General features: G+C 43.0%; 88 protein-coding genes and 1 pseudogene (1 of these 89 cut by a window edge). 50 read left to right on the top strand and 39 right to left on the bottom strand.

Annotation, left to right across the window (positions count from 1 at the left end; all coding sequences use genetic code 11):
* The first annotated feature begins 103 nt into the window (after positions 1-103).
* The 3 genes from I3257_RS01000 to I3257_RS00990 all read left to right on the top strand — a co-directional run bounded on the left by I3257_RS01000 (position 104) and on the right by I3257_RS00990 (position 3,726).
* On the top strand, positions 104-1,507 hold the full coding sequence (locus I3257_RS01000) for a DASH family cryptochrome (RefSeq protein ID WP_109590056.1): 1,404 nt from the start codon (positions 104-106) through the stop codon (positions 1,505-1,507).
* 199 nt (positions 1,508-1,706) lie between these two features.
* On the top strand, positions 1,707-2,948 hold the full coding sequence (locus tag I3257_RS00995; protein WP_087815877.1) for an NnrS family protein: 1,242 nt from the start codon (positions 1,707-1,709) through the stop codon (positions 2,946-2,948).
* Between the two features lie 268 nt (positions 2,949-3,216).
* Positions 3,217-3,726 carry an Rrf2 family transcriptional regulator gene (locus tag I3257_RS00990; protein ID WP_087815879.1) on the top strand — a complete coding sequence of 170 codons (510 nt, stop codon included), beginning with the start codon at positions 3,217-3,219 and terminating at the stop codon, positions 3,724-3,726.
* A 94-nt stretch (positions 3,727-3,820) separates the two neighbouring features.
* On the opposite strand, the gene I3257_RS00985 is transcribed toward I3257_RS00990, so the two are convergent.
* A complete protein-coding gene (locus tag I3257_RS00985; protein WP_109590054.1) occupies positions 3,821-4,567 on the bottom strand; it encodes a hypothetical protein in 747 nt (248 codons plus the stop codon).
* A gap of 301 nt (positions 4,568-4,868) precedes the next feature.
* Between I3257_RS00985 and I3257_RS00980 the strand changes: the two genes are divergently transcribed.
* Positions 4,869-5,660, top strand: coding sequence for an ankyrin repeat domain-containing protein (locus I3257_RS00980; protein WP_238048513.1), 792 nt, complete (start codon positions 4,869-4,871; stop codon positions 5,658-5,660).
* A gap of 136 nt (positions 5,661-5,796) precedes the next feature.
* On the opposite strand, the gene I3257_RS00975 is transcribed toward I3257_RS00980, so the two are convergent.
* Entirely contained in the window at positions 5,797-6,786 is a 990-nt protein-coding gene (locus I3257_RS00975; RefSeq protein ID WP_109590052.1) for a dienelactone hydrolase family protein, read from the bottom strand.
* 412 nt (positions 6,787-7,198) lie between these two features.
* On the opposite strand from I3257_RS00975, the gene I3257_RS00970 reads away from it, so the two are divergent.
* The 8 genes from I3257_RS00970 to mmsB all read left to right on the top strand — a co-directional run bounded on the left by I3257_RS00970 (position 7,199) and on the right by mmsB (position 18,890).
* Positions 7,199-8,398 (top strand): MFS transporter, encoded by a 1,200-nt coding sequence (locus I3257_RS00970; RefSeq protein WP_238048525.1) that lies wholly within the window; start codon positions 7,199-7,201, stop codon positions 8,396-8,398.
* A 268-nt stretch (positions 8,399-8,666) separates the two neighbouring features.
* Positions 8,667-10,337, top strand: a complete 1,671-nt coding sequence (locus I3257_RS00965) for a fatty acid--CoA ligase (protein WP_109590049.1) — start codon at positions 8,667-8,669, stop codon at positions 10,335-10,337.
* A 208-nt stretch (positions 10,338-10,545) separates the two neighbouring features.
* On the top strand, positions 10,546-12,600 hold the full coding sequence (locus tag I3257_RS00960) for a propionate--CoA ligase (protein WP_109590047.1): 2,055 nt from the start codon (positions 10,546-10,548) through the stop codon (positions 12,598-12,600).
* A gap of 360 nt (positions 12,601-12,960) precedes the next feature.
* The gene (locus tag I3257_RS00955) at positions 12,961-14,445 is read left to right on the top strand and encodes a CoA-acylating methylmalonate-semialdehyde dehydrogenase (RefSeq protein WP_109590045.1); all 1,485 of its coding nucleotides are present in this window, start codon (positions 12,961-12,963) and stop codon (positions 14,443-14,445) included.
* A gap of 63 nt (positions 14,446-14,508) precedes the next feature.
* A complete protein-coding gene (locus I3257_RS00950; RefSeq protein WP_238048512.1) occupies positions 14,509-15,669 on the top strand; it encodes an acyl-CoA dehydrogenase family protein in 1,161 nt (386 codons plus the stop codon).
* Positions 15,670-15,750: 81 nt separating this feature from the next.
* Complete coding sequence (locus I3257_RS00945) at positions 15,751-16,533, top strand: enoyl-CoA hydratase (protein WP_087815893.1); 783 nt, start codon at positions 15,751-15,753, stop codon at positions 16,531-16,533.
* Between the two features lie 59 nt (positions 16,534-16,592).
* Complete coding sequence (locus tag I3257_RS00940; protein WP_238048511.1) at positions 16,593-17,822, top strand: enoyl-CoA hydratase/isomerase family protein; 1,230 nt, start codon at positions 16,593-16,595, stop codon at positions 17,820-17,822.
* Positions 17,823-17,945: 123 nt separating this feature from the next.
* Positions 17,946-18,890 (top strand): 3-hydroxyisobutyrate dehydrogenase, encoded by a 945-nt coding sequence (mmsB, locus tag I3257_RS00935; protein WP_238048510.1) that lies wholly within the window; start codon positions 17,946-17,948, stop codon positions 18,888-18,890.
* Positions 18,891-18,965: 75 nt separating this feature from the next.
* On the opposite strand, the gene I3257_RS00930 is transcribed toward mmsB, so the two are convergent.
* Positions 18,966-19,724, bottom strand: coding sequence for an IclR family transcriptional regulator (locus tag I3257_RS00930; protein ID WP_045446365.1), 759 nt, complete (start codon positions 19,722-19,724; stop codon positions 18,966-18,968).
* 629 nt (positions 19,725-20,353) lie between these two features.
* On the opposite strand from I3257_RS00930, the gene I3257_RS00925 reads away from it, so the two are divergent.
* Complete coding sequence (locus I3257_RS00925) at positions 20,354-21,238, top strand: hypothetical protein (protein ID WP_238048509.1); 885 nt, start codon at positions 20,354-20,356, stop codon at positions 21,236-21,238.
* A gap of 119 nt (positions 21,239-21,357) precedes the next feature.
* Here I3257_RS00925 and I3257_RS00920 read toward each other — a convergent pair whose 3' ends face one another.
* From I3257_RS00920 to I3257_RS00910, 3 genes are all read right to left on the bottom strand, one after another.
* Positions 21,358-22,161: a 4'-phosphopantetheinyl transferase superfamily protein gene (locus I3257_RS00920; protein WP_238048508.1), complete on the bottom strand. Its 804-nt coding sequence runs from the start codon at positions 22,159-22,161 to the stop codon at positions 21,358-21,360.
* Between the two features lie 121 nt (positions 22,162-22,282).
* A complete protein-coding gene (gene pal, locus I3257_RS00915; RefSeq protein ID WP_238048507.1) occupies positions 22,283-22,801 on the bottom strand; it encodes a peptidoglycan-associated lipoprotein Pal in 519 nt (172 codons plus the stop codon).
* Positions 22,802-22,957: 156 nt separating this feature from the next.
* Positions 22,958-23,554 (bottom strand): DUF6231 family protein, encoded by a 597-nt coding sequence (locus I3257_RS00910; protein WP_055124945.1) that lies wholly within the window; start codon positions 23,552-23,554, stop codon positions 22,958-22,960.
* 395 nt (positions 23,555-23,949) lie between these two features.
* On the opposite strand from I3257_RS00910, the gene pepN reads away from it, so the two are divergent.
* A complete protein-coding gene (pepN, locus tag I3257_RS00905; RefSeq protein ID WP_238048524.1) occupies positions 23,950-26,550 on the top strand; it encodes an aminopeptidase N in 2,601 nt (866 codons plus the stop codon).
* Between the two features lie 139 nt (positions 26,551-26,689).
* Here pepN and I3257_RS00900 read toward each other — a convergent pair whose 3' ends face one another.
* Positions 26,690-27,772 (bottom strand): 3-deoxy-7-phosphoheptulonate synthase, encoded by a 1,083-nt coding sequence (locus I3257_RS00900; protein ID WP_045446373.1) that lies wholly within the window; start codon positions 27,770-27,772, stop codon positions 26,690-26,692.
* A 427-nt stretch (positions 27,773-28,199) separates the two neighbouring features.
* Between I3257_RS00900 and lpxB the strand changes: the two genes are divergently transcribed.
* From lpxB to I3257_RS00885, 3 genes are all read left to right on the top strand, one after another.
* Positions 28,200-29,507, top strand: coding sequence for a lipid-A-disaccharide synthase (gene lpxB / locus I3257_RS00895; protein ID WP_109590030.1), 1,308 nt, complete (start codon positions 28,200-28,202; stop codon positions 29,505-29,507).
* A gap of 73 nt (positions 29,508-29,580) precedes the next feature.
* The gene (locus I3257_RS00890; protein ID WP_087815912.1) at positions 29,581-30,435 is read left to right on the top strand and encodes a ribonuclease HII; all 855 of its coding nucleotides are present in this window, start codon (positions 29,581-29,583) and stop codon (positions 30,433-30,435) included.
* A gap of 287 nt (positions 30,436-30,722) precedes the next feature.
* Positions 30,723-31,952: a CAP domain-containing protein gene (locus I3257_RS00885; RefSeq protein WP_087815914.1), complete on the top strand. Its 1,230-nt coding sequence runs from the start codon at positions 30,723-30,725 to the stop codon at positions 31,950-31,952.
* Between the two features lie 302 nt (positions 31,953-32,254).
* Here the strand turns inward: I3257_RS00885 and I3257_RS00880 are convergent, their stop codons facing one another.
* Positions 32,255-32,920, bottom strand: a complete 666-nt coding sequence (locus tag I3257_RS00880; protein WP_201560931.1) for a DUF924 family protein — start codon at positions 32,918-32,920, stop codon at positions 32,255-32,257.
* Positions 32,921-33,010: 90 nt separating this feature from the next.
* Here I3257_RS00880 and I3257_RS00875 point away from each other — a divergent pair, with 90 nt between their 5' ends.
* Complete coding sequence (locus I3257_RS00875) at positions 33,011-34,249, top strand: carboxynorspermidine decarboxylase (protein WP_201560930.1); 1,239 nt, start codon at positions 33,011-33,013, stop codon at positions 34,247-34,249.
* A 285-nt stretch (positions 34,250-34,534) separates the two neighbouring features.
* Complete coding sequence (locus I3257_RS00870) at positions 34,535-35,809, top strand: saccharopine dehydrogenase family protein (protein ID WP_055124939.1); 1,275 nt, start codon at positions 34,535-34,537, stop codon at positions 35,807-35,809.
* A 122-nt stretch (positions 35,810-35,931) separates the two neighbouring features.
* Here I3257_RS00870 and htpX read toward each other — a convergent pair whose 3' ends face one another.
* Positions 35,932-36,846: a protease HtpX gene (gene htpX / locus I3257_RS00865; RefSeq protein WP_055124936.1), complete on the bottom strand. Its 915-nt coding sequence runs from the start codon at positions 36,844-36,846 to the stop codon at positions 35,932-35,934.
* A 325-nt stretch (positions 36,847-37,171) separates the two neighbouring features.
* Here htpX and I3257_RS00860 point away from each other — a divergent pair, with 325 nt between their 5' ends.
* The 4 genes from I3257_RS00860 (at position 37,172) to I3257_RS00845 (ending at position 39,257) form a co-directional block, all read left to right on the top strand.
* Positions 37,172-37,633: an isoprenylcysteine carboxylmethyltransferase family protein gene (locus tag I3257_RS00860; RefSeq protein ID WP_087815920.1), complete on the top strand. Its 462-nt coding sequence runs from the start codon at positions 37,172-37,174 to the stop codon at positions 37,631-37,633.
* Positions 37,634-37,694: 61 nt separating this feature from the next.
* A complete protein-coding gene (locus tag I3257_RS00855; RefSeq protein ID WP_045446391.1) occupies positions 37,695-38,024 on the top strand; it encodes a DHCW motif cupin fold protein in 330 nt (109 codons plus the stop codon).
* Between the two features lie 81 nt (positions 38,025-38,105).
* Positions 38,106-38,912 (top strand): PhzF family phenazine biosynthesis protein, encoded by an 807-nt coding sequence (locus I3257_RS00850; protein ID WP_201539693.1) that lies wholly within the window; start codon positions 38,106-38,108, stop codon positions 38,910-38,912.
* 12 nt (positions 38,913-38,924) lie between these two features.
* Positions 38,925-39,257: a YnfA family protein gene (locus tag I3257_RS00845; RefSeq protein WP_055125033.1), complete on the top strand. Its 333-nt coding sequence runs from the start codon at positions 38,925-38,927 to the stop codon at positions 39,255-39,257.
* Between the two features lie 89 nt (positions 39,258-39,346).
* On the opposite strand, the gene I3257_RS14135 is transcribed toward I3257_RS00845, so the two are convergent.
* Complete coding sequence (locus I3257_RS14135; RefSeq protein ID WP_020443648.1) at positions 39,347-39,469, bottom strand: hypothetical protein; 123 nt, start codon at positions 39,467-39,469, stop codon at positions 39,347-39,349.
* A 396-nt stretch (positions 39,470-39,865) separates the two neighbouring features.
* On the opposite strand from I3257_RS14135, the gene I3257_RS00840 reads away from it, so the two are divergent.
* The 11 genes from I3257_RS00840 to radA all read left to right on the top strand — a co-directional run bounded on the left by I3257_RS00840 (position 39,866) and on the right by radA (position 50,988).
* The gene (locus I3257_RS00840) at positions 39,866-40,489 is read left to right on the top strand and encodes a 6-carboxytetrahydropterin synthase (protein ID WP_238048506.1); all 624 of its coding nucleotides are present in this window, start codon (positions 39,866-39,868) and stop codon (positions 40,487-40,489) included.
* On the top strand, positions 40,482-41,006 hold the full coding sequence (gene tsaE / locus I3257_RS00835; RefSeq protein ID WP_201581423.1) for a tRNA (adenosine(37)-N6)-threonylcarbamoyltransferase complex ATPase subunit type 1 TsaE: 525 nt from the start codon (positions 40,482-40,484) through the stop codon (positions 41,004-41,006). The genes I3257_RS00840 and tsaE overlap by 8 nt, the downstream gene beginning before the upstream one ends.
* 90 nt (positions 41,007-41,096) lie before the next feature.
* Complete coding sequence (gene mutL / locus I3257_RS00830; RefSeq protein WP_238048505.1) at positions 41,097-42,962, top strand: DNA mismatch repair endonuclease MutL; 1,866 nt, start codon at positions 41,097-41,099, stop codon at positions 42,960-42,962.
* Between the two features lie 92 nt (positions 42,963-43,054).
* Entirely contained in the window at positions 43,055-44,203 is a 1,149-nt protein-coding gene (miaA, locus tag I3257_RS00825; protein ID WP_087815931.1) for a tRNA (adenosine(37)-N6)-dimethylallyltransferase MiaA, read from the top strand.
* Positions 44,204-44,674: 471 nt separating this feature from the next.
* Positions 44,675-45,208, top strand: a complete 534-nt coding sequence (hfq, locus tag I3257_RS00820) for an RNA chaperone Hfq (RefSeq protein ID WP_087815933.1) — start codon at positions 44,675-44,677, stop codon at positions 45,206-45,208.
* Positions 45,209-45,422: 214 nt separating this feature from the next.
* The gene (locus I3257_RS00815; RefSeq protein ID WP_045452836.1) at positions 45,423-46,415 is read left to right on the top strand and encodes a KpsF/GutQ family sugar-phosphate isomerase; all 993 of its coding nucleotides are present in this window, start codon (positions 45,423-45,425) and stop codon (positions 46,413-46,415) included.
* Between the two features lie 99 nt (positions 46,416-46,514).
* Positions 46,515-47,081 carry an HAD hydrolase family protein gene (locus tag I3257_RS00810; RefSeq protein WP_201560936.1) on the top strand — a complete coding sequence of 189 codons (567 nt, stop codon included), beginning with the start codon at positions 46,515-46,517 and terminating at the stop codon, positions 47,079-47,081.
* Entirely contained in the window at positions 47,078-47,662 is a 585-nt protein-coding gene (lptC, locus tag I3257_RS00805; protein ID WP_045446404.1) for an LPS export ABC transporter periplasmic protein LptC, read from the top strand. The genes I3257_RS00810 and lptC overlap by 4 nt, the downstream gene beginning before the upstream one ends.
* 186 nt (positions 47,663-47,848) lie before the next feature.
* On the top strand, positions 47,849-48,331 hold the full coding sequence (lptA, locus tag I3257_RS00800; RefSeq protein ID WP_087816076.1) for a lipopolysaccharide transport periplasmic protein LptA: 483 nt from the start codon (positions 47,849-47,851) through the stop codon (positions 48,329-48,331).
* Between the two features lie 79 nt (positions 48,332-48,410).
* Positions 48,411-49,190 (top strand): LPS export ABC transporter ATP-binding protein, encoded by a 780-nt coding sequence (gene lptB, locus I3257_RS00795; protein ID WP_087815937.1) that lies wholly within the window; start codon positions 48,411-48,413, stop codon positions 49,188-49,190.
* A gap of 358 nt (positions 49,191-49,548) precedes the next feature.
* The gene (gene radA, locus I3257_RS00790) at positions 49,549-50,988 is read left to right on the top strand and encodes a DNA repair protein RadA (RefSeq protein ID WP_045446411.1); all 1,440 of its coding nucleotides are present in this window, start codon (positions 49,549-49,551) and stop codon (positions 50,986-50,988) included.
* A gap of 170 nt (positions 50,989-51,158) precedes the next feature.
* On the opposite strand, the gene I3257_RS00785 is transcribed toward radA, so the two are convergent.
* Entirely contained in the window at positions 51,159-51,773 is a 615-nt protein-coding gene (locus I3257_RS00785; protein WP_045446414.1) for a septal ring lytic transglycosylase RlpA family protein, read from the bottom strand.
* A 920-nt stretch (positions 51,774-52,693) separates the two neighbouring features.
* Positions 52,694-53,836, bottom strand: coding sequence for a rod shape-determining protein RodA (rodA, locus tag I3257_RS00780; protein WP_055124925.1), 1,143 nt, complete (start codon positions 53,834-53,836; stop codon positions 52,694-52,696).
* Positions 53,837-54,099: 263 nt separating this feature from the next.
* On the opposite strand from rodA, the gene I3257_RS00775 reads away from it, so the two are divergent.
* Entirely contained in the window at positions 54,100-55,044 is a 945-nt protein-coding gene (locus I3257_RS00775) for a D-Ala-D-Ala carboxypeptidase family metallohydrolase (RefSeq protein WP_055124924.1), read from the top strand.
* Between the two features lie 183 nt (positions 55,045-55,227).
* Positions 55,228-55,803: a hypothetical protein gene (locus tag I3257_RS00770; protein ID WP_157908394.1), complete on the top strand. Its 576-nt coding sequence runs from the start codon at positions 55,228-55,230 to the stop codon at positions 55,801-55,803.
* A 121-nt stretch (positions 55,804-55,924) separates the two neighbouring features.
* On the opposite strand, the gene I3257_RS00765 is transcribed toward I3257_RS00770, so the two are convergent.
* From I3257_RS00765 to I3257_RS00755, 3 genes are all read right to left on the bottom strand, one after another.
* Positions 55,925-57,478: a pitrilysin family protein gene (locus tag I3257_RS00765; RefSeq protein ID WP_238048504.1), complete on the bottom strand. Its 1,554-nt coding sequence runs from the start codon at positions 57,476-57,478 to the stop codon at positions 55,925-55,927.
* 69 nt (positions 57,479-57,547) lie between these two features.
* Complete coding sequence (locus I3257_RS00760) at positions 57,548-59,059, bottom strand: pitrilysin family protein (protein WP_238048503.1); 1,512 nt, start codon at positions 59,057-59,059, stop codon at positions 57,548-57,550.
* Positions 59,060-59,143: 84 nt separating this feature from the next.
* Positions 59,144-59,308 (bottom strand): hypothetical protein, encoded by a 165-nt coding sequence (locus I3257_RS00755; RefSeq protein ID WP_157908393.1) that lies wholly within the window; start codon positions 59,306-59,308, stop codon positions 59,144-59,146.
* An 866-nt stretch (positions 59,309-60,174) separates the two neighbouring features.
* On the opposite strand from I3257_RS00755, the gene ftsY reads away from it, so the two are divergent.
* Complete coding sequence (ftsY, locus tag I3257_RS00750; RefSeq protein WP_226914676.1) at positions 60,175-61,086, top strand: signal recognition particle-docking protein FtsY; 912 nt, start codon at positions 60,175-60,177, stop codon at positions 61,084-61,086.
* A 78-nt stretch (positions 61,087-61,164) separates the two neighbouring features.
* Positions 61,165-61,737: a methylated-DNA--[protein]-cysteine S-methyltransferase gene (locus I3257_RS00745; protein WP_055124920.1), complete on the top strand. Its 573-nt coding sequence runs from the start codon at positions 61,165-61,167 to the stop codon at positions 61,735-61,737.
* A 101-nt stretch (positions 61,738-61,838) separates the two neighbouring features.
* On the opposite strand, the gene I3257_RS00740 is transcribed toward I3257_RS00745, so the two are convergent.
* Complete coding sequence (locus tag I3257_RS00740; RefSeq protein ID WP_238048502.1) at positions 61,839-62,588, bottom strand: YebC/PmpR family DNA-binding transcriptional regulator; 750 nt, start codon at positions 62,586-62,588, stop codon at positions 61,839-61,841.
* Positions 62,589-62,989: 401 nt separating this feature from the next.
* Here I3257_RS00740 and I3257_RS00735 point away from each other — a divergent pair, with 401 nt between their 5' ends.
* Complete coding sequence (locus I3257_RS00735; protein ID WP_045446426.1) at positions 62,990-63,820, top strand: ion transporter; 831 nt, start codon at positions 62,990-62,992, stop codon at positions 63,818-63,820.
* A 48-nt stretch (positions 63,821-63,868) separates the two neighbouring features.
* Here the strand turns inward: I3257_RS00735 and I3257_RS00730 are convergent, their stop codons facing one another.
* Both I3257_RS00730 and aroQ read right to left on the bottom strand, forming a co-directional pair.
* The gene (locus I3257_RS00730) at positions 63,869-65,170 is read right to left on the bottom strand and encodes an AarF/ABC1/UbiB kinase family protein (protein ID WP_201601017.1); all 1,302 of its coding nucleotides are present in this window, start codon (positions 65,168-65,170) and stop codon (positions 63,869-63,871) included.
* Between the two features lie 134 nt (positions 65,171-65,304).
* On the bottom strand, positions 65,305-65,841 hold the full coding sequence (gene aroQ / locus I3257_RS00725) for a type II 3-dehydroquinate dehydratase (RefSeq protein WP_238048501.1): 537 nt from the start codon (positions 65,839-65,841) through the stop codon (positions 65,305-65,307).
* 513 nt (positions 65,842-66,354) lie between these two features.
* Between aroQ and I3257_RS00720 the strand changes: the two genes are divergently transcribed.
* On the top strand, positions 66,355-66,570 hold the full coding sequence (locus tag I3257_RS00720; RefSeq protein ID WP_011513806.1) for a cold-shock protein: 216 nt from the start codon (positions 66,355-66,357) through the stop codon (positions 66,568-66,570).
* Positions 66,571-66,862: 292 nt separating this feature from the next.
* Positions 66,863-68,017, top strand: coding sequence for a DEAD/DEAH box helicase (locus tag I3257_RS00715; protein WP_201581414.1), 1,155 nt, complete (start codon positions 66,863-66,865; stop codon positions 68,015-68,017).
* Between the two features lie 149 nt (positions 68,018-68,166).
* Here the strand turns inward: I3257_RS00715 and I3257_RS00710 are convergent, their stop codons facing one another.
* From I3257_RS00710 to ilvA, 9 genes and pseudogenes are all read right to left on the bottom strand, one after another.
* On the bottom strand, positions 68,167-69,069 hold the full coding sequence (locus I3257_RS00710) for a sulfite exporter TauE/SafE family protein (RefSeq protein ID WP_201581413.1): 903 nt from the start codon (positions 69,067-69,069) through the stop codon (positions 68,167-68,169).
* Positions 69,070-69,276: 207 nt separating this feature from the next.
* Positions 69,277-69,573 (bottom strand): cbb3-type cytochrome oxidase assembly protein CcoS, encoded by a 297-nt coding sequence (gene ccoS / locus I3257_RS00705; RefSeq protein ID WP_087815953.1) that lies wholly within the window; start codon positions 69,571-69,573, stop codon positions 69,277-69,279.
* Between the two features lie 125 nt (positions 69,574-69,698).
* Complete coding sequence (locus I3257_RS00700) at positions 69,699-70,472, bottom strand: YdcF family protein (RefSeq protein ID WP_201539677.1); 774 nt, start codon at positions 70,470-70,472, stop codon at positions 69,699-69,701.
* A complete protein-coding gene (murB, locus tag I3257_RS00695) occupies positions 70,462-71,568 on the bottom strand; it encodes a UDP-N-acetylmuramate dehydrogenase (RefSeq protein WP_238048523.1) in 1,107 nt (368 codons plus the stop codon). Before murB ends, I3257_RS00700 begins: the two co-directional genes overlap by 11 nt.
* Before the next feature lie 134 nt (positions 71,569-71,702).
* The gene (locus I3257_RS00690; protein ID WP_055124912.1) at positions 71,703-72,200 is read right to left on the bottom strand and encodes a low molecular weight protein-tyrosine-phosphatase; all 498 of its coding nucleotides are present in this window, start codon (positions 72,198-72,200) and stop codon (positions 71,703-71,705) included.
* Between the two features lie 206 nt (positions 72,201-72,406).
* Positions 72,407-72,847, bottom strand: coding sequence for a S4 domain-containing protein (locus I3257_RS00685; protein ID WP_238048500.1), 441 nt, complete (start codon positions 72,845-72,847; stop codon positions 72,407-72,409).
* A gap of 125 nt (positions 72,848-72,972) precedes the next feature.
* Positions 72,973-73,638, bottom strand: coding sequence for an FMN-binding negative transcriptional regulator (locus I3257_RS00680; RefSeq protein ID WP_346014802.1), 666 nt, complete (start codon positions 73,636-73,638; stop codon positions 72,973-72,975).
* Between the two features lie 44 nt (positions 73,639-73,682).
* Positions 73,683-73,838 (bottom strand): annotated as a pseudogene (locus I3257_RS00675) (excalibur calcium-binding domain-containing protein); the annotation flags it as partial.
* A 347-nt stretch (positions 73,839-74,185) separates the two neighbouring features.
* A complete protein-coding gene (ilvA, locus tag I3257_RS00670) occupies positions 74,186-75,739 on the bottom strand; it encodes a threonine ammonia-lyase, biosynthetic (protein WP_193008119.1) in 1,554 nt (517 codons plus the stop codon).
* 195 nt (positions 75,740-75,934) lie between these two features.
* Between ilvA and I3257_RS00665 the strand changes: the two genes are divergently transcribed.
* From I3257_RS00665 to rpiA, 5 genes are all read left to right on the top strand, one after another.
* Positions 75,935-76,297, top strand: coding sequence for a metalloregulator ArsR/SmtB family transcription factor (locus tag I3257_RS00665; RefSeq protein WP_238048499.1), 363 nt, complete (start codon positions 75,935-75,937; stop codon positions 76,295-76,297).
* A 55-nt stretch (positions 76,298-76,352) separates the two neighbouring features.
* Entirely contained in the window at positions 76,353-76,757 is a 405-nt protein-coding gene (gene arsC / locus I3257_RS00660; RefSeq protein WP_201581410.1) for an arsenate reductase (glutaredoxin), read from the top strand.
* Positions 76,747-77,493 (top strand): arsenical resistance protein ArsH, encoded by a 747-nt coding sequence (arsH, locus tag I3257_RS00655; RefSeq protein ID WP_238048498.1) that lies wholly within the window; start codon positions 76,747-76,749, stop codon positions 77,491-77,493. The genes arsC and arsH overlap by 11 nt, the downstream gene beginning before the upstream one ends.
* 57 nt (positions 77,494-77,550) lie before the next feature.
* The gene (locus I3257_RS00650; protein WP_238048497.1) at positions 77,551-78,861 is read left to right on the top strand and encodes an arsenic transporter; all 1,311 of its coding nucleotides are present in this window, start codon (positions 77,551-77,553) and stop codon (positions 78,859-78,861) included.
* 139 nt (positions 78,862-79,000) lie between these two features.
* Positions 79,001-79,660, top strand: coding sequence for a ribose-5-phosphate isomerase RpiA (gene rpiA, locus I3257_RS00645; RefSeq protein ID WP_060491162.1), 660 nt, complete (start codon positions 79,001-79,003; stop codon positions 79,658-79,660).
* A gap of 132 nt (positions 79,661-79,792) precedes the next feature.
* Here rpiA and argF read toward each other — a convergent pair whose 3' ends face one another.
* From argF to dnaB, 3 genes are all read right to left on the bottom strand, one after another.
* Positions 79,793-80,710 carry an ornithine carbamoyltransferase gene (gene argF / locus I3257_RS00640; RefSeq protein WP_055124903.1) on the bottom strand — a complete coding sequence of 306 codons (918 nt, stop codon included), beginning with the start codon at positions 80,708-80,710 and terminating at the stop codon, positions 79,793-79,795.
* Positions 80,711-80,899: 189 nt separating this feature from the next.
* Complete coding sequence (alr, locus tag I3257_RS00635) at positions 80,900-82,006, bottom strand: alanine racemase (RefSeq protein WP_238048496.1); 1,107 nt, start codon at positions 82,004-82,006, stop codon at positions 80,900-80,902.
* Positions 82,007-82,170: 164 nt separating this feature from the next.
* Positions 82,171-83,574: a replicative DNA helicase gene (gene dnaB / locus I3257_RS00630; RefSeq protein ID WP_055124901.1), complete on the bottom strand. Its 1,404-nt coding sequence runs from the start codon at positions 83,572-83,574 to the stop codon at positions 82,171-82,173.
* Positions 83,575-83,909: 335 nt separating this feature from the next.
* Here dnaB and pdxA point away from each other — a divergent pair, with 335 nt between their 5' ends.
* Both pdxA and I3257_RS00620 read left to right on the top strand, forming a co-directional pair.
* Positions 83,910-85,001, top strand: a complete 1,092-nt coding sequence (gene pdxA / locus I3257_RS00625; RefSeq protein WP_238048495.1) for a 4-hydroxythreonine-4-phosphate dehydrogenase PdxA — start codon at positions 83,910-83,912, stop codon at positions 84,999-85,001.
* Between the two features lie 289 nt (positions 85,002-85,290).
* Positions 85,291-85,677 carry a DUF5376 family protein gene (locus tag I3257_RS00620; RefSeq protein ID WP_238048494.1) on the top strand — a complete coding sequence of 129 codons (387 nt, stop codon included), beginning with the start codon at positions 85,291-85,293 and terminating at the stop codon, positions 85,675-85,677.
* Between the two features lie 163 nt (positions 85,678-85,840).
* Here I3257_RS00620 and I3257_RS00615 read toward each other — a convergent pair whose 3' ends face one another.
* The gene (locus tag I3257_RS00615) at positions 85,841-86,266 is read right to left on the bottom strand and encodes an immunity protein YezG family protein (protein WP_055124899.1); all 426 of its coding nucleotides are present in this window, start codon (positions 86,264-86,266) and stop codon (positions 85,841-85,843) included.
* Between the two features lie 498 nt (positions 86,267-86,764).
* On the opposite strand from I3257_RS00615, the gene rsmA reads away from it, so the two are divergent.
* Together rsmA and I3257_RS00605 are read left to right on the top strand one after the other, a co-directional pair.
* Positions 86,765-87,628 carry a 16S rRNA (adenine(1518)-N(6)/adenine(1519)-N(6))-dimethyltransferase RsmA gene (gene rsmA, locus I3257_RS00610; protein ID WP_238048493.1) on the top strand — a complete coding sequence of 288 codons (864 nt, stop codon included), beginning with the start codon at positions 86,765-86,767 and terminating at the stop codon, positions 87,626-87,628.
* Positions 87,629-87,724: 96 nt separating this feature from the next.
* Entirely contained in the window at positions 87,725-88,567 is an 843-nt protein-coding gene (locus I3257_RS00605) for a symmetrical bis(5'-nucleosyl)-tetraphosphatase (RefSeq protein ID WP_238048492.1), read from the top strand.
* A gap of 102 nt (positions 88,568-88,669) precedes the next feature.
* Here the strand turns inward: I3257_RS00605 and I3257_RS00600 are convergent, their stop codons facing one another.
* From I3257_RS00600 to I3257_RS00565, 8 genes are all read right to left on the bottom strand, one after another.
* Positions 88,670-91,150 carry a site-specific recombinase gene (locus tag I3257_RS00600; RefSeq protein WP_238048491.1) on the bottom strand — a complete coding sequence of 827 codons (2,481 nt, stop codon included), beginning with the start codon at positions 91,148-91,150 and terminating at the stop codon, positions 88,670-88,672.
* Positions 91,151-91,553: 403 nt separating this feature from the next.
* Positions 91,554-93,338: an acyl-CoA dehydrogenase C-terminal domain-containing protein gene (locus I3257_RS00595; protein WP_238048490.1), complete on the bottom strand. Its 1,785-nt coding sequence runs from the start codon at positions 93,336-93,338 to the stop codon at positions 91,554-91,556.
* A gap of 320 nt (positions 93,339-93,658) precedes the next feature.
* The gene (locus I3257_RS00590; protein ID WP_238048489.1) at positions 93,659-95,452 is read right to left on the bottom strand and encodes an acyl-CoA dehydrogenase C-terminal domain-containing protein; all 1,794 of its coding nucleotides are present in this window, start codon (positions 95,450-95,452) and stop codon (positions 93,659-93,661) included.
* Between the two features lie 393 nt (positions 95,453-95,845).
* Positions 95,846-97,558 carry a sensor domain-containing phosphodiesterase gene (locus I3257_RS00585; RefSeq protein WP_238048488.1) on the bottom strand — a complete coding sequence of 571 codons (1,713 nt, stop codon included), beginning with the start codon at positions 97,556-97,558 and terminating at the stop codon, positions 95,846-95,848.
* 54 nt (positions 97,559-97,612) lie between these two features.
* Entirely contained in the window at positions 97,613-98,506 is an 894-nt protein-coding gene (locus I3257_RS00580) for a 16S rRNA (uracil(1498)-N(3))-methyltransferase (RefSeq protein ID WP_238048487.1), read from the bottom strand.
* 178 nt (positions 98,507-98,684) lie between these two features.
* On the bottom strand, positions 98,685-99,530 hold the full coding sequence (locus tag I3257_RS00575) for a methylenetetrahydrofolate reductase (protein WP_238048486.1): 846 nt from the start codon (positions 99,528-99,530) through the stop codon (positions 98,685-98,687).
* Between the two features lie 13 nt (positions 99,531-99,543).
* Entirely contained in the window at positions 99,544-100,968 is a 1,425-nt protein-coding gene (ahcY, locus tag I3257_RS00570; protein WP_238048485.1) for an adenosylhomocysteinase, read from the bottom strand.
* 353 nt (positions 100,969-101,321) lie between these two features.
* Positions 101,322-102,027: the final stretch of a TonB-dependent receptor gene (locus I3257_RS00565; RefSeq protein WP_238048484.1), read on the bottom strand. Its footprint extends 1,241 nt past the window's final position; 706 of the gene's 1,947 nt are visible here — the last part of the coding sequence; its start codon lies off the right edge, out of view; it ends in the stop codon at positions 101,322-101,324.

Genomic DNA, 102,027 nt, shown 5'->3' with positions numbered 1-102,027 from the left:
TGGCCGTCTTTAGTAGGAATCCCCCTCCTTTGAGGGCGGGGAGGAAGTCAAAGTTTAGACTCAGCTTCAAGTGAGCACGTTTAACTACTTGGGAATCGAGAGCATGTCAAATCACCAATTAGACAATGCATCAAATAAGTCAGTCAAAAAAGCGGTATTGGTCTTATTTCATAACGATTTGCGCATAGAGGACAATGAAACGTTAGTCAAAGCGGCGACATTGACTAAAAGTAATCAAGGCAACCTGATGCTTATCTATGCTGGTTTTTTGGCTGATTGCATTGAACCGAAAGAGAGCCGTCAAGCTTACCACTTTAATGAGATGGGCGCTGCTCGTCAGCAGTTCTTGTCTGAGAGCTTGGCTGATTTGGATCGATCGCTTCAGCGCCTTGGTAATCGATTGCTGTATCTGTCGCCAAGCTATTCATCAAAGAGTCAGTTGTCACAAGATAAGGTGGAGTCTGCCTTAAACGCCTTTACTCAGTTATGCCAGCTCATTGAGCAGCAACAAGTCACCGATATCTGTGTCAGCCACACGGCAGATTATAATCAAAATAAAGGCTATGCTGCCTTGCAGAGCAAATATCCACAGATAATATGGCACAGGCAATCAACCCATACGCTATTTGCTGATTTACCGACACAAGACCTGCCCAAAAGCTTTACCCAGTTTCGCAAAAAGGTTGAAGCAAGCCATGATTTATTGAATGCTGACGAAGAGGTGGCTGTTTTTCCTACGCCAAAGTCGCTACCGCCAATGCCTGATGCGTTGATAGCGCATAGTAAATACCTTTTTAAAACACAACCATCTGATGAGCAAGCGCTTAGTTTTAAAGGTGGTGAAACAAATGCAATGATTCATTTAACTCACTATTTCGATTCTGCTGCGCCGCGCACTTATAAAACCACACGTAATGCACTGGATGACTGGACGCATTCCACTAAATTCTCGCCTTGGCTGGCAAATGGTTGCTTGTCTGTGAAAATACTATTGAATCGCTTACGTCATTATGAGCGTGAGATTATCGCCAATGAGTCAACGTATTGGATATGGTTTGAGCTGCTGTGGCGCGAGTATTTTTATTGGTATGCGATTGAACATGGTAGCAATCTATTTTTGTTTAAGGGCATTGGTCATGAATTACCAGCTACTCATTTTGACGATCAGCGTTTGCAGCAATGGCAGAATGGCAGCACGCCATATCCTATCGTCAATGCCTGCATGAATCAGCTAAAGCAAACAGGGTATATGTCCAATCGTGGCAGACAAATCGTTGCTAGCTGCTTTATTCATGAGCTGGGTTTAGACTGGCGTTACGGTGCAACCTATTTTGAGCAGCATCTTATCGATTATGATGTCGCGAGTAATTGGGGGAATTGGCAATATCTAGCGGGCGTAGGCGCTGATCCAAGAGGATGTCGGCAATTTAATCTTTGCAAGCAAACCCAGCAATACGATCCCAATGGTGAGTTCATTGATAAATGGCAAGGCGGTCATGTAAGTTAAAGCAGTTTATGGATTTTAGAGCACCAATACTAAATAGCACGTTCTAAACCGCTTAATAGTCTTATTAGCGGTTATTTTTTATGCTAATAGCAAACCGTTATAATGAGTTATAAAATTATCACTATTGTATAACTCATAACATTCATCTAAAATGAATCTTTAGGTTAAACTTTATTCACATGCTTCTAAGAAGACTGCCATGCAATCGATCAACTTACCCAGCAAGCCGCCCAGCTCTCCGCATCCTATTCTGAATTTGAGCTTTCGAATATTTTTTAGTGCTGCCGCGCTATTTGCCGTGATAACGATGCTGCTATGGTCTTTTGTATTTACTGGTCATACAGATATTGACGCACAAGCACTGAACCCATTGTATTGGCACGGTCATGAGATGGTCTATGGTTATGCCTTGGCGGTCATTGCAGGATTTCTCCTCACGGCAGTGAAGACGTGGACAGGGGTAATGATGCCGCATGGTTATAAGCTGCTGGCTATATTTGGCTGTTGGCTGCTGGCACGTTTGAGCTGGGCAGGTTTTGGGCTTGGTATGACGGTTGCGGGTAGCAGTATATCGTTGTTATATATCGCCGCAGTATTTGACTTATTGTTTATCGCTTCGATGGCATTTGTGATATGTCGAGCGGTATTACAGGTCAAGCAGTATAAGCAAATGGGTATCTTAGCGAAACTGGCATTATTGACCGTTGGCAATGGAATCTGCTACTGGGGTATTATCAATGCCGATATGAGTATGACTAAAATAGGTATTTATCTAGGGTTTTATTTAATTATCGGTTTGGTGCTGACCATTGGTCGCCGCGTGGTGCCATTCTTTATTGAACGTGGTCTGAGTCTTGGAACGACGGAAGTCATCAAGTTGCGCAATAGTAAAGTACAGGATATTGCGAGTTTATTGTTTTTCTTAGCGTTTTTTATCAGTGACTTGTTTTATCCTAATCAGTATCTGCTGACTATTACGGCGCTTGGCGTAGCAGTGGTTAATATCGTCCGTTTGGTAGGCTGGTATCATCGCGGTATCTGGCAAAAGCCATTGCTTTGGTCATTATATGTTGCATTTTTGGGCATGTGTTTGAGTTTTCTGCTGTATGCGCTGCAACCATGGTTGGGCTATACTCATAGTATTGCGATGCATGGGCTTGCCATTGCAGGCGTTGGTATGATGACCGTAGCGATGATGACGCGGGTATCGCTTGGTCATACGGGACGCAGCATTCATCAGCCGCCCAAGACGGTGAATATTATGTATGGTCTGATGGTATTGGCATTTGTCAGTCGCGTGCTGTTGCCGCTTGCCGATATGAGTCACTATCTATTATGGATCATGATTGCCCAAGGGGCGTGGATTGCTTGCTTCGTGCTATTTTGCATCAGTTATTTGCCGATGCTGGCACGTCCTAGACCTGATGGTTTGTTTGGTTAGAGCCTGTAGAGCCGTTATAATGCTATCGCCAAAATAATAGGGTATTTATCCAAGTCTATCGACTGATTGTTGATGTTTTTAAGTAGATTATTTTGCAAATGTTATAAGGTTTTAAGACCTTTGTTTTCCAGACACTGTTTGTTTGAAATACCGTTTGTTTGAGACACTGACTTTTCAAGACCCTCATTTTCAAACTTATAGAGTTACATTGCTAAAATTTAAGCTGATACATATTTGAAAGATTTATATAAAATAGGAGCGCAAATAAATGCGATTGACCAATTATAGCGATTATGCGCTGCGCTCATTGATTTACTTGGCAGTGAGACCAGAGCCGCCATTACTTGCAAATATCAGTGATATTGCCGACAGTTATGGCATTTCTAAAAGTCATTTGACCAAGATTATTCATCAGTTGGGTCAGCTTGGTTATATAGAAAGTGTGCGTGGTAAAAATGGTGGTATACGTTTGGCTCGTGCGCCAAAAGACATCAATTTGGGTGTATTAATTAAAAAAATAGAGCCGGACTTTGATTTGGTCGAGTGTTTTGCGACACCCGCGAATGATAAGAGTAGTGATGGTCGACAGACTGGTTTGCCTATTACGCTTATTGATGAAACGACAAATAACGCTAGAGGCTGTGTCATTAGCCCAGCATGCCAACTAAAAAGTGTATTCTTTGAAGCATTAACGGCATTTATTAACGTCCTTGAGCGCTATACCTTGGCAGATATCATCAATAACGAAGATGAGCTAGCGTCTTTATTGTTTCGTTAATAACTTTTGATGTTGATGGCGTCATTGCAAAAAAGGGAGCGACCATCTTGGTCACTCCCTTTGTTATGCTTCTAATGTGAGATTATACGGTCAATTAAGCTTTTTCTAATTTTGGACGGGCTTTATCAATGGCTTTTAATAGCGCCACTTCAAATTCACCGTCATTGAATGTCACTAAATAGGAATGTGCGGCGCAGAAATTACGCGCATCGCGCCATTCATGTGCCAAATTGCTTGCCCAATCGCAGTATTGCTTGCCTGCATCGGGCTCATTTTTTAGCGCTTTTTTGGTCGTTGGGTGCAGTATCAGTTCAGGTAATATCGCCTCTAATAACTTCATCGGTGGACTCATAAAGGTATCATCGACGTGCAAGCTTTGACTGGCAGGATGATAGGCTAATAGTGAGCCTGCATGAATCATCTCATTGGGTGAGATATAGTGGATGCCTTGTGACATTGAGAACTTAAGCTCAGGGTAACGCTTGGCGACCGCATCGCTTTCAACCAAGTCATCTGCCCATTGTACTTCAGGTACTTTTTTATGGTGGCGGCGACTGCCATAAAAGGTCGCCTGCGGGAAGTCTTTTGCCATTTGTGCACAGTGCACCGTATGGAATGGGTGGACGTTCAGTACTGCTTCGACATCTTGACCATTATTGGTTAATGCCATCACCTCATCGCGTACGTCACCAGTCAATGAATAACTATCCAAAAATATAAACTTTCCTGAGTTTAACTGTATAAGTGAGCACTGAGTGCCAATGTTTAGAACACCGCCAATGCGAAAAGATCCGCGTATATTCCAAAATCCTGCCCCTAAATCATGAATTTTATCGGTCATTGAAATTATTCCTTAGTGTTTTTATTCGAGTTTTTTAATGTCTCAGCAATTTTAATAATGAATATTTCTTATCAGTAGATGACAACTTATTATAATTGATATCTTATTATGGTGAGTCATGTACCTAAAGTCTGTTATAAAAAAGATGTTGATTGTTAGGTTCAGTGTATAACGTTAAAGTCGGATATAAGCCTATATTACTCGAGGGTCATTGTCATTCATAGCTTATAATTTATAGATTATTATTTAATGAATCTGTATAATATCTCTCACTATTTAATTTGTATTTGAAGGTTGAGTCATGAGATTTTTTGGAAAAATGAGCGCATCAGCGGTTATGGCAACGATGTTATTAGCAGGTTGCTCAAGCCTAAACAATGATAACAGCGTCACTAAAATTGACACTATCCAAGCTGCTCAAACCGCACCAGTCCCACAAGTGGGTTTTCGTTTCAGCACTACTGAGAATTTTGATCTTGCCAATCAAAACAAACTTTCTTGGCGTGTGTTTTATGACAAACCCTCCACAGGTGCATATGCTACTTGGTTTGACGCCGTAAAACATGGTGATCTAGCCACGGTCAAATACATGGTTAACAATGGTCAAGACTTAGAAGTTAAAGATACAGGTAGCCTTAACCAAACGGCGTTAGGCTGGGCTGCTTTTATCGGCTATGAAGATGTGGTCGATTACTTAGTCAGCAAAGGTGCTGATATCTATGCTAAAGATGACGGTGATGTTTATAACGTCATGAAATCTGCTGTACTGGGAAAAAATACCAATATTGTCAAAAAAGTACATACGTTATTGAATGAAAAAGCGCCTGTGGACTTAAATGATCAGACGGTAGAAAGTGATGGTGAAACCTTGATTATGGTTGCAGCTAGTAATAATCGCCTTGAAACTGTCAACTATTTATTGGCGCAAGGTGCTAATCCAAATCTAGTGGCAACGACCAAAGACAAAAAAATGGGCTCATATAATCAAGGTGCCTATTCATATGCGTGTTCGCGAGATTTGGTTGATATGCAAAAGCTATTAGCCGCCAATGGTGCCGTTAATCATCGCACTGGCAAAGCGAGCTGTGAATAATTGCGTTAATGATTTTATAAAAAAGGCTGCCATTTCGGTAGCCTTTTTCTATGCTAAGCGCTCCTAAGTCAGACGTTGACCAGCGGATCGTTTATAAGTGTCTAGTTTATCAGTGCTTTTCTCATGAGTGCCTCGTTTATGAGCAGTTTTTATAGTCGTAAGCGGATATACGAGGATTGTTGCCATAGTTGTCGTTACTACATAAAAACTGATCAAAGCGGGTATCGCCATTAATATAGCGATGCATCCAAGCAATACCGGGCTTGCTCAGTAATATCTCATTAAAACGATAACTTGGACAAAAATGGCTACCGTTCTTTATCTCAATCTTCATTTTTGCGCCTGTAGCCTTATCATAAAAACGACTGCTGTATTTTTTATTTGAGGCAATACGGTCATTTTGGCAAGTAATGAATAAAGCAGGCGTGTTCATTTCGCCATAGTCTTTATCGTGATAGGGCGTTTGCGGAATAATCGCTCGAACCGTCTGACGTTTTGTCGCTAGCTGGAGCGCGCCGCCGCCGCCCATTGACCAGCCAATAGCACCCAAGCGTGTACTATCTATCTGAGCGCCTACCGTATTGTCACGAAGCATATGATCAAGCGCGGCACTTAACTGCGCCGCACGGCTCTCTGGGTCATCATAAATGGAGTTGGTATCGATGGTAATAACCACAAATCCCCAAGATGCCAAACGCGGCCCCCACCATTTAATAGAAGATTCGTAGGACACATAACCCGGTACTACTGCGATTCCGCCTAACAGACCACAGCCGCCTGCATTGGTTGGATAATAAATAGTTCCGCCACCAAAGCCGTTGGCTAACTGACGAGGAACGGGTTTTTTGGCCACCGAAAAAGGCCCTTTATCACGCGTATCTGAAAGATTAGCCGCTGTAATAATACTGTCGGCGATACAGTTTGACGGCACGGCTGGTGCTGATACAGACGATGTTATTACAACCGCTGACGCTATCGGGGTTGATACTATTTTGGTCGATTGCTCTTTAATTGTGAGCTTGTTAGTTGCGGCTACTTCGTCTAACGTAACTGCCGACGCACTTATAGAAAAAACCAATGCACCTATAGCGACAATCCATTGCGAATAAAAAGGGTATTTGGGCATGATAGAGAGTCTGCTATAGGTGAGTTGGATTTTGCCGCAGGTTATATTTTGTGGGTATAAGTTTTTGTAGATCGCATTTATATATAATAGATCAAAATAATAGTAGACAGTAATCTGCTTGCTGTCAAAAATATACGTCACCTACGCAGTATACAAAGCAGCAATTTTTAGTGTTCAACAGACCCTAAGCATCAATAAAGCAATACCGATAACACACCGAAACCAGAGTCTGGTATTTGGTGTGCTAAAATCATACCTGACGGCTATCCCTAGCATCAGCCATTATTGTCATCATTGTTTTCGTCATTGTTTCAGCTATTATCGTCCTATTTCTATTACTCACGCCAGATCATCCGCGTCCAACATAGCCTGTATCCCTGTGAAAAATACCATCAGTAAATCCCAAAATAATATGCCAGAACCTCTATCTACACCAATCAATAATGCAACATCGTGGGTCTTAAAACTCACCATTGGCTTGATTGGGATGTTTGCTTTTTTGCAAGTGTATTCTATTCAGGCCATTTTGCCCGTATTAATGGTAGACCTGTCTGCAACTGAGGTGCAAGCTGGCATGATCGTCGGTGCAACGGTGATGGCGATTGCTATTATGTCGCCATTCTTGGGCATGCTGTCTGACGCTGTGGGGCGTAAATCCTTTATCGTTGGCGCATTATTATTTTTAGCGATACCAACTGCTTTAATTGCCCAAAGTCCGAGTATTGGTTGGATGGGTATGTGGCGGTTTATGCAAGGGTTGTCTGTACCGGGCATTACCGTGGTGACGATTGCTTATATCGGTGAAGAGTTTGAGGGACGCGCTGTCACAGAACTGATGTCGTTCTATGTCTCAGGCTCGGTACTTGGCGGCTTCATGGGGCGATTTTTGCTTGGGCATTTGCACGAGCTTATCGGCTGGCGTGCAGGCTATTATGTGATGGCAGCGATGACCCTTATCGGTGCGCTGTGGGTCGGCAAAATGCTGCCATCGTCACAGCAGTTTGTGGCCAATCCGAATTTTCGTTCCGCGATGCAGACGCTCGGTGAGCATCTAACCAATCGTTATGTGGTGACGGCTTGTCTGCTAGGAGCGTGTGTTTTATTCTCACTCGTGGGTTGTTTTACCTTTATCAATCTACATCTTGCTAAGACGCCATATGAGTTGAATACGGGTGCGCTTGCCAATATTTTTGCCGTTTATTTGATAGGCGTTGTCATCACGCCATTGTCGACGACCTTGCTACGTCGCTTTGGTTCAGCGCGCACAGTGCGCGTGGCTGTTTTCGTTTCTATGATTGGGGTGCTGTTAACGCTAGTAACGCCGTTAAGGGGCATTATTATTGGTCTTGCTATTATGTCCTCAGGTGTCTTTATCACCCAAGCTGCTACCATCAGTTATATCGCCGTCAATGTTAAAAAAGGGCGCTCATTGGCGTCTGGTTTATATTACATGGGGTATTATGCTGGCGGTACGATGGGTGCGTGGTTATGCGGTATGGCTTATGCGCGCGGGCAGTGGTCGCTCACAGTATGGCTGCTCTTATTTGTACAGATTTTGGCATTACTGGTTGCCAGTTTTGGCATGATTAAAACAAAATCACGCGCGGCTTGATGGCTGTTTTTGAGCAATTTTCATCAAGCTATTGCAGCTTAGGATGTTTACGTAAGGTTGCTTTACATAGCGTCGATTTTTTCTTACTATCGATATAGCCTGTTCAATACACCTTAATAATTCTATTAATAATGTTAGCCACTATCACTTTTTAAACAGCCAATTTTTTATAAGTAAAAGCTAAAATAACTAGAACTGCGTGCCATCAATTATCCATGATTCACCCGCATAATAACTTATCCGCATGACCAACAAGGACGTCACATCTATGTCAAATATTTACCACAGCGCCCCTTCTGCTTACGATTATCCCTTATTAGTTAAGCAACTATTGAACCGTGCCAAAACGGTGTCGCTAGAGCAAGAAATCGTTTATGCTGACAAAAAACGCCTTACCTATAAAGATTTATTCAATCGTATCAATCGCTTGGCCAATGTCTTAGTAGGTTTAAATCTAGATGCAGGTGATATAGTGGCGGTGATGGATTGGGACAGCCATCGTTATCTTGAGTCGTATTTCGCGGTACCGATGTCAGAGTATATTTTACAAACCGTTAATATCCGCCTATCGCCAGAAAAAATTCTTTATACCATCAATCACGCTAAGCCAAAAGTGCTGCTGCTCAACTCTGAGTTTGCGCCATTGGTCAAAAGCTATCAGTTTGAAAACTCTAGTATTGAGCACATTATTTGGCTAGATGATGATGGCGTGACATCTGAAGGAGTCTTCGGTGGTAATCAAAACCGCGTAGTAGGTGAGTATGAAGCGTTATTACAAGCTGCCGATAGTGAGTTTGACTTCCCAGATTTTGATGAAAACACCATTGCCACGACGTTTTATACCTCAGGCACGACGGGCGATCCAAAAGGCGTATTCTTTAGCCACCGCCAGCTAGTATTGCATACTCTTACCGAAGCGGCGACATTAGGTATGCTGCCCGACAAGCAAGGCGTCAGCTACGGTGATGTCTATATGCCGATGACGCCAATGTTCCACGTACATGCGTGGGGCTTTCCATTTACTGCGACCATGGCTGGTCTGAAGCAAGTGTATCCGGGACGCTATGCACCAGATGTGTTAATGGATTTGATTATTAATGAAAAAGTTAGTATTACCCATTGTGTCCCAACGATTTTGCAAATGGTGCTCAAAGAAGCGCAAGATCGCGGTGCTAGCTTTAATGGTTTAAAAATGATCATCGGTGGTTCAAGGTTGACTGAAGGCTTGGCAAAAACCGCCATGGCACAAGGTATCGAAGTATATACTGGTTATGGTATGTCAGAGACAGCGCCCCTTATTAGCTTGACAGAATTTAGTCTCGACGAGCCTGAAATGAGTGAAGATGAAGATATCGCTCGCCGTTGTATGACTGGTAAGCCCGTACTGATGGTGGATGCTCAAATATGGAGTAGCAATAATGAGTCGGTTGGTACCGGTCAAGACAATACTGGCGAGCTGGTATTGCGCGCACCTTGGCTAACGCAAAGCTATCTAAAAAATGACGATGCGGGCAAAGAGCTGTGGGAAAACGGCTATATGCACACCCAAGACATTGCTTATATACGTCCTGATGGTTATATTAGAATTACTGATCGCTTAAAAGATGTCATTAAGTCAGGCGGCGAGTGGATATCGTCATTAGAGATTGAGACGATTTTGTCGTTACATCCAGCGGTCGCTGACGTATCTGTGATTGGGGTACGTGACAAACAGTGGGGCGAGCGTCCATTGGCCTTGATTGTGTTAAAACCTAATGCTCAAGACACGAGCGTTGATGATATCAAAGCCATTGCTGAGAAAGCTGTAGAGCGGGGTATTATCCCGAAATATGGTGTGCCAAGTCAGTTTAAGTTCGTCAATGAGCTACCAAAGACTTCTGTTGGTAAACATGACAAAAAAGTGATGCGTGAGATGTATGCTGATCAAACTGAGGTATAGGCTTAAAGTGGCTTAACTATTGAGCAGATAACTGGCTTAATAGTTGACCTTTATTGTTAGCTCTGCTACATTTTAAACCGATACCTACTAAATCGATACGTAGTGTATCGGTTTTTTGTTCTATTAGAGATAGCTGGCAGGGATAGCCAATCTTTACTATGACAATATTACATCGTATTACCCATCATTTATGCTAAGGACAGCTATTATGAGCGAGCAAACCGCCACTTCAGTGACCAACCAATCGTCAGAGCAAGCTCAGACTTCTCAAGCGTTATCTAATACCACTCAAACTTTTGCTGAAATTTATCACTCTTCTATTGAAAATAAAGAGCAGTTTTGGGCAGAGCAAGCAAAGCGTATCTATTGGCATAAAGAACCTGAACAAATCCTTGATGACAGCAATCTGCCTTTTGCGCAGTGGTATGTCGGCGGCGAGACCAATCTTTGCTATAACTGTGTGGATCGCCATCTTGCAGAACGCGCAGAGCAAGATGCTTTTATCTGGTTATCCTCTGAGATTAACCAAGAGTTAATCGAAACCTTTCCTGCAGTCGTCGATGCGTTTAAAGATTTGGGTAATAACGTTGAGCTTTACACGGACTATACCAAACGTCGTCTGACCTATAATGACCTATATAAAGAAGTCAATTATTTTGCTGATGTGCTACAGCGTCATGGTATTGGCAAGGGCGATCGCGTTGTCATTTACATGCCGATGATTCTAGAAGCCGCTTATGCCATGTTGGCTTGCGCTCGTATCGGTGCGGTACATTCCGTGGTATTTGGTGGTTTTGCTGCCCATAACTTAGCCATTCGTATGGATGATGCCGAAGCAAAAATGGTCATCACGGTGGATGCAGGTTTGCGTGGCGGTAAAGTTATTAATTATAAAAACCTTGTCAATCAAGGGGTAGAGCAAGCAACGGTCAAGCCCAAGCATGTATTGGTCATCAATCGTGGCATTTTACCATTTGAGCCAAAAAATATTGATGTTGATTATGCAACTCAGCGCCGTATCAGCTGTGAAGCCAATGCGATTGTCGAGCCAGTTTGGCTTGAGTCAAATACGCCATCATATTTACTTTATACCTCAGGCACTACGGGTACGCCAAAAGGCGTGCAACGTGATACAGGTGGTCACGCGGTTGCGCTAACGACGTCGATGGACTATATCTACGATGGCAAGGCGGGCGAGACATTTTGGGCGATATCAGATATCGGCTGGGCGGTCGGGCATTCTTACACCATTTATGCACCATTGCTGGCTGGCATGACGAGTGTGATGTATGAAGGCTTACCACATCGACCAAACCCTGGTATCTGGTGGCGAATTGTGGAAGCCAACAAGGTCAATATTTTGTTCACCGCGCCGACCGGCGTACGTATGCTCAAAAAGCAAGATGAGACATGGATGACACGCTACGATGTCTCAAGTGTCAAATCGTTCTTTTTGGCAGGTGAACCACTGGATGAATCGACAGCCAACTGGCTGACTAAGCATTTAGGTGTGCCAATTTTAGACCATTATTGGCAAACAGAGTCTGGCTGGCCCATCCTGAGTAACACGCCCAAATTCAATCATAAGCCGCACAAGCAAGGCTCACCTGGTTATCCCATGTATGGTTACGATGCGCATGTCATTAATGAAGAAACAGGCGAACCTTGTAAAGCTGGCGAAAAAGGACTGCTCGCGATTCGTGCACCATTGCCGCCCGGTTGTCTGACCACGGTATGGCGAAATGACGAACGCTTTGTCAGTAGCTATTTTGGTCTGTTTGATGGCAAGCAATATTCAACCTCAGACTATGCCGTGACTGATGAGGAGGGTTATTTTTATATTTTAGGACGAACTGACGATGTGATTAACGTCGCCGGTCATCGTATTGGCACGCAAGAAATTGAAGAAGCGATTAGTACGCATCCAGAGATGGCAGAATGTGCGGTTGTGGGTATTCATGATGAATTGAAAGGAGAATTGCCGATAGCCTTTTGTGTGCTGAGAGATCATGAACAAGTCACGACCACCGAAAATCGTTTCCGTATTGAGCAGCAGGTCATCGGTGCTGTGGTCAAATCCCTTGGTGGTATCGCAAGGCCAGCGGCAATTTATTTCCCGCAAGCACTACCAAAAACGCGCTCTGGCAAAATCTTACGTCGAGCCATTCGTGCTCTAGCAGAAGGCAACGAAACAGGAGATATGTCAACGCTTGATAATCCAACAGCGATTGAGGCGATTAAGCAGTCTATGAAAGACTACTAATACGATGGCGTATTAATTGAAAAAAGCCATCTAACGTTAATATTGAAAAAAAGCTCATGCACAATCATGGGCTTTTTTGTTTTCAATTTAAGGCGTCTCTTCATTTTTATCACTACTTAGTCGCTTTCGCTCAAACTGAAAATATACCTTACATAAAGTTTTTTTCGTTAACATAAACTCAGATAAAATTTTGACAAAGCGCTTGACCCTAAAAATGGTTTATTGGTATAGTCAATAACGATACGAAATAAATCATTTTATAAATTACGTTTGATCGATAAAAGCTCATCATTTTTTCTCTCTTTTTGAATATTAAGACACCGCTAAAGGGTAGTCTCGCAAACAAGATAAGGATATCTTATGCACCACGTCAAGCAGCTCATCAATGGTCAATTTGTTGATTCTAATACCAGTGAATGGATTGATATCACCGATCCTGCCACGCAAGAAGTCATAGCCAAAGTTCCGCAAACCACAGACGATGAAATCAATCAGGCGGTTGCAGCAGCCAAAGCCGCTTTTCAAACGTGGCGCAAAACACCGATTACCACACGTGCGCGTATCTTTCTAAAATATCAGGCATTGATTCGTGACCATATGGATGAGCTAGCAGAAATCTTGACCGCAGAGCAGGGCAAGACTATTGCTGATGCACGCGGTGATGTATTCCGTGGTTTAGAAGTGGTTGAGCATGCTGCTGGGATTGCAAATCTACAGATTGGCGATTTCGTTGAAAACGTTGCCTCAGGCGTTGATACCTATAGTATTTGGCAGCCGCTTGGTGTTTGTGCTGGTATCACGCCGTTCAACTTCCCAGCGATGATTCCTCTGTGGATGTTCCCAATGGCGATTGCCACGGGCAATACTTTTATCCTAAAACCTTCTGAACAAGATCCGATGGTGACCATGCGTTTGGTTGAGCTAGCGGTTGAAGCGGGCGTACCTGAAGGTGTGCTAAACGTCGTACATGGTGGCAAGGCGACCGTTGATGCGATTTGTGATCATCCTGATATCAAAGCAGTTTCATTTGTCGGTTCGACCAACGTCGGCAAACACGTTTATGAGCGTGCCAGTCAATCAGGAAAACGTGCACAGTGTATGATGGGCGCGAAAAACCATGGTGTTATATTGCCAGATGCCAATAAAGAGCAAACGCTAAATCAGCTAGCTGGTGCTGCATTTGGTGCTGCTGGTCAACGTTGTATGGCATTGTCAGTTGTGGTGCTAGTGGGCGCTGCGGGTGAATGGATTGATGATATCAAGGCCAAAGCAGAAGGTTTAATCGTCTCAGCTGGTAAGCATGATAAAGACTTAGGTCCGCTAATTTCTCCCGCGGCAAAAGCGCGTGTTGAGCATTTGATTGGTACTGGAGTAGAAGAAGGGGCAAGCTTGATTCTTGATGGTCGCGGTATTACGGTTGAAGGGTATGAGAAAGGCAACTTTGTAGGACCTACTATCTTTGATAACGTCACTGCGGATATGCAAATTTACAAAGAAGAAATCTTTGGACCTGTACTGTGCATCATGCGTGCTGCCAGCTTAGATGAAGCGATTGAATTACTCAACGCCAATCCACATGGTAATGGTACGGCTATCTTTACTCAGTCAGGTGCAGCTGCGCATAAGTTCCAACAAGATATCCAAGTGGGCCAAATCGGTATTAACTTGCCGATTCCTGTACCATTACCAATGTTCTCATTCTCAGGCTCGCGTGCCAGTAAACTTGGTGATCTCGGTCCTTATGGTAAGCAAGCGGTACAGTTCTATACTCAAACTAAGACCGTCACGGCGCGCTGGTTTGATGATGAGGCGAGCCGCGGGGTTAATACCACTATTTCAATTTAACGCTGAATCACCTATATTTGCATTGACGCTTTAATACACTCTATTCAGCACAAGGATGACCCCATGGATTTTTCATTGACCGATGACCAAATTGCCTTTCGCCAAACTGCTAGACAGTTTGCACAAAAAGAGCTAAAGCCCAATGCCGCTGAATGGGATCGCACCTCGCATTTCCCAATTGATGTGATTAAAAAATCAGGCGAGCTCGGCTTTTTAGGGTTATATACCAACCCTGACTATGATGGCTTGGGTCTGCCGCGTTTAGATTCTGCGATGGTGTTTGAGGAGTTAGCATGGGGTGATACGGCTGTTGCTGCTTATATGAGCATTCATAACATGGCTGGCTGGATGATTGGTGAGTTTGGCAGTGATGCATTGTGCAAAAAATATTTGCCAAATATGGTTAGTGGTGAATGGCTGGGCAGTTATTGTTTGACCGAGCCTAATGCCGGTTCTGATGCGGCATCACTACGTACCAAAGCCGATAAGCAAGGCGAGCATTATATTCTTAACGGCGAAAAAACCTTTATCTCAGGGGCAGGTTCCACTGATGTGTTAGTGGTTATGGCACGTACGGGCGCTGCAGGTCCAAAGGGGATTTCAGCATTCGTCGTTGATGCAGACAGTGCTGGTATCGAATACGGCAAAAACGAGCATAAAATGGGTTGGAAAGCACAACCAACACGGACGATTAGCTTTAAAGATGTCAAAGTGCCAGTAGAAAACCTCATCGGCGAAGAAGGTCAAGGCTTTCGTATTGCGATGAAGGGTTTAGATGGCGGTCGGATTAATATTGGTATCTGTGCAGTCGGTACTGCGCAAGCGGCGCTTGAGACAGCGACCAATTACGTGCAAGAGCGTAGCCAATTTGGTAGTCCGATTGCTAGTTTACAGTCGGTACAGTTTAAGCTTGCAGATATGTTGACCCAAACCATTACCGCACGGCAAATACTCTATTTAGCGGCGAATAAAGTCGACAATAATGATGCACAGGCCTCTACTTATTGCGCAATGGCAAAGCGTTTGTCTACTGACTTGTGTTTTGATGTCGCCAATGAAGCCTTACAGCTGCATGGCGGTTATGGTTATCTCAATGAGTATCCGCTTGAGCGCCATGTGCGAGATTTGCGTGTGCATCAAATCTTAGAAGGCACCAATGAGATTATGCGCGTGATTGTCTCACGTCAGCTGCTACAAGACGATGCGTTAAGCCAGTTACGCTAATCATTTTATATGAATAGATAATTTGCCTATTCGAATGTATGGATAAAGCAATTTTATAAAAAATTATAACAAGGATATTTCATGACGGATTATACCAACTTAAAACTATCAATTAATGGTCATATTGCGACGCTCACATTGAACAACCCACCTGCTCATACGTGGACGATGGACAGTCTCAATGCGCTTAAGCAATTGGTCTCTGATCTCAATACCAATGATGAGGTGTATGCGTTAATCGTCCATGGTGATGGCGAGAAGTTCTTTTCAGCAGGTGCCGATTTAAATAATTTTGCAGATGGCGATAAAGGTCGTGCGATTAGTATGGCGATAGCCTTTGGTGAAGCGTTCGAAGCACTGTCAGCCTATCGCGGTGTTAGTATCGCGGTTATCAATGGCTATGCGATGGGCGGTGGTCTTGAGTGCGCACTCGCTTGTGATATTCGTATTGCAGAAGATCATGCTCAAATGGCATTACCTGAGACAGGCGTTGGCTTGTTGCCGTGTGCCGGTGGCACCCAAAATCTAACAGCTTTAGTAGGTGAAGGCTGGGCAAAGCGCATGATATTATGCGGTGAGCGCGTCGATGCCGAGACTGCACTACGCATTGGCTTAGTCGAAGAAGTTGCTATAAAAGGTGAGGGATTACAAACAGCACAAGCCTTGGCACAAAAAGTCGCTAAACAATCACCAGTTGCGGTCAGTTATTCCAAAACACTTATCCAAGCGGCAAGACATACTCCGCCTGCACAAAACCTTATCCATGAGCGTGAAGCCTTTGTTAAATTGTTCGATACTGAAGATCAGCGCGAAGGTGTACAAGCATTTTTAGAAAAACGTAAACCCACTTGGCAAAATAAATAAACGCCATAAAGTCAAACTTAATGATACTATTTTTCTTTTAATATTTGTAGGTCACTTTTATGACAACAGCTATAGAAGGCACACTAGAGGCGCCGGTATTATTCAGCACTGAGCCGACAGATTGTGGTCACCTTATTGGGATAATGACGTTAAATATGCCAAAGTCTCTTAATGCCTTGAGCGTTGAGATGTGTCAGTTGTTATCGCAACAACTAGAGCAGTGGCAAGGTGATGAGCAAGTGGTGGCATTGCTATTAAAAGGCGCAGGCGACAAAGCATTTTGTGCTGGCGGTGATATTCGTAAGCTTTATGACAGTATGTCTAGTGATGCACCGCTACCGAATCCTTATGCGACAGAATTTTTTGGTAATGAATATCGTCTTTATCGACAAATGCACTTTTACCCTAAGCCGCTCATCCTTTGGGGCGATGGCATCATTATGGGTGGCGGTATGGGCTTGATGGCCGGCTGTAGTCATCGACTGGTCACTGAACGTACCCGTTTTGCCATGCCTGAGGTTACCATTGGCTTATTCCCTGATGCGTCTGGCAGTTGGTTCTTACAGCGTATGCCAGCGAAGACAGGTTTGTTTTTAGGGTTAACGGGCGCGATGTGTAATGGCAATGATGCACTATTGGCCAATCTAGCAGAATACGCCGTCGCCAGTAGTGACTATGATGGCGTCATACAAAGTTTAAAACAGAGCGATTGGCAGGTTGCCGCTAGTCGTACCGATAAATGCCACAACGATAGCGCTCATAGTATTGTTAGCCGTGCACTGGCTGCGCAACCAGTAGCTGAACTGCCTGCTAGTAAATTGGCAATCCATTGGCAATCTATTCAGCAGTTGATGAACAGCGGCGGACTGGGTGATATCGATGCTTTATTACAAAGTGATGCGGCACTCGCAAAAATAGATACAGAGTTTGCCAATGATAGCTGGACGCAGCGAGCAATAGATACTTATCGCCATGGCTGTCCAGTTACCGCTGCTTTAACTTATGCGCTTTATTATAAAGTCACTGACTTATCACTAGAGCAAGTTCTGTATTTAGAAGCCAATGTAGCCGTACATTGTGCCGCCAATCCTGACTTTAAAGAAGGGGTACGTGCGCTGCTCATTGATAAAGATCGTAATCCACAGTGGTCACGCTCACTAGCAGACTGCTTGAGTAGCGAAGGGCAGGCGTACATACAGCAGCACTTTGTGAATCCTTATGCTAAAGATGAGCATCCGTTAGGCGATTGGTTGGGTGATGAGGCTTTAGGCAGTCAGTCTGTGCGTTAAAAATTGAATTTATCAATTCAATATAGACATCAAATTAAAATTACACTCCATTAAATAGTTTACAGCTATATGTGTAGCAACGCCTGCGCGCATGATTAATACTAACCATCAAGGAATGATGAGATGAATACAAAGGATGTAAATGCCACCGATAACGATACTACTAAGCCAAATATTGCTTTTATTGGGCTTGGTAATATGGGCGCACCAATGGCAGAGAACTTGTTAAAAGCAGGTTACCCGCTCTCGGTTTATGATTTATCCGCAGAAGCAACTGAGCGCTTGCAGCAAGCAGGTGCCAGTGTAGCAGACAGTCCTAAAGATGCTGCACGTCATGCACAGGTCGTTATCAGTATGTTGCCTGCTGGCAAGCACGTCCATTCTGTCTATTTAGGAGAGGGTGGCTCTGACGGTCTACTTGCAGAGCTAGCAAAAGGTACTTTAGTGATTGACAGTAGTACCATCGCGGCAGCTGATGCAAGAACAGTGGCGGAGGCGGCAAGCAAGCTTGGCATAGACTTCTTAGATGCCCCAGTCTCCGGTGGTACGGGCGGTGCTATCGCTGGTACGTTAACCTTTATCGTTGGCGGAGAGGATACAGCCTTTGCCAAAGCTGAGCCAATACTGGCAGTGATGGGTAAAAATATCTTTCATGCAGGCGAGCATGGCGCAGGACAAGTGGCAAAAATCTGTAATAACATGCTGTTAGGTATTTTGATGGCAGGGACGGCAGAAGCAATTAATCTGGGCGTCAAAAACGGTCTAGACCCTAAAGTGCTATCAGATATTATGTTGCAAAGCTCAGGTCGTAACTGGACGCTAGAGGTCTATAATCCTTATCCGCAAGTAATGGAAAATGTCCCCTCTAGCAATGGCTACCAAGGCGGGTTTATGAGTAAGCTCATGCAAAAGGATCTTAACCTTGCCATGCAGACCGCTGAAGATACTCAGGTAGAGACACCGATGGGCGCTAAAGCGACAGAGCTATATGAAGCACATGCAATTGACAATGGCGACAAAGATTTTTCGAGCATTATGGCGCGACATGACAGCTCAGTATTGACTTAAATTATCAAAGTACCTATGAAAAAGGTCTGCATTATTATCTTAATGCAGACCTTTTTTTTGCTTATATTGCATCATCTAGCTGGGTAGGTCATAGACAAGCGACTGAATATCTTTCGCTGCTTTTTGCAGTCGTGGGACATGGGTTAAGAGATCATCTAAAGACACTCGTATGGTCGGTGCATGAAGATACAGCGAGGCAAGGTAGCGTGACTTTCTATCCCGTATCGGTACGGCGATTGCCACCATCTCAGAGATAAACTCTTCATTATCGATACCAATACCTGTTTCAGCGATACGATCAAGCTCAGCGTTTAGCGCATCGATATCGGTAATCGTATTTTTGGTAAACTTATCCAATGACAGGTTTTGCAGTATTTTGTCGCGGCTTGTGCGCGGCAACTGACTTAAATATAGCTTACCAGTCGCTGTACACCACATTGGCGACTTTGCGCCCACTGGCAAATAAATCTGTATCGGCAAGGTCGTATTTGCACGGTTGGTATAGATCATGTTCATCTGATAAGGCACACCGATCCCGCAAGTCTCTTTTAGCTCATCAACCAGCTTTTGCAAAATCATTTGTCGCTCATTAAAGAACAATCGCTGCTGCCAAAGCTCAACACCCAAGTTGCGTACCCGCTTGCCCGGTATAATGCCGCCGCCAATATCCACAGTCACAAACCCTTCATCGAGCAGATTTTGAATCAATCGATGAATGGTCGGCTTTGGAATATCAAGCTCTTGCGATAGCTCAAGTGGTGAGAGCGGTTTTGAGGCATAAGACACCGCCTCGATAATCTCTAACACACGGGTAATCGACGATACTTTAGGCATATGAGTGGCTCAATAAGAATAAAAAGAATACAGTAGGAAGCACAACAAGGCATTAATAGATAACAGTAAATACGCAGCCTTGCGACAAATTTTCCTATCCTCTAATTTAGCATAATATCAAGCTTAGACAAGATCTAGTTACTTTATATGCCAATACTAAATGCATCCATACTAACGTTACACAGTCATACAATATTGAAAATTTATGCTAATGCTTTATTTTTCTGAAAAGTTTTCTAAAAGCAATAATTACTACACCAACTCACAAAATACAACAAACTGTAGTAATAAGCTATATAACTGTCATTGAGTTAAATAAAGAGGTAGGTCATTATAATGACATATTTTGTAATATCCTTACATGAAGATTAAGCTAACCAATATTCATGTTTGCGCTGCTGAGTTACTTTAAGAGCATTGTGTAACAGAAAGACGAAGTTTTGCGGATTGGTGTAGTAATTATTACAATATCTATGCAATCTTTACATAACGGCAAATAAAAAGCGCTCCTAGAGGGGTGACTTTTCCGGCCAAAATTGTTTTAATCTGCTCAACAAAATGATCGATTTAAAAAAAGCTAAATTGTCATTTTTTATGGGCGACTTATTCCACACTTTAGGAGAGTATTTATGAGACTTATTAAATTAACAGCAATTTCTGCTGCCGTTTTAGCGTCAACTGCTGCACTAGCTGCTGAACCTGTTATCGTTGTTGATGGTAACGATGCAGTTGTTTACGAAGCTGAGCCTGTTGCTGTTGCATATGAAGCTGAACCTGTTGCTTATGCATACAATGCTGACGCTGGTATCGTTCGCAATACTACTGGTGCTGTTGTTGGTGGTACTAAGACTTTCTTCCAAACTGCTATCAACCCAGCTTCTGTTAGCGCTGAAGTTGGTACTTTAGGTTATGGTGCTAACATCGGTTGGTCACTAAATGAGAAAACTGAATTACAAGCTGGTTGGGCAGGCGGCGATGTTGCTGACCTATTCGGCGGTGACTTTGACGCAAACGATGTAAACTATGACGTTGATTCTGACTTCAGCAACCCATACCTAGGTGTGCAATTACGTCCTACTGGTAACTGGTTCACTATGGGTGCTGGTATCATCGTACCTGACAACGATTTTGACGTGACTGCTAATCCAGATGGCGGCGTATACAAAATTAATGATGTATCATATGTTGCAGATGATGTAGGTGCTCTACAGGGCAGCATGGAACATCGTAACAAACTAGCACCTTATGGTACTATCGGATTCCGTCCTAACATCGGTAACAACTGGGGTGTGTTTGGTGAAATCGGTGCAGCATACATGGGTAAAACCAATGCTACTGTAACTGCAAGTAAAACTGGACCAGTACGTGTAGAAGATGGTTTTACTGATGGTGGCACGATTGTACCTGGAGTAACTCCTGGGGATGTTGCTGCTCTTGCTGAGAAAGAACTAGAAGATAAAGATTATCTTGAGTGGATGCCAATTGTTAAGCTTGGCGCAACTTACCGTTTCTAATCTAATCACAGTTTAAGTACTGTTATTAGAAGAGTAGTAAGAAAAAACGATCCTTTTTAGGGTCGTTTTTTTTGTCTGTGAAAGGATAGTTGTTAGAATGAATAACAGATGTAAATGGTCTAGAAAATAACGATGGTTTGTTGCGCTGACAATACCGCGATACGGTAATCGGATTTAATGTCTGCTATGACCATTAAAGGTGATGGTTCTCTAATAGCATGAATCAAATCAGCAATCAGGTAGGAGTAATCTATTCCTAACCCTTGTGCCAGTTTGTATTGATGAATTTTGATAAAACTTTCTTTTATTTGCCACAGTAATTTAGCGATAATCCTACGCTGAAGTGGGGATAATGCTTGTAAAGCAGCCATTTCATGCTCAGAATAAAACCGCTGTGCCACTCGCCATGCTACATGATTGGTTTCAATATCAATACCAATGGGACGGTGACGACTAATGACCACTGTTACTTTACTGTTCAATGATGTATCGATTATCTGAACAGTATTTTGATTAATATCATGGTGATTCTTGTTGCCTGTATGACTAAAGCATACGTAATATTCACTGCTGCTAAGCCGATACGGGAAATTTGACTCATCCAAAGTATCGCGCAACTTTAGCTCATCCAGTAATTGTTGTAGCAATAATCGAACGCCTTTACGTTGTAGGCGACGTTGATGCTGCGCCATTTCACGTGTTGATAAACTTATTGGTGACAGGCAGTAATGCCAATTAAGCTCGTAAAGTTTCTGAAAATCTACCTGTGATATATTGTTAGCGGATGACCACAGTAATTCATCCCACAGTCTTTTAAGGTTGAGGGATGAACGCTCGCTTACTTGTGCAGTGGCGCACCACGTTGCGGGATCGAGCTGGGTATATTGGACATGGGTCAGGTTTAAGGTAGAGCTTGGCATCATTGACTACATCTATTGGATTGGTTCGCTTAGTAACATGCAAAAAGCCCAGCGATATATTATTGCTGGGCTTTCAATTATAAAATATGTTGAGCTTTATCGACTGTGATTGGTTTTACTGGTGTTAGTAAGACAATTCAGCACGGCGATTTAGTGCATAAGCTTCTTCAGTATTACCAGCGGCAGCAGGGCGCTCTTCACCATAACTGATGATGCGGATATTGTTTACTGCGACGCCTTGAGTAGCAAGGTAATCACGTGCAGCAGCAGCACGGCGCTCACCTAGTGCCATGTTGTATTCACGGCTACCGCGTTCATCAGTATTACCTGCGATAACAACGCTGGCTGCTGGATTTGAGTTGAGCAAGCTGGCATGTTGATTAAGAATGCTCGCTGCTTGTGAAGTAATTTCGCTGCTATCAAAAGCAAAGTAAACAACTGCCTGTAGGTTTTCTGCGCCCATAATAACCGCGCTTGAGTTATCTACGATGACTGCGCCAGTGTATCCAACTTGACCACCTGGGATACCTAGTGGGGCAACCACGACTTCAGAAGTAGCACGTTTGGTCGCACAACCTGCGGTTAGTGCCACAGCGCTTGATAATACAGCGAGGACTGCGATCTTAGAAAAACTGGTTGACATAATGAGCTCCTAAAATTTTAATTAATTAAAATTGTTTTTTTTGAACTGCTTACGATAAAACTTAGGCAATTGCTATCTATCATATACTAAATGTTACTTTATGTAAGTAGTATTACTGTAAATAATGCTAGAATTTACAGATAGATATGAGATCTACTACCAGCGGTGCTTGCCCCAATTTTCAGGATTGGCCCAATAATCCGCATTTAACCAATTTGGCAGCTGTTTATAGTCATATAAATTGAACTGCCAAAGTCTAGCGGACGCTGATGACTTTACAGATGAAGGCTGCTCTGATTTGTCAGTAGTATTCATCTCTAAAGATGGTTCATTCAAGATATCAAATGGGGTAAAGCCATAAGCTTTTAGATCTAGGGTGTCATCAAGGGCGATTAGCAGGTGTGCCGCATAAAGATCTCGATAGCGCATGAGCAGCGGAATATACTGCTGCAGAAACTCTGGTGAGAGTGTGGGCAACCAAAAACAGGCGAGCTCATAACGTTCAGGTAATTGTCGTTGATTGAGCTCTAATAATGTCGATATTTGTGGTGAGCGGGTATTTTTTAGCAGTGTCTTTAATGCTAACCGCGCATTTTGATCTGGGACGACCCACAGCAACTCAGTGTCATTATTAGTAGATTCAATCGTTGTGGATGCGTTCGCTTGTATGGTTAGTGAGGGCAAAAGAGCCTCAACGTAATCTATCAGTAATGGTAACGTAATGTCTGAGCGACTGTCGGTTTGCTTTATCATATAATAGGCCGTTTATCGAGTGTTGGTCATCAGTGACCCTATTAAATCATTTTAATCGCGATTATCCAATGGGTGATTGATGCTGATTATGCTGCTCTTTTAATATGTCGACTCTCTTATTCTTTTGATATATCGACTCTCTCATTGCTATCGCATTTTGATAAGTATCAGGGACGATGAACATAATAAAATTGGGACCTGCTCTTGAAATTTGGCAGTTTAGGTCAATGTAGCAAGATACCATTATCATGTTAATGGTCATAAGATTATGCTAATTGATGACCTGCCTTAACCTAAATTATCCCGCTTTTTACCGTATATATTTTTTGCCACAAATAATAATAGGAATACCCATGTCTATTGCTGAAACTGATGCTCAAATTATTAATCCTGATATGCCAGATGTGCCACCGCATGCCCCAAGTAAAATTAATTTAAAAGATTACCAGAAACCTAGCTTTGATGTGGAAACGGTTGATTTAGATATTAAACTGTTCGAAAATCATGCACAGGTAGACAGCACTCTGAAGATGGTACGTCAAACAGCAGGAGATCTCGTATTATTCGGTGAGGAGTTGGAGCTGATCGCCATTACGATGAATGGTAAGCCATTGATGGCTGAGGATTATCAACAACAAGCAGGTACGTTGACTATTAATAATGCACCTGATGCAGTTGTTTTAGAGATTCAAGTACGCATCTGTCCGCAGACCAATACCGCACTTGAAGGGTTCTATATGGCGGGCAGTGGTGATGAGACGATGTTTGTCACTCAGTGTGAGCCCGAAGGCTTTCGTAAAATTACCTTTTATCCAGACCGCCCCGATGTATTGGCGATATTTACCACGCGTCTTGAGGCGGATAAGCGTTATCCAACACTATTGGCCAATGGTAACTTGGTTGAAGAGGGTGAAGTGGCAGATGCCCCAGACCGTCACTATGCGATATGGCATGATCCAACCAATAAACCAAGCTATCTATTTGCCTGCGTTGTCGCTGATTTAGACGTATTGACGGATTCTTATACCACCAGCGAAGGTCGTGAGGTGTTGCTGGAAATATACGCAAAGTCTGCTGACATTGATAAATGTGATGTCGGTATGCAAGCGTTGAAAGATTCGATGAAATGGGATGAGGTCAATTATGGTCGCGCCTACGATTTAGATCGCTATATGATTGTTGCCGTGAGTCAATTTAATATGGGCGCAATGGAAAACAAAGGTCTGAATATTTTTAATACCGCTTGTGTGTTATCCAGTCCTGAGACGACAACGGATGCGCGTAGCTTTAGTGTGAAAGCCATCATTGCCCATGAGTATTTTCATAACTGGACAGGCAATCGCATCACTTGCCGTGATTGGTTCCAGTTGTGTTTGAAGGAAGGTTTTACTGTTTACCGCGATCAATCATTCTCAGCGGATCAGCAGTCGAGTGCCGTACAGCGTATCGACGATGTGGCGACCTTGCGTGCTCATCAGTTTGCGGAGGATGCAGGACCACTGGCACACCCAGTACGCCCTGAGAGTTTCGTCGAGATTAATAATTTTTATACGACGACTGTTTATGAGAAAGGCGCTGAAATCGTACGCATGATTGCCAATACTTTGGGAGCCGAGAACTTTCGTAAAGGCACGGATGAGTATTTCCGTCGTTATGATGGGCAAGCGGTGACGGTTGAGGACTTTTTATCTGCGCTTAGCATCACTGATAGCAAGATTGAAAGCTTTATCGACTGGTATCGTCAGCCGGGCACACCAATGGTGTCTGGTCATCAACATTATAACCATGCAGCGCAGACACTGACGATTACGTTAAGTCAGCAAACCCGTCATGTCAGTGGCTTTGCTGCGCCAAAACCATTGCCTATTCCGGTCGCGACTGTGCTATTTGATAAAGACACTGGTGACATTGTGGCTGAGCGTATGCTGCTACTCGATCAAGCCACGCAAACCTTTACCTTCGAACATATAGCGCGTGAGCCTGTAGTATCCTTGCTACGTGATTTTAGTGCGCCAGTACAGCTCAATTATGATTATCAAGATGCAGATTTGGCATTTTTGCTCAAACATGAAACCAATGGTTTTAACCGCTGGCAAGTGACGCAGATGCTGGTCAATCGTATCTTGCTGCAAGGTCAAGGCGAGAAGAGCAGTCCTGATATCTATCTGCAAGCACTAGCGCAGACATTGCCTGTGCTCGCGGCTGAAGATGCGATGTTGGCTGCCCGCTTGCTTGATATTCCATCAGCGCAAGAGCTGGCGTCTGCTATTCATAAAGGTTACGATCCAGCATTGGTGAAAGCGCAGCGCGACGACTTGTATCAGCAGCTTGCAGAGGCGCTAAAAGATCAATGGGCTGAGCTTTATGAGCAGCTACCTATGCAGTCTTATGAAGATAGTGCCGAGGCTCGTGGCACCCGTGCCTTGCGTAATGTGGTGCTCGATATGGCGCTGACCGCAAATGTCGATGGCGCAGATGAATGGGCGCAGCAGCAGTATGATGATGCAAGCTGTATGACGGAGCGTTTCGGTGCGTTGAAAGCGATGGTCAATCATCAACTGCTAAATGCTGATAAGTATTTAGCAGACTTTTATAATCGCTTCCAAAATAATGATTTGGTCATCGATTTATGGTTTAGTGTGCAAGCGTCTGCTGATACTGTGACCGCTGATACTATCCAATCCTTGATTGCTCACGCAGATTTTGATTGGAATACGCCCAATCGTGTACGCTCAGTGGTCAGTGCCTTTACCTCGCAGCCAACGGCTTTATGGACAGCAGAAGGGTTGGAGCTTTATATTGGTGTGATTAAAAAGTTGGATGATGCCAATCCTGTTTTGGCGTCGCGCTTATTGCAAGTGCTAGCGCGTTGGAATACCTTGGCGGAGCCACGTCGTCAAATGGCGCATGAGCGGTTGATTGAGTTGCAAAAGCAGGCTTCTTCTAAGCATGTACTTGAAAGTCTAAACAGTGTTTTAGGATCAGCGAGCGAGTAGGGTAAATTAAATGACTCTATAACAATAAACTAAATTATTTTATAAGAAAAAGCCCGTCCGATAATAATATCGGACGGGCTTTTTGCTGAGCAACTTATCAAGATAGAGTGATCTTTATCGTGATGAGGGACTGTCAATATTAACGGTTAGGCAAAACGTCTTTGACCATATCACGTAGATTATACAGGGCAGTGACCGTACTGTCCCAATCTAAGCAACCGTCAGTGATAGACTTGCCATATTCGAGCTGACTTAAGTCAGCGGTCAGTTTCTGATTGCCGCCCTTTAGATGGCTCTCAATCATCATACCGATGATAGATTTATTGCCGTTTTGAATTTGTTCAGCAACGTTTTGAATGACCATTGGTTGTAGATACGGGTCTTTACCTGAGTTGGCATGGCTTGAGTCAATCATAATCTTACTATTGGTTTTGCCTTTTGCTAGCTCGTTTTCCACTTGCGCAACCGCAGTTTCGTCATAGTTGGGCTTGCCGTTACCACCGCGGAGTACCACGTGCGCGTAAGGGTTGCCTTTAGACTTGATGATTGAGACTTTGCCATCTGCTGATAAACCCAAGAAGCTATGACCTTCTTTTACGGCTTGCATTGCGTTAACAGCGACTGTCATGCCGCCATCTGTTCCATTCTTGAAGCCTACTGGGCATGATAAGCCTGAACTCATTTCACGATGCGTTTGGCTCTCAGTGGTACGTGCGCCAATCGCTGACCAGCTGATCAAATCCTGCATGTACTGCGGGGTATTCGGGTCTAGTGCTTCGGTAGCGCAAGGCAGACCTTTTTCATTCAAATCGAGCAGTAGCTTACGGGCAGTACGCAGACCTTTTTCAATGTCGAAGCTGTCATTCATATCAGGGTCATTAATCATGCCTTTCCAGCCAACGGTTGTGCGCGGCTTTTCAAAATATACGCGCATCACAACGAACACGCTATCTTCGATTTCTTTTGCTAATATGGCCAAACGATCGGCATATTCGTGAGCGGCTTTGATATCATGAATAGAGCAGGGGCCGATAACCACAAAGAGGCGCTTGTCTTTACCATCCAAGATGTTTTGGATGGTATTACGACCGTTTAATACGGTTTTATAGGCTGCATCTGATAAAGGTAGCTCAGTTTTTAGCTCAGCGGGAGTGATCAAAGGAATGAACTTTTCAATATTCACGTCGTCAATATCTGCATTATGGGTAACTGATGTTGTCATGGTTATATATCGTCTAGCTGATTTATAGGGAGTTTCATTATGCGGACAAAAGTGTTGGTTGACAAGGGCAGTCGCGCAGTTAATTGACTGATAACTGGAATGAGGAAACCAAAACTTAGTTATACTTGTTCAGCGTTAATCGTATATGAGCGCTTCAACAAGCAAGATTGTTACTCAATTTATCTGTCCGTATAGAAAAACGAATTAACCCGTTAAGTAGTTATTTCTGGCTTTTATCAGCTAATTTAGCTATTTGTATCATCGTCACGTATGATGACAATATAAAAGGTATGACGATAAAATAGTGAGTATGGCGAATGCTTAGGTATCACAGAGCTTTCGCGCAGATTTTATGCGTCGTATTTTATAATAATCATTCATTTATTTTATATGCATTTATTGTATTTTTTAATATCGAGAGCTTGTCATGACAGATTCTGCTACGCCTGATCAATATCATAACTTTATAGACCAAACAGAGACTGAAATTCGAAGTGCTGAATTACAGACTGTGCCATTGGTCATCGGTATCGTCGCAGGTGAGGTGTCAGGGGATAGCTTGGGCGCAGACTTCATGCAGCAGATGAATAATCTACGTGGTGATATTGTATGGGTCGGCGTCGGTGGTACAAAGATGCAAGCGCAAGGGCTGCAAAGCATTTTTCCGTTGGAGCGTTTGGCAGTAATGGGTTTGGTAGAAGTCATGGCGCAATTACCTGACCTACTTAAAGCTCGCCGTGAATTATTGAGCGCATTTAAAGCCGCTGATATTAATTGGTTTATTGGCATTGATGCGCCTGATTTTAATCTTAGAGTGGCTAAAAAGTTAAAACCGCAAGGCGTATTCTGCGTGCAGTATGTGAGCCCTTCTATTTGGGCATGGCGTGAGTCACGTATTCATAATATTAAAGCAGCGACCGACCTTGTGTTGTGTTTGTTCCCCTTTGAGCTGTCCGTTTATGAACGTCATAATCATCCAGCAATATGTGTTGGTCATCCGCTGTTGCGTACGATCGATCAAACATTATTAGAGACACCGATCAATCAGCGCCGTAGTGAGCTGGTTTGGCACAACGATGGCTTGCAGCAGTTTTTTATTGAACGATTTGACGATGTCAGCCAGCTTATTTGTGTGATGCCAGGCTCTCGGCGCGGTGAAATCACGGCTATTTTGCCATTGATGTTAGATGGTATTCAAAAGTTGATATTGCTTGACCCCAAGCTGTGCTTTATCATTCCGACCGTCGACCAGAATCACCAATACATCGTCCAAGATGTTATTGATCAGCGCTCAGAGCAACTACGTGCTGCCATCGTGGTGGTCTATGATGATAGCCAGCCAGCCTTTAGTCAGCACGCGATGGCAGCCTCAGATATTGTGATGCTGGCATCTGGCACTGCAACCCTAGAGGCGATGCTATTAGAGCGACCGATGGTGGTGGTTTATCAATTAAATAAGCTCACCTATCAGATTGCCAAACGCTTGGTCAAAGTGCCTTATGTGGCGCTGCCCAACATTTTGGCTGATACTGCAATCGTTCCTGAGCTGATTCAAGAGCAGGCGAGTGGTGATAATATCTGTCGTACGGTCATGCGGCTACTGCAACCGCGTGCCTATGCTGAGCAATTAAAAGATCTCGTCGCCACCAAGCACTTATTACAACAGCAGAGTAATCATGATCCCGCTAATAGTGTGATTGAGCAATGGTTTATCCAAGCGAAACATTGGATTTAAGCCATTATTGATTGCGATCATTTCTTCTTCTATTAATCACAATGATACCTAATAACAAAGATACCACGCCCCTATGAGTAACCAGTACCAAACCGACAATTTTGTCACCCCGATTGAAATAAGTATTGAGCAAATTGATATCAAAGGTCAATATCTGCAGCTGGTTGAGCCTATTCGTTTATCGGGTCAGGTAGATATTGATGCGCTACTTGCTCAGTATCGGATCGAGGTGGAGCAAGGCTTGCAGCAGTCAACGCTACAAATGGGCGTTGATGAAGCAGGACGTGGGCCGTTGCTCGGTAGCGTCAATGTGGCTGCTGCGATATTGCCTAAAACTTGGTCAGGATTGATTGAGATGCAGCCATTAAAGGACACGCCATTATCTATCTTGACCGACTCCAAGCAGCTGAGTGAAAAGAAGCGTGACCGTCTTTATCCGTTGGTTCAGCAGCATGCTATTGGTTATGTTGTCGCCGAGATCCCAGCAGCGGTCATCGATCAAGTCAATATCTTGCAAGCGACGATGCTCGGTATGCGCTTATGTACCGAAGTATTGTTAAAAGCCATTGCTCATCCTCTTGTCAACTCTATGAGGCAGGTCGAAGTTTTGTTCGATGGTAATCGCTGCCCTGAATTAAATGAGGCAATGCTCGCTGAACTGGGTATAGAAAAATCGATTATCGATTGCCAAGCATGGGTAAAGGGCGATGCGCGTCATACCAGCATTGCTGCCGCCAGTATATTAGCTAAAGTCAGCCGTGACAAAGCCATGTATGCGCTTGATGCCGAGCATCCAGAATACGGTATCGCCAAACATAAAGGCTATCCAACACGCGCACACGTAGAGGCAATCGAAAAATACGGCGTATTATCTGCGCATAGACGTAGTTTTGCACCAGTCAGAAAGTCATTAGAGAAAGCCATTTAAGAACAAATCACTTAAGAAGAAAGCACTTAAAAATAAACGTTAAGCTGAGCGTGCTTCTTTAAAATAGCCTAAGTGGAAATAGTCATGACTAAAAATAAGACAGTCTATAATGAACGTATCAGTCTTCAAGAAACACCAAGTAAAAATTTTTGGACTGTATTACAATGCCATTACAAATAAATTCAATACTGTGATATTAGCAGCTTAAGTCTACTTAGCTTATGTCCGCATATTTAACGCTGGCATTTATTGACTTATATACGCGCTATTATTCTATAGGATAAAAAATGACGCTCAGTACGCTATTAATAAGTACGCCACAGAAAAATCTTGCTGCAGTGCTTTTTTTGACAGTGTTTCTAACAGCTTGTGGTGGGGGCGGTGGTGGCTCTGATAGCAGCTCTAATACCAATGCGCCAAGCCCGAACCCACCTGCTATCGAGCCAAACGAGCAGCCCAGTGGTAATACAAGTGACAATTCAAGCGATAATGTTGGCGACCAACCTGATAGCAGTACTGCTACTAATGAGGTAAAGGCTGCATTAATTGCCAACAATAAGTTCAGTTTGGCACGTACCAGCTGTGGTCTGAGCGGCTTATCTGTTGATACCGCGCTTGATGATGTTGCCATTAAACATGCAAATTATATTAAATACGTCTTTGCCAATAGCTCACCGACCGCATTCAGTGCGCATTACGAAAATAAGATTGCAGATATTTCGGGCGTTACCAGTAGCAATAATCCATTTTTTGGTGGCTTAAGTTTTACCGATCGTTTATCAAACGCAAATTACCCAAATGTACGATATGGTGTGACTGAGAATATCGCCCAATCTATTCACTATAGTTCAGTAGGCAATCTTATTCGCTCGGATGTTGTGGCAGGCTCGATGGCAAAGTCCTTGCTGGCAGCGCCTTACCATTTGCGTTCATTAATGATGCCTAGTGCAAGCGTGACGGGTACTGGCGTGGTTATCTATAAGCCATACAATAAAGAGGCGGCGAATAACCAAGGTTATGTATTGGTCAACCATGCAGCAGCGACCCAAGCGACTAAAGATAATACGGTTAAAGGCGTATTCACTTATCCATGTGAAGGCGTGACGGATACAGTAACCGCGCTATATAATGAGACGCCAGATCCTGTCAAGCATACAGGTCGTGACTTGCGAGTGGATCCTATCGGGCAACCCATTTATATCAATATGCCATCCGCTCAAACGATTGATATCAGCAATGTGATATTCCATGATATCCAGCGAAATATCGATGTACCGATTGAGCTGCTAGACTATCGCCAAGATCCCTATAAAAATACGGCAAATGCACTACCAGCAAACGAAGCTTTTATATTACCAATCACTGATAATTTAAAAAGCTGCCAGATTGCCAGTAAAAAAGGCAAAAACTGTGGTTTACATGGCAACAGTGACTACCGTGTCAGCTTTGATATTTTAGTGGATAATAAAACTATCGAGCGTGAGAGCTTTACCTTTACGACAGGGATAGTGAACTAATAATTAAGTGAACTAGGGCGTGTCCTCAAGCTGAATAAAAGCACCAATCTGAACGAAAGCACCTAAAAATTAAGTAAAATAAAGCAAGGGCTGAACCAGTTATCTGATTCAGCCCTTGCTTTATTATCATAGTCAATCCATTGCACTATAAAAAGTTCGGCGTTCATCTCGCTTGAAATATATATATATGCCTATACTTGGTTGCCTTGTACTTCACACTTCTTTTGAGTTGAAGTAACTATATTAGAATAAATCATATTGCAATAAACCATATTGCAATCAATCATATAAATATATAAGCGCTAAAACGACGAGTTCGGTTGTTGCAAGAAGGCTTCTTCTTCATCCGTTGACTCGCGATCTAAAATGTCATTGCGATGCGGATAGCGACCGAATTGTTCAATGATATCTTTATGACGATTTTCGAAATCCAGCGTATTGTCATCATGTAATTTTTCAAACAATGGTAAGTAGCGCTTATGGATCACCAATGACTCTGAATGCATAAATGGCATGATGATAAACTTGCGCCATTCAGTCGGTAATGTATCAAAGTGTGGTTGTCCAATAGCCTCTTGTGCCAATGCGATAGCCATACCATCTTGTGCAAAAGCGCCTGCTTGCCCGCGACATAAATTACGCGAAAACTGATCTAAGACAATAATTTCTGCTAGTCTGCCTGCCAACGCCGTGATGGAGCTATTGCTATCGGTTGGCGCGTTTGCGCTACGCCATGTCACGCATTCACCTTGCTTGGCAGCTTGCCAGATATCACCGAATTTATCTTTTATCTGCGTATCAAAGTCATCATTTTGCGCAAACCAATATGGCTCATTGTCTTTGTCGAACCAAAACTCCAGTACAGCACGCGCATTAGCATCAAGATGTTCTAAATGAATATTTTTTGGGTCGAGCTGCGATGAATAAGCTTGGCTAGTAGCAGTGGAATAATCGGTTGATAGTGACATAAGATATTCTAATTATGATGAATTTAGTCTACTATAGCGCAAATATTTATGTCTGTCATGATGCCAACAGCAGCTATTAGGTAACCTCTTATGAATGCAAAAACTTCGCTAAACACCACCCAATCATCTCTACTGCCCACGCCTTATTATTTGCTCGATGAAGCGGCAATCGTTGCCAATATGCAGATTATCTCACGGCTGTGCGAGCTATCAGGCGCTAAAGCATTATTGGCGCTCAAATGCTTTGCCACTTGGGGCGTGTTTGATGTGATGCAGCCTTATTTGCACGGCACAACCTCATCGTCACTCAATGAAGTTAGACTTGGCTACGAGACCTTTGGTAAAGGTAAAGACAGTGATAATAAAAAAGAAACTCATGCTTACAGCGTCGCCTATAGTGCTGATGAGATCGATGAAGTATTGAGCTATGCTGATAAAATTATCTTTAACTCTATCTCACAGTTAAATGCTTTTAAAGGTCAAGCGGCGGCAAAAAATATACCAGTGGGACTGCGCTTAAACCCAAAGACCAGTAATTCATCGTTTATCATCGCTGATCCTGCGCGTCCTTTTAGTCGTTTGGGCGAACATGATAAAAACAAGATTGCAGCAGTACTTGATGATATTAGTGGGGTAATGATTCATAACAACTGTGAAAATGACAGCTTTGAAGCCTTTAGTGCCAGCTTGGCCGATATCGAAGACAGATTTGGCGATGTTTTAGCGCAGCTTGAGTGGGTGAGCTTGGGCGGCGGTATTCATTTTATCGCGCCTGATTATCCACTAGAAAAACTGGCTGACAGGTTAAAAGGCTTTAGTGAAAAATATGATGTACAAGTTTATTTGGAGCCGGGTGAGGCCAGTATTCATGGTGCTGGGTCATTGGTCACGACCGTCTTAGATACTATGCATAATGAAAAAAATCTCGCTGTAGTAGATTCATCCATTGAAGCGCACATGCTTGATTTGTTAATTTACCGTGAGTCAGCGCCGATAGCGGCTGTGAATAGTGATTTAATGAATATTGCCTCTCTTGATATCGACCCTACCAATATCGCACCCATCAGCGAGAGCGCTAAGTCAGCTGATAATACGATTATTTATGGTCGTTCTTGTTTGGCAGGCGATATCTTTGGTGAGTATGCCTTGCCAAATAACCTAACAATAGGTGATACCGTAACCTTTGGTAATGCCGCAGGTTATACCATGGTGAAAAAGAACTGGTTCAATGGTGTTAATATGCCGGCGATTGTGATTCGTCGTCTAGATGGCAGTATAGATGTGCAGCGCGAATTTGATTATCAAGATTACAAAGCCAGCTTGTCTTAATTTAGTTGTGTCGATTAATTGATTTAAATTTTAGAAAACAAAGACTTAAGTTCGTTTTTAGATGACTTTAACTCGTCTGTTTTTTATACATTATTTTTACCGATGTCTTCATGAAAATTGTTATAATCGCCACGGGCAAAAGCCAACAATCAAATGGTGCTTTGCCCGACGGGTGCGTGGGTTTTCCTCGGTCTTCCTTTTTAATTCACGCATATCATTCACTCGTTTCTGTTTTGACTCGCCACTATCGATGGTATCGACAGAGACACAAAGGAGGATTGTTCATTGAACACAAACCAACAAGCCAAATCTAGCAAAAAAGACGTACTCATCATCGGAGCCGGCGGTGTCGCTCAAGTGGTCGCGCATAAATGTGCGATGCATAACGATATCCTTGGCGAGATTCATATTGCCTCGCGCACGCAAGATAAATGTGATGCCATCGCCCAAAGCGTGAAAGATAAGAATAGCTTCAAGCAGCCTGCGGTATTGCATACGCACCAAGTGGATGCTATGGATACTCAGGCGCTGATACAGCTGATTCAAGAGTCGGGTATCCAAATCGTCATCAATGTCGGTTCGGCATTTATCAATATGACGGTATTGGAAGCTTGTATCGAGACAGGTGTTGCTTATATCGATACCGCCATTCACGAAGATCCACGCAAGATTTGCGAGACGCCGCCATGGTATGACAATTACGAATGGCAGCGCAAACAGCGCTGTGCGGACAATAATGTCACGGCGATTTTAGGGGCAGGATTTGACCCCGGTATGGTCAACGCCTATGCGCGTCTTGGCTATGACATGATGGATGCAGGTTCGGTGACGGATATCGATATCATTGATATCAATGCTGGCAGCCACGGTAAATACTTCGCTACTAACTTCGATCCTGAGATTAACTTCCGTGAATTTACTGGTACGGTTTACTCTTGGCAGGACAGCAAGTGGCAGTCTAATAAAATGTTCGAAGTGAAGCGTACTGACGATTTACCAGTGGTTGGCGTGCAAAACAGTTACTTAAGTGGCCATGATGAAGTGCATTCGTTATCCGCCAATTTAGACGTACCAAATATCCGTTTTTGGATGGGCTTTGGTGAGCATTATATTAATGTATTCACTGTGCTACAAAGTTTGGGTCTACTCTCTGAGCAGCCAGTGATGACTGCTGAAGGGCAAGAAGTTATCCCATTAAAAGTAGTGAAAGCGGTTCTACCAGACCCAAGCTCTCTTGCGCCGAATTATACAGGCAAGACCTGCATCGGTGACAAGGTCAAAGGCAAAATCAACGGCGTTGATAGCGAGGTATTTATTTATAATATCTCAGATCATAAAGACGCTTATAATGAGGTTGGTAGCCAAGGTATTTCTTATACCGCAGGCGTACCACCCGTCGCTGCGGCGATTCTGGTCGCAACTGGTGAGTGGGATGCTGGCAAGATGGTTAACGTCGAAGAGCTGGATGCCAAGCCATTTATCAATCTATTGAATAAGATTGGTTTGCCAACGCGTATCAAAGATAGCGAAGGCGACAGAGCATTAGCGTTTGATATTTAAATAACGAGTTTGATTTAGAAAAGCCTATCTTTTATAGATAGGCTTTCTTTTATAGATAGGCTTTTTTTATGTCTGGGTTTTTACGTTAATTTTACGAGCAGGTAGGGGAGCTGATCCTGTCATTACCCCTCACTAGGGTTATAATTTCTCAACGCCGCAATACGGTCATCAAGCGTTGGATGTGAGCGGAAAAGGTTTGCGATACTAAAGCCCGTAGATTGTCCTGATGAAATAGCAAATGCTTTCATGCTCTCAGGCATTTGATCTGGACGCTGCTCAGAAGGACGCAAGGCATCAAGCGCACTAATCATTTTGTCTTTGCTGGCAAGTTTTGCACCCATCTGATCCGCACGGAATTCGCGTAGACGCGAGAACCACATAACGATAGCAGACGCCAAAAATCCAAGCAAAATATCCATCACAATACTCGTGATAAAGTAACCAATACCTGGACTATCACTGGTATTTTTAAACACCGTCCGATCGACGAAGCTACCAATAATACGCGCAAAGAACATCACAAAGGCGTTTACCACTCCTTGGATGAGCGCAAGGGTGACCATATCACCGTTTGCTACGTGACCAATTTCATGCGCCAATACCGCTTCTACTTCATCGGGTGTCATGCTTTGCAATAAGCCAGATGAAACAGCGACTAATGCTTTGTTTTTATTCCAGCCTGTGGCAAACGCGTTTGGCTGAGAATTATTAAAAATCCCCACTTCTGGCATGCCAATATTTACCGCTCGCGCTTGTCTGGCGACCGTATCTACAAGCCATTTTTCAGTGGCATTGCTTGGCGTTTCAATAACCACCGTTCCCGTTGATCTTTTGGCCATCCACTTCGAGATAAATAGTGATACCATCGAACCAACCATGCCGTATACGCCGCACATAATGGCAAGACTGGTGTAATTTAACCCGCCCGCACCATGTACGCCACCAATTCCAAAAAATCTGGATAAAATACCAAACACGATGCTAAATACCACAATCACCGCTAAGTTGGTTAATAAGAACAATCCGATACGCATCATGATGCCAGTTTCCTCATTTAAATTTAAATACAACTTTAAGACATAATACTCTATGAGGTATTATATTTTTATATATGTTTTTACTTTACATAAATGGCGTTATTTTGATAAATAACAATCCCAGTTAACCGTATAAATACAGTGATATGGTTAGCGAGCAAAGAATAAAAATAAAGGATAGCGACATCTAAAAGGTGAAAACAATTATTTTTTGACGGTTTAAATAGTTAAGGGCTAAAAGTAAAAATTAAAACGAAAATAGTGAGCAGGTATAATGAGCACTCACTGTTAAGGTTTTTCATTTAACGCTCTATGAGGTCTAATCATGAACGCTCTAGCACTTAAAGTCCCTCCAGTCGCCCAAGTGATTATTACCGCCGCTGCTATGTATGGCGTCTCTAAAATGGTTCCTGCTTTGACGTTCTCACTCAACGGCTCAACTGTACTGGCAGTGGCTTTGGGTGTGGTGGGTCTGAGCTTAGGTATCATGGGTGTGACTCAATTTAGAATAGCTCAGACCACACCCAATCCGCAAGCGTTAGAGCAGGTCTCTAGTTTAGTGACCAGTGGTATATATCAGTATAGCCGCAATCCGATGTATGTGGGCTTGGTGCTTATATTATTAGGCTGGGCGTTCTATTTGTCTCACCTTCTGGCGTTTGTATTATTGCCTATTTTTATACTTTATATGACGCACTTTCAAATCCAGCCAGAAGAGCGGATGATGGCACAGAAATTTGGCAAAACTTATCAGGATTATCTAAATAAAGTGCGGCGCTGGATTTAAGGTGTAATAAGTAAAGATTTGATGATAAATAAATGAACAATAAAATCAGGGAGATGACGTTATGGAAATGAAAAATATACCTTTTGCTATTACCGATTGGACGACAGTAGAAGCGGTAGAAAACAGAGGTGAAACGGGCACGGGGTATTGGAAGACTTGCGAATTTAACAATATCAATGTGCATATGGTTGAGTACTCCGCAGGCTACCTTGCCGATCACTGGTGCGATAAAGGACATATTTTATTCTGTGTTGAGGGCGAGCTGAACACCGAACTAAAAGATGGTCGTACTTTTACCTTAACAGCGGGCATGACTTATCAAGTGGCGGACAATACGATTGCACATCGTTCGTCAACGAAGATAGGCGCTAAGCTATTTATTGTTGATTGATATTGCCAGTAACACCATAAAATTCATAAAGCTATAAAGCTATAAAACTATAGATCTATAAAAATAAAGCGAGAACATAAAATGCAACTAGAAATAAATGTCATCGATGCTTTTACGGATACCGTTTTTAAAGGCAATTCAGCGGCAGTCGTTATTACAGAAGATTGGCTTTCTGATAATTTAATGCAGTCTATTGCTTTTGAAAACAACTTATCCGAGACAGCTTTTATGGTTCTTGATGATAAAGGCATTTATCATATCCGCTGGTTTTCACCATTGACTGAGATTGCTTTTTGCGGTCATGCAACCTTGGCGTCAGCCTTTGTGTTATTTAACAAAAATCCTAGTATAGAAACCATTAAATTTTCCGCCAAAGCGGTTGGTATATTGACCATCGTACAGACAGAAACTGGCAAAATACAAATGGATTTTCCTAATACTAATCCTAAGAAAGTTGACAATATCCCTGATAGCTTGCTTGCAGGACTATCTATTGCACCCGTTGAAGTCTATAAAAATACTCAAGCCTATTTTGTGATTTATAATGCTGAGTCCGACGTATTAACAGTAGCGCGTGATAACGAGCAGCTAAAACAGCTTGCGCCTTTAGATGTGGTGGTGACTTGTCAGGCTAAGTCTGCTGGCTACAAAAACTATGATTTTATTTCACGTTATTTTTGGCCAGCCAATGGTGGCGATGAAGACCCAGTGACGGGTTCAGCTCATACTGCTTTAGCTCCATTATGGGCGGAGCGTTTGGGTAAAAATCACTTGGTCGCTTATCAAGCATCACGTCGCGGCGGGGTTCTAGACTGTGTCGTCGCAGGTGACAGAGTAATGATTTCTGGCAATGCCGTACAGTATATGACAGGATTTATCACCGTTTAGGAGTAGATGGTTTTGACTGAATTAAAAACCGTTGGACTGTTTGCGCTGACCGCATTAGCAGAGATAGCGGGCTGCTATTTGCCTTATCTATGGTTGCGAGAAGGTAAGTCTATTTGGCTGCTTGTCCCTGGCGTACTAAGTTTGGTCGCTTTCGTTTGGCTGTTGTCTTTACATCCTGCCGCAGCTGGTAGAGTCTACGCGGCTTATGGCGGCGTGTATATTTCGATGGCTATTTTATGGTTGTGGACGGTGAATGGTATCAGGCCGACCACGTGGGATATAGTAGGTTCTGCGGTTGCGTTATTAGGCATGGCAATTATTATGTTTGCGCCGCGCGGTGCTTAGCATAAAGACCGCACCTAGCATAAAAAATGCCAATCAAACCGTGAGGTTCGATTGGCATAGATTTAAGTGACACAATGATGCACTAAATATTAATGTTTACCTAAGATACTGCCGTTGTCGTCTTTCTTAGATTGTTTGGCAGCTTTTTTCTCTTTTGCCGTTAATAGCGGTTTCTTTTTTACGTTCTTTTTACTGTCTTGACCTTTACTCATGGTTTTTTCCTCTTGAGATAAGCCGTAATACCTTTTAAGCCAGTGTAAATAGTTTTAAGGTTAGATTAATGCTGATGACGCAAATAGTGCGTACTGCAATGAGTATATGCTTAAGGGGTCGCAATAGATAGCGCTAGCACAATTCACCTACGATTTGAGTCAATCCTGTATCCATCCCTTGTATAATGCTCCTTCTAAAAATTTGTTTGATAAATGAGTTTTATAAGTAGATTTTCAATGCCATGAATTTATTTAGTCAATACTGCTATTAATAAGTGCTTACTTACGGAGTCATCACGATTTGCTATAATAAGCCACAAGCCGATAAGTCGTCGCGGCAAACTTTTATAATATTCATATTTAGCATAAAAATGCTTACTGTTTTGGTTGATTGTTATGCGTATCCGTAAACTTTTTAAATTTGAAAATGCACATATTGTGCGTAATTGTAGCTCTGAGCGCTGCAAACACTCTATACATGGTCATAGTTATCAGATTGAACTGATTCTTGAGGCTAAGCGCTTGGATCATGGGCAAATGGTCTATGATTTTGGCTTATTAAAATCGTCTATCAAGGACATTATCGACAGCTTTGATCACGCGATTTGTTTTTGGAATAAAGACGACCCTGAGTATGTCGCTGCCTGTAAAAAATTCAGTGCGCGCTGGATAAGCTTGCCAGTATCGCCATCGGCAGAGCAGTTTTCACGCGTGATATTCTTTTGGGCGCAAGAAATTCTAAAACAAACCCAAATGCAAAACGGTGAATCTGATGTCAGCGTTTACTCGGTGATTGCACATGAAACCGCTACCGGTTACGCGCAGTGCTTTGCTGATGATGTGGCGAATGAGCAAATGGGTAAGCTTCATCTAGAAGCGTTTGAGTTTAGCGATCAAGTCAGTGCCGAGTGGCACGACCCTGAGCTATATGCCAAATTGATCCGCGGTGAAAGCTTTATCAACCCAACGGTGACTATGCAGGTACAGACGAAAGTGCAGGTAGGTAAGCCCGATGCCTAATAGTACAACAGAGGACAAAAATGCTAAGACGCTGACACTGTATACAGAAGCCGATACTCAGCGTTTGGCTGCACAATTGGCAGCTTTACCTTTGACAGGTAGTGTCTGGTTGGCAGGTGATTTAGGGGCAGGTAAAACGACTCTGACTCGCTATTGGTTGCAGGCGCTCGGGCATGCAGGTGCCGTCAAAAGCCCGACTTATACCTTGGTCGAGCCTTATAGCATCGAGCAAACAGACGGCTCAGTCAAGCCAGTTTACCACGCGGATTTGTATCGTCTGCAAGACCCAGAAGAGCTGTCTTTTATCGGTTTTGATGAATATCTGGATGAGCCAAATGCATTGGTTATCATCGAATGGGCAAGCCGTGCGGACAGCTATTTACCACCGCCGACCTTGTTTATCGATATGACGCAAGCTACTAGCACTGATAAGGATAATGAGTCTCGTCAAGTCGAGCTGCGGCTATCGAAGGCTGGACAAGCGCAAGGCTTGGATTTATCCTCTGTTAAGATTTAATTATACATTTGAATGTTCAACAGACCTTAATATAAGTCATCAATATCTGCCAGTACTACTTATCATCACGTAAAACAACGATACCTCTTAATGCCGAAAATGCCAGACAATCATTCTTATACTCGCATCAAAAAACTATCGCCGCTGCTCATCAATCAATTGGCAGCGGGTGAGGTAGTGACACGCCCAGCAGCTGTAGTCAAAGAGCTGCTAGAAAATGCCATTGACGCTGGTGCGACCAATATTGAGATACATATTACTCAAGGCGGCATGGGTATGATTGAAGTGGTCGACAATGGCGTGGGTATTCATCCCGATGATATGGTCATGGCAATTACCCGTCATGCAACCAGTAAAGTCGCGGATGTCGCTAACTTACACGGTATTACGACGTTGGGTTTTCGCGGGGAAGCACTAGCAGCGACGGCGGCAGTATCTCGGCTGACTTTAACCAGTAGCCATGATGACAGTGGCATCGGTCGCCAGTTGCAAGTCGCAGGTGTGTTAGATGATGCGCCAAAGCTCATGCCAGTTGTGCATCATCGTGGTACCACCATTACGGTTAAAGATTTATATTTTAACGTACCAGCACGCCGTGGCAATTTGAAATCTATTGCGACGGAGTTCGGTCATATCGAAACGATTGTGCGCGAAGTGGCTTTGGCGCGAGCAGATGTGGCACTGACGCTGTTTCATGATAATAAAAAACGATTGTCACTTTCTTCAAGTGCGATGTCTTTAAGTACGATGTCTTTAAGTACGATGTCTTTAAGTACGGTGTCTTCAACTACAAGGCTTTCAAATTCAAAGTCTTTAAATACCGTTTCTACAAATGCTAATGGCAATAATAATGTCAATCCTTTGCCATTGGCACGTCTTGAGCAAGCGACTGGGTTGTCGTTAACCAAAAAGGCGTTAGAGATAGCGATAGACCTCACCAGTTTAATGCAGCCATCCAGAGAATATGTTAATAATGGCTTTGGCGATCAAGCAAGCGTTAATGGTTGGTTATGGCCTATCACTGATTCGCAGGATACCTTACCAAAATTAATCTATGTGAATGGCAGACTGGTAAAAGAAGCATTGATAAGCAATCAGCTACGCCAACTTGCCCAAACTGCTCAGTTGGTAGGAACTGGCTATGCGCTTTATTTTGATTTGCCCACTCAGTGGCTCAATATCAATGTGCATCCATCTAAACAGCGTATTAAAATAAGTCCGCTCAATAATATTATGGCGCATGTAAGCCATGCGATTCGGACAAAACTTAAGACAGTAGTGACTACAGAGACGATCAGTTCTGCTAATGCTATTCAAATACTAGGTAATAGTCAGATAGTAGATAGTAATTTGTCTATCGATAACGCATTCGCTACTGCAATGCCAAACACATCAACGACCATTTATTCAAGCAAAAGCCAGCAGGTAAAAGCGCCCAAACAACCCTATCAGTTGTCAGAAAATAGGTATTCGCCTCAAACCTTAAACGTACCAAGTGTTTCTGAGAAAACAAGTCAAAACACCAGAGGTATCGCTAACGATGTCGCAATACATTCGACATCTTTGCCTTATTGCCTAGACGTTGTTACTCATTTAAATGAGGCATTAACCGAATCTGTTGGCACGACATATAGTGAGAATAAAGCACTGCCTTGGCTATTGTTTTATCATCAAAGCCAATGTGTATTGCTCGGTGCAGAGAATTGGCAATCAAAAATGCGTTCGTTATTTGAGTCAAGTTTACTTAGCAATAGGGCATATAAAAAAGATCAATGGCTGCACAGTGCAAATGACATTAATCAGCAACTTGCTGCCGTGAGCATGCAAATGTCAAAGCAAGACTTGATGGTGTTCTTGGCGGATATCGACGCGTTACTGACTCAGCATGCGATTAAAGCGATAGATGGTAATCAATTAGCAACATTGATGCTATTATCTGCGCCTGAGTCAAGATAGCTATAACGACAAAAAATATAATAAGCAAATTTTAGCAATGACACTGCTCAAAGTTATTTATTGCTACTAATATCATTAATAAAGGCAAGCCTATGCAACTTTCATCTGACAGCTCATCTTATCGCCTAAACGCCAATTTAGCAGATAATAGCGTGGTGTGTTTGATGGCGCCGACAGCAAGTGGCAAGACTGCACTGGCTTATGAGTTATATGATACAGGGCGTTATGAGCTAATTTCAGTAGATTCAGCGCTGATTTATCGTGATATGAATATCGGTACGGCAAAACCAACCGCTATTGAGTTGGCGCGTTATCCACATCATTTGGTTGATATTATCGATCCTATGCAGAGCTATAGCGTCGCCGAATTTGTGAATGACGTTGCCCGTTTGATTGATAGCTGTCACGAGAATGGCAAAATACCGTTGCTGGTTGGCGGTACTATGATGTATTACATGGCACTGCTAGACGGGCTATCTCCAGTACCTGACAGTGATGATAGTGTTCGCGCACGTGTGGAGCAGTGGCGGCAAGATAAAGGCATTAGTGCGCTTTACGACTATTTGGGTGAGATAGATCCGATCAGCCATGAGCGCCTTAATGCGACTGATACTCAGCGCATCACCCGAGCAGTTGAAGTTTATCTGCAAACTGACATTCCTATAAGTGACTGGCAGCGCAAGCCCAAGCAGGCATTGGCAAATAATCCCAATCAGCAATGGCATGCATTGACAGTCATGCCTGATCGTCCATGGTTGCATACACGTATCGAGCAACGTTTAGATATCATGTGGAATGACGGGTTGGTGACTGAGGTCATTGGTCTGCTGGAGCGCTATCCTTTAACGCCAAATCTACCATCCATGCGCTGCGTTGGTTATCGCCAAGTACTAGAATACCTAGTACATATCGATCACCCAGTATTTGAACAGCCTCATCTAGACAAAGCGCAATTTTACAGTGCTTTTGAAGTGCTGCAGTCTTCAGCTCAATCAAGCTTATCTGATGATGCGACCCAGGCACTTGCTTGTCAGCAAATGCAAAATAAGGCATTATATGCGACAAGACAATTGGCAAAACGTCAGTACACATGGTTACGCAAAGTCATGCAATTGCCTAGTAAGTCCATGGATGGGGCGATAGCAGCCGATACCTCTAGTGAGGAAGGCTATTCTATAGACCGCAATATGGTGGTAAAAGCATTCACTACCATGGCGCAGGCAAGAGACTATTTATATTAAATCTATCAATGATACTAAAGCTATCAGTTATAGCAAAATCACTATCGCCTCAAAATATGGTATGAGTTAATACCTTATAAATACAATATGGTGTACTAAAAATATAGTATTGCAAAAAGCTCTATGCAACTATTAGAAAGTAATGACAATTAGTATCAAAATATATCGTAGATAGCTGTTATAATTTAAATTCATCAAAATAGTAGGTGTAATATTAGCCTAACTGTGTTTTCAATCAATATTAATTGACGTTTGTTGATAAAAATAACTACTGAAACAACTAGTTACTTAATTATTTACAATAATAATGTATTCGCGATAAAGTGGAATCACTTAAGAACAAGTAGCGTTTATTTAGATACGTTTTATAAAGAAAATTTATTATTGTATCTGCCGTTAGCCATTATAATTAAATGAACACTTAAAATAATTGGCACTAAAACATAATTAATAATATTTAGGAGAGCTCTCATGTCAAAAGGACAAACTTTACAAGATCCGTTTTTGAACTCGCTGCGCAAAGATCGTATTCCTGTCTCTATTTTCTTGGTCAATGGTATCAAGCTGCAAGGTCAGATTGAATCATTTGATCAGTACGTGGTATTGCTCAAAAACACTGTCAGTCAAATGGTATACAAACACGCTATCTCAACCGTCGTGCCGGCACGTAATCCACGTAGCAGTACGACAACGACAGGTACAAGTACTCAACCGCAAAGCGCTGCTCCAGCAGGTTATCAAGGCGGCGGATTTGAACGCGGTAGTAATCCTGCTAGCACAGGTGGCTTTGAAGAGCGCGGTTTTGCGTCTAATCGCAGTGGTTTTAATCGTGGCGGTTTTAGCCAAGGTCAAGATCGTGGTTTTGAGCGTGGTAGCTTTGGTCAGAGTCAGGAGCGTGGCTTTGAACGTGGCGGTTTTGGTCAAGACCGTGGCTTCGAAAACCCAGCAGATAATACGGGTTTTGAGGAAAAGCCAAATGATGGATCTAATGATAACAATGGTTAGAGAGCAAGATTCATTATCGAAGGTGCATTACTAATACGTGATTTATCCGATCAAAACCTGCTTTTATAGTGGGTTTTTTTTGTATAAATAAACGTATAATAATGGTCTAAAATGACGTGCCGAGTTGTTAGCGATTGGTTTCGTAGATTATTATTAATATTGGGCATAGTATAGTAAAATACAGTATTGATTCATTATAAAATAGAGCGAATCCATGAGTAATACCCAAATCAATCTAACCCATGAGCAGTTTATTAGTAAGGCTATCGAAGCGATTAACACTGAGATATCGGCATTGGCTTTGCTAACAGAGCAGATAGACGATAGGTTTGCACAAGCATGCGATATTATTTTAGCTTGTAAGGGTCGAGTCGTGGTCACTGGTATGGGTAAGTCAGGATTGATTGGGCGTAAAATAGCGGCGACGTTTGCCTCTACTGGCACGCCAGCCTTTTTTATGCATCCTGGTGAAGCTGGGCATGGCGATTTAGGCATGTTGGTAAAAGGTGATGTACTGCTTGCTATCTCTAACTCTGGTGAGTCCGATGAGATTAAGATGCTGCTGCCAGTGGTCAAACACCTAAATATTCCACTGATTAGTATTAGCCGTGATAAGCGCGGTATGTTGCCTCGTGCCGCGAATATTGTATTGACGCTCGGTAAATCGCAAGAGGCTTGTCCACTTAATCTTGCTCCTACTTCCAGTACCACGGCGACCTTAGCGCTTGGCGATGCATTGGCCGTTGCCTTAGTCCATGCGCGCAACTTTACCTCAGAGGATTTCGCATTATCGCATCCAGCAGGCGCATTAGGTCGTCAGCTGCTAACGCGAGTTGAAGATTTAATGCATACTAAGTCAGAAGATTTGCCGCTTATTCATCAGCAAGCGCCACTGCAAGAAGCGCTTTTTACTATGTCTGCTGGGCGCTTAGGAATGACGGTGGTGACCGATGATAATGATAAGGTGGTTGGGGTATTTACAGATGGTGACCTACGCCGTGGTCTAGAAAAAGGCATCGATTTGCAAACGCCGATGGCTGAAGTAATGGTTAGTAATCCACGGCGCATTAGTAAGACCATGCGCGCATCAGATGCGCTCAGTGTGATGAATGAAAATGGTATTAGCCAGTTGCTAATTATTGACGACCAAGATCGTTTAGAAGCAATTATTACGGTACATGATTTGCTACAAGCCGGTGTAAAATAAATAGCATTAATAAAGATATCGGTTTATACAGTATAGATTCGCACAGTATCGATTTATAACAATAAAATGTAAAAAATAGCCTTAAGAAAGAGGGATATGATGCAAGACTTAATCAAAAAAGCCGGACAAGTAAAGCTGTTGATAATGGATGTCGATGGTATTTTATCAAACGGTCAAATTATCTATGATGCCAATGGTATCGAGACCAAGGCCTTTTCTGTCCATGATGGCGTAGGCGTTAAGTCGTTAGCACGTTATGGCATTTTGACGGCTATTATTACAGGTCGTAGCAGTGCCATGGTAGATAAGCGCGCCACGGAAATGGGCGTTAATTATGTGGTGCAAGGTCGTGATGATAAGCTGGTTGCTTTAAATGAGCTACTAACCATACTTGATCCAGCGCTCAATATCACGGCTGCTGATTGCGCTTACATGGGCGATGATTTACCAGACATTAAAGCGATGCAGACCGTTGGATTTGCTGCAACAGTACCCAATGCGCATGCTGAAGTCATCAATCGCAGTGACATGGTCACCACCCGATCAGGTGGCACTGGCGCTGTACGTGAAGTATGTGACCTCATTTTGAAAGGTCATGGACACTATCAAGACTTCATCGCGTATTATACGCTTGATGCAGCAAAAACTCAGGATAATTTGTCGTGAATACTCGTGTTTTAATAGTTCTTGCCTTGATTATCGCTGGTATTGCAGGTTGGTTTTTTCAACAGCAAGGAGAGATAGCGCCGCCAGTTAGCATGGAAGCAACCGATGTTGATTATGAAGCAACAGATATCAAAGCGGTACAGACTAATGAGAAAGGCGAAACTGAGTATGAGCTGACTGCCAAAACATTGACGCACAATCCAGAGACCAATTTAGACGAGATGTCAGGCATCACTATGAATTGGGAGCCATCGGCAGAGCAGCGTTATCGTATTGAAGCGGGTAGTGCTGCTATCAGTCAGCAAACGGGTGAACTCAGCTTGTCAGGGGGCTTTTCACTGGTCAGTGAAGGCAATAAAGACGCGCCAGATATTGAACCGATAAAGGTGACAGGTAGTATCCTTAAAGGCAATACCAAATCAGGGCAAGTATATAGTGACGCGCCTGTTAAGATTGAACAAGGCATGAATCGGTTTGAAGCTTCTAGCATGACCGCCAACCTTGAGACCGGTGAATATGAGTTTGGTCAAGTTGCCGTCGCTTTTACTCCAGCTGAACGCCAAGATAAAGCATTGTTTTGATCGCAGTAACTCTTATTGACTATGTAATAAAAATAGCAGCTAGCATAAAGTTTGCAAATCCTACTACCCATTATAAAACGAGTGATTTTTATGACATCTAAATTTTTGCCTACTTTGCGCTCATCATTAGCACGCTTTAATCTAACATCGTGCCGCTTGCGTCAATTACATGTGCTGCCAACGGTTATGCTGCTGGCACTACCACTTTACAGTCATGCGCTGCCATCAGATGCCAATCAAGAAATCAAACTATTGGCTGATAAAGCGACCTATAGTGAGCGTACAGGCGTTACCAGCTACTCGGGTAGTGTCATTATCACTCAAGGTACGTTTAAAATGACCGCTGATAACATTACGGTTAACCTATCACAGGGTCGCAGTATCAATTCAGCAGTAGCGACCGGACGCCCTGCAACCATGCAACAGGTAGTCACACAAGAAAAAGGGCTGGCAAAAGGTCAAGCCAATAAGATTGATTATAATGCGGTCACTGGTATTGTTACTTTGACGGGTAATGCTAAGCTGGTTCAAAATGGCGCAAGCTTTGCGGGTAATGTCATTCGTTATAGCCTAAAAGCTGGTGATGTTGAAGCAACTGCTGGCGGTAATCAGCGCGTAGAGTTGGTGTTTCCGCCCAGTAGTAATGGTAGCCAAAGTAGCATCCGCTAAAAAGCTGAATGGTTAATGTAACTGTATCAACACCCCTTAGTGTATTAGTGCTTGAATTCTGCAACCGTATGAGTAAGTTATGAGTGATAATAAGAATACAAACCCTTTGGTAACCAACAATAACGCAGCACCTGCGACGCGACTATCAATGCAAAATCTAGGCAAACGCTATGGTAAGCGCTGGGTTGTGAAAGATGTCTCTTTCTCCGTAGAACAAGGGCAGGTCGTTGGTTTATTAGGTCCAAATGGTGCAGGGAAGACAACCAGCTTTTATATGGTGGTAGGGTTGGTCAATATGGATAAAGGCCGTGTCACTTTAGGAAAAATGGATCTGTCTAAATATGCCATGCATGAGCGTGCGCGTGCGGGTATTGGTTACTTACCACAAGAAGCATCTATCTTTCGAAAATTGTCTATCGAAGACAACATCTTGGCTATTTTAGAAACTCGTAAAGAATTGAATAAAAGCGAGCAAAAGCAAGAACTTGAAAAGTTAATCGGTGAGTTCCATTTAGAGCATGTACGAAAATCATTAGGCATGAGCGTATCAGGTGGTGAGCGTCGTCGCTGTGAAATTGCCCGTGCATTGGCGGCTGACCCAAAATTCATTTTATTAGATGAGCCATTTGCAGGCGTGGACCCTATCTCTGTTGGTGATATCAAAGACGTTATTTTGACCCTCAAAAATCGTGGTATTGGTGTTTTGATTACTGATCATAACGTTCGCGATACCTTGGCTATTTGTGAGAAAGCTTATATCGTCTCAGAAGGTGCTATTATCGCTGAGGGTACTTCTAGTGAAGTGTTAGAAAATGAATTGGTGAAAGCCGTTTATTTGGGTAAAGACTTTCACGTATAAATGAGGATGTGTTGAACATTGTACTTGTCTCGAATACATTTTTTTGCTAAATGCGCATCGATTAGCTCTGCGTATTTTTAAATGTTCAATACACCCTTAATATCTCAACGTGTTTTTCGCGCTACTATTTACGCTGTCTGTTAGACTTATAATTTCCATTAAGTTCTCAAGACAGCGCTTGCTACTCTTCCTATACCTAGCTATTCATCATATTTAGCCTTACTTCTTCTATAAGATCTAGTCCGTCATACTGATGGCTAATTTATCTCAAAAATCATTCTCAAATTAATGCTTATCAGAGCGTCACGATATTTTATCAATTAATCTTGATTGGACACTTGAATAAGGTTCATACGTTATGGCAAAAAATAAGAGCAGTTATGTCTGTCAGCATTGCGGCGCGCATTTTGGCAAGTGGGCAGGGCAATGTACCGATTGCGGTGAATGGAATAGCTTGGTCGAAGCACCAAATGTGAGCATGCCGCATCACAATAAAAACGTTTCTAAACCAGTAGCAAATCGATCAGCATCTCGTGAATCAGGTGGTGCACCATCAGGAAATTATTCGGGTACGCATAGTGCGGTCATGCCGCTTAATGCTGTGAGCGTAACGCTAGACACACGCTTACCAACTGGTATTAGTGAGTTTGATCGTGTACTTGGTGGTGGATTGGTTGCTGGTTCAGTCGTTTTAATCGGCGGTGACCCTGGTATCGGTAAATCGACGATTTTGCTACAAACTGCGACTAATATGGCACGTGCAGACTCGTTAGCAGGTAGCGCCTTGTATGTGACTGGTGAAGAATCATTGGCACAGGTTGCTATGCGCGCTAGGCGCTTAGATTTACCGGCCGATAGATTACGCGTACTGGCCGAAACCAATGTAGAGACTATTTGTGCCGCCTTGACTCAAGAGCAGCCCGCCATCGCTATTATTGACTCTATTCAAACCATTTATACGGATGCAATCAATTCTGCACCTGGTGGCGTCAGTCAAATTCGAGAGTCTGCGGCCATCTTGACTCGCTATGCCAAACAGACTGGCACCGCGCTATTTTTAGTGGGTCATGTAACCAAGGAAGGCACGCTCGCAGGGCCACGTGTCCTTGAACACATGGTTGATACTGTCTTATATTTTGAAGGTCAATCAGACTCACGATTTCGGATGATTCGTGCCGTCAAAAACCGCTTCGGTGCCGTCAACGAATTAGGTATTTTCGGTATGACAGATATGGGACTGAAAGAAGTCGCCAATCCATCAGCGATATTTTTGAGCCGCTATGACAAACCCGTTGCTGGATCTGTCGTCATGGTCAGCCGCGAAGGCACACGACCCTTGTTGGTGGAAGTACAAGCGTTAGTCGATGATTCGCAAGGATCACCTAGACGAATGGCATTAGGATTGGATTTTCAGCGTCTGTCCATGCTGCTGGCCGTCATGCATCGTCATGGCGGTATTCATACTAGCGGACAAGATGTGTACGTCAACGTCGTCGGTGGTGTCAAGGTTATAGAGACGGGATCTGACTTGGCGGTATTGTTGGCTTGTGCCTCAAGTATTAAAGAAAAAGCCTTGCCATCGTCATTGGCTGTATTTGGTGAAGTGGGATTGTCGGGTGAAATCCGTCCTGTACCGAACGGTCAAGAACGTTTAAAGGAAGCGATGAAGCATGGATTTAAGCATGCCATTATTCCAAAAGCCAATGCGCCTGCTAAGGATGCTCCTCAATTTAAAGGCATCAATGTGATTGCCGTTGAACGTCTCGATGATGCCATTGAAAGTGCATTTGAATTGTAAGGTGCAAGGGTTAATCATTTTGATTATGGTTGTTTTATAAGTTATTGCTAGGCGCTACAGCTTTATCTGTAGCTTAATGGATACAATAAACTGAAACCACAAAAAAGCGCCTAACACTGATGTGTTAGGCGCTTTTTATAGTCTAATACAAATAGACTGTTTTTTTAGAATTATGGTCCTGAAACGCGCTCAATAGCAACATTACCCACACCTTTACCCGTAATACCGAGTTTTTTGGCAGCACCATAAGACAAATCTAGCACACGGTTACCATGGAATGGACCACGATCATTCACTTTTACCACGACGCTTTTACCGTTGGTCTTATTCGTGACTTTAACATAGCAATTCAATGGCAGTGAACGATGCGCCGCTGTCAAACCATTCATATCGAATGTTTCGCCACTGGCTGTTTTACGACCATGGAATTTACGACCATACCAAGAGGCTAGGCCTGTTTGCTTAAATTTACTGACCGAGTTAGAGGCTACGGCTGTCAGACGCTCTAATACATCTTCATCATTAGTCAGTTGAGAGGTGTCACTGGCTAACAGCGAGCTGCTAAGTGCCAATGAAGTTGGTTGGCGTGCTGACTTCACCAAACTTGATGCACCATCATGTTGACGGCTAAGCTCACCAAGTACACGATCGATATGGGAGGCGTTATCTTGTGAAATCATCGCAAGAGAGGTTTTTGCTTCTACAGCATTTGCATTAGTAGCAACTGCGGAGCCAGCAAACAATACTGCTGACATGGTAAGTAAACCAGATAAACGCTTATTCATAGATACCTCTATAACTTATACTTTAAAATCTAACTCTAATAGTTCTAGACTGAGCGTGGCAATGTTAGACCAATCTAACAGCGTCACAAACTCTAAAGCCGCATCATCAATATTTTTTTCATATAATTATTGATACTAAACGTGGCTTTTATAGATTTTAAGGTATGGTAATTTTTCATTTTATTATCATAAGCGGGTCAGGATAATACGACCAAAGATACTTATGAAACGCTCAAATGACAGCTAACGATATTAGTAGAACACCCAATCCGAATACAAAGGTTGAGTACCGAGTCCGCTATATGTGCTATTTACAAGCTTTCTAACATTGCTAAATTAATAAAGGTTTTAGAAGGTATTGCGTGTGTCTTTGTTATTAAACCGTTAATTAAGTAGTGTATTTGAAAGCTTGGAATCTACAATTCGCTAACTATACGTACGAGCTACAACCAAAATATAATTAAATGCAAAGTTTATTAGTAGCTATGTACGGGTTATGTATCAAAGTACAGTAAAACGAGGTTAACGCAATTATTTGTAAAAAACAAGGATTAAAATCTATCAGTACCAATTGGCAACGAAGTATTTTGATGAGAGGAAATATGAGGGTATTTTTAATTATTTCAATTAAATCAATGGCTTGTATTTATTATTAAAAGTAGATAGGAGGATTTTTATGGCAAGTTATAGGACTTGCCATAAAATGATGAAACAATAAAATTTGTTAGAAACCCTTAATTTGTTGTTGATTTATATTTATTTTCAACCATTTTGCATGTGAAAACATTCTAAATGAAGGCTTTAATTGGCTGGTTCATCCGCCTTACGACTTTTATATAGCCTGTATTTTTTGATTTTTAACATGAATAGCATTAAGGTAAAGTTTGAATGTTTATTAGAGAATCACTGGTAACTGTGCATCAACTGGGCTTGTGAGTGTGAATGGACATAAGTAGTCCAAATCCTGCCATCAAAGTGACGATCGCAGTACCACCATAGCTAATGAAGGGTAGAGGAACGCCAACGACGGGTAAAATACCACCAACCATACCCACATTAACGAATACATAAACAAAGAAAGACATGGCAATTGCACCCGCCAGTAATCTACTGTATACATCAGGATGGGTGAAAGCGATATATAAGGCGCGCAGGAGTAAACAGGAATAAATGAACATTAATAAAATTACGCCCAACAAACCAAACTCTTCTGAAAAAGCCGCGATAATAAAATCAGTATGACCTTCTGGTAAAAAATGTAAATGCGACTGCGTGCCTTCTAAATAGCCCTTACCAGTGAGCCCACCCGCACCGATGGCGGTTTTTGACTGAATGATATTCCACCCAGCCCCCTGTACATCGGCTTCAGGATTGAGCAGTGTTAAGACACGGGTACGCTGATAATCATGTAATAGAAAATTCCAAGCAATCGCAATAAGCGGTATTGCTAATATGGCGGCAGCTGAAATTAATCGCCAAGACAACCCTGCCAAAAAAAGTACAAAGATACCACTGGCTGCCACCAATAGCGACGTCCCAAGATCAGGCTCTTTTGCAATTAATAATACAGGGACGATGATTAAGGCTAAGGTAATGACGATGCTTGATAAAGAGGGCGGTAGATCACGCTTGGATAAAAACCAAGCACACATCATTGGCATCCCAAGTTTCATAAATTCTGAGGGTTGCACACTGCCAAACCCTGGTAAATTAATCCAGCGCTGAGCACCCATACGTACTTCACCGATGATATCGACCAATACCAATAAAATTAATCCCATTACATAAAAGATGGGTGTAAAAGTGCGATAAAGGCTAGGCGGTATCTGTGCCATGATAAACATAACCGTAAAGGCCACACCATAGCTGACCATTTGACGTAATACCATACCGACATCTTGACCGGCCGCACTATATAAAATTGTCAAACCAATGCAGCAAACCGTCAATAAGAGGAGGGTCAACCATGGATCGATATGTATACGCTGCCATAACGATGGCGCATGGCCTTGGCCTAAATGATGGCTCTGACGTGAAAAACGGTATTGCGGATTAGAAGACATAGGCAAAGTGTGTCTGGCAATTGAGGTAAGAGGGAATTTTCAAATCAGATCAACATTTAAAGGTAATCGCACCATATCTATATCTATGCAAGTAAAATATCGTAGATAAAGTAACACATAAGAAATAAAGTCACATAATTATAAAAATTATAAGGATAAGTGTTAATTACCAATAACACGCCTCTGATTAGAGGCGATAGTTTAGCTTGCTTGCTGAAAATTTGATAGTATCGATAAAACGTTTTTAGCGGTAGCTTGTTGCAATGACCAATACAAAAAAATATCCTTATAAGCAGATTCACAAGCCTATGCTTGCACTACTTATGTGTGCCAGTAGCATCTCTGTTCATGCCGCTATTATCAGCGACAATAGTGAACGCCGTATCCAAGTACGTCAGGGTAGTAGCAGTAACGCTCACATCAGACCTTCGACGAATAATACAAGCTATAATTCTGGCGTTACCATGCTGAGTGGCGATAGCATGCAAGGATTGATTGCTCAAAAGCAGCTTGATTTTGATTTCGATGACAGTCTGTCTATTGAAGAAAATAAGCGCATGAATGTCAATCGGCGCGCGCCTGCTTATAATACAACTTACAGTAATAACAGCTACAGCACTGCGAACAATACTTACAATAGTACTTATACTGATTCTATTAGTATGGATTTTAACGCGTGGTTGAATAGCAATAGCTACCGTGCTAGGCAAGTGGCAGATTTTCAACGCTACCTAAATTCGCGGGTAGGGGTACACAATGTGCCGCCTATGTCGCAGTTGCTCACAACAGCGCGAAGCTGGAGCAAATGTGGCTATGAGCCTTATCAGTTGCCACCGCAGGAGTTATGGGCAAATATCGTCCCGACATTACGTTTGTATGGCGAATTGAAGCATCAAGGAATTCTACCTATCAGTAGTGAAATACGTTCGGTATATCGCAGTCCTGGCCTTAATGGCTGTGCAGGTGGCGCCGACAGTAGCAAGCATATGAATGCCAGTGCTATCGACATCTGGGTACCAGAGTATGAAGATAACTTATGGCGGCTCAGTACGATGCAAGATGGCTTATGCCAGTTTTGGCAATATCAGGGTCAATCTCATAATTTCGGTTTAGGGCTATATGCTACGGGTGCGATACATCTAGACACGGATGGTTATCGTAAATGGGGCTTTAATCATGCCAGTAGCTCATCTTCGTGCCGTTATTAAGTCATCTATGATCTATTAAAAAATCAAATAAATATGAGCCAGAGGTAATTAAGTTAGAGTAAAAGCGCTATAATAATACTGATGAAAGGCAGCGCTAAATGATAAATAGTTTAGCATTAAAAAACTATGGCTAATGATCATTTAGTTTATGAAATCACATAGCGTCTATTGTAAGTAGGATTTATGAAGAAGCGGTATTCAACGATGGTGAAAACACATAAGTCTGATAAGCCAAAAAAAGCGTTTTTACAATCAAATAACACGTATATGGCTTTGTTTGGTTCAGTTTTGCTCTCTCTTTTATTGGTCAGTGCTTGTAGCCCAGAAACGTTTTCTGAACAAGGCTCTCTAACGGCCGAAAATTCTGCTACTGATCCTGATAGAAACTTACAGGACGTTGAAGATATTGAAGATAATATCAAGAACTCTTACGCTCGGCTGGCTTCAAAGCGCTCAGATATCTGTCCAAAACTCATACAAGAAGAAATAGGCAGTCAGGTCGTTGAGCGTACTGCAGAAGTGATGGTGAATAATCATTGTGATTATTTTTTATACCCACGCAGTGGTCAGCAGATCTCGGTTAGTATTAACGACAGTCAAATTGAAGCACTACTCATAGTGCCAGCGCTGCATGACTTCGCCAATGGTGATTATCAAGTAGACTCTTACGACAAGCACGTGATTCGATTGACCTATAATGGTGCAACTTATAAGCCTGAAAATTTCATGTATGACGTGGCAGTGACTATTTCTGGTTAAGAGCATTATTTTTTGTATGGACAATCCACTATCGATTTTTATTACCACTCATAAAGAGTGCCAACCTATAAAGAAATGCTGGGCAATACTAAATAGTGTTGCCCAGCATTTCTTTGTACGGCTATTTATTGGTCTTTTTATCTTTCCAAGGATCCTCTTGTCCAACGGTGACAATTAAGAAATCATCAGGCTTAAGGGTATCTTGCATGGTTTGATTGACTTCTGATAACTTTACTTGGTCTACACGTTTGACATAATCAGTCAGATAGCTGTTTGGTAATTGATAAAAATTCATCATCCCAAGTAAGCCATTAATTCCCGCATTGCTCGCAAAACCCATCGGAAAGCTATTCTTAAGATTGTCCGTCGTTAAGCGCATCTCAGTGCTGGTGATACCTTTTTCTAAAGTGTCATTGATAACGGCTAAGCTGGCATCAATGGCCGCGCGCGCCTTGTCATTACGCGTTGAAAAACCGATTTGGTACGGTCCTCGTGCCAGCATGGGATTCATAGAGCCTGATATGCCATAAGTGTAGCCCAAGTTTTGTCTAATCTCAGTCATGAGTCGCGCATTAAAATCACCGCCTGCAAGTACCTCATTACCAACCGCAAAGTTGGTTTGCTTCTGCTGAGACTGGGGATCGGTGGCGCGCTTATCTCCCAATTGTCCCATAAGTACGGTGGTTTGAGTACTTGGAAAAGGGATATGAATGTGCTTGGCTTGGCTCAGTGGTTTTGGTTCAGGCAGCTCAGTTGCAGGCTGACCCTTCGGTAATTTGCTAGTGATATCTTCCGCAAGTTTTTTTGCTTGCTCTAAGGTTAGATTACCAGTGATGGCAACAGAGGCATTTGCTGCGACCAAATAGCGGTTTTTGAAATCTATTAGCTGTTGCTTTTCGATAGTAGGAACGCTTTCAAGCGTACCCGCTGATGGATGGGCGTAAGGATGCTCGCCATACAATGCTGCGCTAAATGCGATGCTAGCAAGGCTGTTGGGATCTTGTTTTTGCTGCTGCAAGCCAACCAATAATCGTGCTTTATTACGTGCTAGGATGCTGTCGTCAAAAGCGGGTTCGCTGAGCATCTGAGTCATTAAATCAACGGCTGGAAGTAGATGCTTATCATCAGATAAGCTACGTAGCGACACAATAAACATGTCTTTATAAGCACTACTGTTTAGATTGATGCCCAAGGTTTCAACAGCGCGAGTAAATTCATTTTCGTCTAAGCGTTTAGAGCCTTGCGTCAACATAGTGGCAGTCATATTAGCAATACCAAAGCCTGTGCTACTAATACTGCCATCACGGGCGCTACCAGCGTTAAAACGCAAGTCGATATCGACAATCGGTAAGGCTGTTGTTTGTACAAAACGTACGGGTACGCCTGCCTTGGTTTTGAACTGCTGAATCGTTGGGATGGTAACGGTTAACGGTTTATCATCATCAAGGCTGGTTAGCTTTGACAATGCGGCAATCGGTGCGCTGGTATCCACGGCCGCAGAGCCACGATATTCTTCAGCACCTGTTGTGTTTGCTTGTGCTGTCATCGTCAACGTTGTTAGACCTAGCAAGATGCCAACACTAAGATGCGACAGTTTTTGCATGGTGGCGGTTGTTGATGGTATTGAGCTGCACGCTTTTTTTCTATTTTGCAACAAATCACTATTTTGAGTCATGGTTTTCTTCTTATAAATAAGGTCTTTATGATTGGCGCTTGTATCGAATAAAGAGCTAATACGACACGATTATTTCTCTGTCGCTGCTTGGTCTTTAGGTGGAATGACATGCATCACTGTTAAATTGTCCTTTACCAAATATTTTTTGCTAGCAGCTTGTATATCGGCAATCGTCACGCTATCGAGTTTGGTGGGTAATTCGGCAAGCAGCGTATCGTCAAGACCGATAGACTGTAATGAGCCAATCATCCGCGCCTGACCCTCCATACTGTCTTGCGCATAGACGAGTCCTGTGACCGTGTTGGTTTTGGCACGCTCGATTTCATCGGCGGCGATGGGATCGGTTTTGAGCTTTTCTATTTCAGCAATGATGGCTTGTTGTGCTTGCTCTAAGCTGACACCTTCACGTGGAGTCGCTTGTATCAAAAACAGTCCATCGCCCCGATCTAGCAAGTCATATGAAGTGCCCACCGTGGTAAGTAGACCTTGCTCGCGTATCAATCGACTTTCAAGGCGCGCAGAGAGACCACCGTCTAATACATCTTGAGCCAGTGAGAGCGCATAAGCTTGTTTTTCATTAGCTGCGCCAGCGGTGACGAGACTGGGTACGTTATAACCCATTAATAATACTGGTACTTGTACGGCTTGCTCGGAGTCGACTTGCTGATAGCCACGGAAGCCTTTTTGACTGACGGCAGGACGTTTAGGTAGATCGCTTGGTGTTAGCTCACCAAAGTAACGTTTGACTTGAGCCAACACTTCTTGCGGTTTAACGTCGCCAACGACGACTAACGTTGCATTGTTTGGTGCGTACCATGTTTTATACCAGTCTTTTAAATCTGTAAGGGTAATGGATTCAAGCTCATCCATCGGACCAATGACGGATTCGCCTTTTGGACTATTCGGGAGCGCCAATAAGCGAAATGACTCATAAGCCTTGGCAAGTGGATTATCATCAGTGCGTTGGCGGCGCTCCTCCATGACCACTTGGTGCTCTTTGGTAAATTCCTGCTCATTAAACAGTAGGTTTTTCATACGATCCGCTTCTAGCTCTAATGCCAAAGGAAAACGGTTGGCAGGGAATAGCTCGTAATAGCCCGTATAGTCGTAGCTGGTAAACGCATTATTGACGCCCCCAAATTTAGCAATCAAGCGCTCATAGTCGTCGCTCGAAACGTTAGTAGTGCCTTTAAACATCATATGCTCAAGCAAATGCGAGATGCCTCCTTTATCCAGCGGCTCATCTGCTGACCCAACTCGATACCAGATTTGAGTCATTACCACAGGTGCGCGATGGTCTTCTTTTACCACTACCTTTAGACCGTTTTCTAATTGATATTCGTGTCGACCTGACATATCCATGGTCAATGCTGATGAGGGCTGAATGTCTTGACCTGATTTAGCTGTGTTTAGCTCATCTTTACCCAAGGTATTTTCAATGACTGGCTTCTGAGCAGTCGACAAGGTGTTGGTGCTGATAGTACTGGTTTGGCAAGCAGCAAGAGTCGTTGCTATTGCTAAGGCATAGGCAAGACGTAGAGAGGCGGCAGGTAAGTGCGACGGTGATAAAGGCAGTGGCATGGTATATTCTACTTATATAAAATGGCAACTTGTAAATTGATCAGTGGTTAGATCACTCTCAATACTAGCGATAGATAGCAGGTTTTATAAAGATTTATGTGCCCCAACCATCACACTGGCTGTTGGCTTAAATTCTTGGGTGGTATTACAGCCTGTCGCAGATAGTACAAGTGTCGCTACTAATAAAGCTGCGCTGATGCTGATTGCTTTTTTACCGTACGTTTTGTCAGTATTAGATAGTGATGGCATAGATAATTCCTAAAAATGAGGGTTGAGTGAGCGATAGTGAAGTAATTGGTAAGTTTTGGAATAAGGCTTGTTCTACAATAAACTCTGGTAGAGTAGGCGAAGTTTAGCATGTGTAAGGTCAGATTTTTGTTGCCAAATCTTAAGCGAAACTTTCTAAAGGGATGGTATGACTTGCCAGATTTGCAAAAATTGACGATAGGCTATGATGGTAAGGTCTGAGCACAACTCGAATTATGATAAACTAGGCTAAAAATTGACTGTCGTGGGTCATGATCCATGACAAAAACATGACGATATACCAACCCATTTAAAATAATCAAATAACTGACCGTGATAACTTTTAGGGCAAGCTTATGAATAACTCCAATAATAGCAGTCGTGTAATCATTAATCTCGATGGCAATCTTGATGACTTAGATGACGATGATATTACCTTACCCAGTCTGCCTTCGCAATCTGTGCTCATTATCGATGAGAAAGAAGATGCAGGCTCTATCCAAGCGCCCAATGATCAAAGCATCGAAGATCAGCAAAAAGACAGCACGATAAACAAAGATTTCTCAAGTGCTGATGCGGCACAAAACATTGCTTTGGGTGCGCCAATTGTGAGGACAGAAGAGCAAAGCACGTCTAAAAACGCCTCTGAAAGCTTTATAAGCGCTTCCTCAACTGATAACGATAATAATAAAAATATTGATACTAAGCTTAGCACTATTTCTACTGCCCCAACCATGCCACTACAAGAGCAACTTGGCGATAGCCCAAATGTCAGTCCTGCGAGTAGTGCGGTACAAGTGACCACTCCACCAGAAATCGAATCTACAGAGCTGCAAGAAAACAAGAAAAAAGGCAGCTGGTTTAACCGCATGAAAACGGGGCTAAGTAAGTCGCGTAAAAATCTTGCCGAAGGTATGGTCAGTATTTTGATCGGTGGCAAAGAGATTGATGATGAGCTATTGGAAGAAGTTGAAGATCAGTTATTGGTTGCCGATATCGGTGTCAATGCTACCAATCGTATTATCAAAAGTCTGACCGAGCAGACAGACCGTGGTGATTTGATTTATGCGCATTCATTATATAAAGCGTTGCAAACTGAATTGGTTGATATTTTAACGCCAAAAGTTGCGCCACTCATTATTGATACCAGCAAAAAACCTTTTGTGATTTTAGTTGTGGGTGTCAACGGTGTCGGTAAAACCACGACGATTGGTAAACTTGCCAAGCGCTTACAAGGCGAAGGTAAATCCGTTATGCTGGCTGCTGGCGATACCTTCCGTGCCGCTGCTACTGAACAGCTGCAAATCTGGGGTGAGCGTAATAACATTCCAGTCGTCGCTCAAGGTCATGGCTCTGATAGTGCCTCTGTTATCTTTGATGCCATGCAGTCTGCCAAAGCAAAAAATATCGATGTATTAATCGCTGATACTGCTGGGCGTTTGCAAAATAAAACCCACCTAATGGCAGAGCTTGAAAAAGTGGTACGCGTCATGCGTAAAGCTGATCCAAGCGCACCGCACGAAGGTATGATTGTGCTTGATGCCGGCACCGGTCAAAATGCGATTAATCAAGTAGAACTCTTTAACAAAGTCGTACCATTAACGGGTATTACCATTACCAAACTAGATGGCACAGCAAAAGGTGGCGTAGTCTTTAATATTGCTGAAACGACGGATGTTCCTATTCGTTATATTGGTGTCGGTGAGTCGATTGATGATTTACGTGCCTTTAGTCCAAAACAATTTGTCGCCGCATTATTTGAGACCGATGATAAAGAGTAGCGCTCGATAGGTTGTTTTAATAGATCATTTTAGTCGATGAACGATTTTTGAAAATATCATCATTTGAAAGGAAGCATCATGATAGTCACCACAGCCGCTTTTGGCGCACACCAGCTAACGTTAATTGCGAGTGTCAATGAGCATAGTCGTCCTAAGCTGGTTGAAGTCAACTGGCTGCAAGCAGGTGACTCTTGGCATAGCTCAAAATCTATTCCTAAACTTAAAAAGCATTATGGTATTGACGATCAGAGCTTTACGTTTATCAATGAGGACAGCCTAAGCGAAAATGAGCCTGCCCAAGCGCTACTCATAGAGACTATAGCGCAATTAAAATCGTATTTTAAAGGTGATCGTCAGGCATTCGATTTGCCATTAGATATAAGCTTAGGAACCAAGTTTCAGCAACGAGTTTGGCAAGCGTTACAAGATATTGGCTATGGCGAAACAATAAGCTATGCGACACTGGCACAAAATGTCGCTAGTCCCAAAGGGTTTCGCGCGGTTGCTAATGCTAATAGTAAAAACCCTTTTAGCATTATCGTTCCGTGTCATCGTGTCATTGCTAGCGATGGCAAGCTTGGTGGCTATACAGGCGGACTAGATAAGAAAACATACTTGCTAGCGCTCGAAGGTGTCACTTGCAAAACTTAGTAGGAACGAAGCATTCATCAGATATTACTAAACAAAAAAAGCCAAACGTTTAAAACGTTTGGCTTTTTGATTAGTGACATCTAAAGGGTTGCGGGATAAAACTATTGCTCAAGTTGCGCCATTACCGCATCTGAGAAGTTCACGTTGCTATAAACCTCTTGCACATCATCAATATCTTCTAACATATCAATCATTTTCATGACTTTTAGTGCATCATCGACATTGTCTATTTCAGCACTGGTAGACGGTGCCATGGTCACTTCAGCATTGTCAGAGACCAAACCTGCAGCATTAAGCGCATCTTTAACATGACCGAAATTTTCCCATTCAGTGATGACGAGCAAGCTTTCACCATCATTCTCGATATCAAGCGCGCCTGCATCTAATGCCACTAGCATGACTTCATCTTCTAGGCTTGTATCATTAAAGATGATTTCACCGCGTTTATTAAATAGATAAGCGACCGAGCCAGTAGTACCCAGATTGCCTTCATTTTTGGTAAAGGCGTGGCGTACTTCACTGACTGTTCGGTTAAGATTGTCAGTCAAGGTTTCGACAAGTACTGCGACGCCGCCGATGCCATAGCCTTCATAGCTTACTTCGTCCATATTGTCATTGTCATCACCGCCTGTACCACGAGCTACCGCACGGTTGATGGTGTCTCGCGTCATATTGACAGATAGGGCTTTTTCAATGACAGCACGTAGGCGCGGATTCTTGTTAGGGTCAGGATCACCTTGCTTGGCAGCAGAGACAATTTCACGAATAATTTTAGTGAATACTTTACCTTTTACCGCATCCTGACGGGCTTTACGGTGTTTAATATTTGCCCATTTTGAATGGCCTGCCATATAACATCCTTAAGTTTTGCGTATTATTTATTGTGCTTAAAACAAATGTTTAATAACAATCTTTTACTATGAGTGTGTCATGAATGAGCGTATTTATACATTTTAAGATTTTTCAATCTGCATGATGACACACCTCAGATCACCTGTTTCTATGATATAGCTTGCACTATCTCTTTGAAGTAACAGAGCTACCGACACGTTAACGATTTGTATTTTGTTGAGAGTGCTTTTTTGCTACACTGTGGCAACTTAGTGATTGTATTCACATATGACCTGTGAGCAATATTATAAACCAATTTTATCTATTTTGACTAACTTGGCCTTATCCAGCGTATTTTAAATCATTGGTTGCCATCAAGCCATTAATTTTATATCGCTACTGACTCGATACTACTGACTATATGAAGCAACCGACGGCTGAAGCCATTACCCACCTGCGCAACCGCATTCATATTATTATTGAAGGCACAGATACCCGTTTGGGTAAACTTTTTGATATTGTATTATTGATTGCGATTTTGACCAGTGTGGCTGTGGTCATGCTTGACAGTGTGCTATACATGCGCCTGCAATATGGCACTATATTCTTTTATGCTGAATGGTTTTTTACCATTTTATTCACGATAGAGTATGCGCTCAGGTTGTTTTCAGCACCAAACCGCGTGCGTTACGTCTTTAGTTTTTTTGGGGTAGTCGATTTATTGTCTGTGCTACCAAGTTACCTAAGCCTCATGTTTGTGGGGGTACAGTATCTATTAGTGATACGGGTTTTGCGTATTTTACGTGTGTTTCGCGTTCTCAAGCTCAAAGCTTATATGCAACAAGCGGGATTTTTGGCCTCGGCGCTTAAAACCAGTCAGCAAAAAATCACGGTATTCTTTTTGTCGCTGGTATTATTGGTCACGATTTTCGGCTCGATTATTTACGTGGTAGAAGGCCCTGAAAATGGCTTTACCAGTATTCCGCTGTCTATCTACTGGGCAGTCGTCACCATGACCACGGTCGGTTACGGTGATATGTCACCCAAAACGCCGTTAGGTCAAGCGATTGCGAGCATGGTCATGATTACGGGTTATTCGATCATTGCAGTGCCAACGGGGATTTTTACTTCTGAGCTGGCACGTAATATGCGTCCGCAACTCAATCCCGTCACCTGTCCTAATTGTGGCAAGTTCGGTCATGCCATTGCAGCAGAATTCTGTGATCGTTGTGGACACGCTTTGCATATTTAGCCGTGTTTGTGCGTTGTCTGCTTTCTTAACACTCTATATTTTATATCGTTATACATCAATGTATTCACTAACGAGCGGTGATAAGTCAATTTCAACACCGAGGTTGACTAAGTTCCAGTACTGTCCTGACACTGTGCGATCTAGCATCATGGTGGTTGCAGAAGGTTGGAATTGACCAAAGTACTTCAACGACGTCCGCATTTGAGCAATGACTTCGTGATGAACTTGACTTTGACCAAAATCAAAAGCGCCTTGTTGATAAGGTTGAATAGACAGAGGCTTTAGCCCAATGGATAGCCATTTCTCATAAAACTCTCCGGGGATATTTTTATCGTCATCACGGCGAATATCAAGAGCGATGAGGTCCTGCTCAAGGGCAGTCACATCTCCTTTAATGGCATGCTTAGCAAAACGGCGGAACAATTGAACTTCGCTGTCACTATAGCTACGAATACCGCCAAAATCATAAGCCACCACACTGCCATCTTTGCGAAAGGCAAAGTTGCCGGGATGTGGGTCACAGTGCATACGGTATAAGCCAAATAGTTGTCCTGCGGTAAAGTGGAACAGGCGCTTGGCTATGTGTTGTTTGATGTCATTGTCCCAAGTCGCCGCGACGGTTAGGGTTTCTCCCATCTCTTCTGTTAAGGTTAAAATCCGTTTAGAAGAGTGGCTGCTAATGACTTTAGGAATAATAAGACCTTTGTCTTCTGCATGAAATGCGCCAAACACTCGCAAGTTATGCGCTTCTTTAATATAGTCCAATTCATCATGTAAACTTTGGCGAATCTCGTTGAACAGTTGCTCTTGCAACTGTTTGCTCATATTGAGCACACCCGCGATTTTTAGTGCCATGCGTACTTGTTTGAGGTCACTATCACAGTTTTCATCGACATCAGGATATTGGACTTTAACCACCACTTTTTGACCAGATGGCAAAACGGCTTTATGCACTTGACCGATGGAAGCCGCCGCAAACGGTGTTTCTTCAAATTCGCTAAATAATTCTGCAACAGGCGCTTTAAGCTCGCGCTCAATTTGTGCACGTATCTGCGCATAGGGCATGGGCGGCGCATCTTTTTGTAGCTTTTCTAATGCTGTCGCTACTTCTGGTGGGAACACGTCTTTATATTGCGAGGCAATTTGCCCGACCTTCATCACCGCGCCTTTCATTTCACCCAACGTTTCGGCTATCTGAATGCCCACATCTTGCATCAGCTCTGAGCGTGCTTGCAAACGTTTTTCTTCGTCACTTGAGAGGTGCTTAAATGAGTTTTTAGCTGCTTTGCCGGCAATGCTTGCTGTCATGCCAGCCAATTTCATAAAGCGCTTTCCAGACGATTTTGCCATTCATATCACCATGTAGTGGGTTGTTTGCTCAGTCATAATTTTAGTATTTTAGTCAAACAATTGCTGTTTAACTCGTGTGCTATTGATAAAGCATAGTTATACAATTCATGATTTTCGGTAATCAGGATTAAGCATTAATCGCTGATTGTGACAGAGTAGAGGCTATCAAGCCAGTAGGACAATGCCATTTGATAACCCAGATGCCCCAGACCACAAATAACACCGACGGCGATATCGCTTAGATAAGAATGATGGCGAAAAGGTTCGCGCGCGTGCACATTGGATAAGTGTACCTCGATAAACGGTTTTTGTGTGGCCAAGAGCGCATCACGTAACGCAACCGAGGTATGAGTAAAGGCGGCGGGATTAATGGTAATGGCATCTACTTGCAGGGCGGTATCCGCTAAAAGTCCATGATATTGGATGTCATCTATCAGTTTACCTTCATGATTGGATTGTATACATATCAATTCAATACCGTGCTGAGCTGCACGTGCGATCAGACGTTCCTCGATATCTGCTAGTGTCGTATGACCATAAATCTTAGGTTCGCGCTTACCCAATAAATTCAAATTGACCCCATTAACGAGCAATAACTTATGAGTGAGTGTTTTATCGGCATTTTGCTTCGAAGGCGTGACGGTTGGTATAGACTGAGAAGGAGAGGTCATAATGGTCTCTATAACGATGAAACGAGGTTGAGGATTTATTATTTGTTATAAGGTTTAGGTACTGTCTGTATAAGCATGAAATGGCATAAGCATGAAATGGCATAAGCATGAAATGGCATAAGCGTAAAATTGCACAGTTTAATCAAAACTTTCTCTTTATGATAACAGCTTGATGACGAGGTTATAAAAAAATTACAGGAAAAATAAAGCTAAAGCCAAAAAATCATGTTAAAAGTCTTTATGTTGCTAAAAACCCGTGCTATGATATTTTTTATGCAATAATTATTGCAAGTTTGTTGCTACTGCCGAAGTAGAGCAATCAGTAAGACAGTCGTTATGTTTGTAAATACTCACTGTGTTGCTACATACCGTTATTTGCTATAGATGCGATATGTAGATAACAGAAGTGAGGATAGTACTCTTAAGTTTTTGATTTCATCATCTTAGATCCCGTTTATATGCAATGTTGCAAAGGAATTTGGGGCTAAGCGGACTTTTTTAGGAAGCAATATTATGTCAGCTCGTGAGCAAGGTATCGTTAAGTGGTTTAATGACTCAAAAGGCTTTGGCTTCATTCAACGTGACAGCGGAGAAGATATTTTTGTCCATTTCCGCGCGATTCAAGGTGATGGCTATCGTTCTCTAAAAGATGGCGAAAAGGTCGAATTCAGTGTGGTAGAAGGTGATAAAGGCCTTCAAGCTGAAGAAGTCAGAAAAGTAGAAGAGTAATCTATCCAGTCATTAGAGCGGTTTAGCTATAATGTCTGTAGACACTACTGATATACTACTGAGTCAAGCCCGTTTTATCTTACCCATGTTGAGTAAAAATCAGTATGTTTGGTAGGATCAGGCGTTAGGCTTGGCTTTTTTTATGCCCGTATCTCAGTCAGCTGTATATAGATTTCATATTGTTGTTGCTGCTTAATTTAGACAGCAATATAACGGGTTATCATGAGCCTATTTATCATGAGTCTACTTATTATTAGTAATGAACAAGTGATTAATTTAAAAGGATATTTTTTTGAGTAATTTTACCACGTTTACTGATTTGCCACTTTCAGCACCGACCTTACGTGCCGTAAGCGATCTAGGTTTTATGGCATTGACGCCCATTCAAGCACAAATATTACCGCATACGCTGGCAAATCAAGATGCTATTGGACAGGCGCAGACGGGTACTGGTAAGACGGCAACCTTTCTATTGACTATTATGGAAGCCTTGCTTAAACGTCCTTTTACCAATGATGAAGAGCGTTATTTGGGTGAGCCACGTGCCGTTGTTATGGCACCCACTCGCGAGCTTGCTCAGCAGATATTTGATGATTGTATCGCTTTGACCAAATATACTTCGCTACACAGCGTTTGTATTATGGGTGGCACTAATTATGAGACTCAGCAGCATGAGCTTGAGCGTCAATACGTTGATATTTTGGTCGCGACACCTGGTCGTTTGATTGATCTTGCCAATAAAGGCATGGTCTATTTAGATCGAGTGGAAGTACTGGTGTTAGATGAAGCAGATCGCATGCTAGATATGGGTTTTATCCCTGACATCAAGCGTTTGGTAGGTCGGATGCCAGCCAATACAGACCGTCAAAGCTTACTGTTTTCTGCCACCTTTAACCAAGATGTGATGAATCTAGCCTATCGCTGGTTGCATGAGCCGCAGTTTGTTGAAATCGAGCCAGAACATAAAACCAGTGAGTTAGTCGATCAGCACTTTTACTTACTGACAGAAGATCAAAAATTAGAAGCGTTGCAGCGTATCATCAGTGATACGGCAGTGGATAAAGTGATTGTCTTTGCCAATCGTAAAGACCAAGTCAAGCGTCTCTATCATAAGCTGCGTCAAGCGCATAAAATTGTGATGTTGTCAGGCGATGTCATTCAACAAAAACGCGAAAAGTATTTACAGCGTTTTAAAGATGGTCATGCTTCTATCTTGGTGGCAACTGATGTCGCAGGACGCGGTATCCATGTCGATGATGTTAGCCACGTGGTTAATTATACCTTGCCTGATCAGCCAGATGATTACGTGCATCGTATTGGCCGTACGGGTCGTGCTGGACAAACAGGCATCAGCATTAGTTTTGTGAGTGAAGATGATGCTTTTAATATACCAGCGCTAGAGAAGCATTTAGATACTAAGTTTACCCTTGAGCAGTGGCAAGAGTAGTGATTTATAAGCCGTCAGTTCTACTATAGTGTACAGCTGTCGGAATCATAAAAGCCCTCAACGTCATGATTGATGTTAAGGGCTTTTTTATATGGCAGATTTCGATGTTAAATGATTTTATATTTTAACAATATCTATTATTGATGATTCTATTGAGCTTGTTCCATCATTTCAGAATGTTCATCGTGGTTCATGTTGATCGCGCCATCACTCATATCATGCATACTATGATCCATACCTTGGGGGGTTGTACTGTTATCAGTTGGCATCATATTATGGCTGCTGTGATCCATATTTGTATCCATCGGCATATCCGTCATTTCTGAATCGCTCATTTGCATATGATCGCCTTGCATATTGGACATATCATGCCCCCCATGCATGCTAGACATTGCTATAGGGACAAACACAACGGCTAAGCCAGATAATACCATGACAGCGCCATTAAGCTGTCTCAAGCGAAAACGTCCAATCTTGTCACGTAACCAGCCAACGGTTTCGTGCGTGGCGACTAGCATCGGTACGGTTCCTAAGCCAAACACAAACATGAGTGCGGCACCGCTTAGTGGATTGTGAGCGACCACTGCAATCAATAATGCACCATAAACCAATCCACAAGGCAAAAATCCCCAAAGCAGTCCAGCCGTTAATGCTCGCGGAAAGGTATTGAGTGGAAATACTTTTTGACGAAGTGGGCTGAGATATTGCCAAAATCGCATACCAAAACGCTCAAGATTTTTTAAAAATGGTGCGCCAAGCATGGTCACGCCGACGAATACTAACACCAAGCCTAGCAAGATACGTGGCGTACTGTTACCTTTCATTAAGGGCTCTAGTACAGTGGTGCCAATCAGTCCTGCCATCAAACCCAAAAATGCGTAACTGGTCAAACGACCTAAATGGTAAGTTGCCACAAGAGCACGGCGTTTGGTAGGGCTGACGTCTTTCATCGATAGCCCAAATGCTGTCACCAGACCGCCACACATGCCTAAGCAATGCGGTGAACCAAAAAATCCCATCAGTAGTGCCGCAACAAGTAAAGCGGTGGTCATGGGGCGATTCTCCTAAAAAATGAAAAGCAAACCTACGCATACAATCGGCGTTTAACCAACACTTAACAGTAGGTTGCGCAGATAGTACAAGCCTTGATAAGTGGTTACGGCATCCATCTCGTTCAATGTACTAAGTCGTACTATTTGCGCTCGGTTGCCATATATTACACTTTAAATAGCTTCTACTATAGATAAGGTGGCTCAATGCTAGATTTTTGGCTGTTTATCAAGGTCAGCATGATCAATTGACTCTATATCAGGATGGCTCACCTTATCATCAGCGACTATATCAGTCACTGTGGTATCGTCATTCTGCGAAATAGGCGCTGAGTAATCATGAGCCTGTATGGTTTGCCGTCGCTCTTGGCGATCATCCAATATGATGCGCTGTGATGCATTGTCCAAATCTTCAAACTGATTTGATTTGACCGCATAGCGTACCGCCCAAATGGCAACCACAAACAGCATGAGACTTAATGGAATTAACAAAAATATACTGAGCATGGTAACTCTCTTAAATAGCATTTTCTTTTATTATTATACACTCATCACAAGTATAGTGGATGACCGGTAGTGATTAGGGTAAGTTCTCAAAAGATATTGAATTGGCTACCTGCTTGTATTGAATTCTATTCGTCAGGTTTTTTTGCTGCGTTACCTCTAGGGGTTAACAGCTGCTGTGAGGTCACGTCGTTGGCATGACGACAATTCATTTGAGGACGTATCACATCGCGTAAATAAGCAGCAACTTCATAAACAGCGCGTCGAGAATGACTTAAGTTTTGCGCAGGTTTCATCCAGTCACGGCTCACTGGTAAAGGGGCGCTAAGTGGTGTGCTATTGATACCGTTTAAGGCAAACTGTCTACGAGCACGTGCCATATGGTAGCTGTCAGTAATGAGATACACATGACGCAGTGGAATACGTTTGGCGGTAAAACGTGCATTTTCGCAGGTATTCATACTGGCATTTTCACTTATCAGCCCATCAATACCATGCTCAATGAGCCATTGACCGAGCCACGGCGCTTCAGCACCGCTTAGTACAATAGGTAGGGGTAAGTCGTGATAAGCGCTGGCAGCGGTACGGGCACGGTTGAGGCTGTAGCTATTAAGAATAATTTGATTGTCATGATCATTGGTTAGTCCGCCGCCTAACACCACATAAGCGGTAGGCGGTGAACTCAAGGCAGCGGAGGGTAGGCTGGGCAATGGCAAAAGCGTAAATAGATAAACAATCGCTTGGGAGAACAGCGGCGTGAATAGGCTGATGAGTACTAAAATAACAGTCGTTGAACCAAGTAAAAAGGTAATATTAATAATGCGAAATAGCTTTATCATACGCTCAGCTGAACGCAAGTAATAACGCCATAGTCGCTTAGATAATAGCCGCTTAGACCACATGCTCATCATACCCAATAGAGCCGTCAGTATTTACCCAAACTGGCTCACGCGCTAACTGAATCGCAAATTTTTCATAAACCGTATTGACGATATGTCGTTGGGCATCTGCTACATTGTCTTGAGTGGCGTGATAAGGGGCATGATTGGTCAGCACCAAGGCTTGCTGCTGATGGGTGACAATCGGTGCAATACCACCACCTTTCAAGCCTGTCTGTTCAATCAACCAGCCTGCCGCAACCTTTACCATGGCATCAGGCATAGCGTAGCCGACGATAGCAGGGTAGGTTGATTGTAAAGCAGTAAAGTGTGATTGAGGAATAATGGGGTTTTGAAAAAAGCTACCACAATTTGGCAGCTGCTTGGGATTAGGGAGTTTTTGTTGACGAATATCGACAATCGCTTGCATGATATCCGCAGGCACTGGCTGCGTACGATCGTCTTGCTCGGCATAGCGTTGTGCAACGGTTTGCACATCACCATAGCTGGCTAGGATTTTGGTTGCATCGGTATGTAATCTGAATCCAACACAGCTGATTAGCCAGGTATTAGGCGCACGTTTAAAAATGCTGTCACGATAGCCAAACTCGCAGTCGGCGGCTGTGAGATGATGCCAAGTTTGAGTGGGTAAGTGATAGGCTCGTACATACTGTAAGCAGTCTTCTAGTTGGACACCATAAGCACCGATATTTTGTACGGGTGCCGCACCAGTTAGCCCCGGGATTAGTGCCAGATTTTCTAGCCCATACCAACCTTGACTGACCGTATATACCACCAAGTCATGCCAGTTTTCGCCTGCCATTACTGCGATATCGACGTGGCTATCTGTCTGAGCGGTTAGGCTGATACCGCGCATTTGGGGCTGCAATACGATAGCATTCAGATGCGCTGGTAATAACACATTACTACCGCCAGACAACACAAATAATGGCTTATTTTGCGCTATGTCTTTTGTATAATTTGCCATAAAATCGTCAAGCTGTGCTTCAGCCGTCAGTGTCACGACAGTATCCGCGACACAGGCTAAGGCCATGGTATTACCATGTGACAAATCGACTAGTTTACGGGTCAATAAGCTCGCTGGCAAATCAGTGGTCATGGCAAATTGAGTACTAGAATCCAAGCGTGAAACTGAGGTCATAACATAGCCCATGTGGCAGATAGATAATGGATTACACAGTGTTTATTATAGAGGGTGAAAGACACAAAGGTGGCAGAAAGTTAGCTTTATCGTTAGCAAGCTTTCCAGCTTTCAATCCACGCTTGTGCGCTTGATTCAATACGCTCAATCACCTCTTCAAAGTCATCACCATCGCCTTTATAAGGATCTGGCACATCGTCGCCGCCATAAGTAGGATCTTCCTCACTAAATAAAGCCAACTTAGCCAAATTGTCTTCTGTCTCTATCAAGCTGTCTTTGATGGCTTGTAAATCAGCTAAATTCTGTGTATCCATCGCTAGAATTAAATCAAAATTACGAAAGTCATCGGCACTGACTTGGCGGGCGACCAGTTTATTGATTTTATAACCATGCGCTTTTGCATGGCGTTGCGAGCGAGTGTCGGGCGCATGACCGATATGCGAGTCACTCGTTCCTGCTGAATCTACTTTGATTGACAATCCAGCAATCGCTGCTTGCTGACGAAAGACTTCTTCAGCCGTTGGCGATCGGCAAATATTTCCCAAACAAACCAATAATACAGAAGACGGAGTACAGGTTTTCATCAGCATAATATGACCTTGTATAACAAAAAAACATGCTATAAGAGACCGGCATGTTAGTGCGGCTTTTATTAGCATGCAATTAATTAAGTAAATCGGCTGTCAGCGTAACGGTTAATGCCTTGAATGGCAAGAGTAGAAGCTAAACAATACGGTCATCTGTTCACGAATTTTCGATGATATTATTTATAATCTAAGGTCGTACTTTGAACAGCTTATTCTTGTTTGTGCTTAAAGCGTTGAAGGTCACGGCGCTCTTTTTTGTTGGGTTTATTATCAGGCCGTGCAAGATTGGCAAGTTTGCGCTGCTCAGCATGATAAGCGCGGCGCTCTTCGCTTTCTTCAGTCTCTGAATACAAAATTTTAGCAGCGAGCGCATTACCACGTTGCGCCGTTAGTGCTTCAACGATGACGGTCTTTTCAGTCATGGCAGTGGCTGAGCCTTGACGAATCTGTAGTTCATCGCCAACCATAATCTCTTTACTGGTCTTTACGCGGCTACCCGCATAATGTACCCGTCCGCTTTCGATGGCTTCTTTGGCGAGATTACGTGTCCGATAAAATCGTGCTGCCCACAACCACTTATCGAGGCGCATACGCACGACATCAGGTTGGCTATGGCTAGGCTGATTGTGGTTTTTGTTGTGTTTACTCATCAAAACCTCATCGATATCCATAAAGTAAGATAATAATAATGGTGGCTTTTTTGCAAATTGAAAGAGCCCTGCGCTATCAAAATGTTTAAAAATAGATTTTTATGGTAAAGAGAGAAAGTCTCGTCTTAGCCATTATTCTGATTGGCAACTTTCATCGCCATTTCTGCCGCATCATTTGTCTTTAACTGCGCTAAACCATTAATCACACCTGTGATATTTTCTACGGTTTTATTTTGGCTTAATTTAAATTGGGCTTGTATAGAATCGATGGGCAGCTTAAAGCCAATAATCCCTCGGCACATAGCATCGATATAAGTAGCAGGTGCCTCATCTAATGACCAAGGATGGTCGGATAGCACCTCTTGCCGTGCAGTCATGGTTGCTAATATCCATTTCAACGTATCGGCGTCTTCAAGCAACTCAATTTTGGATTGAATATGAACACTTTGATAGTTCCAAGTGGGCACTTCTTTATGGGTTTTCGCTTTGCTAGGATACCAGTTGGGGCTGATATAATGTCCAGAATCTTGAAAAATAATTAACCACGCAGTATCTGGTAAGGTGTTCTGATAAATAGGATTTTTACGACCGAAATGACCGTAAAGATAGCCGTGCTGAGCATTAGAGTTAATATCAGAATCAACACTAGCATCAGGCATAAAGTTATCGTTATGCCAGAAGAGTGGTATATGGCAGGCTTCGATGCCATCTTTGGTTTGAGCAACCAAGGTTGCTAAGGGATTGGCTGCGATAAATCCAATGATATTTTCTAGGTTTTCTTCGGAAAAAATAGCAGGAGTATGGATGCTGTTCTCAGTTTATATTTGATATAAAATCAGCGACACCACTGCTGCTCACATGGGATACCGTCATTATTACCATCCATTTTGGTATTCGGGCAGTGTTGTACAAAGTAAGTGGCTTCTGCGCATGACGTCATCTGAGAGCAATGCTTCCTGCCATCACAGGTAAAGCTTGATACTGACGACGTGAGTACTGGTTTTACTGCCGAGACTGATGTTGACGTTGCATCTGAGTCGACGTACGTTGGCGGTATATCATCCAGATCAGTTGAGGTAAAATCAGCGTCAACTGGAGTATCAGTCGCAACGTTAGCAATAGGGTTACTGGTCGTGTTGTCAGGTTGCAGCATCTTATAACCCAAAAGTGCTAAAACCAGTAATAATACAAAGATCAATATCTTTTGAGTCACGGTTTATTACCTAGTCATGGTCGCTATGAATTAATGAAAGCTACCAATGCATAATCACTGTTCATTCATCAATGGCGGCTTTTTAGTGATTAACAAACAGCCATTGATGGATTGATAGTCTATTTTTATTTCAAAAATAATTGATAACCGATATTGTCATTGAGCATGGTGCAGTCATAGCCGATATCGAGTAACGCGTCTTGTAATTGACGAGAGTTACCCTCAGACGCTTGCAAACCGACCAGTACGCGACCTTCGGCGGCCCCATGATTGCGATAATGAAACAAAGTGATATTAAAGTCATCACCTAGCTTTTCTAAAAACTTCAGCAATGCCCCTGGACGTTCAGGGAAAACCACACTTAATAATTGCTCGTTTGCAACATGCGCATGACCACCAATCAAGTGGCGGATATGCGATTTGGCAATATCATCATCGGTCAGATCATGAGCCGTGTAGCCATCAGCTGCCAATTGCGTACGAATGGTTTTACGCTCTTTGTCGCCTTCTTTTAGTGCGATACCGACAAAAATTGCCGCAGGTTCCATGGAATCAGGTGATTTTTTACTATCAGCGCGGTAATTAAATTCAGTGATATTGCGTCCATGTAAGCTACGGCAGAAGTTTAAGAAAGCGCCTGTCTGCTCAGGAATTGTCACACCAAAGATGGCTTCTTTTTTCTCACCAATCTCAGTACGCTCAGCGATATAACGTAGGCGGTCAAAGTTCATATTGGCACCGCAAATAATACCGACGCAGTTTTTACCTTGCAGATTATGGGCTTCGATATATTTTTTCATACCAGCAACGGGTAACGCGCCCGCAGGCTCAACGATACTGCGATTTTCTTCAAAGATGTCTTTAACCGCCGCGCATACTTCGTCATTAGTACAAGTCACCACTTCAGGCTCGACTAAAGGACCTGATTTATCACTCTTTTGCATGCGGACAATTTCAAATGGCAATTCGCCGATTTGAGCAACTGCCACGCCATCGACGAACAGTCCAACTTGCTCAAGCTTAACGCGCTCATTGGCTTCAAGCGCCGCTTTAAGAGAAGCTGATTGCTCTGCTTCTACCGCAATCACTTTGACATGCGGCGCAACTTCACCTAAGAATGCCGCGACACCTGAGATGAGACCACCACCGCCAACCGCAACAAACACATAATCCATGTTGCGCCATTGCTGGGTGAGCTCAAGACCAATGGTACCTTGTCCGGCAATGACCAATTCATCATCGTAAGGTGGGATAAAGGTCAGACCTTCTGTTTCAGCGCGATTGATTGCATAACGGTTGGCTTCATCGAAGCTATCACCATACAAATCGACATTGCCGCCAAGCGCCTTTACTGCATCTACTTTAATGTCAGGTGTAGTGGTCGGCATCACGATGATATTGTTTAGGGCAAGTTTACGGGCAGAATAAGCAACCCCTTGGGCATGATTACCTGCTGAGGCGCAAATGACGCCGCGTACTTTTTGCTCATCACTTAATTGACTAATTCGATTATAGGCACCACGCAATTTAAAGGATTTGACCGGTTGCAAGTCTTCGCGTTTAAAACGAATGTCATTAGCAAAACGTTGGGTCAGCTTGGGCGCCGCTTCAAGTGGTGTTTGAATTGCCACGTCATAGACGGTGGCTTGCAAGATGGCTCGTACCCAATGTGACAGCATAATGTTCCCTAATAAAAAGTGTGGATGAATAGAAAAATTAAATAGATTAGCCTATGCTGATTTTAACGGTCTTGCAAGACCCTATTGCAGTTTTTGCAGCGATTTTAAGTTTTGATGAAAGATAGGGTTGGTTTTATCTCAATATTTTTTAAATAAAATATTGAATTATTTCCATATGTCTGTATTATTGGACATATGGAAATAATTAATGCTATCGACAGCTTTGCTGCGCTCTCTCAAGATACTCGTCTCAAGGCCTTTAGGTTGCTTGTCAGCCAAGAGCCCGTTGGTCTGCCAGCGGGTGAAATAGCTCGCAAACTGTCTGTGCCTCATAACACAATGTCAGCTCATCTATCCGTGCTGGCTCGTGCAGGGTGGGTGGTGTCTCAACGGCACAGTCGGCAGATAATTTATCGCGCCTCACTGTCACATATGGAGGAGGTTATTCAGTTTCTATTGCAAGATTGTTGTGCGGGACATCCAGAATTGTGTGCGTCTCTTATGGACAGTTTAAGCGGATGTGGGGTTGTTAATACTAATGACGTAAACAGTGAGTAATATAGCTATATATTCAGAACTCAAACAACATATTCAGACAATAAGTGAGATTGCTATGAAACCATTAATCTTTCACAATCCAAAATGCGGTACGTCTCGCAATACATTGGCCATCATGAAAGCATCAGGCGAAAATCCAGAAGTAATTGAATATCTTAAGACCCCACCAAGCCGTGATTATTTAGTTGAGCTGTTGGCAAAGATAAACCTTTCACCAAGAGAGCTGTTACGAAGCAAAGAGCCTGTCAATGATGAGCTAGGATTAGACAGTTCTGAACTGTCTGACGATCAAATCATTGATGCGATGATTGACCATCCTATTTTAATCAATCGCCCTATCGTGGTCACCAATAAAGGCGCAGCATTATGCCGACCGTCTGAGCGCGTATTTGAATTATTAGATAATCCCGTGAGCAGCTTTACTAAAGAAGATGGGGAAGTGATTTATCATGGCAAATAAAACAGCAGATTTAGATGTGATCGATTTGTGTGATTTGCCCAATATTGATGCAGACAGTATACAGCCTATCGATATTGAGTCTTTAATTGGAACAAATGACCCGCGCCATGCGCCAAGAATATTGGTGCTATATGGCTCTCTACGCCAGCGCTCATTCTCTAAACTGGCCAGTGAAGAAGCGAGCCGTCTATTGCGTTGGTATGGTTGTGAGGTTCGAACCTTTGATCCGACGGGTTTACCATTGCCTGATGCTGCTGATGCAGATCATCCAAAAGTACAAGAGCTGCGAGAGTTGGCGCAGTGGTCAGAAGGTATGCTGTGGGTGAGCCCAGAACGTCATGGCAGTATGACCAGTATTATGAAAGCACAAATTGACTGGATTCCATTATCATTAGGTGGTGTACGTCCAACTCAAGGCAAAACTTTGGCAGTGATGCAAGTCAGCGGTGGCAGTCAAAGCTTCAATACGGTTAACCAATTGCGCATTCTTGGGCGTTGGATGCGGATGATTACCATACCCAATCAGTCCTCTATTCCTAAAGCCTTTTTGGAATTTAACGACGATGATCGTATGGATAAGTCTCCTTTATATTTGCGTCTCGTGGATGTTTGTGAGGAGTTGGTAAAATTCACTTGGCTGACTCGTGGACGCTCAGCCTATCTGACTGACCGTTACTCTGAACGGGTAGAAAGCGCAGAGGAGCTGTCGCAGCGCGTCAATCAAAAATCACTCTAATTTATTTTCTAATACTTCAATTGTTCTTATAATAATTAAGCCTAAAAAGGTTACTCAATGCTGGCATTGATTATATTTATCGTGACGTTGGTTTTAGTGATATGGCAGCCCAAAGGACTGGGTATTGGCTGGAGTGCAATGGGCGGTGCGTTGATTGCCTTGGCTTTTGGCGTGGTAAAGCTCTCCGATATTGGCATTGTGTGGGACATCGTTTGGGATGCGACTTTTACCTTTGTGGCGCTTATCATCATCTCGCTTATCTTAGATAAAGCAGGATTTTTTGGCTGGGCAGCATTGCATGTGGCTAGGCTAGGCAATGGGCAAGGACGTTTGCTGTTTCCTATGATTGTGATTTTAGGCGCGTTTATCTCGGCGTTTTTTGCCAATGATGGGGCAGCATTGCTATTGACCCCGATTGTTATCGCTATCTTACTACGTCTCAAATTCTTACCACCATCTGCTTTAGCGTTTATCATTGCGACAGGTTTCATTGCTGATACCGCAAGTCTGCCGTTAGTCACTTCTAATCTGGTCAATATTGTTAGTGCCAATTATTTTGACATTGGTTTTGGCCGTTATGCAGCAGTGATGATACCGGTCAATATTGTTTCTGTATTGGCGACACTCGCCGTATTATGGGTGGTCTATGCGCGGCACATTCCAAAACACTACTCCATTGCTGATTTGAGTGCGCCCGAGTCTGCGATTGAAGATCCGCTGGTCTTTAAAGCGGCCTTTCCACTGCTCGCGTTGCTACTTATTGCCTACTTTACGACTGAGTCATTGGGCATTGCCATCTCATTGGTGACAGGAGTGGCGGCGTTAATATTAATGGCAATTGCAGGTCGCTGGTGGCAAGGGGGTCGTGATGCCGTTGTTTCTGTATCCGATGTTTTGAAAAAAGCGCCTTGGCAAATCGTATTATTTTCAATCGGTATGTACTTGGTTGTTTATGGCTTGGGCAATGCAGGATTGACTGCCTATGGTGCTCAAGTTTTGAATTGGCTAGGGCAGCAGGGTACGGTCATCGCAACAGTAGGAACTGGATTCCTCTCTGCTATTGTAGCCTCTGTCATGAATAATATGCCGTCCACTTTGGTTGGTGCACTGGCGATTGATAGTGCGCAAGTACCTGCTGCCACTCGAGAGCTCATGATTTATGCCAATGTGATTGGTAATGATTTGGGGCCGAAATTCACACCTATCGGTAGCCTTGCGACTTTATTGTGGCTCCATGTATTGGCAGAAAAAGACTATAAAATCAGTTGGGGGCAGTATATGAAGATTGGACTGCTCATTACCCCGCCCGTACTATTGGTCACGCTACTGGCTTTGGTTGTTTGGTTGCCTTATCTGTCTTCATTTTAAAATTTGAATCAATGTCAGCGTAATAGCCACGCTAATCGCAAGACATTCATTAAACTCATCGGGTATAATGGCGGCGCATTTTACCTTTTTACCCTTTACTTTTTTTAAAGCGATACGTTTATTTTGCCAAGGATTTATGATGAGTGATCAGCAAGCACAAAAGCAAGCCGCAGCCAAAGCGGCTCTAAGTTATATCGAAGATGACATGATACTTGGAGTAGGCACAGGCAGTACGGTCAACTGTTTGATTGAATTATTGCCAACTGTAAAGCTTGCTGGCGCGGTGGCTAGCTCACAGGTCACTGAAGACAAACTTCGTGCCCTTGGTATTGAGATAGTGGATTTAAACTTTGCTGGTACGCTTGATATTTATATCGATGGGGCAGATGAGGTCAATGAGCATTTGCAATTGATAAAAGGCGGCGGCGGCGCGCTCACTCGTGAGAAAATCGTGGCAGCGGCTTCTAACAAATTTATATGTATGGTTGATGAGAGCAAAAGCGTTGAGGTGCTAGGTCGCGAGTTTCCTGTTCCGATTGAGGTACTGCCGCAAGCACGTTCTTATGTCGCACGGCAATTAGCCCGTATGGGCGGTGAGCCAGTTTACCGCGAAGATTTTGTGACTGATTATGGCAACGTCATCTTAGATACTTATGATTTGGATGTTAGTAATCCGATAGCGCTTGAAAAAGAGCTGAATAATATTGTGGGTGTCGTGTGTAATGGTATTTTTGCGGCCAATCAAGCTGATGTATTGCTGAAAGCAGGTAGTAATGGTGTGACGACACTTATTCGTTAAAAAATGCTTACTCGTTAAAAATCGGTTAAGCAGTGGCTTATCGTTCATCATAAAATAAAAAGGCAGATCACACTAAATGTGGTCTGCCTTTTTCGTACTTACTCTTCCATAAATAGATTATGGCTACATTGTTTAAAGTTTAATTTTATCTTTTAACAAAAATTCCATCAAGGCTTTTTGCGCATGTAAGCGGTTCTCTGCTTCATCCCATACCACTGAGCGTGGGTCGTCAAGCATATCATGAGAGATCTCCTCACCACGATGCGCGGGCAGACAGTGCATAAATACCACTTCAGGATCGGCTTTGTCCAATAGCGATGGCGTTACTTGATAAGCGGCAAAACGGCGCGCACGAGTATTTTGTTCAGACTCTTGTCCCATGCTTGCCCATACATCGGTGACAATTAAATTTGAATCTTTCGCGGCTTCTTGTACGTTTTCGACAATACTGACGCAATGCGAGAAGCGTTTCATCAGCTCAGGGTCAGGCTCAAACCCATAAGGCGCAGCGACGCGTAGCTCAAAACCAAACTGATGGGCTGCTTGCATATAGGATGCACACATATTATTGCCATCACCAACCCAAGTGACGATTTTATTTTCGATACTACCGCGGTGCTCATAATAGGTTTGCATATCAGCCAGTAGCTGGCAAGGATGAAATTCATCAGTTAAAGCATTTATAATCGGCACACTTGAGTATTCAGCAAAGGTCTCAACTTTTTCGTGACCAAAGGTACGAATCATGATGATATCGACCATGCTCGATATGACACGAGCAGAGTCTTCTAGTGGCTCACCACGCCCAAGCTGGGTATCATTTGGCGACAAAAAGATAGCACTACCACCAAACTGACCCATACCTGTCTCAAATGAGATGCGCGTACGGGTTGAGGATTTTTCAAATATCATGCCAAGCGTACGACCAACAAACGGCTGATATATCTCGCCTGCGTGTTGCATCTTGCGCAATTCGCTGGCGCGTTTTATAAGGTTTTCTAGTTCTTGTTTGGTTAAATCAGATAAGGTCAAAAAATGGCGCAAACTCATAGTAATCCTAGCAGTCGATCGCAGTCAGTGAAACGTCATCAGTCTTTAATAGCATCGCGTCAGTGCGTATACTGGGGTGACAACAAACTTTTAGTATAGCGCAATTAGGCTTAATGTAAATGTCCAATTTGCCGTGATTTATAAGTCTGGCAAACAGACATTACATGAACAGTGACGAGGTCAGTATAATTATACTTGTATGCGATTTGGGCGAATGCTTAGGCGGCATAGTAGCTCATAGCTAATCGTACCTGCATGTGCGGCGACTTCATCGACGTGCGGAGCATCACCCCACAGTATTACTTTGCTGTCTAACGCAATGTCTTCTGGCGCGGTACTGACATCAATGACAATCATATCCATTGCCACGCGTCCAATGACTGCGCATCGGTAGCTTTGATCGTTGGCAGTATCTATAACAGTGACATAGGCTTCATCGCTGATGACACGAGGGTAACCATCACCGTAGCCGACACTCACCAGTGCGGTTCTAGTGTCTTTCTGCGCTGTCCAACGACTGCCATAGCCAATAGCATTGTCTGCCTGAACTGTTTGCAGGGCGATAATTTGTGCGCTGAAATCCATCACTGGCTGTAAGTCTAACTCATGCGCGTTTTTATCAATGACAGGGGTGCTACCATATAAAATAATGCCGGGACGTACCCAATCATAATGATGCTCTGGAAAATTGACGATACCGGCTGAATTGCATAATGAGCCTTTAATATCAGCGCTAATGGTCGCTTGTAAGGTATCTAATACCTCCGAAAAACGCTGAATTTGCATTGAGTTTAATGGATGAGTGCTGTCATCGGCATTAGCAAAATGCGTGGTTAGTATCAGCTGATATCCCGCTTCATGCAGACGCTTAGCCGCTGCCATAACACCTTCAGCGTTGAAGCCTAGACGGTTCATACCAGTATTATATTTAAGCCAAACCACTCTGGTCGCACTATTGGCTGGTGGGATATTGTCGAGTGCCCACTGCAACTGCGGCGCATGGTGAATCACGCAGCTAATATCATGCTCAATGGCTTGCTGCCACTCATTATCGGTAAATGCCCCTTCAATCAAACTAATCGTTTTGTCCCAGCCTAACTGCCGAGCTTCTAGCGCCTCAGTCAAGGTTGCAACACCAATACCGTCTGCTTGGTGCAATGCAGGTAATACTGCTGCCACGCCATGTCCGTAAGCGTTGGACTTGACCATGGCTAGGACTTTAGAGTTTGCTGCCATTTTTTTAACTTGGTTTAAGTTGTGAGTAATGGCTTGTGGTTTGATTGTGATAGTACGCATAATTGGCTTCTTTATAAGTAGAATTATGAAATTATAAAGCCAGTACTGCATCAATTGGGCTAATGCAGCACTGGCTATTTTATTAAAAACTATTTGTTCGCTTATGATGAAGCTTTAGTCTTTATCAGGCTTAGCTTTATTAGGCTTAAGTTTTATAAGATTGATCATTCGTCGTTCTCGAAACTGACATTTTGATAGTATTCTGGTGTTAGGTTAATAAAGCGGGTAAATTGCCCTTCAAAGCCCAAACGTATAGTGCCGATAGGGCCGTTACGCTGCTTACCAATAATGATTTCAGCCACGCCTTTGTGGTCTGTATTCTCATTATAAACCTCATCACGATAGATGAACATAATCAAATCGGCGTCCTGCTCAATCGCACCCGATTCCCGCAAATCCGACATGATAGGGCGCTTGTTAGGGCGGTTTTCTAGACTGCGGTTAAGCTGCGACAAAGCGATAACAGGGCATTCAAGCTCACGTGCTAGCGCTTTGAGACTCCGTGAAATCTCAGAGATTTCCCCAACACGGTTGCCATCTAGGTTTGGCACTTTCATCAACTGGAGATAATCGACGACGATAGCGCCAAGCTTGCCATCATGATTTTTGGCGATACGGCGGCAGCGTGAACGCATCTCAGAGGGTGGCAAAGCAGTACTATCATCAATATAGAGATGCTTTGATTGCAAGTGCTGAATGGCGTTCATCATTTTTGCCCATTCATCTTCATTCATTTGCCCAGAACGCAGATGCGTCTGATTAATCGCGCCCCATGAGGACAGCAAACGCATGACGATAGACTCAGCAGGCATCTCCATCGAAAACACCACAACAGGCAGATCTTCGTTAAATAAAATACCTTCTGCCAAGTTCATGGCAAAGGTGGTTTTACCCATAGAAGGGCGCGCAGCCACGATGATTAAGTCACCTGCCTGCAAGCCTTGGGTTTTATTATTTAACTCAGCAAACGGCGTCTGTAAACCAATCATGCCATCGGGATTGGATTTTAGCTCTTGAATTTTATCAATAACGTTGGTCAAAACAGCCGTAATACCCACAGGTCCACGCTGTTCAGCGCGTTTATTGTGCTGCTCATTGATGCTAAATATCTTACCCTCAACACTGTCTAAAATATCACTGACGGTCTGGTCCTTAGGATTATAGGCGAGCGTGAGCATCTCATTGCCAGTCGTAATCAGTTGGCGTAGAGTAGATAGTTCACGGACGCGCTGAGCATAGGCGGTCAGGTTAAACAAGGTCGCAGGGCTTTGGCTCAAAATATCTGCCAAGTAGCTATCGCCGCCTGCACTTTTAAGGAGTTTTTGTGCTTCTAGCCAGTCGTGTACCATGACCGTATCATAGGGTTCGTTGACTGCCGCTAAATGAGCAATAGCATCAAAAATATACTGATGTCGCCCTGCATAAAAATCATCTTTGGTAACGATATCAGCAATCTTGTCGTACGCCTCTTCGATACTCATTAAGGACGCGAGCAATGCCTTTTCAATGTCGATATTGTGCGGCGGTGTCTGATTGAGTAAGTCGTCGGTTTTTTCGTTGTCTGCCATGATTGCCTAATGTGTCAAAAGTCGATATAAAAGAGGGTATAAATGGGTATGTGATATCAGGGTTTCATTGGGTGCTGATACAGCAAATAAAACGCCACGTGCCACTATAATTGAAGTACCAAAACCTGATCTCGGTGTTGACTGGTAAATGCTATAATGAAAAGCGAAAGTTTAACACATAATAGGCTTTTTTCGGCACCGATAGACAACTATCTATTCTAGATGACGGTTGTAATAAGTAAAAAATCATCTATACAATATAAGTGTCAGTACTTATTTTTCCTATAAAAAATACAATAAAATTCACGACTCAATATAAATATAAAGGCGTAGTTATGATGCAAGATATACAAAAAAAATTGCCATTATTAATCACAACTGGTGAGCCTGCTGGTATTGGGATGGATATCGTGCTGCTATTAGCGGCTGAGGGTAAATTGCAAGATTTTGAACGTCCAATTTGGGTCACTGCCGATAGCACCGCTATAACAAAGCGCGCAGATGAGTTGGTTGCAGCTGATGTATTGAAAAACCTTCCCATCTGGCAAACTATTGATATCGATGCCGATGACTTTAATCTTAACGTTGTAGAGCAGATGTCGCAGCCAGATACGGACGTGGATAGTTCTTTTATTCTACTTAATATATCTTGTGCTGAGCCAGTTGTCTGCGGGAAAATTAACACGCGCAATTCAGCAATGGTTGCTAAGCAGTTAGACATTGCCCATCAGTTGGCAACCAACAAAATAGTGGCTGCTATCGTCACTGGACCATTGCAAAAGTCTGCATTGATAGAAGCTGATATTGAGCTATTAGATGGCACAATGTTTAGCGGTCATACAGAGTTTTTTATGCAGCAAAGTGGCTGTGATAAAGTGGTTATGATGCTCGCCAATCAAGCCATGAAAGTGGCGCTTGTTACCACTCATTTACCGCTAAAAGATATCCCTGCTGCAATCACGTCTGACAATGTACGCCAGACCGTACAAATTGTCGTCGATGAGATGAAAGCAAAATTTGGCTTAACGCAGCCACGTATTTTAGTCTGTGGTCTTAATCCACATGCAGGCGAGGGTGGGCATTTAGGCGTCGAGGAGATTGAGATTATCAACCCCGTATTGCATGAGTTTATCAAAGCAGGCGTCGATATATCAGAGGCAATGCCAGCGGATACGTTATTTACACCCAGACATTTAGCCAACTGTGATGCGGTGATTGCTATGTATCACGATCAAGGGTTGCCAGTGCTGAAATCACATGGTTTTGGTGATACCGTCAATCTTACTTTAGGACTGCCGTATATTCGTACCTCAGTTGATCACGGTACGGCGCTTGATTTAGCGGGGCGCGGCAATGCTAGTGCCACTAGCTTGTATCAAGCATTAAAAATGGCAAACGAGATGGCAGATAAATCGCTTATTAAATAGACCTCTTGCATAAGCCGGCACCTTAGCGACATTTATCACGCAGTATTGGGTAACTTTGGTGTGAATGATGGCTATTTATGAATTATCAAACAGGGTTTAATATAAGTGGTTCCATTATACCAGTCTGTTTTAAGTGGTTTGTTAATAGGTTTGAGGGGTGAAATAACTGGTTCCCTTGGGGTATACCCTATTAGTTAATCATCACTCTGAATAGAAAATATTTACGGATATATTTTGTTTATGGCTCATTATGGCTACAACCTAGTAATAGCATTTTTGAGAATAGATTATGATCTTTACGTTCTGCTATTTTAAATTTCCTGACTCTGAGAGTTTACATGCAACAATTCTTCCTAACAGAATAGAAGATGATATGGAAAATTTGATTGCATCATATTTAGTAGACAGTGGAGGGGCTTCGCTAAAATCACATATTGAATATTTGAAAGAATGCTTAAGAGCGCTAGGTAGCCCTTCAACGTATGAGGCTGATATAAGTAGCAATTCTTATTCTGCTAAAATACGTAATGATGGGGTGAGAGTAAGTTTTTTATATGATGAAATTCAGAGTATTAAAGTAAGTCGTACTAAGCTTCAAGACATTACGAAGGCATGGATTTTATTTTTAGAAAGAGAACCCATAGCAGGATATATAGAAACTATGCATATTGCTTAAAACTGTTATATCTAATAATTATTAGACAATTTTGAGCAAGCGAAGCTAAATATAGTTAGCAGATCGATGCCTGTATAGCGCACCGATCTAGTAGCATCAAAAACCTGACTCTCATATACTCTACGAAACTATGCTTTATTTATAGAGAATTTGAGCTGCCTTTTTACTTCTTAAAACTCACACATCTTTCCCATTCCTTCATAGGGATATAGTATTCATCAAGCTCAGTCTGATCTAAGTCGCTAACTGACCTCATATATAAACCAGGCCAACTATCTTCTTCAGAAATATAAGCGAAATCAATTTTAAAATTACCATCTTCATTTAAGACAACTTTAAACTGTGTCCAAGGTTCTTTATTGAAAATTAAGCATTGCTTCAAGTCTTCCATCAGCTTTCGTAAATCAAAGAAAAGATCATTTGTCATTTCTACATATTTAGGCCCTTCATTTGTTTCACATAGTAACTGAAAGTCTTGATGTTCAGAATAAATACGTCCTCTAAAAACAATCTTATTATCTTTCAGAGACATTACTGACCATAGCAACTCACCTATTTTTTGATAAATGATTTGATCATCTGTTTTCATGCCATTTTCCTATATCAGTATTTTTTTTGATGCCTTAGCAATTGATAAATGATTTATTATTAAGACTGACGCTGATTATTTCATCATTACTAAAGTTGCATCTAACACTAGAAGCTCGATGCCTGTATAGCTCACCGATCATAGGTAGAATATGTATGGTAAGTACACCGTGAAGTACACTATGGTTATTTCAGTGAGTTAAAACCTTAAAACCTTAATACCATTAGCTTACAGCCTAGTATTCGAGTCCTCACTAGGGAACCATGCTTACTCTCATAATACTCTTATAATAAACGATTTTAGAACAAAATAAGGCACTGTGTCGATTGCGCTAAGATATGAATGGTTTATCGATAAAATGTCTCAAAAATACAGCAAATTTACGAGCTGTGGTATAATTTCGTATTACAAAACGAGCCAATAAAAGCGCCTATAAAACCAGTATATTGCTGCCATAGTGCTATAGCCCATTTATCTTTTACCCATTAAGACTTTTTTATGTCCAAAATTTCGTTTGATGCTCAGTCTATTACCAACAGCCTACGCGCTGCCAAACACCAACCGCGTAAGCGCTTTGGTCAAAACTTCTTACATGATCGCAGTGTCATCCGTGAGATTGTTGAGAGCATTCGTTTAGAGTGCGATGACAATTTGATTGAGATTGGGCCAGGGATGGGCGCACTGACTGAGCCATTATTGGCAGAGGTGGATGCGATGACTGTGGTCGAGCTGGATCGTGATTTGGCAGACAGCCTGCGTATTCGTATCGGTGCCAACAGCCATCCAAACTTTACGATCATCAAAGACAATGCCATGCATGTCGACTATCGCGAGCTGTATAGCGATGAGCGGGGCAAGCTCCGTGTGGTTGGTAATCTGCCGTATAATATTTCTACGCCTATCTTATTTCATTTGCTCAGTTATGCCGATGTGATTCAAGACATGCACTTTATGCTGCAAAAAGAAGTGGTCGATCGGATTACGGCGGATGTCGGTAGCAAAACTTATGGTCGCCTATCTGTCATTATGCAGTATCACTGCCATACCGATTATCTACTGACCGTACCACGTGGTGCTTTTAATCCGCCACCAAAAGTGACCAGTGCGGTTTTTCGTTTGACGCCGCATATTATTAAGCCAGTCGTCGCAGAGGACGAAGAGTATTTCGCGCTTGTGGTACGTGAAACCTTTAACCATCGCCGTAAGACGCTACGTGCCATCTTTAAAAAATCAACGTTGCTACCGACACTGAGCGAAGAAGATTTTGCAGCGTGTAGCATCGACCCACAAGCACGTCCTGAAGTCTTAAGTGTGAAGGATTTTGTGAATTTGAGCAATCAAGCGCGTAAAGTAGTGGTTTAAATTGAGCTACTGCCGATTCGTCGTCAAAGACATTTATATGGAAATGACGATATAAAATTTTCACATAAAACTATCACGTAAAAACACTGAGGATTTATGAGCTTTCGCCATCAGTATGTCATCGGTGACCTGCAAGGTTGCTATGCGGCGTACCTTCATTTACTTGAAATATTGGATTTTGATCCTGCACAAGACAAGCTATGGTTTGCAGGGGACTTGGTGGCACGTGGTGAAGATTCGTTGAGTACCTTGCGTCATGTCAAAGCACTTTGCCAGCAAGGCGCAGCCGCGACAGTACTCGGCAATCATGATCTCAATTTGATCGCTGTCTGGCGTGGTGCGGCAAAGATTAAAAAAAAGGATCAGACAGCGCCTATTTTTGCTGCCGATGATTGCGATGAACTGCTTGAATGGCTACGTCATCAGCCAGTATTGGCTTTTCCTGATGAGCAGACGGTCTTGGTTCATGCTGGTATTCCACCGCATTGGACGATTGAGGCGGCAGCAAATTACGCGCAGCAGTTAGAGTCACAACTGCAAAGTAGTTTAAAACAGTTGGATCGTTTATTGCCGAATTTATATAGCAAGACTGCTGATGACTGGCATCCAGATATTAATGGCTTTACCAAAATGCGTGCAATTGCCAATTATTTCACTCGTATGCGGCTGTGCAAACAAGACGGCACGTTAGAATTTAGCTTTTCAGCAGGGTTAGAAGCATCTATGCCAGAGGGGTTTTTGCCTTGGTTTGAATGGCAAGTGCCGCGGACTCGCAAGATACTATTTGGGCATTGGGCAGCGCTGAAAGGTGAGGTAGACTTACCGTATGCGCGCGCACTTGACGGCGGCTGCGTTTGGGGGAATGATCTATTGGCTTATCGCTTGAGTGATGGAAAAATTATCATGTCAAGTGCCCACTGCTTACAGCCAGATACATAATATTAGGGCATGGGCTCATTTCTATCTCCGTTTTTAAAGTGAGGTCACGCCGTAACTATTTGGCTTATCCAAACGATTTATTAAACCACTAAAACCTTCCCATTAGCTGGGTAGGTTCGGTGGTTTTTTTGGTTTAGGTAGTGAGGTTTTAGCATCGCCCGTGGCCTTGTTTTCAGGGTTGCTGTTATCATTTTCAGGATGGGCAGTCGTCTCATTACCCTCAGTAAAGGCGTTATGCGCTTTATCATATTGAATATCACTACTATAAGGGACGCTATTGAGCTCCTCATCTATCAGCCCATCATCGAGCTCAATGGTTTTTTTGGTACTGATATGATTGGTGGTACTGTGTGTTTCCCGACTTTTTAGCGCAGCGTCAGTGTCAGCATTTGAGATGTTATTATCGTAATCTATATCTGTGATAGCCTGTTCATTTTGCATGCTTTTTTGCTTGGATTTAGGTAGGATTTTTACATCAGACAAACGGCGCACGACATAATTATTGGGAATACTTTGTCCTCCTTTATGAGCGCTGGTATCGTCAAAAATCATATGTCCTTGGCTGTCGATACGAGCATACTTCATTGGCTTATCACGTGGCCAGAAAAAGTCTGAAGGATGGGTAAGCATATGGCTGAAAAGCTGCTTGGTTAAACGACTCCATTCCATGAATTTGACTTCTTTAGAGCGTAGTGCCACAAATAAGGCGAGCGAAAAGCTGACCATGAGGTTCACCATGCCGATAAGGGCAACGCCTAAAATAGAAATAAACACAATCTGCCAATCCCACTGGTTGGCAGATATATTAAACAGTCCATGCGCCAAATTCGCCGAGGCAAACGCAATGTGGCGAATATCAATCGGTAAGCCAAATAAATAGCCAATTGTTGCAGTGCTACCTAAGAACACCCCGAACAAGAAATTGCCCATAATGGCGCCAAGGTTGGCTTCTATAAAACCGCCTAAACGCTGTAACCAAGTTTTTGGTAGTAGGTATTGAAGTAGTTTGTGGCGCTGAATACGGGCACCGATTTGGTTGTAGACCGCCAAGTTATCGTAGTAACCAGCAATAAGACCCGATAAAAATAAATAGACGCCAGCAATGGCCGCATGGGGTAGTGCCAGTGAATGAAAGGGGTCAAGATCATGCAGTAAGTGTGCAGCCTTATCGGTATTGATCATCGGTGCACCAGTATATTGTAGCCATGCAAAAGAGATAATCAGAGCGACTGGTATCGCTAGCATAATATTACCCATAATCGCCACAAACTGGGTACGTAAAATATCGACCACCAACTCTGATAGTTTATTTAACTGGTGTGACTTTTTGCCAGAACCGTCCGAGATAGTAGAGGCAATTGCCGCCGCCGTCATAGCAGGCTGTTTGGTAGCAACTGTACCATGAACGATATGGATAAAAACAAAACCCAATCCATAAATCATACTATTTACAAAGGCGCGTCCCATCGGTGCAAGGGCCAGGTTATAGGCTAATATCTTAAGCGTTGCCATAAAAGCAATAATAAAACCACCGATAGAGGCTTTCTTGAACATTTTTTGATAGCCCGATTTATCGGTACTAATATAATGTTCACCCACGCGGCTGGCATTTTCAGTGACTTTGCGCGACAGCAGCTTGGTATTATTATCAATTAAGTATCCAATACTATAACGGCGGCTCGCAGTGGTAATCAGCGCTTGAATCAACTCAATGAGCGCCTGATCACGCTTATCATAATTATCTGCTACTAGTTCAGTTAGGATGCGCATACGCTGCAAGCTTTGGTCTAAACGCAGCATCATGTTGGTCAGGCGAATAGAGATTCCCGTTTTATAAATGCGCTTGCGTATGGTGGCAACGATATCTTCGCATTGTTCAATCATGACCAGTAACGGCGCAGGGTCTACTGCTTTTTCGGGCGTAATATCCGTTAAAGTATCAAGCTCATGCGCTTCTCGGTACTGATTGACGTATAAGACCGCCTCTTGATTTTGTGCCACAAATGACGCTGAATAATTCAGCATTTGCGGATAAAATTCCATCAAATCTGGATGCAAGCCAATACCGCTGATACGGTATGACAAAATGATAATCGCGTTCAAAATACTGTTTTTTGCTGTCGCAACTAAGTTTAAATGCTGCTCATCGACTTTGAGTAGCTCAACCAGTTCATCCCATTTGTCTTTTTTAATATTGGCAAGCCAGCGCTCGTCAGAGCGTTTATCAAATAAATAACCGACCAATTCTACGACAGAATCTTCTTGTGGCAGTAGCGGTAAAAAACGGTGCCCGATAAGGCGACGTAGACTATTAAAAAAGCCCTGATCCGACATGATGCCGGTATCGGTATATAAAGCAATTTGGCGATATTCAATAATCAGTTTTAAGACGAAACTTGACAGTCCATCTGCATATTCTGGATGTTGACGTAAAATATCAATCAGCTCTTGAATGTTTTGATTGGCTAACGTGGGCTCTTTATCACTCACTCGTAGCTCATCGATTAAGCGCTTGAGTACCGCAGGATCTGGCACATCACTTAAGGCTGTAATCTGTTGTAAAATGTGTTTTATTTCTGACACATTGCATCCCTTGTGGTGGTTATTTCAATCATTGTTATTATTTAGTATGAGCAAAGATATAAGTGTTTTGAGGCTATATTGGCTATCAATGTCGCGATATCTACCACTATTGATGGTTAGGTTTCTAATTTGCAGCTCACTAGTTTGGAAGTTATTGGTTCAGAGCTTATTGGTTTCGGCGTTAAAGATATCTGTAGCAATCTTAATGTTGTGACTTTGCGTTATTTTAATCGTAACAATGCCTGAGCGGTTAATTATTTTGTTAGCAGTTATTTTGTGGCGCTCATTATATCGATTGTGGAAACCATCGCTGTGATGATATTTTTGGCAAAAAAAGGGACAGTAGCGTGACTGTCCCCTTATCGTAGTGCGGTATTGCCTACTTTATTATAAAAGTAAGAAATTAGCTAGCAGGTACATCAAAGTAGCTAAGATCAAAGTTCATCATTGGATCACTACCAGCTTGAACCATTTGTGCATGAGCATCGATACGTGGCAAAATACGACCGACGAAATAATCGGCAAGCTTGGCTTTATTGGTATAAAACTCACCTTCTTTACCGTTAGCTGCTTCTACCATCAACGCAAACATATACGAATAAGCGAGGTAACCAAAGGCATGCATGTAGTCAACGGCACAGCCATTGACTTCGTTTTTACGCTCGCCAATGTTGCTAAGCACAGTGTTGGTTAGCGCTTCGATAGTATCTGCAGCATCTAGCGTTGCTTGCTTGATACCATGATCCGCTTGCATGTTATTGACGAAATCACGAATTTCACCTAAGAAATGAGTGACGTATTTGCCGTTATTTTTCGCCACTTTACGACCTAGTAGATCGAGTGCTTGAATACCGTTGGTGCCTTCATAAATCTGGGCAATACGGGTATCACGAACGATTTGCTCCATACCCCATTCGCGGATATAGCCATGACCGCCAAATACTTGCTGGCAATCAATGGTCGCTTCTAGCGCTTTATCAGTCAAGAACGCTTTAGCCACTGGCGTCAATAGAGCAACACGTGCGGCAGCAGCTTGAGCGGCCTCTGGATCAGTACTGAACTTCTCTTCATCAAGATTTTTGGCAACGTACATGGCAAAGCAACGCGACGCTTCGGTGTTGGCTTTGGCGTTCAATAGCATACGGCGTACATCGGCATGATGAATGATCGCATCAGCAGGCTTTTCTGGGCTTTGCAGTTGGGTATCACTACGACCTTGACCACGGTCATTGGCATATAGTGCCGCATTCTGATAAGCAAGCTCAGAACCACCAAGGCCTTGCAGACCCATGGTGACACGCTCATAGTTCATCATAATGAACATTGAAGACAAACCCGTGTTTTCGGCACCAACCATCCAGCCTTTAGCGCTGTCAAAGTTCATGACACAAGTGGCTGAGGCTTTGATACCCATTTTATGCTCGATAGAGCCGACTGCTAGGGTGTTACGCTCGCTTAAGCTGCCATCTTCATTCACTAAAAATTTTGGTACGACAAATAACGAAATACCTTTTGAGCCTTCTGGCGCATTAGGAGTTTTTGCCAGTACCAAATGAATGATATTTTCGGTTAAGTCATGCTCGCCGCCAGTAATAAAGATTTTGGTACCAGAGATGTCATAGCTACCGTCATCATTAGGGATAGCTTTGGTTTTGATAATACCTAAGTCAGTACCAGCATGTGGCTCTGTCAAGCACATGGTGCCCGCCCACTCGCCGTTGTACATTTTTTCTAAGTAAGTTTGCTTTTGCTCTTCAGAAGCCGCTGCGTTTAGGCACAGTGTTGCGCCAACGGTTAGGTTAGGGTAGAGGGCAAATGATTGGTTGGCAGTGAATACCATCTCTTCAGTCAGCATGGTCACCATTTTTGGGAAACCTTGACCACCGTATTCAGCGTTACCGCTTAAGCCAACCCAGCCTGATTCAGCATACTGTTTATACGCTTCTTTAAATCCAGTAGGAGTCGTGACGACGCCATTACCTTCAAAGGTTGCGCCTTCTTCATCGCCGCTGCGGTTGATTGGCAAAAGAATGTTTTTTGACAGTTTTGCCATTTCTTCCAAAATCATATCGACGGTTTCCATGTCGACATGAGCTAGGTTTTCGTTGTTCTGCCAAAATTTAGGCGCGTTAAATACGTCATTTAAGATAAAGCGCATGTCATTCAGAGGGGCATTATAAACAGCCATAAACATTCCTTTGGTTCAAATAAATAAAATTAAAGTTGTTAAAGATATCAATTGTTCTTTTGGTCTAACCTTAGCGGTTAATAATCAAAGTTTAGCAAATAAGCTTGCGCACGGGTGTGTTTCTTCGTGAATTGTGCGTACACCAAAAGTATTGATAAAGGATAGCCTTTATAAAAATAAGAATAGATTTTTACAAAAGGTTAGATTTCTTGAAAGTGTTGACTCTACTCGTTATTAATTTTAATAGTGCTAAGAAAATCGGCAACACACCTGAGTATGTTGCCGATAAAAATACAGTATTAGCAGTATTTAACGTCTAATTAAAAAGCGAACTGATCAACGTCCATGCTCATGTATGGTTCAACACCAGTGCTGATACGCTGTACGTGAGTGGTGGTACGTGGCAATAGCTTAGCAAAGTAGAACTGCGCGGTTTTTACTTTCGCGTCGTAGAAGGCTTGTTCGCTAGTACCGTTCGCAAGTTCAGTTTGTGCTACTAATGCCATGCGTGCCCATAAGTAGGCTAGCGTCACATAACCGCTGAAATACATATAATCAACCGCAGCGCCGCCAACCGCATCTGGGTTTTCAGTGGCTTGCATGCCGATGCGTGCAGTCAAATCACCCCATTCTTTAAGGTGCTTGGCAAGTGGGCGAATAAACTGACCCATCTCGTCATTTTCTTTGTTTTCTTCACAGAATGTTTGGATGATTTTAACGAAGTTTGCAAGCAGTTTGCCTTGTGAGCCCAATACTTTACGACCTAGTAGATCGAGTGCTTGGATTTCAGTGGTACCTTCGTATAAGCAAGCAATGCGCGTATCACGCACGTTTTGCTCCATGCCCCATTCGCTGATAAAGCCATGACCACCATAAACCTGTACGCCATGGTTAGCCGCTTCTAGACCAGTTTCAGTCAAGAACGCTTTAGCGATCGGTGTCAATAGTGACAACATTTGATCAGCAAATTTAAGCGCATCGCCTTCGCCTTTTGCGACTGTATCGGCAAAATGTGAGAGGTAATAGACCAAAGCACGGCCACCTTCAGCAAAGGCTTTTTCGGTCAATAGCATGTTACGAACGGCTGGATGTACAATGATAGGGTCAGCGACTTTTTCAGGGGCTTTAACACCAGATAATGAACGCATTGCTAAGCGATCTTTGGCATAAGTCAATGAGCCTTGGAACGCATATTCTGCTGCTGTTAAACCTTGCACTGCGGTACCAATACGCGCCACGTTCATAAACGTAAACATGCACTGTAGACCACGGTTTTCTGGGCCAATCAGATAACCCGTTGCGCCATCAAAGTTCATCACGCAAGTGGCTGAGGCTTTGATACCCATTTTGTGTTCGATAGAGCCACAAACGACGTTGTTGTTTTCACCTAGGCTACCATCTTCGTTGACCGCTACTTTAGGAACGATAAACAGTGAGATGCCTTTTGTGCCAGCAGGCGCGCCTGGTAGACGAGCCAAGACAATATGAATGATATTATCCGTTAGGTCATGCTCACCCGCTGAAATGAAGATTTTTTGACCAGTGATGCTATAGCTGCCATCTTCTTTAGGCTCAGCTTTGGTACGGATAATACCCAAATCAGAACCTGCATGTGCTTCAGTCAAGCACATGGTGCCAGACCATTCGCCGCTGACCATTTTTTCTAGGTAGGTTTGTTTTTGCTCGTCCGTACCGTGATGCTCGATGGTTTGAATCGCACCATGTGATAAACCAGGGTACATAGAGAATGACCAGTTCGCTGTACCAACCATTTCATTAATGACGGTTGATAATGAGAACGGCATGTTTTGACCGCCGAAGTCTTCTTCAGCAGATAATGCTGGGAAACCAAGCTCACAATAGGCTTTATAGGCTTCTTTAAAGCCCTTTGGCGTAGTGACTTGACCATTGTCAAACTGGCAGCCTTCAGCGTCACCACTTTGATTCAATGGTGATAGCTCATTTTCAGCAAAGCTTGCCGCCATTTCAAATAGGCTGTCCATTAGCTCGCGATCCGCTTCTTGGAATGCTGGCAGGGTTTTATAATGGCTTTCGCTGTCGAGTAACTCATGCATCACGAATTGAATGTCACGTAAGGGCGCTTTGTATTGCATAACTTCCTGTCCTTTTGAGAATATAACCAATCATCATCAAGGGTAGGCACATGACTGCACTGTTACTTAGTGCACAAGTCCAGCCCATATTAATCTAACGAGCCCAAATAAATGCTAGGCAATAATGCAGATTGACGATGTTGTCGGCTATATAAAATAGTATTGAAAAGAATGGCGATGGTCAGAGTAAGCTTGAAACTTAATAAGCTCTAACAAATTCACTATAAAAGATAGGCTTTCAGAGGGGATTATACAAGTTTGGTGACAGCACTGATAAGTCATGAACCTATCTTGCATCGGTTATACAATCGACGTTAGGCGTTAAGAGGAAATGCGAATAACCATATGAAAATACTAATGATACTGGATAAATAAACATCCGTTAAATGGGGTTTATTTGGCGGCGTACTGCTGAATCAACATCTCAGTCGCAGCCTCTGCTGGCACTGGTTTGCCAAACCAATAGCCTTGACCCTGTTGACAGCCCATTTTTAGCAACACATCTCGCTGTTGTTGAGTTTCGATACCTTCGGCGACTACCTGCATATCAAGTGCCATTGCCAAGTCTAAAATAGCTTTTACAATGGCATGTTGGGTACGATCGGTGTCGATGTTGGATATAAAACTTTTGTCAATTTTAATAAAATCAAATGGATATTCTTGTAAGTAACTCAAAGAGGCATAACCGGTGCCAAAGTCATCCAACGCCAGACAAATTCCCAGTTTCTTGAGCAAATTAAGCTGTTTTTTGACATTTGCATGACGCTGAATTAAGGATGATTCGGTGACTTCAATATGTAGCTGATGCGCAGAAATACGGTGTTGCACCAGTAAACCGCTCACCATCTCAGAAAACTCAGGGTGGCTAAATTCGGCGGCATCTGCATTGATACAGATATGTTGACAAAACCCTTGCTGTTGCCAAGTCGATAACTGCTTAGCAATTTGAACCGCCATGTGCGAGAACAGCTCAAACGACAGTTTATGAGTGATAATGGCATTGATAAAATGTATCGGCTTTAGCAGTCCGCGAGTCGGGTGTTGCCAACGTACCAGCGCTTCAAAACCAATAATGATGCCAGTAGCCAGCTCAAACTTTGGTTGATAATAAGGAACAAACTGATTTTCAGTGGTAGCGGCTCTAAGCTCCGCCTCTAACTGCAAGCTACCCGCAGTGGCTTCGTCAATGGCTGTATCATACCAGCAAATGTCATCACCGCCTTGTTGCTTGACATAATGCAGCGCTTTTTCAGCCTTGGTCAATAATCCTGTCACTTCGTCGTCGTTAGTGGGAAAGTAACTGACCCCGACGGAAATATGACAATAAATCTTAGCGTCTGTCGCAGTGTTTTCATCTAAGGAGAAGGGGCGTTCACACATTTGCATCAAGCTATCTAGCTGATGACGTACCATATTAGCGTCATTGGATTCGAATAATAACGCAAAATCATCGCCGCCAAAATGAGAAAAACACTGTAAATTATCGAGCTTGAGGTTCTTCAGGCGTGTGACAAAGTTTTTTACCAAAGTGTTGATGCCGTCAGGGCCAAGCAAGCTTGCTAGATTGCGATAACGGTCAATATTGAAGCGTACAATTACGACTTCTTGATAGCTGTCCAACAATAGGTCGCTGGTCTGACTCAAGAAAACCTTACGGTTTGGTAACCCAGTCAATTGATCATAATTGAGCAAATGCGCCACCTGCTTTTGATCCTTGACGACCGAGGACATATCACGCACCATACCGATATAGTAAGTCTTATGATTGACACAGATTTTGCGATAAGTCATGTGACAGTCAAGTATTTGTCCATAACGGTTCAGCATCGAAAAGTCGTTTTCATAAAAACCATTGCAGTCTAGATGATCAGTGATATCTGCTAAAACGGCCCTTTCCTCATCTGATAAAAATTCTGCCGCATAAACACCAAGTGGTCTGCCAAGCAAAAATGACTCACTGTAGCCAATGATAATCTCATAACTGGCATTGACCGATAGATAGCGTAAATGGGCATCCAAGATGAATATGGCATCATCAAGCTGCTCGCATAACTCGGCCAGCAGTTGCTGCTTGTCTGCGATGGAAATAGGGGCGAAAGCAGTCATAGTTGGACTCATCATATCGAAATAGAGCAGCAATTAGGATTAAGCATAGGGTATTTACCCATAATAGCTCAAAGCATGCAGAGTCGCCAACGCCACCACGGGTGCAGTCTCGGTGCGTAAGATTCTTGAGCCAATTTGCCAAGGTTCAAAACCAGCTTTGGCTGCTTGCTGGCATTCATCAACACTCAGACCACCTTCAGGGCCTATTAGCAGCTCAATATAAGGAGCCTGTTGCGTTAAGACTGTTGGTAGCGACCTAGGCATTGCTGGTTGTCCTGCAGCTGGTACGCTCAGTTGCAGACGCAAATCTGCTGGTTGTTGTAATATTTGATAATAAGGGTCTTGGCTAAGGGTTGTGACAATAGTACTGGTAGTAGGAGGGCGAATGTCCATTTGCGAATCGGGAGAGTGGGTCGCTGACTTTTGTAACCAGTCATTTATGGACACAGGCGCAATAATAAGCGGTGGACGGTTAAGACCGCATTGTTCACACGCGGCAATGGCAACTTGCTGCCAATGTGCCAGTTTTTTTTCTACTTGGGCAGGCTTTAGATTGACCTCGCCATGATGGCTACTTAGCAATTGAATGGCAGTGACACCAAGCTCGGTGGATTTTTGAATCGCATAGTCCATGCGTTCACCGCGGCTCATCACTAGACCGATTTTAGTGAAGACAGCGGCACTTCGGTCAGTATCTACATGTGCTAATAATGTCACAGTGGCGTGTTTTTTGCTGATGGCTTGTAGCTGCACCTGATACTCGCCGCCAAAGCCATCGAATAATATGCCTTGATCGCCAATATTGGCACGCAATACACGGCACCAATGATGGACGATACTCTCTGTTAATTCGGCACTATCTCCAATAGCCAAGGTGCTAAGTTGAGGATGGAGTGAGCTTCTTTCATCACTGATGTCATTGCTGGTGTCATAAAAAAAACGTCGCACAGTTGCTTAGTCCTATTGTTTGAATAATATTTTCAAATATCTTAGCAGAATATCGTTTGAGAGGGTAAAGGGATTATCTTTAGTAGAATTTGCATTAGTGCAATTCTTATACCAAAAAGACTGGCGCTCCTAGGAACGCCAGTCTTTAAAAAATACATTCGATAAATACGATGAGCAATTAAGCTAAGCCGAGTGCTTCAACCAAGCGCTTGTTTGGCTCAACCTTATTCATGCTATAAAAATGCATGGCAGGTACGCCCTCAGTAATTAAGCGCTCGCATAAACGATAGACGACATCAAAACCAAATTCACGAATGGCTTTGCGGTCATCGCCAAAGTCAGACAACTGCTTACGTACATAACGCGGAATATCAGCGCCACAGCTATCGGCAAAGCGTACCAAATTACTTGAGTTAGTAATTGGCATGATACCAGCGATTAAAGGCTGAGCAACCGTATCGATACCACGCTTCTCTAAGGTATCACGCAAATATAAGTAACTATCAGCGTTATAGAAAAACTGGGTGATTGAAGCATTAGCACCCGCTTGGTATTTATTGACCAAGTTGTCAACATCAAATGCAAAGCTACGCGCTTGTGGATGCATTTCAGGATACGCTGCGACCTCGATATGGAAATGATCGCCTGAATGTTCACGGATAAACTTAACCAAGTCTAACGCAAACGGCAGCTCGCCCATACCGACTTGACCTGACGGTAAATCACCACGCAGGGCGACTAAGCGCTTGATGCCCAAACCTTTATACAGATCGAGCAATTCAGCGATTTCCGCCTTATCATCACCGATACAAGATATATGCGGCGCAATGTCAGTATCACCGCGTGCGCATAGTGCTTGGACGATATCTAAAGTGCGATTTCGGGTTGAACCCCCAGCACCGTAAGTCACCGAAAAGTACGCGGGTGATAGCTTATTCAACTCATCATAAGTACTGAGTAGTTTTTCATGACCTAGCTCGGTTTTGGCAGGGAAAAACTCAAAGGAGAAAGCAGGCTTAGTCACAGTCTGGCTCCTTTTAGTATTTGTAAGCGTCAGGCTTAAATGGACCTTCGACAGGCACACCCAAATACTCTGCTTGTTTTTCAGTTAGCTTCGTTAGAGTACCGTTAAAACCAGCAACCATCGCCGCAGCGACTTCTTCATCGAGCTTCTTAGGCAGTACTTTGACGTATAGGTTGTCAGTACGTTTATCAGCTGGCAAGTCTGCGAATTTCTCGTCAAACAGATACATTTGAGCCAATACTTGGTTAGCAAATGAGCCGTCCATTACACGTGAAGGGTGACCTGTCGCATTACCTAGGTTTACTAAACGACCTTCAGCAAGCAAAATCAAATAATCATTTTCATCGTCTGAGCGGAAGATTTGATGGACTTGTGGCTTAATTTCAACCCAGCGCCAGTTATCACGCATGAATTGGGTGTCGATCTCAGTATCAAAGTGACCGATGTTACAAACAACTGCACCAGGTTTCAATGCGGCTAGCATATGACGATCACAAACATGGTAGTTACCAGTAGTCGTGACAATCATGTCGGTGTCTTCAAGCAGACGGGTGTTGATATTCTCAGCGCCGCCAGTGTTATCGCCATTGATGTACGGTGACAATACTTCAAAGCCGTCCATACATGCCTGCATCGCACAGATAGGGTCAACTTCTGAGACACGTACGATCATGCCTTCTTGACGTAAGCTTTGCGTAGAGCCTTTACCCACATCGCCATAGCCGATGACCAAAGCGCGACGACCAGCAAGGAACATGTCGGTAGCGCGTTTAATCGCATCGTTTAAGCTATGACGGCAGCCGTATTTATTGTCGTTTTTAGACTTAGTAACCGCATCGTTAACATTGATAGCGGGAACTTTAAGTGTGCCTTTATTAAGCATTTCGACTAAGCGATGGACGCCTGTAGTCGTCTCTTCTGAGATACCATGGATGCTGTCAAGAAGCTCGGCATAATCATTATGAATCAATGCGGTCAAATCACCGCCATCATCCAAAATTAAGTTGGCATCCCAAAGCTGACCTGATGCTTCACCGCCAACGTGGATTTGCTGACGTAAGCACCATTCGTACTCTTCTTCTGTTTCGCCTTTCCAAGCATAAACAGAGATACCAGCAGCAGCAATCGCAGCAGCAGCATGGTCTTGAGTTGAGAAGATGTTACATGAGGTCCAACGTACTTCAGCACCTAACGCGACGAGTGTCTCGATAAGAACGGCAGTCTGGATGGTCATGTGAATACAACCAGCGATTTTCGCGCCTTTAAGCGGCTGATCGGCTTCGTAGCGACGACGCAAACCCATTAGGGCAGGCATTTCAGCTTCGGCAAGGGTGATTTCACGGCGACCGTAGTCAGCAAGGCTGATGTCGGCGACTTTATAGTCAGTGAAAGAGGGGTCGATCGTATGGGCAGATGGGGTGTTAGACACTGCGTCCATAATATGCTCCTATCAGTGGTTAAGGTATGATAAAAAGAATAAAAACGCAGGTGTCGTTATTTGCGCTGTCAATAATCAATGAGATGATTGTTTAACAGTTACCGAGCCTAACATGATGACTGATTAGCAGGGCTTTAAAGCCTAAATGCACTATCAGATATTATGGCGCAACACCTCTCGGAGGTCGTTATTGTAATTGATGAGTCATGAATTGTCACCTGTTGGATAACATAAATAGCTGACGGTATAGGCAATCGCAGCTTGCGAGCGGTAATATGCAGCAATAAAAAAGGCCATCGATTGATGACCTTTTTTATTCTCAGTTCAGACAGTTTAAATAGTACTAAGAGAAACTAGTACCAGTTATAGGTTAGAGATGTGAAGAAGTTAGTGCCGTCTTGATTGTAACGCGAAGCATATTGACCAAAACTCTCATTGGTTGAGTAATCTACGTTGGACAAGTTGTTAATACGACTTGTCCATGTCAGATTTGGGCTCAAGTAATAATTACCACTGATATTGAATAACGTATAGTCCTCTATAAAAGTGCTATTATCTGCAACATTATAGGTTTTACCCACATATTCTGCTTCAGTACGAATATCGAACTCTGCAGCTTGGTAACCTATGTATACCAAGCCAGTATTTTCAGGGCGATACACTAATTGTTTGCCTTTGTTAGCTCCTGAGTCCACTTCAGCATTGGTGCGAGTGTATTGACCACCAAATAAAATATTACTGAGCTGCCAGTCTGAAGTAAAGCTATAACCTGACAAGCTTGCTTCATCAATGTTCAGTGCTTGATATTTGTCAATACTACCATCGTATCTGTTATCAATAAGATTGTCGACATTACTATTAAAGGCAGTCAGACGTGTATTTTGCACGGTGGTATTAGACTCAATAAACACTTCTACATTTTTACTCTTTTCGACTTTTAAATCTTCATTTGGAACATAGTAAGCACTCTCGATGTATAAGTCATTCAGAGTAGGCGCTCTATAGCCAGTAGCGAAGCTAGTACCTAGGCGTAGGCTAGGCGCTAGCTTTACAGCATAA

Source organism: Psychrobacter sp. Ps7, assembly GCF_022129225.1.
GTDB lineage: Bacteria > Pseudomonadota > Gammaproteobacteria > Pseudomonadales > Moraxellaceae > Psychrobacter > Psychrobacter immobilis_A.
The sequence above is the reverse complement of the archived record's forward strand: the minus strand, read 5'-3'. Positions and strand labels throughout refer to the sequence as shown.

What these genes read in the sequence shown, in the direction of transcription:
- I3257_RS00860 (WP_087815920.1), top strand. Translation starts at nt 37,172, where the DNA reads ATGAACGCTCTAGCACTTAAAGTCCCTCCAGTCGCCCAAGTGATTATT.
- I3257_RS00880 (WP_201560931.1), bottom strand. Translation starts at nt 32,920, where the DNA reads ATGTCACTATCAACCGATTATTCCACTGCTACTAGCCAAGCTTATTCA.
- I3257_RS00595 (WP_238048490.1), bottom strand. Translation starts at nt 93,338, where the DNA reads ATGGCTGTTTATAATGCCCCTCTGAATGACATGCGCTTTATCTTAAAT.
- radA (WP_045446411.1), top strand. Translation starts at nt 49,549, where the DNA reads ATGGCAAAAAATAAGAGCAGTTATGTCTGTCAGCATTGCGGCGCGCAT.
- I3257_RS00710 (WP_201581413.1), bottom strand. Translation starts at nt 69,069, where the DNA reads ATGACCACCGCTTTACTTGTTGCGGCACTACTGATGGGATTTTTTGGT.
- ilvA (WP_193008119.1), bottom strand. Translation starts at nt 75,739, where the DNA reads ATGCTGTCACATTGGGTACGAGCCATCTTGCAAGCCACCGTCTATGAC.
- pdxA (WP_238048495.1), top strand. Translation starts at nt 83,910, where the DNA reads ATGATGCAAGATATACAAAAAAAATTGCCATTATTAATCACAACTGGT.
- miaA (WP_087815931.1), top strand. Translation starts at nt 43,055, where the DNA reads ATGCAACTTTCATCTGACAGCTCATCTTATCGCCTAAACGCCAATTTA.
- I3257_RS00930 (WP_045446365.1), bottom strand. Translation starts at nt 19,724, where the DNA reads ATGCCTAAAGTATCGTCGATTACCCGTGTGTTAGAGATTATCGAGGCG.
- I3257_RS01000 (WP_109590056.1), top strand. Translation starts at nt 104, where the DNA reads ATGTCAAATCACCAATTAGACAATGCATCAAATAAGTCAGTCAAAAAA.
- I3257_RS00745 (WP_055124920.1), top strand. Translation starts at nt 61,165, where the DNA reads ATGATAGTCACCACAGCCGCTTTTGGCGCACACCAGCTAACGTTAATT.
- I3257_RS00840 (WP_238048506.1), top strand. Translation starts at nt 39,866, where the DNA reads ATGCGTATCCGTAAACTTTTTAAATTTGAAAATGCACATATTGTGCGT.
- I3257_RS00770 (WP_157908394.1), top strand. Translation starts at nt 55,228, where the DNA reads ATGAAGAAGCGGTATTCAACGATGGTGAAAACACATAAGTCTGATAAG.
- I3257_RS00735 (WP_045446426.1), top strand. Translation starts at nt 62,990, where the DNA reads ATGAAGCAACCGACGGCTGAAGCCATTACCCACCTGCGCAACCGCATT.
- I3257_RS00620 (WP_238048494.1), top strand. Translation starts at nt 85,291, where the DNA reads ATGATCTTTACGTTCTGCTATTTTAAATTTCCTGACTCTGAGAGTTTA.
- arsH (WP_238048498.1), top strand. Translation starts at nt 76,747, where the DNA reads ATGGCAAATAAAACAGCAGATTTAGATGTGATCGATTTGTGTGATTTG.
- I3257_RS00740 (WP_238048502.1), bottom strand. Translation starts at nt 62,588, where the DNA reads ATGGCAGGCCATTCAAAATGGGCAAATATTAAACACCGTAAAGCCCGT.
- I3257_RS00810 (WP_201560936.1), top strand. Translation starts at nt 46,515, where the DNA reads ATGCAAGACTTAATCAAAAAAGCCGGACAAGTAAAGCTGTTGATAATG.
- dnaB (WP_055124901.1), bottom strand. Translation starts at nt 83,574, where the DNA reads ATGGCAGACAACGAAAAAACCGACGACTTACTCAATCAGACACCGCCG.
- I3257_RS00760 (WP_238048503.1), bottom strand. Translation starts at nt 59,059, where the DNA reads ATGCCACTGCCTTTATCACCGTCGCACTTACCTGCCGCCTCTCTACGT.
- rodA (WP_055124925.1), bottom strand. Translation starts at nt 53,836, where the DNA reads ATGTCTTCTAATCCGCAATACCGTTTTTCACGTCAGAGCCATCATTTA.
- lptB (WP_087815937.1), top strand. Translation starts at nt 48,411, where the DNA reads ATGAGTGATAATAAGAATACAAACCCTTTGGTAACCAACAATAACGCA.
- I3257_RS00980 (WP_238048513.1), top strand. Translation starts at nt 4,869, where the DNA reads ATGAGATTTTTTGGAAAAATGAGCGCATCAGCGGTTATGGCAACGATG.
- I3257_RS00960 (WP_109590047.1), top strand. Translation starts at nt 10,546, where the DNA reads ATGAGCGAGCAAACCGCCACTTCAGTGACCAACCAATCGTCAGAGCAA.
- I3257_RS00850 (WP_201539693.1), top strand. Translation starts at nt 38,106, where the DNA reads ATGCAACTAGAAATAAATGTCATCGATGCTTTTACGGATACCGTTTTT.
- I3257_RS00585 (WP_238048488.1), bottom strand. Translation starts at nt 97,558, where the DNA reads ATGACTGCTTTCGCCCCTATTTCCATCGCAGACAAGCAGCAACTGCTG.
- I3257_RS00965 (WP_109590049.1), top strand. Translation starts at nt 8,667, where the DNA reads ATGTCAAATATTTACCACAGCGCCCCTTCTGCTTACGATTATCCCTTA.
- I3257_RS00985 (WP_109590054.1), bottom strand. Translation starts at nt 4,567, where the DNA reads ATGACCGATAAAATTCATGATTTAGGGGCAGGATTTTGGAATATACGC.
- I3257_RS00665 (WP_238048499.1), top strand. Translation starts at nt 75,935, where the DNA reads ATGGAAATAATTAATGCTATCGACAGCTTTGCTGCGCTCTCTCAAGAT.
- I3257_RS00955 (WP_109590045.1), top strand. Translation starts at nt 12,961, where the DNA reads ATGCACCACGTCAAGCAGCTCATCAATGGTCAATTTGTTGATTCTAAT.
- lpxB (WP_109590030.1), top strand. Translation starts at nt 28,200, where the DNA reads ATGACAGATTCTGCTACGCCTGATCAATATCATAACTTTATAGACCAA.
- I3257_RS00970 (WP_238048525.1), top strand. Translation starts at nt 7,199, where the DNA reads ATGCCAGAACCTCTATCTACACCAATCAATAATGCAACATCGTGGGTC.
- mmsB (WP_238048510.1), top strand. Translation starts at nt 17,946, where the DNA reads ATGAATACAAAGGATGTAAATGCCACCGATAACGATACTACTAAGCCA.
- I3257_RS00925 (WP_238048509.1), top strand. Translation starts at nt 20,354, where the DNA reads ATGAGACTTATTAAATTAACAGCAATTTCTGCTGCCGTTTTAGCGTCA.
- aroQ (WP_238048501.1), bottom strand. Translation starts at nt 65,841, where the DNA reads ATGACCTCTCCTTCTCAGTCTATACCAACCGTCACGCCTTCGAAGCAA.
- I3257_RS00590 (WP_238048489.1), bottom strand. Translation starts at nt 95,452, where the DNA reads ATGCAATACAAAGCGCCCTTACGTGACATTCAATTCGTGATGCATGAG.
- argF (WP_055124903.1), bottom strand. Translation starts at nt 80,710, where the DNA reads ATGAGTTTGCGCCATTTTTTGACCTTATCTGATTTAACCAAACAAGAA.
- I3257_RS00900 (WP_045446373.1), bottom strand. Translation starts at nt 27,772, where the DNA reads ATGACAACATCAGTTACCCATAATGCAGATATTGACGACGTGAATATT.
- arsC (WP_201581410.1), top strand. Translation starts at nt 76,353, where the DNA reads ATGAAACCATTAATCTTTCACAATCCAAAATGCGGTACGTCTCGCAAT.
- lptA (WP_087816076.1), top strand. Translation starts at nt 47,849, where the DNA reads ATGCTGCTGGCACTACCACTTTACAGTCATGCGCTGCCATCAGATGCC.
- I3257_RS00990 (WP_087815879.1), top strand. Translation starts at nt 3,217, where the DNA reads ATGCGATTGACCAATTATAGCGATTATGCGCTGCGCTCATTGATTTAC.
- I3257_RS00975 (WP_109590052.1), bottom strand. Translation starts at nt 6,786, where the DNA reads ATGCCCAAATACCCTTTTTATTCGCAATGGATTGTCGCTATAGGTGCA.
- I3257_RS00730 (WP_201601017.1), bottom strand. Translation starts at nt 65,170, where the DNA reads ATGGCAAAATCGTCTGGAAAGCGCTTTATGAAATTGGCTGGCATGACA.
- I3257_RS00875 (WP_201560930.1), top strand. Translation starts at nt 33,011, where the DNA reads ATGAATGCAAAAACTTCGCTAAACACCACCCAATCATCTCTACTGCCC.
- I3257_RS00855 (WP_045446391.1), top strand. Translation starts at nt 37,695, where the DNA reads ATGGAAATGAAAAATATACCTTTTGCTATTACCGATTGGACGACAGTA.
- I3257_RS00815 (WP_045452836.1), top strand. Translation starts at nt 45,423, where the DNA reads ATGAGTAATACCCAAATCAATCTAACCCATGAGCAGTTTATTAGTAAG.
- murB (WP_238048523.1), bottom strand. Translation starts at nt 71,568, where the DNA reads ATGACCACTGATTTGCCAGCGAGCTTATTGACCCGTAAACTAGTCGAT.
- rsmA (WP_238048493.1), top strand. Translation starts at nt 86,765, where the DNA reads ATGTCCAAAATTTCGTTTGATGCTCAGTCTATTACCAACAGCCTACGC.
- I3257_RS00910 (WP_055124945.1), bottom strand. Translation starts at nt 23,554, where the DNA reads ATGATAAAGCAAACCGACAGTCGCTCAGACATTACGTTACCATTACTG.
- I3257_RS00885 (WP_087815914.1), top strand. Translation starts at nt 30,723, where the DNA reads ATGACGCTCAGTACGCTATTAATAAGTACGCCACAGAAAAATCTTGCT.
- hfq (WP_087815933.1), top strand. Translation starts at nt 44,675, where the DNA reads ATGTCAAAAGGACAAACTTTACAAGATCCGTTTTTGAACTCGCTGCGC.
- I3257_RS00940 (WP_238048511.1), top strand. Translation starts at nt 16,593, where the DNA reads ATGACAACAGCTATAGAAGGCACACTAGAGGCGCCGGTATTATTCAGC.
- pepN (WP_238048524.1), top strand. Translation starts at nt 23,950, where the DNA reads ATGCCAGATGTGCCACCGCATGCCCCAAGTAAAATTAATTTAAAAGAT.
- I3257_RS00785 (WP_045446414.1), bottom strand. Translation starts at nt 51,773, where the DNA reads ATGAATAAGCGTTTATCTGGTTTACTTACCATGTCAGCAGTATTGTTT.
- I3257_RS00765 (WP_238048504.1), bottom strand. Translation starts at nt 57,478, where the DNA reads ATGACTCAAAATAGTGATTTGTTGCAAAATAGAAAAAAAGCGTGCAGC.
- pal (WP_238048507.1), bottom strand. Translation starts at nt 22,801, where the DNA reads ATGTCAACCAGTTTTTCTAAGATCGCAGTCCTCGCTGTATTATCAAGC.
- ahcY (WP_238048485.1), bottom strand. Translation starts at nt 100,968, where the DNA reads ATGGACGCAGTGTCTAACACCCCATCTGCCCATACGATCGACCCCTCT.
- I3257_RS00700 (WP_201539677.1), bottom strand. Translation starts at nt 70,472, where the DNA reads ATGTGGTCTAAGCGGCTATTATCTAAGCGACTATGGCGTTATTACTTG.
- I3257_RS00615 (WP_055124899.1), bottom strand. Translation starts at nt 86,266, where the DNA reads ATGAAAACAGATGATCAAATCATTTATCAAAAAATAGGTGAGTTGCTA.
- I3257_RS00605 (WP_238048492.1), top strand. Translation starts at nt 87,725, where the DNA reads ATGAGCTTTCGCCATCAGTATGTCATCGGTGACCTGCAAGGTTGCTAT.
- I3257_RS00690 (WP_055124912.1), bottom strand. Translation starts at nt 72,200, where the DNA reads ATGCTGATGAAAACCTGTACTCCGTCTTCTGTATTATTGGTTTGTTTG.
- I3257_RS00945 (WP_087815893.1), top strand. Translation starts at nt 15,751, where the DNA reads ATGACGGATTATACCAACTTAAAACTATCAATTAATGGTCATATTGCG.
- I3257_RS00685 (WP_238048500.1), bottom strand. Translation starts at nt 72,847, where the DNA reads ATGAGTAAACACAACAAAAACCACAATCAGCCTAGCCATAGCCAACCT.
- I3257_RS00650 (WP_238048497.1), top strand. Translation starts at nt 77,551, where the DNA reads ATGCTGGCATTGATTATATTTATCGTGACGTTGGTTTTAGTGATATGG.
- htpX (WP_055124936.1), bottom strand. Translation starts at nt 36,846, where the DNA reads ATGATGCGTATCGGATTGTTCTTATTAACCAACTTAGCGGTGATTGTG.
- mutL (WP_238048505.1), top strand. Translation starts at nt 41,097, where the DNA reads ATGCCGAAAATGCCAGACAATCATTCTTATACTCGCATCAAAAAACTA.
- ftsY (WP_226914676.1), top strand. Translation starts at nt 60,175, where the DNA reads ATGAAAACGGGGCTAAGTAAGTCGCGTAAAAATCTTGCCGAAGGTATG.
- ccoS (WP_087815953.1), bottom strand. Translation starts at nt 69,573, where the DNA reads ATGCTCAGTATATTTTTGTTAATTCCATTAAGTCTCATGCTGTTTGTG.
- I3257_RS00755 (WP_157908393.1), bottom strand. Translation starts at nt 59,308, where the DNA reads ATGCCATCACTATCTAATACTGACAAAACGTACGGTAAAAAAGCAATC.
- tsaE (WP_201581423.1), top strand. Translation starts at nt 40,482, where the DNA reads ATGCCTAATAGTACAACAGAGGACAAAAATGCTAAGACGCTGACACTG.
- I3257_RS00890 (WP_087815912.1), top strand. Translation starts at nt 29,581, where the DNA reads ATGAGTAACCAGTACCAAACCGACAATTTTGTCACCCCGATTGAAATA.
- I3257_RS14135 (WP_020443648.1), bottom strand. Translation starts at nt 39,469, where the DNA reads ATGAGTAAAGGTCAAGACAGTAAAAAGAACGTAAAAAAGAAACCGCTA.
- I3257_RS00775 (WP_055124924.1), top strand. Translation starts at nt 54,100, where the DNA reads ATGACCAATACAAAAAAATATCCTTATAAGCAGATTCACAAGCCTATG.
- rpiA (WP_060491162.1), top strand. Translation starts at nt 79,001, where the DNA reads ATGAGTGATCAGCAAGCACAAAAGCAAGCCGCAGCCAAAGCGGCTCTA.
- I3257_RS00995 (WP_087815877.1), top strand. Translation starts at nt 1,707, where the DNA reads ATGCAATCGATCAACTTACCCAGCAAGCCGCCCAGCTCTCCGCATCCT.
- I3257_RS00950 (WP_238048512.1), top strand. Translation starts at nt 14,509, where the DNA reads ATGGATTTTTCATTGACCGATGACCAAATTGCCTTTCGCCAAACTGCT.
- I3257_RS00720 (WP_011513806.1), top strand. Translation starts at nt 66,355, where the DNA reads ATGTCAGCTCGTGAGCAAGGTATCGTTAAGTGGTTTAATGACTCAAAA.
- I3257_RS00920 (WP_238048508.1), bottom strand. Translation starts at nt 22,161, where the DNA reads ATGATGCCAAGCTCTACCTTAAACCTGACCCATGTCCAATATACCCAG.
- alr (WP_238048496.1), bottom strand. Translation starts at nt 82,006, where the DNA reads ATGCGTACTATCACAATCAAACCACAAGCCATTACTCACAACTTAAAC.